The sequence below is a fragment of the Klebsiella michiganensis genome (assembly GCF_002925905.1).
In the GTDB taxonomy this organism is placed as follows: domain Bacteria; phylum Pseudomonadota; class Gammaproteobacteria; order Enterobacterales; family Enterobacteriaceae; genus Klebsiella; species Klebsiella michiganensis.
In genome coordinates this window covers 114582-229924 of record NZ_PRDB01000008.1, presented here as the reverse complement: position 1 = coordinate 229924, position 115343 = coordinate 114582, and the positions used below count along the sequence as shown (strand labels likewise).

General features: G+C 59.4%; 100 protein-coding genes and 3 pseudogenes (2 of these 103 cut by a window edge). 44 read left to right on the top strand and 59 right to left on the bottom strand.

Annotated features, from left to right (window positions below):
- The 4 genes in view from CDA56_RS18165 to CDA56_RS18150 are tightly spaced (at most 18 nt apart) and all read left to right on the top strand, a layout consistent with a single transcriptional unit that may run on beyond the window.
- Positions 1–979, top strand: the 3' portion of a protein-coding gene (locus CDA56_RS18165) for an ABC transporter ATP-binding protein (RefSeq protein WP_103814611.1). Its footprint begins 65 nt before the window's first position; 979 of the gene's 1044 nt are visible here — the last part of the coding sequence; its start codon lies beyond the left edge, outside the window; it ends in the stop codon at positions 977–979.
- Positions 969–1979, top strand: coding sequence for an ABC transporter ATP-binding protein (locus tag CDA56_RS18160; protein ID WP_103814609.1), 1011 nt, complete (start codon positions 969–971; stop codon positions 1977–1979). The genes CDA56_RS18165 and CDA56_RS18160 overlap by 11 nt, the downstream gene beginning before the upstream one ends.
- A gap of 18 nt (positions 1980–1997) precedes the next feature.
- A complete protein-coding gene (locus CDA56_RS18155; protein ID WP_103814607.1) occupies positions 1998–3182 on the top strand; it encodes an amidase in 1185 nt (394 codons plus the stop codon).
- A complete protein-coding gene (locus CDA56_RS18150) occupies positions 3172–4440 on the top strand; it encodes a Zn-dependent hydrolase (protein ID WP_103814605.1) in 1269 nt (422 codons plus the stop codon). The genes CDA56_RS18155 and CDA56_RS18150 overlap by 11 nt, the downstream gene beginning before the upstream one ends.
- A gap of 817 nt (positions 4441–5257) precedes the next feature.
- Here CDA56_RS18150 and CDA56_RS18140 read toward each other — a convergent pair.
- Positions 5258–5599 (bottom strand): annotated as a pseudogene (locus CDA56_RS18140) (EamA family transporter); the annotation flags it as partial.
- On the opposite strand from CDA56_RS18140, the pseudogene CDA56_RS18135 reads away from it, so the two are divergent.
- Both CDA56_RS18135 and CDA56_RS18130 read left to right on the top strand, forming a co-directional pair.
- Positions 5592–6122: pseudogene (locus tag CDA56_RS18135) on the top strand (aminotransferase class I/II-fold pyridoxal phosphate-dependent enzyme); the annotation flags it as partial. The pseudogenes CDA56_RS18140 and CDA56_RS18135 sit on opposite strands and share 8 nt — an antisense overlap.
- 275 nt (positions 6123–6397) lie before the next feature.
- Complete coding sequence (locus tag CDA56_RS18130; protein ID WP_025107060.1) at positions 6398–7045, top strand: LysE family translocator; 648 nt, start codon at positions 6398–6400, stop codon at positions 7043–7045.
- Between the two features lie 31 nt (positions 7046–7076).
- Here the strand turns inward: CDA56_RS18130 and pdxR are convergent, their stop codons facing one another.
- The gene (gene pdxR, locus CDA56_RS18125; protein ID WP_103814601.1) at positions 7077–8543 is read right to left on the bottom strand and encodes a MocR-like pyridoxine biosynthesis transcription factor PdxR; all 1467 of its coding nucleotides are present in this window, start codon (positions 8541–8543) and stop codon (positions 7077–7079) included.
- A 234-nt stretch (positions 8544–8777) separates the two neighbouring features.
- On the opposite strand from pdxR, the gene CDA56_RS18120 reads away from it, so the two are divergent.
- The 4 genes from CDA56_RS18120 to CDA56_RS18105 are packed head-to-tail and all read left to right on the top strand — an operon-like array spanning position 8778 to position 11753.
- A complete protein-coding gene (locus CDA56_RS18120) occupies positions 8778–9629 on the top strand; it encodes a transporter substrate-binding domain-containing protein (RefSeq protein WP_004848610.1) in 852 nt (283 codons plus the stop codon).
- Between the two features lie 48 nt (positions 9630–9677).
- Complete coding sequence (locus tag CDA56_RS18115) at positions 9678–10319, top strand: amino acid ABC transporter permease (protein WP_004100025.1); 642 nt, start codon at positions 9678–9680, stop codon at positions 10317–10319.
- A gap of 14 nt (positions 10320–10333) precedes the next feature.
- Positions 10334–10999, top strand: coding sequence for an amino acid ABC transporter permease (locus tag CDA56_RS18110; RefSeq protein ID WP_025107058.1), 666 nt, complete (start codon positions 10334–10336; stop codon positions 10997–10999).
- A complete protein-coding gene (locus CDA56_RS18105; protein ID WP_014228328.1) occupies positions 10992–11753 on the top strand; it encodes an amino acid ABC transporter ATP-binding protein in 762 nt (253 codons plus the stop codon). Before CDA56_RS18110 ends, CDA56_RS18105 begins: the two co-directional genes overlap by 8 nt.
- Before the next feature lie 701 nt (positions 11754–12454).
- Here CDA56_RS18105 and CDA56_RS18095 read toward each other — a convergent pair.
- Positions 12455–13219, bottom strand: a complete 765-nt coding sequence (locus tag CDA56_RS18095; RefSeq protein WP_014228329.1) for an SDR family NAD(P)-dependent oxidoreductase — start codon at positions 13217–13219, stop codon at positions 12455–12457.
- 182 nt (positions 13220–13401) lie between these two features.
- Between CDA56_RS18095 and CDA56_RS18090 the strand changes: the two genes are divergently transcribed.
- The gene (locus CDA56_RS18090; protein ID WP_038424195.1) at positions 13402–14739 is read left to right on the top strand and encodes an aspartate aminotransferase family protein; all 1338 of its coding nucleotides are present in this window, start codon (positions 13402–13404) and stop codon (positions 14737–14739) included.
- Between the two features lie 108 nt (positions 14740–14847).
- Here the strand turns inward: CDA56_RS18090 and CDA56_RS18085 are convergent, their stop codons facing one another.
- The 5 genes from CDA56_RS18085 to CDA56_RS18065 form a co-directional block, all read right to left on the bottom strand.
- Positions 14848–15552, bottom strand: a complete 705-nt coding sequence (locus CDA56_RS18085) for an ABC transporter ATP-binding protein (protein ID WP_103814598.1) — start codon at positions 15550–15552, stop codon at positions 14848–14850.
- Positions 15539–16375: an ABC transporter ATP-binding protein gene (locus CDA56_RS18080; protein WP_103814596.1), complete on the bottom strand. Its 837-nt coding sequence runs from the start codon at positions 16373–16375 to the stop codon at positions 15539–15541. The genes CDA56_RS18085 and CDA56_RS18080 overlap by 14 nt, the downstream gene beginning before the upstream one ends.
- Positions 16368–17201, bottom strand: coding sequence for an ABC transporter permease (locus CDA56_RS18075; protein WP_064375715.1), 834 nt, complete (start codon positions 17199–17201; stop codon positions 16368–16370). The genes CDA56_RS18080 and CDA56_RS18075 overlap by 8 nt, the downstream gene beginning before the upstream one ends.
- On the bottom strand, positions 17201–18250 hold the full coding sequence (locus tag CDA56_RS18070; protein ID WP_227633041.1) for an ABC transporter permease: 1050 nt from the start codon (positions 18248–18250) through the stop codon (positions 17201–17203). Before CDA56_RS18070 ends, CDA56_RS18075 begins: the two co-directional genes overlap by 1 nt.
- A 164-nt stretch (positions 18251–18414) precedes the next feature.
- Positions 18415–19983, bottom strand: coding sequence for an ABC transporter substrate-binding protein (locus tag CDA56_RS18065; protein ID WP_103814594.1), 1569 nt, complete (start codon positions 19981–19983; stop codon positions 18415–18417).
- 209 nt (positions 19984–20192) lie between these two features.
- Between CDA56_RS18065 and CDA56_RS18060 the strand changes: the two genes are divergently transcribed.
- Positions 20193–20888 (top strand): GNAT family N-acetyltransferase, encoded by a 696-nt coding sequence (locus CDA56_RS18060; protein ID WP_014228336.1) that lies wholly within the window; start codon positions 20193–20195, stop codon positions 20886–20888.
- Positions 20889–20940: 52 nt separating this feature from the next.
- Here the strand turns inward: CDA56_RS18060 and betA are convergent, their stop codons facing one another.
- Genes betA through betI form a run of 3 tightly spaced genes read right to left on the bottom strand, consistent with a single transcriptional unit; the run spans position 20941 to position 24696 of the window.
- The gene (gene betA / locus CDA56_RS18055; RefSeq protein ID WP_103814592.1) at positions 20941–22605 is read right to left on the bottom strand and encodes a choline dehydrogenase; all 1665 of its coding nucleotides are present in this window, start codon (positions 22603–22605) and stop codon (positions 20941–20943) included.
- Between the two features lie 14 nt (positions 22606–22619).
- Positions 22620–24092: a betaine-aldehyde dehydrogenase gene (betB, locus tag CDA56_RS18050; RefSeq protein ID WP_064358086.1), complete on the bottom strand. Its 1473-nt coding sequence runs from the start codon at positions 24090–24092 to the stop codon at positions 22620–22622.
- A gap of 10 nt (positions 24093–24102) precedes the next feature.
- Positions 24103–24696, bottom strand: coding sequence for a transcriptional regulator BetI (betI, locus tag CDA56_RS18045; RefSeq protein WP_014228339.1), 594 nt, complete (start codon positions 24694–24696; stop codon positions 24103–24105).
- Between the two features lie 128 nt (positions 24697–24824).
- Here betI and betT point away from each other — a divergent pair, with 128 nt between their 5' ends.
- Both betT and CDA56_RS18030 read left to right on the top strand, forming a co-directional pair.
- Positions 24825–26858, top strand: a complete 2034-nt coding sequence (betT, locus tag CDA56_RS18035; protein WP_025107047.1) for a choline BCCT transporter BetT — start codon at positions 24825–24827, stop codon at positions 26856–26858.
- A gap of 222 nt (positions 26859–27080) precedes the next feature.
- Positions 27081–27233 (top strand): Hok/Gef family protein, encoded by a 153-nt coding sequence (locus CDA56_RS18030; RefSeq protein ID WP_004130292.1) that lies wholly within the window; start codon positions 27081–27083, stop codon positions 27231–27233.
- 194 nt (positions 27234–27427) lie between these two features.
- Here the strand turns inward: CDA56_RS18030 and CDA56_RS18025 are convergent, their stop codons facing one another.
- From CDA56_RS18025 to CDA56_RS17990, 8 genes are all read right to left on the bottom strand, one after another.
- Entirely contained in the window at positions 27428–28213 is a 786-nt protein-coding gene (locus tag CDA56_RS18025; protein ID WP_103814590.1) for an SDR family oxidoreductase, read from the bottom strand.
- Positions 28214–28392: 179 nt separating this feature from the next.
- Positions 28393–29190: an SDR family oxidoreductase gene (locus CDA56_RS18020; RefSeq protein ID WP_103814588.1), complete on the bottom strand. Its 798-nt coding sequence runs from the start codon at positions 29188–29190 to the stop codon at positions 28393–28395.
- 60 nt (positions 29191–29250) lie between these two features.
- A complete protein-coding gene (locus CDA56_RS18015; protein WP_104011387.1) occupies positions 29251–30306 on the bottom strand; it encodes an ABC transporter permease in 1056 nt (351 codons plus the stop codon).
- 17 nt (positions 30307–30323) lie between these two features.
- Entirely contained in the window at positions 30324–31868 is a 1545-nt protein-coding gene (locus CDA56_RS18010) for a sugar ABC transporter ATP-binding protein (RefSeq protein ID WP_103814586.1), read from the bottom strand.
- A 1-nt stretch (position 31869) separates the two neighbouring features.
- Positions 31870–32490, bottom strand: coding sequence for a DUF2291 family protein (locus CDA56_RS18005; RefSeq protein ID WP_014228344.1), 621 nt, complete (start codon positions 32488–32490; stop codon positions 31870–31872).
- A 43-nt stretch (positions 32491–32533) separates the two neighbouring features.
- Entirely contained in the window at positions 32534–33469 is a 936-nt protein-coding gene (locus CDA56_RS18000) for a D-ribose ABC transporter substrate-binding protein (protein WP_004130307.1), read from the bottom strand.
- A 280-nt stretch (positions 33470–33749) separates the two neighbouring features.
- Positions 33750–35270 carry an FGGY family carbohydrate kinase gene (locus CDA56_RS17995; RefSeq protein ID WP_025107044.1) on the bottom strand — a complete coding sequence of 507 codons (1521 nt, stop codon included), beginning with the start codon at positions 35268–35270 and terminating at the stop codon, positions 33750–33752.
- Positions 35271–35632: 362 nt separating this feature from the next.
- Positions 35633–36583 carry a sugar-binding transcriptional regulator gene (locus CDA56_RS17990; protein ID WP_004848649.1) on the bottom strand — a complete coding sequence of 317 codons (951 nt, stop codon included), beginning with the start codon at positions 36581–36583 and terminating at the stop codon, positions 35633–35635.
- A gap of 364 nt (positions 36584–36947) precedes the next feature.
- On the opposite strand from CDA56_RS17990, the gene CDA56_RS17985 reads away from it, so the two are divergent.
- A complete protein-coding gene (locus CDA56_RS17985; protein WP_004848651.1) occupies positions 36948–37778 on the top strand; it encodes a transketolase in 831 nt (276 codons plus the stop codon).
- Positions 37771–38706 (top strand): transketolase family protein, encoded by a 936-nt coding sequence (locus CDA56_RS17980; RefSeq protein ID WP_025107043.1) that lies wholly within the window; start codon positions 37771–37773, stop codon positions 38704–38706. The genes CDA56_RS17985 and CDA56_RS17980 overlap by 8 nt, the downstream gene beginning before the upstream one ends.
- Before the next feature lie 55 nt (positions 38707–38761).
- On the opposite strand, the gene entD is transcribed toward CDA56_RS17980, so the two are convergent.
- Together entD and CDA56_RS17970 are read right to left on the bottom strand one after the other, a co-directional pair.
- On the bottom strand, positions 38762–39385 hold the full coding sequence (gene entD / locus CDA56_RS17975) for an enterobactin synthase subunit EntD (RefSeq protein WP_025107042.1): 624 nt from the start codon (positions 39383–39385) through the stop codon (positions 38762–38764).
- 68 nt (positions 39386–39453) lie between these two features.
- Positions 39454–41703 (bottom strand): TonB-dependent siderophore receptor, encoded by a 2250-nt coding sequence (locus tag CDA56_RS17970; RefSeq protein WP_025107041.1) that lies wholly within the window; start codon positions 41701–41703, stop codon positions 39454–39456.
- A gap of 272 nt (positions 41704–41975) precedes the next feature.
- Between CDA56_RS17970 and fes the strand changes: the two genes are divergently transcribed.
- Genes fes through entF form a run of 3 tightly spaced genes read left to right on the top strand, consistent with a single transcriptional unit; the run spans position 41976 to position 47298 of the window.
- Positions 41976–43175, top strand: a complete 1200-nt coding sequence (fes, locus tag CDA56_RS17965) for an enterochelin esterase (RefSeq protein ID WP_104011386.1) — start codon at positions 41976–41978, stop codon at positions 43173–43175.
- A gap of 27 nt (positions 43176–43202) precedes the next feature.
- Entirely contained in the window at positions 43203–43406 is a 204-nt protein-coding gene (locus CDA56_RS17960) for an MbtH family protein (protein ID WP_025107039.1), read from the top strand.
- A gap of 10 nt (positions 43407–43416) precedes the next feature.
- Positions 43417–47298 (top strand): enterobactin non-ribosomal peptide synthetase EntF, encoded by a 3882-nt coding sequence (entF, locus tag CDA56_RS17955; protein ID WP_102803114.1) that lies wholly within the window; start codon positions 43417–43419, stop codon positions 47296–47298.
- Positions 47299–47521: 223 nt separating this feature from the next.
- Here the strand turns inward: entF and fepC are convergent, their stop codons facing one another.
- Genes fepC through fepD form a run of 3 tightly spaced genes read right to left on the bottom strand, consistent with a single transcriptional unit; the run spans position 47522 to position 50309 of the window.
- The gene (gene fepC, locus CDA56_RS17950; protein WP_025107037.1) at positions 47522–48316 is read right to left on the bottom strand and encodes an iron-enterobactin ABC transporter ATP-binding protein; all 795 of its coding nucleotides are present in this window, start codon (positions 48314–48316) and stop codon (positions 47522–47524) included.
- A complete protein-coding gene (gene fepG, locus CDA56_RS17945) occupies positions 48313–49305 on the bottom strand; it encodes an iron-enterobactin ABC transporter permease (protein WP_009653197.1) in 993 nt (330 codons plus the stop codon). Before fepG ends, fepC begins: the two co-directional genes overlap by 4 nt.
- Positions 49302–50309 (bottom strand): Fe(3+)-siderophore ABC transporter permease, encoded by a 1008-nt coding sequence (fepD, locus tag CDA56_RS17940; protein ID WP_014228353.1) that lies wholly within the window; start codon positions 50307–50309, stop codon positions 49302–49304. The genes fepG and fepD overlap by 4 nt, the downstream gene beginning before the upstream one ends.
- Positions 50310–50421: 112 nt before the next feature.
- On the opposite strand from fepD, the gene entS reads away from it, so the two are divergent.
- The gene (gene entS, locus CDA56_RS17935; RefSeq protein WP_102803115.1) at positions 50422–51663 is read left to right on the top strand and encodes an enterobactin transporter EntS; all 1242 of its coding nucleotides are present in this window, start codon (positions 50422–50424) and stop codon (positions 51661–51663) included.
- A gap of 501 nt (positions 51664–52164) precedes the next feature.
- On the opposite strand, the gene CDA56_RS17930 is transcribed toward entS, so the two are convergent.
- Positions 52165–54282 (bottom strand): glycoside hydrolase family 18 protein, encoded by a 2118-nt coding sequence (locus tag CDA56_RS17930; RefSeq protein WP_104011385.1) that lies wholly within the window; start codon positions 54280–54282, stop codon positions 52165–52167.
- Positions 54283–54511: 229 nt separating this feature from the next.
- Positions 54512–55471 carry a Fe2+-enterobactin ABC transporter substrate-binding protein gene (fepB, locus tag CDA56_RS17925; protein WP_025108240.1) on the bottom strand — a complete coding sequence of 320 codons (960 nt, stop codon included), beginning with the start codon at positions 55469–55471 and terminating at the stop codon, positions 54512–54514.
- A gap of 187 nt (positions 55472–55658) precedes the next feature.
- On the opposite strand from fepB, the gene entC reads away from it, so the two are divergent.
- From entC to CDA56_RS17880, 8 genes are all read left to right on the top strand, one after another.
- Positions 55659–56834, top strand: a complete 1176-nt coding sequence (gene entC / locus CDA56_RS17920) for an isochorismate synthase EntC (RefSeq protein ID WP_103815554.1) — start codon at positions 55659–55661, stop codon at positions 56832–56834.
- A 9-nt stretch (positions 56835–56843) separates the two neighbouring features.
- The gene (gene entE, locus CDA56_RS17915; protein WP_025108238.1) at positions 56844–58451 is read left to right on the top strand and encodes a (2,3-dihydroxybenzoyl)adenylate synthase EntE; all 1608 of its coding nucleotides are present in this window, start codon (positions 56844–56846) and stop codon (positions 58449–58451) included.
- 13 nt (positions 58452–58464) lie between these two features.
- A complete protein-coding gene (gene entB / locus CDA56_RS17910; RefSeq protein ID WP_025108237.1) occupies positions 58465–59316 on the top strand; it encodes an enterobactin biosynthesis bifunctional isochorismatase/aryl carrier protein EntB in 852 nt (283 codons plus the stop codon).
- Positions 59316–60071: a 2,3-dihydro-2,3-dihydroxybenzoate dehydrogenase EntA gene (gene entA / locus CDA56_RS17905; protein WP_014837779.1), complete on the top strand. Its 756-nt coding sequence runs from the start codon at positions 59316–59318 to the stop codon at positions 60069–60071. Before entB ends, entA begins: the two co-directional genes overlap by 1 nt.
- Complete coding sequence (gene entH, locus CDA56_RS17900; protein ID WP_004848685.1) at positions 60072–60485, top strand: proofreading thioesterase EntH; 414 nt, start codon at positions 60072–60074, stop codon at positions 60483–60485. It begins immediately after the preceding gene.
- A gap of 113 nt (positions 60486–60598) precedes the next feature.
- A complete protein-coding gene (locus CDA56_RS17895; RefSeq protein ID WP_103815552.1) occupies positions 60599–60850 on the top strand; it encodes a hypothetical protein in 252 nt (83 codons plus the stop codon).
- A 307-nt stretch (positions 60851–61157) separates the two neighbouring features.
- Entirely contained in the window at positions 61158–63263 is a 2106-nt protein-coding gene (cstA, locus tag CDA56_RS17885) for a pyruvate/proton symporter CstA (protein WP_025108508.1), read from the top strand.
- 55 nt (positions 63264–63318) lie between these two features.
- Positions 63319–63516 (top strand): YbdD/YjiX family protein, encoded by a 198-nt coding sequence (locus CDA56_RS17880; protein WP_004130340.1) that lies wholly within the window; start codon positions 63319–63321, stop codon positions 63514–63516.
- On the opposite strand, the gene CDA56_RS17875 is transcribed toward CDA56_RS17880, so the two are convergent.
- From CDA56_RS17875 to CDA56_RS17865, 3 genes and pseudogenes are all read right to left on the bottom strand, one after another.
- A complete protein-coding gene (locus tag CDA56_RS17875; protein ID WP_004100084.1) occupies positions 63513–63917 on the bottom strand; it encodes a helix-turn-helix domain-containing protein in 405 nt (134 codons plus the stop codon). The genes CDA56_RS17880 and CDA56_RS17875 overlap by 4 nt on opposite strands.
- Positions 63898–64190, bottom strand: a pseudogene (locus tag CDA56_RS31695) (type II toxin-antitoxin system RelE family toxin). The gene CDA56_RS17875 and the pseudogene CDA56_RS31695 overlap by 20 nt, the downstream one beginning before the upstream one ends.
- Before the next feature lie 186 nt (positions 64191–64376).
- Positions 64377–65465: an oxidoreductase gene (locus tag CDA56_RS17865; protein WP_014228365.1), complete on the bottom strand. Its 1089-nt coding sequence runs from the start codon at positions 65463–65465 to the stop codon at positions 64377–64379.
- A gap of 160 nt (positions 65466–65625) precedes the next feature.
- Between CDA56_RS17865 and CDA56_RS17860 the strand changes: the two genes are divergently transcribed.
- The 4 genes from CDA56_RS17860 (at position 65626) to CDA56_RS17845 (ending at position 70570) form a co-directional block, all read left to right on the top strand.
- A complete protein-coding gene (locus CDA56_RS17860) occupies positions 65626–67128 on the top strand; it encodes a sugar ABC transporter ATP-binding protein (protein ID WP_025108509.1) in 1503 nt (500 codons plus the stop codon).
- On the top strand, positions 67125–68123 hold the full coding sequence (locus CDA56_RS17855; RefSeq protein ID WP_025108510.1) for an ABC transporter permease: 999 nt from the start codon (positions 67125–67127) through the stop codon (positions 68121–68123). Before CDA56_RS17860 ends, CDA56_RS17855 begins: the two co-directional genes overlap by 4 nt.
- A 144-nt stretch (positions 68124–68267) precedes the next feature.
- On the top strand, positions 68268–69332 hold the full coding sequence (locus tag CDA56_RS17850) for a sugar ABC transporter substrate-binding protein (protein WP_014228368.1): 1065 nt from the start codon (positions 68268–68270) through the stop codon (positions 69330–69332).
- A complete protein-coding gene (locus CDA56_RS17845; protein ID WP_004848703.1) occupies positions 69329–70570 on the top strand; it encodes an LVIVD repeat-containing protein in 1242 nt (413 codons plus the stop codon). Before CDA56_RS17850 ends, CDA56_RS17845 begins: the two co-directional genes overlap by 4 nt.
- Positions 70571–70769: 199 nt before the next feature.
- Here CDA56_RS17845 and CDA56_RS17840 read toward each other — a convergent pair whose 3' ends face one another.
- Complete coding sequence (locus tag CDA56_RS17840) at positions 70770–71750, bottom strand: IS110 family RNA-guided transposase (protein WP_032747738.1); 981 nt, start codon at positions 71748–71750, stop codon at positions 70770–70772.
- 348 nt (positions 71751–72098) lie between these two features.
- The gene (gene mtnK / locus CDA56_RS17830) at positions 72099–73298 is read right to left on the bottom strand and encodes an S-methyl-5-thioribose kinase (protein ID WP_103814103.1); all 1200 of its coding nucleotides are present in this window, start codon (positions 73296–73298) and stop codon (positions 72099–72101) included.
- A gap of 102 nt (positions 73299–73400) precedes the next feature.
- Here mtnK and mtnA point away from each other — a divergent pair, with 102 nt between their 5' ends.
- Positions 73401–74429 carry an S-methyl-5-thioribose-1-phosphate isomerase gene (mtnA, locus tag CDA56_RS17825; RefSeq protein WP_104011383.1) on the top strand — a complete coding sequence of 343 codons (1029 nt, stop codon included), beginning with the start codon at positions 73401–73403 and terminating at the stop codon, positions 74427–74429.
- Between the two features lie 46 nt (positions 74430–74475).
- Here mtnA and CDA56_RS17820 read toward each other — a convergent pair whose 3' ends face one another.
- The 7 genes from CDA56_RS17820 to codB form a co-directional block, all read right to left on the bottom strand.
- Positions 74476–75744 carry a histidine-type phosphatase gene (locus CDA56_RS17820; protein ID WP_103814107.1) on the bottom strand — a complete coding sequence of 423 codons (1269 nt, stop codon included), beginning with the start codon at positions 75742–75744 and terminating at the stop codon, positions 74476–74478.
- A gap of 25 nt (positions 75745–75769) precedes the next feature.
- The gene (locus CDA56_RS17815; RefSeq protein WP_103814108.1) at positions 75770–77131 is read right to left on the bottom strand and encodes an MFS transporter; all 1362 of its coding nucleotides are present in this window, start codon (positions 77129–77131) and stop codon (positions 75770–75772) included.
- A gap of 108 nt (positions 77132–77239) precedes the next feature.
- The gene (locus tag CDA56_RS17810) at positions 77240–78049 is read right to left on the bottom strand and encodes an inositol monophosphatase family protein (protein WP_025106421.1); all 810 of its coding nucleotides are present in this window, start codon (positions 78047–78049) and stop codon (positions 77240–77242) included.
- A 121-nt stretch (positions 78050–78170) separates the two neighbouring features.
- Positions 78171–79160, bottom strand: coding sequence for a LacI family DNA-binding transcriptional regulator (locus CDA56_RS17805; RefSeq protein WP_014228374.1), 990 nt, complete (start codon positions 79158–79160; stop codon positions 78171–78173).
- 145 nt (positions 79161–79305) lie between these two features.
- Positions 79306–80544: a cytosine deaminase gene (gene codA / locus CDA56_RS17800; protein ID WP_103814110.1), complete on the bottom strand. Its 1239-nt coding sequence runs from the start codon at positions 80542–80544 to the stop codon at positions 79306–79308.
- Positions 80541–81776 (bottom strand): PucR family transcriptional regulator, encoded by a 1236-nt coding sequence (locus CDA56_RS17795; RefSeq protein ID WP_009653171.1) that lies wholly within the window; start codon positions 81774–81776, stop codon positions 80541–80543. Before CDA56_RS17795 ends, codA begins: the two co-directional genes overlap by 4 nt.
- Before the next feature lie 2 nt (positions 81777–81778).
- Complete coding sequence (gene codB / locus CDA56_RS17790; protein ID WP_057173675.1) at positions 81779–83041, bottom strand: cytosine permease; 1263 nt, start codon at positions 83039–83041, stop codon at positions 81779–81781.
- A 518-nt stretch (positions 83042–83559) separates the two neighbouring features.
- Here codB and CDA56_RS17785 point away from each other — a divergent pair.
- Genes CDA56_RS17785 through CDA56_RS17775 form a run of 3 tightly spaced genes read left to right on the top strand, consistent with a single transcriptional unit; the run spans position 83560 to position 86717 of the window.
- A complete protein-coding gene (locus tag CDA56_RS17785; protein ID WP_014837792.1) occupies positions 83560–84171 on the top strand; it encodes a methylthioribulose 1-phosphate dehydratase in 612 nt (203 codons plus the stop codon).
- 24 nt (positions 84172–84195) lie between these two features.
- Entirely contained in the window at positions 84196–85692 is a 1497-nt protein-coding gene (locus tag CDA56_RS17780; protein ID WP_032748674.1) for an FGGY-family carbohydrate kinase, read from the top strand.
- Entirely contained in the window at positions 85689–86717 is a 1029-nt protein-coding gene (locus CDA56_RS17775) for a 2-hydroxyacid dehydrogenase (RefSeq protein ID WP_025106415.1), read from the top strand. Before CDA56_RS17780 ends, CDA56_RS17775 begins: the two co-directional genes overlap by 4 nt.
- 38 nt (positions 86718–86755) lie before the next feature.
- Here CDA56_RS17775 and CDA56_RS17770 read toward each other — a convergent pair whose 3' ends face one another.
- From CDA56_RS17770 to CDA56_RS17750, 5 genes are read right to left on the bottom strand one after another with little or no spacing between them, the layout of a single operon-like run.
- A complete protein-coding gene (locus CDA56_RS17770) occupies positions 86756–87700 on the bottom strand; it encodes a carbohydrate kinase family protein (protein WP_032694339.1) in 945 nt (314 codons plus the stop codon).
- Between the two features lie 11 nt (positions 87701–87711).
- Positions 87712–88713 carry an ABC transporter permease gene (locus CDA56_RS17765; RefSeq protein ID WP_103814112.1) on the bottom strand — a complete coding sequence of 334 codons (1002 nt, stop codon included), beginning with the start codon at positions 88711–88713 and terminating at the stop codon, positions 87712–87714.
- Entirely contained in the window at positions 88713–89699 is a 987-nt protein-coding gene (locus CDA56_RS17760; protein WP_102803492.1) for an ABC transporter permease, read from the bottom strand. Before CDA56_RS17760 ends, CDA56_RS17765 begins: the two co-directional genes overlap by 1 nt.
- Positions 89696–91201 carry a sugar ABC transporter ATP-binding protein gene (locus CDA56_RS17755; RefSeq protein WP_047725149.1) on the bottom strand — a complete coding sequence of 502 codons (1506 nt, stop codon included), beginning with the start codon at positions 91199–91201 and terminating at the stop codon, positions 89696–89698. The genes CDA56_RS17760 and CDA56_RS17755 overlap by 4 nt, the downstream gene beginning before the upstream one ends.
- 44 nt (positions 91202–91245) lie before the next feature.
- On the bottom strand, positions 91246–92226 hold the full coding sequence (locus tag CDA56_RS17750; RefSeq protein WP_004848735.1) for a sugar ABC transporter substrate-binding protein: 981 nt from the start codon (positions 92224–92226) through the stop codon (positions 91246–91248).
- Positions 92227–92764: 538 nt separating this feature from the next.
- Here CDA56_RS17750 and CDA56_RS17745 point away from each other — a divergent pair.
- A complete protein-coding gene (locus CDA56_RS17745; RefSeq protein ID WP_102803491.1) occupies positions 92765–95074 on the top strand; it encodes a molybdopterin-dependent oxidoreductase in 2310 nt (769 codons plus the stop codon).
- 156 nt (positions 95075–95230) lie between these two features.
- Here CDA56_RS17745 and CDA56_RS17740 read toward each other — a convergent pair whose 3' ends face one another.
- Together CDA56_RS17740 and mtnC are read right to left on the bottom strand one after the other, a co-directional pair.
- Positions 95231–95773, bottom strand: coding sequence for a 1,2-dihydroxy-3-keto-5-methylthiopentene dioxygenase (locus tag CDA56_RS17740; RefSeq protein WP_004848741.1), 543 nt, complete (start codon positions 95771–95773; stop codon positions 95231–95233).
- On the bottom strand, positions 95770–96459 hold the full coding sequence (gene mtnC, locus CDA56_RS17735) for an acireductone synthase (RefSeq protein WP_014837800.1): 690 nt from the start codon (positions 96457–96459) through the stop codon (positions 95770–95772). The genes CDA56_RS17740 and mtnC overlap by 4 nt, the downstream gene beginning before the upstream one ends.
- Positions 96460–96653: 194 nt before the next feature.
- On the opposite strand from mtnC, the gene CDA56_RS17730 reads away from it, so the two are divergent.
- Positions 96654–97799, top strand: a complete 1146-nt coding sequence (locus CDA56_RS17730; protein ID WP_165795101.1) for a pyridoxal phosphate-dependent aminotransferase — start codon at positions 96654–96656, stop codon at positions 97797–97799.
- On the opposite strand, the gene CDA56_RS17725 is transcribed toward CDA56_RS17730, so the two are convergent.
- The 3 genes from CDA56_RS17725 to citR all read right to left on the bottom strand — a co-directional run bounded on the left by CDA56_RS17725 (position 97800) and on the right by citR (position 100653).
- Complete coding sequence (locus CDA56_RS17725) at positions 97800–98429, bottom strand: IbrB-like domain-containing protein (RefSeq protein WP_047724253.1); 630 nt, start codon at positions 98427–98429, stop codon at positions 97800–97802.
- Entirely contained in the window at positions 98414–99637 is a 1224-nt protein-coding gene (locus tag CDA56_RS17720; RefSeq protein ID WP_032750104.1) for a phosphoadenosine phosphosulfate reductase, read from the bottom strand. Before CDA56_RS17720 ends, CDA56_RS17725 begins: the two co-directional genes overlap by 16 nt.
- A gap of 104 nt (positions 99638–99741) precedes the next feature.
- The gene (citR, locus tag CDA56_RS17715; RefSeq protein ID WP_048261238.1) at positions 99742–100653 is read right to left on the bottom strand and encodes a DNA-binding transcriptional repressor CitR; all 912 of its coding nucleotides are present in this window, start codon (positions 100651–100653) and stop codon (positions 99742–99744) included.
- Positions 100654–101522: 869 nt separating this feature from the next.
- Here citR and ahpC point away from each other — a divergent pair.
- Together ahpC and ahpF are read left to right on the top strand one after the other, a co-directional pair.
- Positions 101523–102086, top strand: a complete 564-nt coding sequence (gene ahpC / locus CDA56_RS17710) for an alkyl hydroperoxide reductase subunit C (protein ID WP_002894394.1) — start codon at positions 101523–101525, stop codon at positions 102084–102086.
- 244 nt (positions 102087–102330) lie between these two features.
- Positions 102331–103896 (top strand): alkyl hydroperoxide reductase subunit F, encoded by a 1566-nt coding sequence (gene ahpF / locus CDA56_RS17705; protein ID WP_102803490.1) that lies wholly within the window; start codon positions 102331–102333, stop codon positions 103894–103896.
- A gap of 76 nt (positions 103897–103972) precedes the next feature.
- On the opposite strand, the gene uspG is transcribed toward ahpF, so the two are convergent.
- The 4 genes from uspG to dcuC form a co-directional block, all read right to left on the bottom strand.
- Positions 103973–104401, bottom strand: a complete 429-nt coding sequence (uspG, locus tag CDA56_RS17700; RefSeq protein WP_004100140.1) for a universal stress protein UspG — start codon at positions 104399–104401, stop codon at positions 103973–103975.
- Between the two features lie 199 nt (positions 104402–104600).
- On the bottom strand, positions 104601–105011 hold the full coding sequence (gene rnk, locus CDA56_RS17695; protein WP_032748687.1) for a nucleoside diphosphate kinase regulator: 411 nt from the start codon (positions 105009–105011) through the stop codon (positions 104601–104603).
- Positions 105012–105166: 155 nt separating this feature from the next.
- Positions 105167–105961, bottom strand: a complete 795-nt coding sequence (rna, locus tag CDA56_RS17690; protein WP_102803489.1) for a ribonuclease I — start codon at positions 105959–105961, stop codon at positions 105167–105169.
- Positions 105962–106053: 92 nt separating this feature from the next.
- A complete protein-coding gene (gene dcuC / locus CDA56_RS17685; RefSeq protein ID WP_014228392.1) occupies positions 106054–107427 on the bottom strand; it encodes an anaerobic C4-dicarboxylate transporter DcuC in 1374 nt (457 codons plus the stop codon).
- A 296-nt stretch (positions 107428–107723) separates the two neighbouring features.
- On the opposite strand from dcuC, the gene pagP reads away from it, so the two are divergent.
- Complete coding sequence (gene pagP / locus CDA56_RS17680) at positions 107724–108293, top strand: lipid IV(A) palmitoyltransferase PagP (RefSeq protein WP_049084006.1); 570 nt, start codon at positions 107724–107726, stop codon at positions 108291–108293.
- Positions 108294–108488: 195 nt separating this feature from the next.
- Positions 108489–108698, top strand: a complete 210-nt coding sequence (gene cspE / locus CDA56_RS17675) for a transcription antiterminator/RNA stability regulator CspE (protein WP_004100146.1) — start codon at positions 108489–108491, stop codon at positions 108696–108698.
- A 64-nt stretch (positions 108699–108762) separates the two neighbouring features.
- On the opposite strand, the gene crcB is transcribed toward cspE, so the two are convergent.
- Positions 108763–109146, bottom strand: a complete 384-nt coding sequence (crcB, locus tag CDA56_RS17670; protein ID WP_025106403.1) for a fluoride efflux transporter CrcB — start codon at positions 109144–109146, stop codon at positions 108763–108765.
- A 90-nt stretch (positions 109147–109236) separates the two neighbouring features.
- On the opposite strand from crcB, the gene CDA56_RS17665 reads away from it, so the two are divergent.
- Both CDA56_RS17665 and tatE read left to right on the top strand, forming a co-directional pair.
- Positions 109237–110025 carry a deaminated glutathione amidase gene (locus tag CDA56_RS17665; protein ID WP_102803488.1) on the top strand — a complete coding sequence of 263 codons (789 nt, stop codon included), beginning with the start codon at positions 109237–109239 and terminating at the stop codon, positions 110023–110025.
- A 127-nt stretch (positions 110026–110152) separates the two neighbouring features.
- A complete protein-coding gene (gene tatE / locus CDA56_RS17660; protein WP_004130411.1) occupies positions 110153–110356 on the top strand; it encodes a twin-arginine translocase subunit TatE in 204 nt (67 codons plus the stop codon).
- Positions 110357–110582: 226 nt separating this feature from the next.
- Here tatE and lipA read toward each other — a convergent pair whose 3' ends face one another.
- The 6 genes from lipA to rlpA form a co-directional block, all read right to left on the bottom strand.
- Entirely contained in the window at positions 110583–111548 is a 966-nt protein-coding gene (gene lipA, locus CDA56_RS17655) for a lipoyl synthase (RefSeq protein ID WP_004848774.1), read from the bottom strand.
- A gap of 187 nt (positions 111549–111735) precedes the next feature.
- Positions 111736–112689: a YbeF family transcriptional regulator gene (locus CDA56_RS17650; RefSeq protein ID WP_046876568.1), complete on the bottom strand. Its 954-nt coding sequence runs from the start codon at positions 112687–112689 to the stop codon at positions 111736–111738.
- Positions 112690–112826: 137 nt separating this feature from the next.
- Positions 112827–113471: a lipoyl(octanoyl) transferase LipB gene (lipB, locus tag CDA56_RS17645; protein ID WP_014228397.1), complete on the bottom strand. Its 645-nt coding sequence runs from the start codon at positions 113469–113471 to the stop codon at positions 112827–112829.
- A 100-nt stretch (positions 113472–113571) separates the two neighbouring features.
- Positions 113572–113835 (bottom strand): DUF493 family protein YbeD, encoded by a 264-nt coding sequence (ybeD, locus tag CDA56_RS17640; protein WP_004100153.1) that lies wholly within the window; start codon positions 113833–113835, stop codon positions 113572–113574.
- A gap of 106 nt (positions 113836–113941) precedes the next feature.
- Positions 113942–115141 (bottom strand): D-alanyl-D-alanine carboxypeptidase DacA, encoded by a 1200-nt coding sequence (gene dacA, locus CDA56_RS17635; protein ID WP_014228398.1) that lies wholly within the window; start codon positions 115139–115141, stop codon positions 113942–113944.
- Positions 115142–115284: 143 nt separating this feature from the next.
- On the bottom strand, positions 115285–115343 hold the final stretch of the coding sequence (gene rlpA, locus CDA56_RS17630) for an endolytic peptidoglycan transglycosylase RlpA (protein WP_103814114.1). 1042 nt of this gene lie beyond the right edge of the window; 59 of the gene's 1101 nt are visible here — the last part of the coding sequence; its start codon lies beyond the right edge, outside the window; its stop codon occupies positions 115285–115287.

Genomic DNA, 115343 nt, shown 5'->3' with positions numbered 1-115343 from the left:
GCTGAAACATTTTCCCGCCGGCGGCAGCAAAGCGCGCGAAGTGGTGCAGGCGGTGGACGACGTCAGTTTTTCGGTGATCAAAGGCGAAACCCTCGGCGTGGTGGGGGAGTCGGGCTGCGGTAAATCCACCACCGCGCGGCTGCTGATGCAGCTGCTTAAGCAGGACAGCGGGGAGCTGATCTTCGATGGTCTGGAGGTGGGTTCATCGCGCCTGCCGATGAAAGCGTATCGCCGCCAGGTGCAGATGGTTTTCCAGGATAGCTACGCCTCGCTCAACCCGCGCATGACTATGGAAGAGAGCATTGCGTTCGGCCAGCGGGTACACGGCGTCAGCGCCAAAGAGGCCAGCGAGTACGCCCGCTATCTGCTGGCGCACGTCGGCCTTGAGCCGGAACGTTTTGCCCATCGTTATCCGCACGCGCTTTCCGGCGGCCAGCGCCAGCGGGTGAATATTGCCCGCGCGCTGGCGATGAAGCCCCGGCTAGTGATCCTCGACGAGGCCGTCTCGGCGCTGGATAAGTCGGTGGAAGCTCAGGTGCTGCAGCTGCTGCAGGAGCTGAAGCGGACGCTGGCGCTGACCTATGTGTTTATCAGCCACGATCTGCACGTGGTGCGCTGGCTGTCGGACCGCATTCTGGTGATGTATCTCGGCGAGGTGGTGGAGATTGGCCCGGCGGAGCAGCTGTTTACCGCCTCGGCCCACCCCTATACCCGGGCGCTATTAAGCTCGATGCCGTCGATGGACCCGCACAATCGCACCTTAACTTCGCCGCTGAGCGGCGATCCGCCCAGCCCGATTTCTCCGCCCTCCGGCTGCCGCTTTCATACCCGCTGCCCGCACGCCAGAGCGGTGTGCGCCGAGGTGAAACCGACGCTCGAAAGCGTCGGCGAGGGGCACCAGAGCGCCTGCCTGATGGCGCAGCCCGCGTCGCCCTGGCATCAAAATATCGCCATTCAGGAGGTCAGCCATGTCGCATGAAGCCTACGTCCATATCCGCGACCTGCGGGTTGAGTTTCGCCGCGACGGTCAGACGGTCAACGCGGTCAACGGCGTCTCCTTTGATGTGCAAAAAGGCGAGGTGATGGCGCTGATCGGCGAGTCTGGCTCCGGGAAAAGCGTCACCCTGCGCGCCCTGATGCGGCTGCACCCGCCGAAAAGCAGCGTGCTTTCCGGTACCCTGGAGGTCGGGGAAGAGGATGTGTTGAATATGAGCGCCGGGCAGCTGCGGCGCTACCGCGGCGCGCGCTGCGCGATGATTTTCCAGGAGCCGCTGCTGGCCTTCGACCCGGTCTATACCGTGGGGCAGCAGATTGTCGAGGGGCTGCGTCGCCATGAAGGCCTGTCGCGGCAGGCGGCGCGGGAAAGGGCGCTGGAGGCGCTGCGTCAGGTGCGCATTCCGAGCCCCGAGCGGCGGCTGGATGCTTACCCGCACGAGATGTCCGGCGGGATGCGCCAGCGGGCAATGATTGCCCTCGCGCTCTCCTGCAACCCGCAGCTGCTGCTGGCGGATGAGCCGACCACCGCCCTCGATGCCACGGTGCAAATCCAGATCCTGATTCTGCTGCGCGAGCAGCAAAAGCAGCGCGATCTGTCGATTATATTTGTGACCCACGATATCGGCGCGGCGGTGGAGATCGCCGACCGGGTGGCGGTGATGTACGCCGGGCGCATCGTGGAGGAGGCATCGATCGAGGAGATTCTGTATCGTCCGCGCCATCCCTATACCCAGGTGCTGCTTGGCAGCCGGCCGAAAGAGGGGTTGAAAAAGGGCGATGCGCTGCACTGTATTCCCGGCTCGCCGCCGGATCTCTCGCGCCTTCCGCCGGGCTGCGCGTTTGCCGAGCGCTGTCCGCACGCGCGCCCCGCCTGCGCGCAAAGCCAGCCGACGACCGAACCGGCCGGGCCGCGTCACGTGGTAAGTTGCCATCGCTGGCGTGAGCTGAGCCCGTCCGTTGAAAACCAGGCGCTTTACGCCTGAGGCCAGGAGGAAACCATCATGCAGGACGACATTCGCGCCTTTATGCCCTATCCGCCGCATCCGGTGGCGCATGCGCTCAGCGGGCCGCTGAGCGGCTTAACCTTTGCGGTCAAAGATCTGTTCGACGTGGCGGGCTACCCAACCGGCGGGGGTAATCCGCACCTGCTGGCGCTGTCCGGGATTAAAAACCGCACCGCGCCGGTGGTGCAAAAGCTGTTAGATAACGGCGCGCGCTTTATCGGCAAAACCCATACCAGCGAGCTGGCGTATTCGATGAGCGGGCACAACGTGCATTACGGTACCCCGCGCAACGGCGCCGCGCCGAATCATATACCCGGCGGATCGTCGTCCGGCTCGGCGTCGGCGGTATCGAACGCGGCGTGCGACTTTGCCCTCGGCAGCGATACCGGCGGCTCGGTACGCACGCCGGCGAGCTACTGCGGACTGTTTGGCCTGCGTCCAACCCACGGCCGTCTCTCCCTCGACGGCTGCCAGCCGCTGTGCGCCACTATGGACACCTGCGGCTTCTTTGCCCGCTCGCCGGAGGTCTTTTCCGCCGTCGCCGCCTGTCTGTTCGACGCTGAACGCGCGGATCTCGACGGCGTGCGGCTGGCCTGCCACGATGGGCTGTTTTCCCGCCTGCCGCTGCGCAGCCAGCAGGCGCTGCTGCCGGTCCGCCAACGGCTGGCGCGCTTTTTCGGCCCGTTAGCGCCGCTCGATGCGCCGCTGCCCGACGCGGACGATATTTATCTCGCCTTCCGCCAGATTCAGGGCTACGAAGCGTGGCAGGCGCAGGGCGAAACCATTGAGCGCTATGGTCTGCAGCTAGGCCCGGACGTCCGCGAGCGCTTTTTCTGGGGCAAAGCGGTCACCCGCGCGCAGTTTGACGCCGCCTGCCAGCTGCGCGAGCGTTTTACCGCCTGGTGGGACGCGCAGCTGGGCGATGCGGTCCTGGTGATGCCGACCGTTCCCGATGGCGCGCCGCTGCTGACGGCGCAGGCCGAAGAGATAGAAGCGGTCCGGCGCCTGTCTCACGACCTGCTGTTAATTTCCGTGATGACCCAACGTCCGCAGGTGACGCTGCCGGTCGCCCAGACGGGCGGTCTGCCGCTGGGGATGTCATTTTTAGGCCCGCGCGGCAGCGATCGTCTGCTGGTCGAGCTGGCCGCCGCGTTTATGCAAGGAGACCGAAATGAGCAGTGATGTCCTTTTTACCCCGATGACCGAAACCACCGACTGCCGGGTTAACGGCGAGCGTCTGTGGGAGTCGCTGATGGCGCTGGCGGAAATCGGCGCCACGCCGAAGGGCGGCTGCTGTCGTCTGACGCTCACCGATCTCGATCGCCAGGGGCGGGATTTGGTGATTAGCTGGGCGCAGGCGGCGGGGATGCGCGTCACCGTCGATAAAATCGGCAACGTCTTTATGCGCCGGGAAGGGCGTAATCCGGCGCTGCCGCCGATTGTCTCCGGCAGCCATATTGATACCCAGCCCACCGGCGGCAAATTTGATGGCAACTACGGCGTGCTGGCGGCGCTGGAGGTGGTGCGCACCCTGAACGATCGGCATATCGAAACCGAAGCGCCAATTGAAGTGGTGTTCTGGACCAACGAAGAGGGCTCGCGCTTTGTGCCGGTGATGATGGGCTCCGGGGTGTTTGCCGGGGTATTCCCGCTGGAAACTGTCTATGCCGCGCAGGATGCGGACGGTAAAACCGTGGGCGAGGAGCTGGCGCGCATCGGCTATATCGGCAGCCAGACGCCGGGCGATCATCCGATTGGCGCCTACTTTGAAGCGCATATTGAACAGGGGCCGATTCTGGAAGATGAAGCGAAAATTATCGGTATCGTGCAGGGCGTGCTGGGGATCCGCTGGTATGACTGCGTGGTGACTGGCCAGGAGTCCCACGCCGGACCGACGCCGATGCGCCTGCGTCAGGATGCGCTGCAGGTGGCGACCCGCATTATGCAGGAGGTCGTGGCGATCGCCGGGCGCAGCGAGGAAGGGCGCGGTACGGTAGGGAGGGTGCAGGTCTATCCGAACAGCCGCAACGTGGTGCCGGGAGAGGTCACTTTTTCGATTGATATGCGTAATCTCAGCGATGCGCTGGTGGATGAGATGGACCGCCAGCTGCGGGCGTTTATCGCCGGGGTTGAGCGGGAGAGCGGCCTGAAGGTGGCGCTGAAAGAGGTGAGCCACTATCCAGCGGCGCCGTTCCACCCGGATTGCCAGGCGGCGATCGCCGACGCCGCGCAGCGGCTGGGCTATCCGGCGCGGGAGATTGTCTCCGGCGCCGGGCACGACGCGGTGTATATGAGCTACCTGGCGCCAACCGGGATGATTTTTATCCCCTGCAGGGACGGGATCAGCCACAACGAAATTGAGTATGCGTCGCCGGAGCACGTTGAGGCCGGCGCGAACGTGCTGCTGCAGGTGATGCTGCAGTACGCGCGGGTGGTATAAACGGCCGCTCTCCCCGGTCGCGCTGCGCTTACCGGGGCTACGGGTTTCCAGCCGCCTGCGGGGCAGTAGCCCGGGTAAGGCGTTTACGCCGCGACCCGGGATTTTCGGGCTCGGTGTTGGAGGGTGGCAGATTGGGTAGCCCGGACAGGCGCGTCAAGCGCCGCCTCCGGGAAGGTGTGGTAGGGGTTCCGTTCACCGCTATTTCGCAGAAAATGTCTCACCGTGGTACGTGAACGGGTAAAGGGGGAGAAAACCGTCTCCCCCTTTACAATCCCTGCGGTCCCGCAAAGAAATCGGTGCTGCGCACTGCGCTCACCTCCCGGACCTCAGCCTGCGGTCGGCTCAACTCGACATCACTGTCTCGATTCGCCTCTGGCCGCCATCCCTGGCGGCCAGACCTTGTCTTCGGTCCTCCGGTTCGCCGATTTCAGCGGGGGCCAGGGCATCGCTGCATAACACGTTGTTTCAGAGATATCCCCGCTGCTGTATGAAACTCTCCCGGAGGCGGCGCTTACGCGCCTGTCCGGGCTACAAGGGCTACGGGTTTCCAGCCGTCTGCGGGGCGGTAGCCCGGGTAAGGCGTTTACGCCGCGACCCGGGATTTCCGGGCTACAAGGGCAATACAGGCTAGCGGCCAAATTTGCGCGAACCGATAACGCACAGAATCACGCCCAGGGTTACGGTCAGCATCAGGCCGTTCTCCCCGGTCGCGCTGCGCTTACCGGGGCTACGGGTTTCCAGCCGTCTGCGGGGCGGTAGCCCGGGTAAGGCGTTTACGCCGCGACCCGGGATTTCCGGGCTACAAGGGCAATACAAGCTAGCTGCCAAATTTGCGCGAACCGATAACGCACAGAATCACGCCCAGCGTCACGGCCAGCATCAATGGGCTGACGGTTTCATGCAAAAGCGCCGCCGCCAGGCCAAGCCCGAAGAACGGCTGTAATAGCTGGAGCTGGCCGACGGCGGCGATACCGCCAGCGGCGAGCCCTTTGTACCAGAAAATAAAGCCGATAAGCATGCTAAAGAGCGACACATAGCCGAGCGCGATCCAGGCGGAAGGCGATATAGCGCCCCATGACGCTGGCCGGGTCATCCACGAGGCCACCAGCATAAAAGGCAGCGCCATAATCAGCGCCCAGCTAATCACCTGCCATCCGCCGCCGCCGGTGGCCAGCTATGCGCCGGAAAGCACGGTTTATATCACCGGTTTTTCGAAAAACGTCGCCACCGGACTGCGCGTGGGGACGGTTGTCTGCCCGTCCCGCTATCGGCCGGAGATTGAGCGCGCTATACGGGCCACCACGTGGAACACCCCTTCGCTGGTGAGTTCGCTGATCTGCGCCTGGATTGAAGACGGCACGGTGGCGCGTTTTGAAGCGCAGAAACGCCAGGATGCGCGGCGGCGGCAGGGGGTTGCCCGTGAGGTTCTCGGCGCGCTTCCCTTCGTCAGCCATCCGGATTCGTATTTTGTCTGGCTGCCTCTGGGCGAGGAGAGTCGGGCCGATCGGCTGGCGAAAACGCTGATGGAGCGCCATATTTCCGTGTCGACCGCCGAGCCTTTTTGCGTTACAGCGAACGTTCCGCAGGCGATCCGCATCGCCCTCGGCTCCGTTCCCTTCGATAGCCTGCGCGCGGCGCTAGTCCAGGTTCGCGAAGCCGTGGAGTATGAGCAATATCGCTAGCGTTTCGGCGGCGAGCGATAGGGTGACTTATTAGTAACGTTTTATGGGGTAAATAGCGGGTTAATAGTCTTAAAATAAATGTTTGTTTTTTATTATTATGATTTATAGGGTTAATTTTAAATTTGATGACAATATAAAATTGTTACGGTAGTGTACAAAACACATCAAGTACGGTTGTGCTGTTGACGCTGAGCGAGCGCACGTCCTGAAGATACGACGTTGTTAATCATTTCAGGGGCGGAGCCGCGCCCTGTTCTGTACAGGATCCTTTTTCAATGCAGCAGCTCTACCTTTATATACTGATTGCCAGCCTGACCATTGCCAGCCCCGGGCCAGGAGTGCTTCTGACGCTGACCAACACCCTGAATTATAATCTGCGTAATGCAATGGCGGGGATTATCGGCGTGGCGGTGGGGATGGGCGTCATATCGATTATTGCTGCCAGCAGCGTTGGCGTGATGATTACCACCTCTCAGCTGACGCTGTTGATAGTCAAGGGGGTTGGGGCGGCCTATCTGATCTATCTGGGCGTAAAGCTCTTTCGCTCGGTGCCCCGCGCGCTGAATCAACCTCTCTCTTCTGCCGATTCAACGATGCCTTCCGCCAGCCAGCGGTTTCGTCAGGGAGTACTGGTGTCGTTGTTTAACCCCAAACCCATTGTGTTTTTTATGGCGCTGTTTCCCCAGTTTATTCATCCGCAGCAGCCCTTTATTCCGCAGTTCAGCGTGCTGTCGATAACCTTCTGTATTCTGGTGGTTGTCATTCATTCACTCTACGGCCTTTTCGCACACAGCGTAAAAACGAAAATGTCGTCCGGGAATGCCTTCGTTAAGCTGAATAAAACCGGTGGCATCGTGTTTGTGTGTTTTGCCGTCGGTCTTATTGTTTCCGCCGTTCATCCTTATTTGTCGCTATCATCGTGAGGCCGCCGCGTTAAGGCAGGGGGCCCTGCGTTCAGCCCATCTGCGCCAGCTGGCCGCGCAGTACTTCCACGCCCTGTTCGATGGCGTCAGGGTGAATGGCGTGGAACCCCATCCGGAAGAAGTTAGCCGGCGGCGCGTCGCTGAGAAAATGCCGCGCGCCGGGCTCAATCAGCACCCCGGCGTGGGCGGCGCGCCAGGTCAGCTGCTGGGTGTTGATTTGCTCCGGCGTGGCCAGCCAGAACGCGTTGGCGTGTTCGCTGCCGGGGATGATGCGGCACTCCGGCAGATGCTGCTGTAGCGCGTTGTTGAGACGGTCCCAGCGCTGGGCAGAGTCGTAATGGTAGCGCCGCAGGTGGGTTTCATAGTGGCCCTGGGCGAGGAAATGGGCCATCTGATACTGAATATTGGTCGGCGGATGACGATACACCAGCCGCCGCAGCGCCCGGGCTTCGTCAATCAGATCCGGGTCAGCGACCATAAAGCCCAGCCGCAGGCCCGGCGATAGCGCTTTTGACAGGCTGCTCACGTAGATCACTCTTCCGCAGCGATCGCTGGCCTTCAGCGCCGGCAGCGGGTTGAGCATAAAGTTACTTTCAGAGTCGTAATCGTCCTCAATAATCACCGCATCATGGCGAGCGGCATGCTCCAGCAGCTGGTCGCGCCGCGCTTTGCTCATCGCCACCCCGGTTGGCACCTGGTGTCCGGGAGTGACGTAGTAGTAATCGCAGGGGGCGTCGTTGAGGACGATCCCCTGTTCATCCACCGGATGCGGCACGATATCGGTATCGGCAAGCAGAAAGGTGTTAATGGCCTCGCGAAAGCAGGGATTCTCCACGCCAACGCGCGTGCTGGATGACATCAGCAGGCGCGTCAGCAGGTACAGCGCGTTTTGCGAACCGAGGGTAATCAGAATCTCGTCCGGCGAGGCGACAATGCCGCGTTTAGGCAGTACCCGGGTGCGGATCTGCTCAATCAGCATCGGCACGTCGCGATCGATGTGATCCACCACCCACTCCGGGTCGCGCACCCCGCCGTGCAGCCAGTTTGCCGCCGAGCGCCAGCTCGCCAGCGGGAACTGGCGGGTATCCGGCTGGCCGTAGATAAACGGATAGCGGTAGTTCATCCAGCCGGCCGGCTTCAGAATCGACTCCTGCTGGCTGGGGGTGATTTGCAGCCGCGTGCCCCAGCGTGGTGCAGAACCCTCGTCCTGCGGTGCAGCTTCCGGCGCCGAAGAGGGGCTGGCGTGCTGGTAATCCGGATGCAGGTAATAACCGCTGCGCGGGCGACTCACGAGGTATCCCTCGTTAACCAGCCCTTCAAAAACCAGCGCCGTGGTGTTGCGCGAGACCCGCAGCTGGCTGGCCAGCTGGCGGCAGGAGGGGAGCGGCGTGTCGGCGGAAAAAATGCCGCCCAGAATGGCGTTAATCAGCGTCTCGCGCACCTGCTCCTGCAAACCGCGGCGCGGGTCGAAATCAACGTGTAACAGGTGTCGGATCATGCCAGGCTCCTTACTCAAACGCTCAGTACAGACACTGGAGCAAATTCCATACCACCCTGAGAATGACTGACACATCCGCGCGGTGAATCTGGCTCTATCCGGAAATTTAAAACGCTCCCTACAGTAAAAACGTATTCATCAGTCGCGGACCGGAACTTCCGTCGGCACATATTTTGCAAAACCTTTTCATGTTCTGGAGTGAACACGTCTGGCGAATTAATTAGGGGTGAATTAATGAAAAAATCATTAGGTTCAATTTGTCTGGGCGCCATCATGGCGATGGCCTTTTCTTATCACGCAGCCGCCGCGGATCTTCCGGAAATAGAAAAATCCGGCACCCTGAAAGTCGCAACCGAAGATGATTACGCGCCTTTTAACTTTATGAATAACGGCCAGGCGGATGGCTTCAACAAAGATATGCTCGATGAATTACGCAAATACGCGAAATTCAACGTCGACCAGAGCATTTTGCCGTGGACCGGATTACTGGCGGCGGTTTCTACCGGGCAATACGATATGGCCTTAACCGGCGCGGTAATTACCGACGACCGTCTCAAGGTCTTTGATTTCACGCCGCCGTGGGCGTCAGCGCAGCACTATTTTGTCAAACGCGCGGGCGATAATTCATTGAACACCATTGCCGAACTGAGCGGGAAAAAGGTGGGCGTACAGGCGGGCAGCGCGCTGCTGGCAAGGCTGCCGGAACTGAAAGCGATGCTGGAGAAAACCGGCGGTAAGCTGGGGCCGGTGGTGGAGTATCCCTCCTACCCGGAAGCCTACGCCGATCTTGCCAACAAACGCCTGGACTACGTGATTAACGTGGTTATCTCGGTCAACGACCTGGCGAAGGCCAAGCCGAAGGTGTTCGCCAAAGGTCTGGCGGTATCCGGCCCGGGCTATATGGCCTGGCCGATCCCGAAAAACTCGCCGCAGCTGCTGGCCTATATGACCAAGTTTATGAACCACATGAAGGAGACCGGCAAGCTTGCGGAACTCCAGAAAAAGTGGTTTGGCGAAACCTATGACGATCTTCCGAACGTGCCAATCACCAGCCCGGAACAGTTCCATAAATTGGCCGGTCTGTAATGCGTTCTGCGGCGGGTAACCGCCGCCCGTTGAGTGAAGGAGGGCTTCATGGATGCAATTTCCTGGCAGTTACTGATTGAAGGCGCATGGACGACCCTCTGGATTTCGGCCATCGCTATTGCCTTTGGGGTGGTGATTGGCCTGCTAATTGCGCTGGTGCGCATGCTGCGCATTCCGGTTATCGATCAACTGCTGGTGGTCTATATCAGCCTCGCCCGCGCGACGCCGCTGGTCACGCTGGTGCTGTTCCTGTTTCTTTCTCTGCCGACCGTCGGGATTAACCTCGACAAAAACGTAGCAGCGATAGTGGCGCTGACGCTCAATACCTCGGCCTTTAACGCCGAAATCTGGCGCAACGCCTTTCGCACTTTTCCCCGCGAACAGCGGGAAGCGGCGGAGTCGGTCGGGATGCGCCGCTGGGCCTACTTCCGCTACATCATGCTGCCGCAGATGTGGATTGAAAGCCTGCCCGCGCTGGTTAACGAGATGTCGTTCCTGATTAAGGGCAGTCCGGCCATTGCGGTGATTGGCGTGGTGGATTTGACGCGCGTCACTAACCGGATTTCTTCGGTCACCTATGAACCGCTTTCGCCAATCCTGGCGGCGGGTCTGCTGTACGTGGTGATTATTGGCCTGCTGCTGAAACTGCAGGGAATGGCCGAGCGTAAAGCGAAGCGTCTGGCACGATAAATACGGGAGGTGCTATGAATCAGTGGGCCGTTATCTGGTCGGTGCGCGACAGCTTTATTGCCGGTTTACTCGCCACCCTTGAGCTTTTTATTACCGCGGCAATTGCCGGATTAATTATCGGCGTTGTCCTGTGCTATTTAAGCGAATATCAAAAGAAAACCCTTAACCGGCTTATTATTGCCTTTGTCAGCTTAATGCGGGCGATTCCCTTTTTGATCCTCGCCTATTTGCTCTATTACGGGCTGCCGCAAGTGGGTATTAGTATGGAGCCCTGGACCGCCGGCTTAATTGCCTTAATTATCTACCACGGCGCCTATTTCTTTGAGATTTTGCGCAGCCAGCGGCGGGTATTTTCCGGTGGCTATATCGAGGCGGCGGTCGCGCAGGGGTTTTCGCGCTACAAAATATTCCGCCGCATTATTCTGCCCAATATTCTCTCTTCCGCGCTCCCGCTGATGGGGAACCAGCTGATTATCTGCCTGAAAGATACCGCTTTCCTCAGCATTATCACCGTCCAGGAGATAACCGCCGCGGCTAACAGCGTGCAGGCCACCTATTTTATCCCGTTTAACGCTTTTATCGTCGCGATTGGGCTCTACTGGGCGATCAGCATCCTGGTGGAGCTGCTGATTAAACGCCTGAGCGCCTGGGGAGTCAGAAGAGGAATGAGTCATGTCTGATACTACTGCTGTAAGCGTCAAAAACGTCTCTAAACAGTTTGATAACGTGGAAGTTCTGCGTGATATCAACCTGACGGTAGAAAAGGGGACCGTGGTGAGCATTCTCGGCTCGTCGGGGTCGGGTAAATCGACGCTGCTGCGCTGCATGAACTGGCTGGAACAGCCGGATCGCGGCGAGATCCGCATCAGCGGCCAGCGGCTGGGGATTGATGAGCATAATGGCCGCGCGATGTCCCATCGCCAGCTGTCGAAAATCCGCGAGCGGGTTGGCATGGTGTTTCAGAGCTTTAACCTGTGGCCGCACCTGACGGTGCAGCAGAACGTCAGCGAAGCGCTGCTGCACGTGAAGGGGATGAAGCGTGATGAAGCGAAAGCTATCGCCATGCAGCAGCTGGAGAAAGTGGGGATGGCGCATAAAGCCGACGTTTACCCGATTACGCTCTCCGGTGGACAGAAGCAGCGGGTGGCGATTGCCCGTTCGCTGGCGATGTCGCCGGAGGTGATTCTGTTTGATGAGCCGACGTCCGCGCTGGACCCCGAGCTGGTCAATGAGGTGCTGGGTGTGATGAAGGCGCTGGCCGCCGAGGGCTACACGATGGTGGTGGTGACCCACGAGATGGACTTTGCGCGCCAGGTCTCGGATGAGGTGGTGTTTCTTGAGAAGGGGTTGTTGATTGAGAAAGCGCCGCCGGAGAAGTTTTTCACCAACCCGGATTCTGAGCGCGTCAGGCAGTTTTTGCAGAGCAGCCGGTAAGCATCAGCGGCCGTTCTCCCCGGTCGCGCTGCGCTTACCGGGGCTACGGGTTTCCAGCCGTCAGCGGGGAGTAGCCCGGGTAAGGCGTTTACGCCGCGACCCGGGATTTCCGGGCTCGGTGTTGGAGGGTGGCAGATCGAGTAGCCCGGACAGGCGGGTCAAGCGCCGCCTCCGGGGGAGTTTCATGCAGCTACGATATGCCTCTGAAACAACGTGATATGCAGGGGAGTAGCCCGGGTAAGGCGTTTACGCCGCGACCCGGGATTTTCGGGCTCGGTGTTGGAGGGTGGCAGATTGGGTAGCCCGGACAGGCGCGTCAAGCGCCGCTTCCGGGACGGTGTGGTAGGGGTTCCGTTCACCGCTATTTCGCAGAAAATGTCTCACCGTGGTACGTGAACGGGTAAAGGGGGAGAAAACCGTCTCCCCCTTTACAATCCCCGCGGTCCCGCAAAGAAATCGGTGCTGCGCACTGCGCTCACCTCCCGGTCCTCAGCCCGCGGTCGGCTCAACTCGACATCACTGTCTCGATTCGCCTCTGTCCGCCATCCCTGGCGGCCAGCCCTTGTCTTCGATCCTCCGGTTCGCCGATTTCAGCGGGGGCCAGGGCATCGCTGCATAACACGTTGTTTCAGAGACATATCCGTAGCTGCATGAAACATTCCCGGAGGCGGCGCTTACGCGCCTCTCCGCTCTACCAAACCTTAATCCCGATCGATCGCGAACGGCTGCCAGGCCTGACGCACCGGCATCACCTCGACCCGGTTGATATTCATATGGTCCGGCAGCGTGGCGATGTAAAACATTTGTTCGGCAATATCCCGCGCGCTCAGCGGCGTGGTACCGCGATACAGGTTGTCCGACGCCGCCTGGTCGCCTTTGGTGCGCACCAGGGTAAATTCCGTTTCGGCAATACCCGGCGCGAGATCGGTCACGCGCACCCCGGTCCCGAGCAGATCGCAGCGCAGGTTATAGCTGAACTGCTTCACGAAAGCCTTACTGGCGCCGTAGACGTGGCTGCCGGGGTAGGGCCACTGCCCGGCGATAGAGCCGATATTGATGATGCTCGCGCCCGCGCCGTGGTTAATCAGCGTCGGCAGCAGCGCGTGGGTCACGTTGACCAGCCCGGTGACGTTGGTGTCGATCATCGTTTTCCAGTCGTCCAGATCCACTTTCTGCGCGGGCTGCGGCGACAGCGCCAGCCCGGCGTTGTTAATCAGCGTCGTGATATCGGCGAAGCCCGCGGGCAGCGCCGCCACGGCCGCGGCCACCGCATCGCTATCGCGTACGTCGAGTTCGATAATGTGCACCGGCACCTGCGAGGCGAGCTTATCCTGTAACGTCTTCAGCCGCGCAAAACGGCGTCCGCTCAGCACCAGCGACCAGCCCGCATCGGCGAAGACCTGCGCCGCTGCTTCCCCAAATCCCGAGGTCGCCCCGGTAATAAACACCACTTTGCTCGTTGCCATTTCATTCTCCTGTGCAGGTTGTCGCTCCCACTATAAAAACCGCGCGCGCGCGGGCACAGGGCCAGTCGGCGCGCGGCGATGTGACACGGTGTCACATCATTTTCGCCTGACTGGCTCTATCCGTTTCTCCCCCGCACGGCCAATGATGAGGACAACAACAACGACATGAGAGAGGGCAGGGTATGAAGCTGGCACTACAGAACGAGGTAGCGATAAGCAATGATGAAGTTCGGCAGCTGGATCGCGCTTATGTGTTTCATTCATGGTCGATGCAGGGCAATTTACATCCGCTGGTGATCGCCGGGGCAAAAGGCTGCGAGCTGTGGGATTACGAAGGCAATACTTACCTGGATTTCAGCAGCCAGCTGGTCAACGTCAACATTGGCTATCAGCATCCTCGCGTTCTGGCGGCGATGAAAGCCCAGCTGGAAGAGCTGGTGACCATCGCGCCCGCCACCGCCAACCTCGCCCGCGGCGAAGCGGCGAAGCGGATTGTCGAGCTGGCGCCGGAAGGCTTTAGCAAAGTGTTCTTCACCAATGCCGGCGCCGACGCCAACGAGAACGCCATCCGTATGGCGCGGCTCTATACCGGGCGCGATAAAGTGCTCTCCGCCTATCGCTCCTATCACGGCAATACCGGCAGCGCGATTGCCGCCACCGGCGACTGGCGCCGCGTGCCGAATGAGTATTCCCGCGGTCACGTGCACTTCTTTAATCCCTATCTCTACCGCAGCGAATTTAACGCCACGACGGAAGAGGAGGAGTGCCAGCGCGCGCTGGCCCATCTGCGGCGGATGATCGAGTGCGAAGGCCCGAACGCGATAGCCGCGATTCTGCTGGAGTCGATTCCTGGCACCGCCGGGATTCTTGTCCCGCCGGAGGGCTATATGCAGGGCGTGCGGGCGCTGGCCGACGAGTTTGGCATTGTGCTGATCCTCGATGAAGTGATGGCCGGTTTTGGTCGTACCGGGAGCTGGTTCGCCTTCGAGCAAGATGGCGTGGTGCCGGATCTGGTGACTTTCGCCAAAGGGGTTAACGCCGGCTACGTCCCGGCCGGCGGCGTGCTGATTAGCGAGCCAATCGCCCGCTACTTTGATGACCATTTCTTTGCCGGGGGGCTGACCTATTCCGGCCATCCGCTGGCGATGGCGGCGATTGTCGCCACCATTGACGCGATGAAGGAAGAGAAGGTGGTGGAGAACGCGGCGACCATCGGCAACGAGGTGCTGCGTCCGGGGCTGGAAGCGCTGGCGGAGAAGCACGCGATTATCGGCAACGTACGCGGCCGCGGTCTGTTCCAGGCGCTGGAGCTGGTCAGCAGCCGCGAGCGGAAAACTCCGCTGACCGCTGCCGATATGGCGGCCATTAAAGGCGCGTTAACCGAGGCCGGCCTGCTGGCGTTTGTGGTGGAGAACCGCATTCACGTGGTGCCGCCGTGCACCATCAGCGCTGAACAGGTGGCAAAAGGGCTGGCGATTTTTGATGCGGTATTCGCCCGCTTCGCGAGCCTGGCGAAATAAGGGGATGATTTCCCGGGTCGCGGCGTAAACGCCTTACCCGGGCGACCTTCTCGCAAATGGCGGCGAACCCGTAGCCCCGCGAAGCGTAGCGCGAGCGGGGGCGGGTTTTCAGCCTATCCGATGTTCGCCGTTCACCAGCGCTTCGCGGTCAAAGAAGCGCTGAATCACGCCTTCCGCCATAAACGCCGCCCGGTCCGACATATGGGCAATCACATCGGCATCGTGGCTGACCAGCAGATAGGTCATTCCGTGCTCCTGCTTTAGCCGATTGAGCAGATTCAGTATTTCCGCCTGCACCGACATATCCAGCGCCGACGTTGGCTCATCCAGCAGCAGAATCTTTGGCCGCAGCAGCAGCGCGCGAGCAATCGCCACCCGCTGGCGCTGGCCGCCGGAAAGCTGGTGCGGATAGCGGCGCGCGGCGTCGGCAGGCAGCCCCACCTCTTGCAGGGCGGTGGACACCCGATGTTCGATCTCGCCGATAGCGTGAATTTTCAGCGGCTCCGCCAGCGTGCGCCATAGCGTATGATTGGGATGCAGCGAGGCGTACGGGTCCTGAAACACCGTCTGTACGTTGCGCCGCAGCTCGCCCTGAAAACGCGCGCCCGGCGTAATGGCCTTATCGAACAGTTCAACGCGGCCGCGCCAGTCCCGCTGCAGCCCGGCTAATACCCGCAGAATAGTCGATTTTCCGCAGCCGGATGCGCCGATCAGGCTGAACGTTTCTCTCGCGTCAACGGCAAAGCTGGCGGCGGACACCGCGGTTTTTTCGCCAAAAATAACCTGTAAATCCTTGAGATTAACGACCGCCATGCGCCGCCTCCGTCAAGTTCAGGGTTCGGTCGAGGGTCGGCAGCATCTGACCGTAAGTTTGCGAGGCCGGGCGACAGGTCCAGAGCGTACGGGTGTAGGGATGCGTCGCCGTCGGCAGATCTCGCGCCGCCATCTCATCGACCTTTTCCCCTTGATACAGGACCAGCACCCGCTGGCAGTGCTCGGCCACCAGCGGCAGGTCGTGGCTAATCAACAGCATCGCCATCCGCCGCTGTTCGCTCTGCTCTACCAGCAGTTCGAGGATCTGATTGCGCAGCCGGGCATCGAGGGCTGAAGTGGGCTCATCGGCGATCAGCACCTGCGGATTATTGAGCAGCGAAAGGGCAATCATCACCCGCTGGCCCATCCCCCCGGAGAGTTCGCCTGGATAACGGTTGAGCACCGGTAAATCCAGACCGACGGCGGCAACGGCGGCTTTGACCGCCTCCAGCCGCGCGCGGCGGCTAAGGCGCTGATGCAGAGTTAATGCCTCTTCCAGCTGCGCCTGAATGCTTTTTACCGGATTGAGCGCGTAGCGCGGGTCCTGCAGCACCATCGCTATATCGTTGCCGCGTAGCTCGCGCCAGCCGCGTTCGCGAAGGGTTAATGCATCGCGCCCCAGCACGTTGAGCGCCTCGGCGCTGACGACGCCGGGCCGGCGTACCAGCCCCATCAGGGCGCGGGCGGTCATGGATTTACCGGAGCCGGATTCGCCGACCAGCGCCAGCCGCTCGTTGCCGAGCGTGAAGCTTAAATGGTCCACCACTCTGGCGGTGGGATAGTCGATGGTCAATCCCTGAACGATCAGGCGAGTATCAGTCATGTTGCGGCTCCAGAACGTCGCGCAGGCCATCGCCCAGCAGGTTAAACGCCAGGCTGGCGATCAGGATAACGGCGCCAGGGGCGGCGGCGATCCACCACTGGTCGAAAATGACCTGCATGCCGTCGGCGATCATCGCGCCCCATTCCGCCATTGGCGGGCGGGCGCCGAGGCCGAGGAAGCCAAGACCGGCAGCGGCGAGAATAATCCCGGCTAGATCCAGCGCCAGCCGGACGATGGCCGAGGGCAGACAGAGCGGCAGAATATGGCCAATCAGCAGACGCCAGCCGCGAATGCCCATCATCTCCGCCGCCGCCAGATAGTCGCTGTGGCGCAGGCGCTGAATTTCGCTGCGCGCCTGACGGGCGTAAGCGGGCCAGGTCGTCAGCGCCAGCGCCAGGGCGCCGTTCACCAGGCCCGGGCCGAGCATCGCGACAAACGCGAAGGCCAGAATCAGCCGCGGCATCGACATTACCACGTCGGTAAAACGCATCAGCACGCGTTCCAGCCAGCCGCCGTAATAGCCGGACAGGATCCCCACCAGCAGACCGGCGGGGAGCGTAATCGCCGTCACCAGCGCGACCAGCCCCAGCGCCGGACGGGTGCCGAAAATCAGCCTTGAGAGAAGATCGCGGCCGTAGCTGTCGGTGCCGAGCCAGTGCTGCGCGCCCGGACCCTGCAGCCGCGCGGCGGCGTCCTGCCAGTTCGGGTCGAGCGGAGCCAGCCAGGGCGCAAAGAGCGCAGTCAGCAGGAGTAACGTAATGATGATCAGACCGCAAAAGGCGGCGGGAGAACGGCGCAGGCGGCGTAAAAACAGATAGCCCGGCATCAGCGTATCCTCGGGTCGGTCAGCCGCACCAGCAGGTCGGTGAGGTTATTAATCAGCACAAAGCTCGCGCCGATCAGCAGAGTACCGCCCATAATCGCCGTGGTATCGCCGGCAAAGAGCGCGGTGGTCAGATAGCGGCCAATTCCCGGCCAGGAGAAGACGGTTTCGGTCAACACCGCGCCTTCCAGCATGGAGGTCCAGGTGAGGGCGGTCACCGTCAGCAGGGTGCCGCGGATATTGGGCAGGACGTGACGCAGTAGAATCGTCATCTCACCGGCCCCTTTGGCGCGCGCCAGCAGGATGTACTCTTTGTTCATTTCGCTCAGGCAGGCGGAACGGGTCAGGCGAGTGATGCTCGCCAGAGAATAATAGGCCAGCAGCAGCACCGGCAGCAGCAGATGCCCGGCGGCGTTTTTAACCGCCTCTTTATCACCCGAGAGCCAGGTATCAATGAGCGCAAAGCCGGTGCGCGGTTCGACGGTGTACTGATAGATATCGTCCAGCCGCCCCGGCCCCGGCGTCCACTGCAGTTTGGCGTAAAACAGCGCCAGCATCAGCAGACCGAGCCAGAAGATCGGCACCGAGTTGCCGAGCAGCGTAAAGGTGCGCATCGCCAGATCCCACGGCGAGCCGACGTAGCGGGCGCAGAGAACGCCTGCGATAACGCCCGACAGCGCGCCGATAATCAACGCCAGCGTGGCCAGTTCGAGGGTGGCCGGGAACGCGGCAAGCAGGTCGTGCAGCACCGGCTGGCCGGTTGAGCTGGCGATACCGAGATCGCCGTGGGCGAGATTCACCAGATAGCGCCAGAACTGCAGCGGCAACGGCTGGTCGAGGCCGAGCTGGTGACGTACCTGATCATAGGTGGACTGACTGGCGTGGTCGCCGACGATTTGCAGCACCCGATCAACCGGCGACAGCGCCGAGAGCGCAAAGGTCACCAGCAGCAGGCCGAGCAGCGTCAGGGCCAGCGTCAGCAGTCCCTGAAACAGTGCGAGCAGGGGGCGTTTTGCGCGCCGCTCTGCTCGGGGGGGTAACACAGCAGACATGGTTATTCCGTTGGTAAAAAGTACAGTGTTATCAGCTGGCGCGATCTGTTGTTGTAGCCCGGTCAGCGCAGCGCCACCGGGAAAACATAAGGTATCGGGGCCTGCGTTCCCGGAGGCGGCGCGTTGCGCCTGTCCGGGCTACCCGATCGTACCTGCCCCAGGCGTTATTTGGTTACCCGGTCATACCAGACCATATCGGCATTGAGACCCTGCTGATAACCTTTCACGTTATCGCGAACCACAATCTGGGTTTTACCCTGATCGATAAACACGTAAGGCGAACTGCGCTGCAGCGCCTCCTGCATATTTTTATACAGATCCAGGCGCTTCGCTGAGTCCGGCTCGGCGACTGCCGCCAGGGTCGCTTTATTCAGCTCCGGGATCTGCCAGCCGTTTAGCCCGGCGACGGTACTGGATTTACCGTCGTTGTACGCAAAGGCGCTGGCGTTAGAGTGGGCATCGAAATAGTCAGGGATCCACAGCCGAATCGCCGCCTGATGCTGTTTGGCGCGCACGCGAGCATAGACCTGACTACCCGCGGCCGGCAGCAAATCCACCTTCACGCCGCCCTGGGCGAAGCTCGCCTGCATCGACTGGGCGATGGTGATAAACGGCGGCTTGTTTTCGACGTCGAGGGTGAAATGCGCCTCTTTGATGCCGGCTTTAGCGAGGATATCTTTGGCTTTTTGCGGGTTGAATGTAAATGGGTTATTGTCCAGCGCGCCCGGCAGGCCGACCGGCAGGAAGCTCTGATGGACGAAATATTGCCCCTTCAGCAAATCTTTCGTGATGCCGTTGTAATCCACCAGCCAGCGCGCCGCTTCCCAGAAGGCCGGGTTTTTCAGCAGCGGGTTGGCGCTGTTGCCGGTATTAAAGACCAGATAGTTCTGCTCAGCGGAAGGGATGCTGAGGACCTTGACGCCCGGTTTACCCTGTAGAGCCGCAATCTGGTCGGCGCCGAGATCGCGCGCCACGTCGGCATCACCCTGCTGGATGAGAAGACGACGTGAGGCCGGGTCCGGAACGTTCTTAATAATGATGCTTTTCAGCTTCGGCGCGCCGCCGGGTGCGCTGCTGTTGGCCTCCAGCACGATGGCCTGATGCGGCTGATAGACCCGCATTTTATACGCGCCGCTGCCCGCCGAGTGCATTTTCAGCCAGCCGTTACCGAAGTCGTTATCTTTGGCGTTCGGGGCGACCTGTTTCTCATCGACGATAGAGGCGATCGGCGTGGAGAGAATATTCAGCGCCACCGCCGGGCTGACGTCGGCGATCCAGCGGAGCTCCAGGGTATGGTCGTCTACCTTCTTCAGCTGGCTGGCGATGTTATCCGGCTGCCAGCCGAGGACGTTAAGAATAAACGCCGGCGATTTGTTCAGGATGACCGCGCGGGTGTACGAGTAAATGACATCTTCCGGGCGCAGCGGGTTACCGGAGGCGAATTTGGCGTCGGGCTTTAGCTTAATGGTCAGGGTTTTCGCCGCCGGATCGGCCTGCCAGCTTTCGGCCAGGATCGGGGTGATTTTTTCAGGGTTATCGCGGTCCGGCTGCACCAGACGCTGATAAAGGCTCGGTACCGTCTGGATGCTGGAGAGTTCGTTGGCTTCCGCCGGGTCGAGGCTGACGATATCGTCGAGGCCCTGCGCGACCACCAGGGTCCCCGGCGGCGTGGCGGCGTCAACGGCGGCGGATAACGCGGCGAGCACCAGCAGCGGCAGCAGTTTTTTAGTCATATGCGATCCCTGAAAAAAGTTATTGTGATTATTGATGTTTCGCTACGTTAGGCCGCTTAATTACGGGCGTAAAGTCAAAGATCGGCTAAGTTTATGCTTAAAAAGCATAAGCAAGACCAAGGGGTTATGACGATCGATCGTACCGGGCATCTTCCGGCCATTCGCCTTTCTTGATATAACAATTTGATAACACTACGGGAGAGATAAGCGTGCCGGAAATTAATGAATTTGGTCAGCAGGTCAACGATCGCGTGCCAGGGTGGCAGGGCGCGGGACTTCTGCGCCGCACGGCGTTAAATGGCCGCTTTTGCCGGCTGGAGCCGCTGGATACCGAGCGGCACGCGGCGGATCTGTTTGCCGCCTATGCCCTCGGCGACGACAGCGACTGGACCTGGCTTGCCAGTACCTGCCCACAGAGCGTGGAGTCAACGGCGAACTGGATCACCGGTAAGGTTATGGACGACGGGCTGGTGCCGTATGCGGTTATCGATTTGCGCGCCGAGCGGGCCGTCGGGCTGGTCAGCTATATGGCGATTGAGCGGGCGATGGGCACGGTGGAGATAGGGCACGTCACCTGGTCGCGGGCGATGAAAAATACGCCGCTCGGGACCGAGGCGGTGTGGCTGCTGCTGCAAAATGGTTTTGCTCACGGCTATCGTCGGCTGGAGTGGAAGTGCGATTCGATGAATCTTGCCTCCCGCCGCGCCGCCGACCGGCTGGGATTCACCTGGGAGGGGCGTCTTCGTCAGAGGATGGTGCGCAAAGGACGCACCCGCGATAGCGATATGCTGTCGATTATCGATAGCGAATGGCCCGCGCGCGACGCGGCGCTGCGGGCGTGGCTGGCGCCGGAGAACTTTGATGCTGATGGACGGCAGCTAAAGCGGCTGGAAGATTTTCGCTAGTTTTTCCTCACCCTAACCCTCTCCCGCAGGGAGAGGGTTAGGGTGCTTACTCTTACCGGCGAACCGGCGCGCCGTTCGCCACGTAATACGCCGCGGTGCTCTTCGGCAGCGGCTGACGGCCGCGAATGGAGTCAGCCATTTTTTCGCCAATCATGATGGTGGTCGCGTTAAGGTTGCCGGTAATAATCTGCGGCATAATCGAGGCGTCGACCACGCGCAGGCCTTCCAGCCCGTGAACCCGACCTTCGCCATCCACCACCGCCATCTCGTCGTAGCCCATTTTACAGGTGCCGCACGGATGGAAGGCTGTTTCCGCATGATTGCGCACAAACTCATCCAGCTCGGCATCGCTCTGGCACTCCGCCCCCGGACTGATCTCCCGGCCGCGATAGTTATCCAGCGCCGGCTGATGCATGATTTCGCGGGTAATGCGAATCGCGTCGCGGAACTCCTGCCAGTCTTGTTCGCTGGACATATAGTTAAACAGAATCGCCGGATGTTCGTGCGGGTCGCGCGACTTCAGACGCACGTGGCCGCGGCTTGGGGAGCGCATGGAGCCGACGTGGCACTGGAAGCCGTGCTCTTTCACCGCGTTTGAGCCGTTGTAGTTAATCGCGACCGGCAGGAAGTGGTACTGAATATTCGGCCACGCAAAGGCTTCCCGGCTGCGAATAAATCCGCCCGCTTCAAACTGGTTGCTGGCGCCGATGCCGGTTCCGCCGAACAGCCATTCGGCGCCGATTTTCGGCTGGTTCCACCACTGCAGCGCCGGGTAGAGCGACACCGGCTCTTTACATTCGTACTGCAGATACATCTCCAGATGATCCTGCAGGTTCTCGCCGACGCCGGGCAGGGCGTGAACCAGCGGAATATCGAACTGGCGCAACAGTTCCGGGCTGCCGACGCCGGAGCGCTGCAGGATTTGCGGCGAAGCGATGGCGCCCGCGCAGAGCAGCACTTCTTTATTGGCGGTCGCTTTCGACGGCGCGGTGCTGTCGCCCTCCAGCCACTCGACGCCGACGGCGCGCTTGCCGGCAAAAATAATATGATCGGTCAGCGCATGGGTGCGAATGGTCAGATTAGGACGCGCGCGCGCCTGGTCGAGATAGCCGCGCGCGGTACTGGCGCGGCGTCCCTGCGGCGTCACGGTACGATCCATGGGGCCAAACCCTTCCTGCTGGTAGCCGTTAAGATCGTCGGTGCGCGGGTAGCCGGCCTGTACGCCGGCTTCAATCATCGCGTGGAACAGCGGATTGTTGCCCTGCTTTGGCGTGGTGACGCTGACCGGGCCGTCGCCGCCGTGGTAGTCGTTGGGGCCAATATCGCGGGTTTCCGCTTTGCGGTAGTAGGGCAGGCAGTCGAGGTAGCTCCAGTGCTCAAGCCCCGGCGCCGAGGCCCAGTTATCGAGATCCATAGCGTTGCCGCGAATATAGCACATGCCGTTGATTAACGAGGATCCGCCGAGGCCTTTCCCGCGTCCGCACTCCATGCGGCGATGGTTCATATGCGGTTCAGGCTCGGTCTCGTAGGCCCAGTTATAGCGCCGACCCTGTAGAGGAAAGGCCAGCGCGGCGGGCATCTGGGTGCGGAAGTCGAAACGGTAATCCGGGCCGCCCGCTTCCAGCAGCAGGACGGTGGTCTGGGGATCTTCCGTCAGTCGTGTAGCCAGTACGTTGCCGGCGGAACCGGCACCAATAATAATGTAGTCAAACTGCAAAAATGACCTCCTGGTTAAAATATGGATTGAAACTGACCCATCTCAACCTGGATGGATTTTATCTGGGTGTAGCTGTGCAGCGTCTGCACGCCGTTTTCGCGGCCAATCCCGGAGTGCTTGTAGCCGCCGACCGGCATCTCCGCCGGGGATTCGCCCCAGGTGTTGATCCAGCAGATCCCGGCCTCCAGCCGATGAATCAGGCGATGGGCGCGGTTTAAATCCGGCGTGACGACGCCGGCGGCGAGGCCGTATTCGGTGGCGTTGGCGCGGCGAACCGCTTCTTCCTCATCGTCGTAGCTCAGAATCGACATCACCGGGCCGAAGATCTCTTCGCGGACGATGGTCATCTGGTCATCGCAGTCGGTAAACACCGTCGGGGCGACCCACGCGCCGCGGTCGAAGCCTTCGCCTTTCAGCACCTCGCCGCCGCAGAGCAGGCGCGCGCCTTCTTGCTTGCCGATCGCGATGTAGCGCAGCACGTTATCGCGGTGCGGGAAGCTCACCAGCGGCCCGAAGTTGGTGCTTTCAGCAAACAGATCGCCAGGGCGGATACGCGCCACGCGAGCGAGGATTTTCTCTTCAAACGCCGCCTTCAGGCGCGCCGGAACGAATACCCGGGTGCCGTTGGTGCAGACCTGTCCTGAGCTATAGAAGTTAGCCATCATCGCGATGTCGGCGGCGAGGTCGAGGTTGGCGTCTTCGCAGACGATCAGCGGCGATTTACCGCCCAGCTCCATGGTGACTTCCTTCAGCGAGGAGGCGGCGGAGTTGGCCATCACTTTTTTGCCGCTGGCGACGCCGCCGGTAAAGGAGATTTTGGCGATGTCCGGGTGCTCGGTGAGATACTGGCCGGTTTCGGCGCCCGTGCCCGGCAGCACGTTAAATACCCCCGCCGGCAGTCCCGCCTCGCGGTAAATTTCCGCCAGCTTCAGGGCGGTGAGCGGGGTGACTTCACTCGGCTTAAAGATCATCGCGTTACCGGCCGCCAGCGCCGGGGCTGATTTCCACAAGGCGATCTGGATCGGGTAGTTCCAGGCGCCGATCCCGGCGACGACGCCCAGCGGTTCCCGGCGGGTGTAGGCGAATGAACTATCGCGCAGCGGGATCTGGCTCCCTTCCAGCGCCGGGATCAGGCCCGCGTAGTACTCCAGCACATCGGCGCCGGTGACGATATCGACGGCGGCGGTTTCGCTCAGCGGTTTGCCGGTATCGAGAGTCTCCAGACGCGCCAGTTCATCGTTGCGATCGCGCAGAATATCGACCGCTTTACGCAGAATGCGCGAACGTTCCATGGCGCTCATCGCCGCCCAGATTTTTTGCCCTTTTTGGGCGCTCTTTACCGCCCGGTCGACGTCTTCGCGGCCGGCGGCCTGGACGGTCGCCAGCACTTCCCCGCTGGCGGGGTTAATCGTCTCGAAGGTTTTACCGCTGGTGGCGGAAACATAACCACCGTCGATGTAAAGCTGCTGTTCGGCCATTCGGGACATGGGTCCTCCATTAGTGAGAAGTCGGTGGCAGATATTTGCTGATGAAGTGCTCGGCGAGCGTTTCGGCGCGGGCTTTATCCAGCGGTTTACCGCTCAGCGCCGCGCGTAGCCACAGCCCGTCGATCAGCGCGGCGAGACCGTATCCGGCCTCCTGCGCCTCTTCGCGCGGCAGGGCGCGCTGAAACTCATAGACGATATTCGACAGCAGTCGCCGGCTGCTGACCTGCTGCAGGCGATAGAGCATCGGCTGATGCATGCTGCTGGCCCAAAAGGCGAGCCAGGCCTTCATTGCCGCGCTGCTTATCTGGCTGTCGTCGAAGTTTCCCGCCACGATGGCGCGCAGGCGTTCCTGCGGGCCGGCGCCGGGCAGGGCGTGCAGACGGCCCAACACCGCCTGGCGCAGCTGGCCGGTGATATCGCGCATCGTCGCTTCCAGCAGCCCGTTCTTATCCTTGAAATAGTGGCTGATGATGCCGGTTGATACGCCAGCCCTCCGGGCGATCTGCGCGATGGTGGCATCGTGCATTCCCACTTCATTGATGGCGGCCAGGGTGGCGTCAATCAGCTGCCGCTGCCGTATCGGTTGCATCCCCAGTTTGGGCATTTCTCAGACTCCATTCATCAGCTTTGTTTATCTATTAAAGCGGTTTTTGATTGGACGTTCAATATAAAATGTGTCTTAATTGTTGCCGATTTTGGTTCTAATAGTTGCAAAAACAGTAAGGAGAATGGATGACAGACCTTTCGCCGAGCAGAGAAAAGGACAAAATCAATCCGGTGGTTTTTTACACTTCCGCCGGACTGATTTTGTTGTTTTCCCTGATGACTCTCTTCTTCAGCGATTTTTCCGCGGCCTGGATTGGCCGTACCCTGAACTGGGTTTCCCGCACCTTTGGCTGGTACTATTTGCTCGCCGCGACGCTGTATATCGTGTTTGTCGTGTGCATCGCCTGCTCGCGTTTCGGTTCGGTGAAGCTCGGGCCGGAACATTCGAAGCCGGAATTTAGCGTGCTCAGCTGGGCGGCAATGCTGTTCGCCGCCGGTATCGGTATCGACCTGATGTTCTTCTCCGTCGCCGAACCGGTGACCCAGTATATGCAGCCGCCGGAAGGGGCGGGGCAGACCATGGAGGCGGCGCGCCAGGCGATGGTGTGGACGCTGTTTCACTACGGGCTGACCGGCTGGTCGATGTATGCCCTGATGGGGATGGCGCTGGGATACTTTAGCTATCGTTATAATTTACCCCTGACCATCCGCTCCGCGCTCTATCCGATCTTCGGCAAAAAGATTAATGGCCCAATCGGCCACAGCGTGGATATCGCCGCCGTTATCGGCACCATTTTTGGTATTGCCACCACGCTCGGGATTGGCGTGGTGCAGCTAAACTACGGCCTCAACGTGCTGTTTGATATTCCGGACTCGCTGGGCGCGAAAGCGGCGCTGATCGTGCTGTCGGTCATTATCGCCACCATCTCCGTGACCTCCGGGGTGGATAAAGGCATTCGTATTCTTTCCGAGCTTAACGTGGTGCTGGCCCTCGGGCTGATCCTGTTTGTCCTGTTTATGGGCGACACCGAGTTTCTGCTCAACGCGCTGGTGCTCAACGTTGGCGACTATGTGAATCGTTTTATGGGCATGACCCTGAACAGCTTCGCCTTCGATCGTCCGGTAGAGTGGATGAACAACTGGACCCTGTTCTTCTGGGCGTGGTGGGTGGCGTGGTCGCCGTTTGTCGGCCTGTTCCTGGCGCGTATTTCACGTGGACGCACCATTCGTCAGTTTGTGGTAGGAACGCTGATTATCCCGTTCACCTTTACCCTGCTGTGGCTGTCGGTGTTCGGCAATAGCGCGCTGTATGAAATCATCCACGGCAATGCGGCCTTCGCCGCCGAGGCGGTCGCCCACCCGGAGCGCGGCTTCTATAACCTGCTGGCGCAGTATCCGGCGTTTACCTTTAGCGCTTCGGTGGCGACGATTACCGGCCTGCTGTTCTATGTGACCTCCGCGGATTCCGGGGCGCTGGTGCTGGGTAACTTCACCTCGAAGCTGAAGGATATCAACAGCGATGCGCCAAACTGGCTGCGGATCTTCTGGTCGGTGGTTATCGGCCTGCTGACCCTCGGGATGCTGATGACTAACGGCATTTCCGCCCTGCAGAACGCGACGGTGATTATGGGGCTGCCGTTTAGCTTCGTGATCTTCTTCGTGATGGCGGGATTGTACAAGTCGCTGAAGGTTGAGGATTATCGCCGCGAGAGCGCCAACCGCGACACCGCCCCGCGACCGCTCGGCGTGCAGGATCGCCTGAGCTGGAAGAAGCGCCTGTCGCGGCTGATGAACTATCCCGGCACGCGCTATACCCGCCAGATGATGGAGACGGTGTGCTTCCCGGCGATGGAAGAGGTGGCTCAGGAGCTGAAGCTGCGCGGCGCTTACGTCGAGCTGAAAAGCCTGCCGCCGGAAGAGGGAGACAGCCTTGGCCATCTTGACCTGCTGGTGCATATGGGCGACGAGCAGAACTTTGTTTATCAGATCTGGCCGCAGCAGTACTCCATTCCCGGCTTTACCTACCGGGCGCGCAGCGGGAAGTCGACCTACTATCGTCTGGAGACCTTCCTGCTGGAAGGGAGTCAGGGCAACGACCTGATGGACTACAGCAAAGAGCAGGTCATTACCGATATTCTTGACCAGTACGAGCGTCATTTGAACTTTATCCATCTGCATCGCGAAGCGCCGGGCAACAGCGTGACCTTCCCCGGAATGTAGGCTATCTAAACGTTTTCTGAAAAAGGATTGCGGCTGGTTAAATATACAGTGAATTGCGCAGGGAAGCGTATGATGGCGGCGGGTGCCTGAGGCTTTCTGCGTTCAGGCTTAGGTGAGGATTCAGAAAGACGAAGCCCCAGGAGATGTTCCCATCAACCTGAGGCTCACGATCCAACCCTAGCACGTTGGATAGTAGCCTCTTCTTCGCATGGAGGCAACGAGATGCTGACAAAATACGCCCTGGTGGCAATCATCGTGCTGTGTCTGACAGCGCTGGGATTGACGTTAATGGTGCGCGATTCGCTGTGCGAGCTGAGCATCAAAGAACGTAGTATGGAGTTCAAGGCCGTTCTCGCTTACGAAACGAAGAAGTAGCCGGTATGCGGGGAGCTATCCCCGCTTATCCGCAGGCTGGGTAAGGAACCTTAAGGCACCTTTTTTCTGCTTATGGGGGCAGGATGGACGGCGAGAGAACATCGACCGGTTAAAACAATCGCGCCGCCACCCTGCATACTGCTTCGCTGACGTTAACCTCACCCTTACCGGCATTTTTCTAAGCTAAATCCGTTCTACCAGCAGACAAAACCACCATCAACCACCAGGTCAACGCCGGTGCAGAACGAGGCGGCATCGCTGGAGAGGAACAGCGCCGGGCCGGCCATCTCCTCAACCTTCGCCATGCGCTGGATCGGCGTCTGGCTTTCGAATTCGCGGGTCTGATGAACCATCTCAGGGCGGGTGTTCATCGGCGTGGCGGTATAGCCGGGGCTGATGGAGTTGACCCGAATCCCTTTGCCGATCCACTCCATCGCCAGGCTTTTTGACAGGTGGATAACGCCCGCTTTAGAGCAGTTGTAGTGCGCCTGATCGAGACCGCGGTTAACAATAATGCCGGACATCGAGGCGATATTAATAATCGAACCGCCGCCCGTTTCCTGCATCAGTTCGGCTTCCGCTTTGCAGGAGTTCCACACGCCGGTCAGGTTAATATCGATAACCCGCTGCCACTGCTCGGTTTCCATCTCCAGCGCCGGATTGGCGTTGGCAATCCCGGCGGCGTTGACGGCTATATCGAGGCGGCCAAAGCGGCTTTTCGCTAATGCCACGCCGGCGCGTAGGTCGCTAAGCTGGCGCACATCGCCGGTGTAGTAGCAGGCCTCTCCGCCGATGGCTTCAATATTTTTGACGGTTTCGGCGAGGCCGCCATCTTCGCGGAGATCGAAGCAGACGACCCGAGCCCCCGCGCTGGCGAGCCCGTAAGCAATCATCTGGCCGATGCCGCTGCCCGCGCCGGTGACAAAGGCCACGCGGTCCTGCAGGTTAAACAGCTGTTGGGCAAAATCTTTTGCGATCATAGTCATTTCTCTCTAAAAAATATTCTTTAGCATGCCCGGTGTTGGCGTTCCCGGAGGCGGCGCGTTGCGCCTGTCCGGGCTACGGGGCTTGTGCCGTCGGGTAGCCCGGACAGGTGCGCAGCACCGCCTCCGGGACATGATTTGTGTAGCCTGACCTGAAAAATGCCAGGCTGGCGGCATTACGACATAATCAAGCCGCCATCGATATTGATGGTCTGCCCGGTGAGGTAGCGCGCATCGTCGGAGGCGAGAAACGCCACCAGCCCGGCAACGTCTTCCGGTTTGCCGGCGCGCTTCATCGGAATGCCTTCGACCCACTCCGCCATCAGCTCGCCTTTATCGTAGCGCTTCTGCTCGGTGCTGAGGATTTCGCCCCAGACGCGGTCGTTGTAGTCCCACATCTCGCTTTCGATAATGCCCGGACAGAAGGCGTTAACGGTGATATTCCACGGCGCCAGCTCGTGCGCCAGGCTTTGGGTGATGCCGATCACGCCCATTTTGCTGGCGGCATAGTGCGGGGTGTAGATAAAGCCCTGACGACCCTGGCCGGAAGAGGTGTTGATCAGGCTGCCGTGGTTCTGCTTGACCATATATTTGGCGGCTTCGCGGCAGCACAGCCAGACGCCGGTGGTGTTAACGGCGAGCACTTTTTCAAAGTCGGCTTTCGGCATGCGATCGTAATAGTCGATGGTGATCACGCCTGCGTTCTGGATAGAGACGTCGATGGTGCCGAAACGCGCTGCCGCCTGCTCGTACAGCGACTGCACCTGCGCTTCGTCGGTCACATCAACCTGTAACGACAGGATGTCGGCCTGGTAGCGCTGGCGGAGGGTTTCCGCCGTTTCGTGGACGCGCTCGGCGTTAGAGACCATCACCAGATTCGCGCCGTCGCGCGCAAAGCGCTCGGCAATACCGGCACCAATTCCGCGGCAGGCGCCGGTGATAACAACCGTTTTGTTCTGGAAATTTCTTTGCATGTTTTTCATCCCTTATTGAAGCCGGACGGCAGTGCGTCCGGCGGGGTAATAAATAGGTGATTAACTGGTGGCGCCTGCCGCCGCCAGCTTCTCCTCATGGCGGCGCATCAGGATGACTTTGTTCTGCAGTTTCTGCTGGAACTGGTCGACGACGACGGCGGTGACGATAACCACCCCCTTAATGACCATCTGCCAGAAATCGCTGACCCGCATCATCACCATGCCGTCGGCGAGGAAGACGATGACGAACGCGCCAATGATTGATCCGGTCACCCGGCCGCGACCGCCCGCCAGCGCGGTTCCGCCGAGCACGGTGGCGCCAATGGCGTCCATTTCGAACATATTGCCGGTCATCGGGTGCGCGGTTTGCAGCTGCGAGGCGACGATAAGGCCGACGAACGCTGAGCACAGGCCGGAGAAGGCGTAAACGAAGATTTTTGCCTTGACGATAGGCACGCCTGCCAGGCGTGCGGCGGATTCGTTACCGCCGATAGCGTAGATATAGCGGCCCAGCGGGGTTTTGGTGGTCAGCCAGTAGCCCAGCAGCAGGAAGCCGATCATCAGCCAGATTGGCAGATAGATGCCCAACAGCGTCCCGGATCCCAGGGTGGAGAAACCGGTGTTGCCCAGCGCTTCCATGCCGTTGAGGTTGGGGTAGGTGCTGCCGTCGTTGAACAGCAGCGCCGAGCCTCTGGCGACATACATCATGCCCAGGGTGCAGATAAAGGGCGCGACGCCGAAGCGGGTGATGACCGCGCCGTTAACGAAGCCAACCAGCACGCCGAAGAGCGCCACGCAGAGGATCACTTCCGGTACGTTGAAGAAGATAACGCTGCCGTTCCATAAGGGCAGGCCGTTGGTTAACAGCGCTCCGGCCACCATGCCGCAGATGCCGGCCACGGCGCCGACGGAGAGGTCGATACCGCCCGTCAGGATAACCAGCGTCATGCCGATGGCCAGCAGGCCGGTGATGGCCACGTGCTGGGTCATAATCAGCAGGTTAGATGTGGTCAGGAAATTCGGTACCATCACGCTGAAGAACGCGATAACCAGCAGCAGAGCGATGAACGTTCTGGCCTTCAGCAGGTACATATAAATCATATATTTCTGGTTCATGATGGGTTCCAGCCTGATTAATCTTGAGGTGTTGAAGCCGCGATTAATTTTTCGCGGGTCACCGCATGACGCGGTAAATCGGCGGTAATCCGACCGTCGGCCATGACCAGGATGCGATCCGCCAGCGCCATCACTTCATCCAGCTCCGATGAAGAGAACATCACTGCCAGACCCTGCTGGGCCATTTTGCCGATCAGATGATAAACGTCGGTTTTCGCGCCGACGTCGATACCGCGAGTGGGCTCATCGAGAAACACCACCTCCGGCTTCGTCATCAACGCCTTGCCGAGCACCACCTTTTGTTGGTTGCCGCCGCTGAGCGAGGTGACAGGCAGATCGGGGTCGCTCACCTTGATTGCCAGTTCGCGAATCATCTCTTTGACGCAGGCGATTTCTTTCTGCGGATTCAGCCATTTCCACGCCCGGCGAAATCCCTGCAGGCTGAAATCGGATAAGGTCATATTCGATTGAATCGACATCATCTGCACCACGCCTTCTCCCTGACGGTCTTCAGGCACCAGCGCCAGCCCTTTTTTCAGCCGCGCCTGGAACGGGGCCTTTTCGATATTTTCGCCGTTGAGATGGACGTTACCGCTCTGGCAGGGCATCAGGCCGACCAGGCCTTTAAACAGCTCCGTGCGTCCGGCGCCGAGCAGGCCGTAGATGCCGATCACTTCTCCCTTACTTAAGGTAAAGGTCACATCGTTGAGCTTATAGCCGCCGCTGGGGTGCAGCGCCGTCAGACCTTCAACGGCAAGGACCGCTTCGCCTTTCGGCGCCGGCCGGTAGTCGAAATGTTTTTTCTTATCGCCGACTATCTGTTCGATAATCCACGGAATACTGGCGTCGCTGACCTCGCGCTCGCTGATAAAGCGCCCGTCGCGGAAAATAGTGATGTGGTCGCCAATTTCCATCAGCTCTTCCAGACGGTGGGAAATATAGATAATGGTGACGCCGCGGCGTTTAAGCTGTTCGATCACGTTAAACAGGATTTTGACTTCCGACTGGCTGAGCGCGGAAGTGGGTTCATCCATAATTAATACCCGGGTGTCCTTAGAAAGCGCTCGCGCAATTTCCACCAGCTGCTGATGGCCAATGCCTAATTCGCCAAGCTGGGTGTAGGGATCGACATTCAGCTCCAGTCTTTCCAGTAATGATTTGGCTAACTCATATTGATATTTTTCGTTAATCTTCCCTTTTTGAAAGAATTCGTTAGCCATAAAAATATTATCCATGACGTTCATATTCGGGAATAAATTTAATTCCTGAAAAATGATGCTGATTCCCTGCTTTTCAGCCTGGTGCGTCGAGCTAAGGGTCACCGGGGCGCCATCAAGAATGATTTGACCGGAAGAGGGTGTTTCAACGCCAGCAAGCATTTTCATCATGGTGGATTTACCCGCACCATTTTCACCGATCAGAACGTTTACTTTATTTCGATAGACCCGGTAATTCACGCTATCTAAGGCGACAACGCCCGGATAAACGCGAGATAATTCGCGAGTTTCGATAATAACTTCAGAGTCGACTGGTTGGGAATTGACGAGTTCTTGCCGCTGCATGTTATTGCCCTCCCAAACGAACAATTTTGGCTGGCGTAATATCAGGCATGGTCTGCGGAATATCCCAGGCCGAGAACACGCCGTACACCTGTACCGCTTCGCCGGTTTTCACCTGCGCCGTCTGGATCATCTTGACCGCATGTTCGTTAATCGCCCGGCTATATTCGCCAAACAGCACCTGATCGTTAAAGTCCTGATAGCTGGCGCCCTGATAGCCGTCGCGTAATAATGTGCCGCGCAGCGTTGGGCCAATTTGCACCACCACGTTGCCGCCGCTGATATCCTGAATCGTCATTTTTCCGCTGCGCGAAGCGGAATCAATTTTACTGATATTGCCTTCGACTTTGACGTAAAACACGCAGGGGTTTTCGTCCTGAGCGCGATAGCCTAAGGTTTTGCAGGCGCTATCGATATCTTTCGCCGCGCGCAGGGCGGTCATCAGCTCGGCAACGGGGCGGGCTTTAGCCACAACCTGGGGAACCAGCTGGTCTTGCCATGTCCGATCGATATCCGCCATATGCGGGTTGGGCGGAGATTTAAGATCGGCCAGCTCCTGCTGAGAGACGATACGACAGCCCCCGAGCGCAAGAATAACCAGCGTCAGCGAGATTTTTTTATACATAATACGCTCCTGTGCGCCCCGGACGGGGCGCAACAACCCGAAATCAGGATTTGATATTGAAGTCCTGCACTTTGTCTGCATTGTCCTGAGTAATCAGAATGCCGCGGAACATCACGCGCTGCTTGGCCGGTTTTTCACCTTTTTGCAGGTAGTTATCGAGGTCGGTCACCCCCTGAGCGGCGATGGCCTGCGCCTGAAGCATCACGGTGGCCTGCAGGGTGCCGGCTTTTACCGCGTCGCGCTCATCGTTGCTGCCATCGATACCGACCACCACCACATCGTTACGATTCGCGGCTTTCAGCGCGGCAATGGCGCCGAGGGCCACAGGACCGTTGCCGCAAATCACGCCTTTCACGTCGGGGTGCGCCTGCAGAATACTGTCCATAATGCGCTTGCCGTCGATTAACGTGCCTTTCGCGTCCTGCTTAGCGACGCTGACCATATCCGGGTACTGGTCAATCACCTGGTGGAAAGATTTAGAGCGGGTCACGCAGTTATTATCCGCAAGGTTACAGGTCAGTTCGGCATATTTGCCTTTCTCCGCCATTTTCTCGACAAATACGTTGGCGACTTCAGAACCGGCCTGGAAGTTATTATGGGTAATTTGCTCCAGCGCGATATCATCGACAGGAATTTCGCGGTTAATTAAAACCACCGGAATACCCGCTTTCTTCGCTTTTTCAATGGCGGCGACGCTGGCGGTGGAGTCGGCGTTATCCAGAATAATACCCTGAACTTTTTTACCGATGGCGGTATCGATCAGCTCATTCTGTTTTTTGACATCTTCACCATGCGACAAAATGGTGGTCTGGTAGCCCAGCTCTTTGGCTTTTTCGCTAGCGCCCTTGGCTTCAGAGGCGTAATAGGGGTTATCCAGCGAGTTAACCATGATCATGATGGTGCCTTTTTCTGCCGCCTGGGCAGCGAAAGAAAAGGCGGTCAGGGTAGCAGCGGTTAAAAGCGTTAAACGTAATTTCATGACAATTTTCTCTCTTGGTTGTTATTGTCGGGTACGGTGAAACAACGTAAGGCCTGTAAATCGAGTTTATGGGCCGGGGGTCTCCTTTTGTTGATGATTAAGAGCCTATCCATTAGGGCTATTTTACTGGCCATTTTGAACCAGGGCAGTGCTCAGAATCCTCACGTACTACGTGTACGCTCCGGTTCTTCCGCGCTGTCCGTGTTCAAACTGCCTGCGCCAATAACGCCTACTGGGATAGGCTCTAAGGTGCGTCACGCGTTCGATTCCCTGGTGGGCGTCAGGCGGACGTTGCCGGTTTCCATAATGTTCTGTTCACCGCATGGCGCCACTCCTGCCATCTTTTCTGCAGGCGCTGGTGGCGGGCCATATCGGGGATAAATTCGCTGTGTTCGGTTAAAAACGCGTTCAGGTCGGTCACCGATCCGGGATTCAGGGCTTTGCGCGCGAGCAGGGCCGCGCCAATCGCCGACAGCTCGGCAACGTCGCTGCGCATCACCGGACAGCCGAGCAGGTCAGCCTGATACTGCATTAGCCAGTCGTTCCTGGTTGGGCCGCCGTCGACCATCAGCGCCGTTAAGTGGAAGTCGTCCTGCTGGCGCATCGCCACCACCACATCGGCGATTTGATAGGTAATGGATTCCAGCGCGGCGCGAATCAGATGGGCGCGCTTGACACCGCGGCTCAGGCCGCAAATCACGCCGCGGGCGCTGTCATCCCACCACGGGGCTCCCAGGCCGGTTAACGCTGGCACAAAATAGACGCCCAGCGTGGAGTCCACGGAGGCGGGCAGGGTGTTGAGTTCATGCGCCAGTTCGGCATCGGAAAGTTCGCTCAGACCGGTGCTGTCCGCCATCCACGCCACGGCATCGCCGGTATGCGGAATATTACCTTCGAGTCCGTAGGTGATGCTGTCGCCGTCGTGCCAGGCGATGGTGGTGGCCAGCGCGTCGATATCGCACTGTGCGGATTTTACCGGCGCCATCACCGATGACCCCGTACCGTAGGTGGCTTTCACGCAGCCGAGTTCACCCAGCGCGTGGCCAAACAGCGCGGCGTGGGAATCCCCGACCATCGCCATTACGGGAATACCGTCAGGGATAGCGTTCAACCCCCGGGTATAGCCAAACAATCCGCTGGAGGGCTTGATCTCCGGCAGCGCGGCGCGCGGGATCTGGAACAGCGCCAGCATGTTGTCATCCCACTGGCCGGTTTGCAGGTTCAGCAGCTGGGTACGCGCGGCATTGGAGTAATCGCAGCAGAACGCCTCGCCCTGGGTTAAGTTCCACAGCAGCCAGCTGTCGATAGTGCCGAGGCAGATTTCTCCGCGCTCAGCCAGCGCGCGCCCCTCAGGAAGAGATTCCAGCAGCCAGCGCATTTTCGAGGCCGAAAACAGAGGCGCAATCGGCAGGCCGGTCACGGCCTTGATTTGCCGCTCTTTGTCGCTGTGGCGCAGTTCATCGCAAAACGCGGCGCTGCGACTGCACTGCCAGGTGATCGCGGCGTTGATTGGCTTACCGCTCTGGCGATACCAGCCGATCGCGGTCTCGCGCTGGTTACTGATGGCTAATGCCGCGACATTTTCTGCGCCAATGTGCGCTACCGCTTGCGCGATAACCGCCAGCGAAGCGTCAACCAGGACTTCTCCCGACTGCTCGACCCAGCCTTCACGCGGCGTCTGGATCGCCAGCGGCTGAGAGAATTTCACCACGACCTGGCCGCGGCTATCGAGTACGACGGCTTTGGCATTGGTGGTGCCTTCGTCCAGCGCAATGATGAACTCTTTACGTGTTGCCTGCATTAGGTAGTCTCCTGAGTCACACTTCGTCCTGGCGCGGAGGGGGAAGTCGGCATTCCTCTTTATCGCATTGCTTCTTAGCAGGCCATGATGTGACAATTCGTTTTCACTTTTTTAATCACTGAATATATATTCGATAGTGATTATTTATTTGTTACCTTAGCCAGAAACTTCCCGTCGGGCTACAGGAAAAGTTATCAATTGTGCTGGCAATCACACTTATCCGTTTGGTGAAGCTTCCGGATGTCGGGGGAAAAGAGCGCGGTTTTCTGGTTATATACGATTGAAATATAAAAATTTATTGGCGAAGCCTTTACGCCTGAAGGAAAGCGTAAAGGCTGTGGGAAAGTGTTTGAGTGAGGAAATTACCCGGCGATAAGCAGCCTGGCCGTTGGATAATCGGTGATCAGAACATCGATATAACCGCCTGAAAGCGCGCCTTTGATAGCCGCTACCTTCTCGCTGCCGCCGGCAAGGGCCACCACGTTAGGGCACTTCTTCACTTTCTCCAGCGCCATGCCGATCACAGGATCTTCATCATCGCGTAACACCGCCTTGCCGTTTTTATCGTAGTAGTGCAGGCAAATGTCACCCACGGCGCCGCGTTCCGCCAGCACCTGCAGCATATCTTCGTGATAGTAGTTACCGGACGTTTTGAGCAGCTGCGAAGGTTCAAGGATGCCAATCCCGACGATGGCGATATCGACTTCGTCGAAGCGCGCAATCACATCGGCGACATCTTTGCTGGCCACGAGGCGATTTTTCTCCTCCGTAGAACCTTCGATGCTCTGGGAAGGGAGCAGCCAGGCTTCACAGTTCAGACGCTGCGCCAGGGTCTGGGTCAGGATGGTCGCCTGCACGTTACCGTTAGGACCCACGCCGCCGAGCAGTTGAATCACGCCGTTGGCCTTCAGGTTTTGCGCGTGAACCTCATCAACCATTGCGCGGATAGTCGAACTCCACGACGAGACGCCAATCAGATCTTTCGGCCGCAATCGCGTTTCCAGATAGTGGGCCGCGGCGGATCCAATGGCGCGCTTGATAGTGTGATCGCTGGCGTCCTCTTCGGTATCCACGACGATGGCCTGTTTAATTCCGTAGCGATCCTCGAGGCCTTTTTCAAGATTGAGGAAAATATTCGATGGCTGAACAACGCTGATTTTGACCACGCCTTCTTTTTGGCAGCGGGCGATCGCTCGGGAGATAAATGACTGAGAAAGCGAGAGAAGTTGAGCGATATCGGACTGCTTTCGTCCTTCAAGATAGTAGAGCGTGGCAATCTTAACTAATAGCCGTTGTTCATCCTGCTTAGCCATATATTTCCCCGAAAATCATTTACGTGCAGCCATTATGTTAGAGCTCATTATCATACGCGAAAAGAAAAGACAGTTAAGTGTGATGGATATCTAACTTTCGCCAATCCTCAAAATCAGCTATGGACAAAAACAGAACAGTAGCCGCATAATTGAATAAAGAGTCGTTAGTGAATATATATTCATGGCGATTTCAGGTCAACTGAAAAGTGCCCGGGTGACGTCACGCCCGGTGGTAAGGAGGCAGAATGTTCCTGAGTATGATGCAGCGGCGTAAGCCTTACGATGCGTTGCCTGGGGATGTCTGGTTTTTTTAGTCCCTGACGGAATAAATATTCCAAGTTGAAAATAAATTCAGAGGTATTAAATGAATCCCTATAGCTATGATGTCCAGGCCCTTGAGCGTAAAGCCCGCGCCGTACGTCGCCATATCGTCAGATTGAACGCCAACAGCCCTGCGGGCGGGCACACCGGCGCCGACCTGTCGCAGGTTGAACTGCTCACCGCGCTCTATTTCCGCATTCTAAACGTCGCGCCGGAGCGTCTGGCTGACGACCAGCGCGATATCTACATCCAGTCGAAAGGCCATGCGGTGGGCTGCTACTACTGCGTGCTGGCCGAGGCGGGCTTCTTTCCGGTTGAGTGGCTGGAAACCTATCAGCATGCGAACTCCCATCTTCCGGGTCACCCGGTGCGCCAGAAAACGCCGGGGATTGAGCTCAACACCGGCGCGCTGGGCCACGGTTTGCCTGTTGCGGTGGGGCTGGCGCTGGCTGCGAAAAAAAGCAACAGCTCCCGCCGCATTTTTTTAATTACCGGCGATGGCGAGCTGGCGGAAGGCAGCAACTGGGAAGCGGCGCTGGCCGCTGCGCACTACGGCCTTGATAATCTCATCATTATTAATGACAAGAACAATCTCCAGCTGGCGGGTCCGACGCGCGAAATCATGAATACCGATCCGCTGGCTGATAAATGGAAGGCCTTCGGGATGACGGTCACCGAATGCCAGGGCAACGACATGGCGTCGGTAGTGGCGACCCTGGAAGGGCTGAAGCAGGAAGGTAAACCGAACGTCGTTATCGCCAACACCACGAAAGGTGCCGGTATTTCCTTTATCCAGGGGCGCCCGGAGTGGCACCACCGGGTACCGAAAGGCGAAGAAATTGCACTGGCACTGGAGGAACTGAAAGATGAGTAATGCAGAACACCTGGCGAGCGTGATGGTTCAGGCCTTTATTGATGCGGTCGACCGCGGCGTCGATCTGGTGCCGGTGGTGGCTGACTCCACGTCAACGGCCAAAATCGCGCCGTTTATTAAACAGTTCCCCGGGCGTCTGGTGAACGTGGGTATCGCCGAGCAGAGCATGGTCGGGACGGCGGCGGGTCTGGCGCTGGGGGGCAAAGTGGCGGTCACCTGTAACGCCGCGCCGTTCCTGATTTCCCGCGCCAATGAGCAGATTAAAGTCGACGTTTGCTATAACAACACCAACGTTAAGCTATTTGGCCTTAACGCCGGCGCCAGCTACGGCCCGCTGGCCAGCACCCATCACGCGATTGACGATCTGGCGGTGATGCGCGGCTTCGGTAATATCCAGATTTTCGCTCCGTCTTCGCCGCGCGAATGTCGGCAGATTATCGATTACGCCATCGGCTATCAGGGGCCGGTCTATATTCGCCTCGACGGCAAGGCGCTGCCGGAGCTGCACGATGAAAGCTATCGCTTTGTGCCGGGAGCAGTCGTTACGCTGCGGGAAGGCGAGGATATCGCGCTGGTGGCCACCGGCTCGACGGTGCATGAAATCGTCGATGCCGCGCAGAGGCTGGCCGATGCGGGGATTCAGGCCAAAGTGGTGAGCGTGCCGTCCATTCGCCCTTGCGATACCGCCGCGCTGCTGGCGGCCCTGAAGCCGTGCAAAGCGGTGATAACGGTGGAGGAGCATAACGTCAACGGCGGCTTGGGGAGCCTGGTGGCGGAAGTGCTGGCCGAAGCCGGCGCGGGAATCCCGCTCAAACGTCTGGGGATCCCGGATGGCGAGTATGCGGCGGCGGCAGACCGCGGCTGGCTGCGCAAACACCACGGCTTCGATGCCGCTTCCGTCGCCGGGCTGGCGCAGAAAATGCGCTGACTTTACGCCGGCTTAAACCGATAACCCGCGCGGTCTGCCGCGCGGGTTTTGTTTTTTACGATGCGCAGAGCGTGATGACGTAGTCACCGGCCTTAATCCATTGCAGCCGATACTCCCCGGCGGAGAGCCGAAGAAGCAGATTTCCTTCCTTTATATACGTCACCTCAAAATCGCTGAAACCCACGCCGTTCTGTATTTCGGGCGGGCTGGCCTTAAATGCGCTCTCTTTTGCCGAAAACGCCAGCGTCAGCGCCAGCGCCGACGGCAGGCCGCTGGCGTCCAGCAGGCTTTTTTCCGCGCTATTGACGATGCTGCTTTCCAGCTCGGCCGCGAGGGCGGGAGACAGGATGCGCTCAATATCAACGCCGACCGGCCCGGCGGAGACAACCGCCAGCGCGCTGCGTTCGCAGTGGCTGATGCTGCCATACCACGGCGCGGGCCACAGGGGCTGGCGCCGATCGCCAACGGCAGGCACCTCTTTTTCACCGACTTCCCGCAGCGCGTAAACCGCGGCGATACGCCCCGCGAGGTGCTCGGTCTGCCGCTTGCGGGCGCAGTCGCTTAGCCGGGCATAGTGCGGCAGCCAGAGGAGATCTTCAGGCCGAAAGGTCAATGGGTCGAAATCGACACGCTGCAGCGAGCGATCGGCAAGCTGAATGATAGAACGTTGGGTTTGCATAGGGGGGATGTTAACAGATTCTCCCCGCCGCCCTCTATGGCAAGAGGGCGGGGGGAACGGCCAGACAATCAGAAGTGGGTATTGACGCCCAGATACCAGGTGCGGCCTGATTCGTTATAGGTATTGGCGCCCGCGCCAGCCATATAAGAAACATCGGTCAGGCTACCGGTGGTTTGCGCATTCCCCGCGCGCCAGTGGCGCTTGTCGAAGACGTTATCCACGCCGCCGGTCAGGCTGACGTTTTTGGTCACATCCCAGGTGGCGCTCAGGCCAACGATGCTGTATGGGCTGACTTCATCCGTTTCAGAACCCACCGCGGGCTCACCTTTGTAGTTATATTTCTTCGGCTGCTGCTTGCCGTACCAGGTGAAGGTCGACTGTACGGAAATATCCTGCTGAATCTGCCAGCTCAGGGTGGAGTTCAGGGTATATTCCGGAATAATCGACAGACGATCGCCGGTTTCCTTGTTTTTACTTTGCAGCATATAAGTGATGTTATTGGTCCAGTTCACCGTTTCGCTGACCGGCACGTTCAGGGTGCCTTCCAGACCTTCAACCACCGCTTTAGGCACGTTTTCCCACTGATAGATATCAGTTTTCACTTTACCGTTCGTAGTCTGCGAAATCGGCGCGTAGCCGGCTTCGATTTTATCGCGGTAGTCGTTGCGGAACCAGGTCACCCCCGCCAGCCAGCCGTCGCGTTTAAACTCAAGGCCAATCTCTTTGTTGATGCTGGTTTCGGCTTTCAGGTCATCGTTACCCATCATGTAGCAACCGGTACCGGTGCCGCTGGCGTAGCAGCCCTGGCCTTTGCTATAGAGAATATAGTTCGGGTTGGTTTGGTACAGGCTCGGCGCTTTATAGGCGCGGGCGATGCCCATTTTCAACGTGAAGTCATCCCCCAGCCCCTGAGACAGGTTGAGCGACGGGCTCCAGTTGTTGCCGACGATGGTGTGATGATCGAAACGCAGCGCCGGCGTCAGCATGGTGGTGTCGGTCAGCTCCACGTTGTCTTCGGCAAACAGGGAGAAGATCTCGGCCTTCGAGTATGGGCTACGGCCGGTGCTGTCATAGCCGTCGATATCGCCGCCCATAAAGGTTTGGGTATTTGACGCCAAATCCTTCATCCGCTGCTGGTTCCACTCGGTGCCCAGCGTCAGGTTCTGGTTAAACACCAGATCCAGCGGGATGTTAACTTCGCTGTGCAGCATCACGTCGGCCAGGTCGATATCGCTGAACTGGTTGCTGTTGAAGATACCTTCCGTACCGCCCGCCAGACCTTCGCCTTTACGCGAGTTGCGGGTACGTTCGTACTGGGCCCAGTTGCTGGTGGTCACGCCGTTATCCCAGCCGCCGTTCCAGGTGACGGAGTAAGTCTGGCGATAGAGGCGGTTCGTTTCTTTTCCGTAGTTCTCTTTTACCAGATCGTTGGTATTGGTGTTCTGCGTATCGCCCGCGTAGAGGTTGCCCTGACGGCTGTAGCCGGATTCAAACTCCAGCGACTGCATCGGGGCGAAATCCCAGCGCACGACGCCGTTAATGTTCTTATTTTTAACCCCTTCACGCCCGGCAGGCATGGTATTAGCGTACGCGCCGGTACGCTCTGACTGATGCCCGTCGTTGATATCCCAGGCATCGGCCTGCGTTTTATCGAGGTTGCCCAGCAGGCGGAAGCTGAAATCGCCGCCCAGCGGGCCGCTGAGGCTAAAGTTGGTGCGTTTGGTCGAGCCTTCTTCTTTATGCTCCGGGGCGTTCATGTAGGTGTTCCATGAACCATGCCATTCGCCGTCGCTTTTCTTGGTGATGATATTGACCACGCCGCCCGCCGCGCCGTTGCCGTAGCGCGCGGCCGCCGGGCCGCGAATGACTTCAATACGTTCGATCAGCTCCGGCGGTACCCATGAAGTATCGCCGCGGGTATCGCGCTCGCCGCGCCAGCCCAGACGCACGGAGTTGCGGCTGGTCACGGGCTTGCCGTCAATCAGGATCAGGGTGTTTTCCGGGCCCATGCCGCGAATATCAATCTGGCGATTATTGCCGCGCTGGCCGCTGGTGGAGTTGCCGGTCAGGTTAACGCCGGGCATGGTACGGATAATTTCCGACACGTCACGCGCAGGCGGGCGTTTACGAATTTCATCTGCGGTAATGGTTGAAACGCCGGGCGCCTGCAGGTTCTGCTCGGCGGCGGTGACGACCATGGTTTCATCAGCGGTTGCGGTTTTGCTATCGGAGGCGGTTTCCGCCGCGCTCAGCGGAAACGCAGCCCCGTAGATTCCCAGATTGACCAGCAAGGCCAGGGATTTGATCCTGTTATTCATTGTAATTCCTGCTTTTTGTCGCCACCTTCTCCAAAAGACCCTTCCCAGCGGGAGGAGAGGCGGTATCAATGTTGCCAGTCGAGGGCAAAGGGCGCTCCGTCGCGGACTAAATGAGCCCTCTCAGACATGTTTAATTTTGAAAGACGCGCTTCCCACAGCGCGCTAATACGCTATTGCAAATGAAAATAGTTATCAATAATATTATCAATAAATATTGCGTTTATTAATGCGTTTGTTGATAAATGTCACGATAAACATAGGGTTGAAAAGGAATGCATAAGACAGGAAGTGACGACTGGTGGCAGCATATCTCCGGCCTGCAAATCGAAGCCGTTGAAGGCGCGTATCGGGTAACCTTCTGGTGGCGCGATCCGGCGGGCAACGAAACGTCTTCGGCCATCCAGCGGGTATGGATTTATATCACCGGCGTGACTGACCATCATAAAAATGCCGTACCGCAAACCCTGCGGCGCATTCCCGGTACCGATGCCTGGTGCTGGCAAACCACGCTTTCTCCGACCTGGCGCGGCAGCTATTGCTTTATCCCTTCCGCCCGCGACGACGACTTTTCCCCCCAGCTTTTTAACGGTGACGGCCCGGACCGCGCGCTGCTGCGCGAAGGCTGGCGCAGGCTGCTGCCGCAGGCGATTGCCGACCCGCTCAATCCGCAAAGCTGGAAGGGCGGGCGCGGCCACGCGGTCTCCGCTCTGGAGCTGCCGGACGCCCCCGAACAGCCCGGCTGGGCCCTGCGCGATGAACCTTATCCACCGCCGCTCTGCATCGAATGGCAGAGCCAGCGCCTCGGCAACCGCCGACGGATATGGGTTTACGCCACCGGCGACGCGCAGCCGCAGGCGCGCCCGCTGGCGATCCTGCTGGATGGCCAGTTCTGGGCCGAAAGCATGCCGGTATGGGCGCCGCTGGCGGGCTTAACCCGCGAAAAACGGCTCCCGCCGGCGATTTATCTGCTGATTGACGCGATTGATAATCCGCACCGGGCCGCGGAGCTTCCCTGCAATGAGGCGTTCTGGCTGGCGGTTCAGGAAGAACTGCTGCCAATGGTTCACCGGCTGGCGCCTTTCAGCGATCGCGCCGACCGCACGGTGGTGGCGGGTCAGAGCTTTGGCGGCCTGGCCTCGATGTTCGCCGCGCTCTACTGGCCCCAGCGCTTTGGCTGCGTGCTCAGCCAGTCCGGCTCTTACTGGTGGCCGCATCGCGGCGGCGCGCAGACGGGTCTGCTGATTGACCGCCTGAGCCGCGGCGAATTACATCCGCAAGGGCTACGTATCTGGCTGGAAGCCGGTATTCGCGAGCCGATCATTTTTCGCGCCAACCAGGCGCTACTGGCGCATCTGGAACAGCAGACGATTTTCTGGCGTCAGGTTGACGGCGGGCATGATGCGCTGTGCTGGCGCGGCGGGCTGACCGCCGGGCTTATCCAGCTGTGGCAGCCTTTATGCCGTGATGAGTAACAACGCGCGCTTTACGAGGAATTAGACATGCAATTCAGTAACCCCTTCGACAATCCGCAAGGGCAGTTTTACATCCTGCGCAATGGCCAGCAGCAGTTCAGCCTGTGGCCGCACTCCTGCGCGCTGCCGGAAGGCTGGTCGGTGGAGTGCCCGCCGCAGTCGTTAGCGGCGTGCAATGACTGGCTGGCGGCAAACTGGTCTACCTTGACCCCCGCCCACCATGCATCCTGAGGAGCCCACGATGACCACACGTTTACCGCTGGTTGCGGCGCAGCCGGGGATCTGGATGGCGGAGCGCCTCTCGACGCTGCCCGGCGCCTGGAGCGTCGCCCACTATGTTGAGCTGCGCGGTGATATCGACCCGATACTGCTCGGCCGGGCCATTGTCACCGGGCTGTCGCAGGCCGACACCCTCAGCATGCGTTTTTGCGAAGATAACGGCGAAGCCTGGCAGTGGGTCGATGAACATCGTGCGTTTGCCGAACCGGATTACCGGGATCTGCGTGCCGCGAGCGACCCGCACGCGGCCGCGCTGGCGCTGATGCAGGCCGACCTCGGACAAAACCTGCGGGTGGACGGCGGCAATCCGCTGGTCTGCCATCAGCTGCTGCGGGTGGGCGATAACCGCTGGTACTGGTATCAGCGTTACCACCATTTGCTGGTCGATGGCTTCAGCTTCCCGGCGATTACCCGCCAGATCGCCGCGATCTACCGCGCCTGGCAGCGCGGCGAAGCGACGCCTGATTCCCCGTTTACGCCGTTTGCCGAGGTGGTGGAAGAGTATCAGCGCTACTACGGCAGCGACGCCTGGCAGCGCGACAAACAGTTCTGGCAGGCGCAGCGTCAGGCGCTGCCGGCACCGGCCTCGCTGTCGGACGCGCCGCTGGCGGGAAGGGCGACCAGCAGCGATATCTGGCGCATGAAGCTGGAGGTGGATGCCGGGGTCTTTAGCCGGCTGGCGGCAGGGGCGCCGCAGTGCCAGCGCGCCGATCTGGCGCTGGCGCTGACCGCCCTGTGGCTGGGACGGCTGTGCAGCCGAACGGACTACGCCGCGGGCTTTATTTTTATGCGCCGCATGGGCTCTGCGGCGCTCACCGCTACCGGCCCGGTGCTCAACGTTCTGCCGCTGGCGGTCACTATTGACGCCGGGGAAACGCTGCCGGAGCTGGCCACGCGTCTTGCCGGGCAGCTGAAGAAAATGCGCCGCCATCAGCGCTATGACGCCGAACAGATTGTGCGCGACAGCGGCAGAGCGGCGGGCGATGAACCGCTGTTTGGCCCGGTGCTCAATATTAAAGTCTTCGACTATCAGCTGGATATCGACGGCGTGGAGGCCATTACCCACACCCTGGCCACCGGCCCGGTCAATGACCTGGAGCTGGCGCTCTTCCCGGATGAAGCCGGGGGGCTGTCGCTGGAGGTGCTGGCAAATAAGCAGCGATACGAGGAACGGACGCTGCGTAACCATATCTCCCGACTCTCCGCGCTGCTGGCCCAGTTTGCCGATAATCCGACCCTGCGCTGCGGCGAGGCGAATATGCTGTCGGCGGCGGAAACGGAACAGCTGCGGCAGGTCAACGCGACCGCCATCGACCTGCCGCTCACCACCCTGAGCGCGCTGGTAGCGGAGCAGGCGGCGAAAACCCCGAATGCCCCGGCGCTGGCGGACGGCCGCTGGCAGTTTAGCTACCGCGAGATGCGCCAGCAGGTGGTGGCGCTGGCTGAACAGCTTCGCGCGCGGGGCGTCAAGCCGGGCGATAGCGTCGCGGTCGCGCTGCCGCGTTCGGTATTCCTGACGCTGGCGCTGCACGGTATTGTTGAGGCCGGCGCCGCGTGGCTGCCGCTGGATACCGGCTATCCCGACGATCGTCTGCGGATGATGCTGGAAGACGCCCGGCCGTCGCTGCTGATTACCTCTGAAGATCAGCGGGCGCGCTTTAGCGATATTCCCGGCCTGGAAAGCCTGTGCTACCAGCAGCCGCTGGCGGCGGGCGAGTCCGCACCGCTGGCGCTCTCACGGCCGGAGCATACTGCCTATATCATCTTTACCTCCGGCTCTACCGGGCGACCGAAAGGGGTGATGGTCGGGCAAACCGCCATCGTCAACCGCCTGCTGTGGATGCAGGACCACTATCCGCTCTGCGCTGACGACGTCGTGGCGCAGAAAACGCCGTGCAGCTTTGATGTGTCGGTCTGGGAGTTCTGGTGGCCATTTATCGCCGGCGCGCAGCTGGTGATGGCCGAGCCGGAAGCCCATCGCGATCCGCTGGCGATGCAGCGGTTCTTTGCCCGCTATGGCGTCACCACCACCCACTTTGTGCCGTCGATGCTGGCGGCGTTCGTCGCCTCGCTGGAGGCGGAGAACGTCGGCGCCTGCCAAACCCTGCGCCGGGTATTTTGCAGCGGCGAAGCGCTGCCGACGGCGCTGTGTCGGGAATGGGAGCAGCTGACCGGCGCGCCGCTGCATAACCTGTATGGCCCGACGGAAGCGGCGGTGGACGTTAGCTGGTATCCGGCCTGCGGGCCCGAACTGGCGGCGGTAAGCGGCACCAGCGTGCCGATTGGCTGGCCGGTGTGGAATACCGGGCTGCGCATTCTTGATGCCGCCATGCGCCCGGTGCCGCCGGGCGTGGCGGGGGATCTCTACCTGACCGGCATTCAGCTGGCGCAGGGCTATCTGGGGCGCCCCGATTTGACAGCCAGCCGCTTTATTGCCGACCCTTACGCGCCGGGCGAGCGCATGTACCGCACCGGGGACGTTGCCCGCTGGCTGGATAACGGCGCCGTCGAGTATCTCGGGCGCAGCGACGACCAGCTAAAAATTCGCGGCCAGCGGATTGAGCTGGGCGAGATTGACCGCGCGATGTCCGCGCTGCCGGACGTTGCGCAGGCGGTGGCTCACGCCTGCGTCTTCAATCAGGCGGCGGCAACCGGCGGCGATGCCCGTCAGCTGGTGGGCTACCTGGTTTCTGACTCCGGTCTGCCGCTGGACGCCGTCGCGCTCAAAGCGCGGCTTGGCGAACAGCTGCCGCCGCATATGGTGCCGGTGGTGCTGATACAGCTGCCGGCGCTGCCGCTGAGCGCTAACGGCAAGCTGGATCGTAAAGCGCTGCCGTTACCCACGTTGAGCGGTGAGCGCAGTGGCCGTCCGCCGGAGCCTGGCGTGGAAACCACCGTCGCCACGGCCTTTAGCCAGCTGCTCGGCTGCGAGGTGAACGATATCGACGCCGATTTCTTCGCCCTCGGCGGCCATTCGCTGCTGGCGATGCGCCTGGCGGCGACGCTCGGCCGCGAGCTGGAGCGGCAGGTGACGCCGGGGCAGGTGATGGTCGCGTCTACCGTCGGCAAGCTGAGCGCGCTGCTGGCATCGGACCTCAGCGATGAGCAGGCGCAACGGCTGGGCTTCGACGCTCTCCTGCCGCTGCGCGAGAGCGACGGCCCGACGCTATTTTGCTTCCATCCTGCTTCCGGTTTTGCCTGGCAGTTCAGCGTGCTGGCGCGTTATTTAAGCCCGCGCTGGTCGATCGTCGGCATTCAGTCGCCGCGACCGCAGGGACCGATGGCCACGGCGGCGGATCTGGATGCGGTGTGTGAACATCATCTGCACACCCTGCTGACGCAGCAGCCCCACGGCCCCTATTATCTGCTGGGCTATTCGCTCGGCGGTACCCTGGCGCAGGGGATTGCCGCCCGGTTACGCCAGCGCGGCGAAGCGGTGGCCTTCCTCGGTCTGCTGGATACCTGGCCGCCGGAGACGCAGAACTGGGCGGAGAAAGAGGCGAACGGCCTGGATCCTGAGGTGCTGGCGGAGATCGCCCGTGAACGCGAGGCGTTTCTGGCCGCCCAGCAGGGGCAGGCTTCCGGCGAGCTGTTCAGCGTTATCGAAGGCAACTATGCCGATGCGGTGCGCCTGCTGACCACCGCGCACAGCGCGAAGTTTGACGGTAAGGCGACGCTGTTCGTGGCGGAGAAAACCCGTCAGCCGGGGATGGACCCGCAGGTGGTGTGGGGGCCGTGGGTCGGCGAGCTGGAGGTGTTCAGCCAGGATTGCGCACACGTGGATATTATCTCTCCGCAGGCCTTTGAAGCGATCGGCCCGGTGCTCAGGGAGATATTGGATTAGGGGCAGATGAACTCCCGGGTTGCGGCTAACGCCTTACCCGGGCTACCGTTTGTGCCAGATTGGGTAGCCCGGCGAAGCGCAGCGCGAGCCGGGAAGCATTAGCGCCAATGTATCAGCCCGGCTCATTTACCGGAGGCGGCACCTGACACGGCTGTCCGGGCTACCGGACCGCAGATGGCGGTGAACCTGTAGCCCGGCTAAGCGCAGCGCGAGCCGGGAATCTCTACTTGCGGCCCAGCGGCACCACCAGCGGCGTATGCGCCACCGGATCGTCAATGATCGTACAGCGCAGGCCGTAAATTTCCTCGATCAGCGCCGCATTGACAATCTCCTTCGGCGCGCCCTCGGCGACGATTTTGCCGTCGCGCAGGGCGATCAAGTGGGTCGCGTAGCGGCAGGCCTGGTTCAGATCGTGCAGCACCGCCGCCAGGGTATAGCCCTTCTCCTGATTCAGCTCGCTTAGCAGCTCAAGCAGGTCGATCTGATGGCTGATATCCAGCCAGGTGGTGGGCTCATCGAGCAGCATAATCGCCGTCTCCTGGGCCAGCACCATGGCGATCCACGCCCGCTGGCGCTGGCCGCCGGAGAGCGTATCGACGCTTTGCAGCGCCAGGTCGGTAATGCCGGTGGCCTTCATCGCCCTGCTGACCGCCTCTTCATCCTCTTTGCGCCAGCGGGTAAACAGCGGCTGGTGCGGATAGCGCCCGCGGGCCACCAGCTCCTGAACCGTAATATCTCCCGGCGTAGTGGCGTTCTGCGCCAGCAGGCCGACCCGCTTCGCCACCTCTTTACTGGCGTAACGCTGGATCTGCTCGCCGTCGAGATACACATGACCGGATGTCGGGGTCATCAGGCGGCTCAGGGTACGCAGCAGCGTCGATTTACCGCAGCCGTTAGGGCCAATAATGGCGGTGAAGTGGCCGTCGGGAATGGTGACGCTCAGCGATTCGGCGATGGTTTTTTTGCCGTACGCCAGGGTCAGCTGGTCGCCGCGCAAACGGGAGGTTACAGCGGTCATTTTTTGCGGGACTCCTGAATTAACAACCCGATAAGGTAGATGCCGCCAAGGCTGACGGTCACCACGCCCACCGGTAACTGATAGGGCATAAACAGACGCTGCGCGCAGTAGTCAGACAGCGCCAGCAGCAGGGCGCCGCACAGCGCCGCCTGGGCCAGCCCCCAGCGCGCGGTGCCGCTGAGGCGGCGCGCGATATGCGGCGCCACCAGGGCGATAAACGAAATCGGCCCGGCGAGCGCGGTAGCGGCGGCGGTCAGCACCACCCCGACCAGCATCAGCAGCAGCCGCGAGCGCTCAACCCGCACGCCCAGGGCGCAGGCGGTATCGTCACCCATCTCCAGCAGCCGCATGCGCCGCGCCAGCAGCGCCCCGCAGACCAGCATCAGCAGAATCAGCGGCGCCGAGGGCCAGGTTTTTCCCCAGGTCAAACCGTTAAGCGAACCGGCATACCACAGCCCGGCGGAGAGGGCGGTTTCCAGCGAAGCGCGCAGCAGCAGCCAGGTATTGAATGCCACCAGCATAGCGCGCACGCCGATGCCGATAATAATCAGGCGAAAGGTTTCAATCCCGTTGCGCCACGCCAGCAGCCAGACCGCCAGCGCGGTAAGGATCCCGCCAGCCATGGCCGCCATGGCGATGGCCGCCAGGTTCTGGCCAAACATCACCATCGCTACCAGCACGCCGCTCCAGGCCCCGGTGTTAAACCCCATCACGTCCGGGCTCCCCAGCGGGTTGCGGGTCAGCGACTGGAAAATCGCGCCGCTGACGCCGAGGGCGGCGCCAATCAGCAGCGCCATCAGCACGCGGGGCAGGCGCCACTCGGTCACCACCATGGCGACGTTGCGCGGCGCATCGCCGAGCAGCGCCGAGATAACCTGCTCAACGCTCAATGGCACCAGGCCGGTGCCCAGCCCCCACAGGGAGACCAGCGCGCTGGCGACCAGCAGCAGCAGGCAGCTAAAAATCAGGCGACGAGAAGGCGCAATCACATGCCACCTCCGCGCGGCTGGCGGCGTACCAGCCAGATCAGCACCGGTGCGCCGATAAAGGCGCTGACCACCGAAACCCGCAGTTCGCCGGGCACCAGCAGGCGCCCCAGCACGTCGGCAAACAGCAGCAGGGCAGGGGTAGCCAGCAGGGTCACCGGCAGCGACCAGCGATGATCCGCGCCCACCAGCCAGCGGGCCATATGCGGCATCATCAGGCCGATAAAGGCGATGGGCCCGACCACCGCCGTGGCGCTGCCGCACAGGACGGTAATCGCCAGCAGACCAATAAGCTGAGTACGCGCGACCCGGCTGCCGAGCGCGGTGGCCGTATCGTTGCCGAGGCTCAGGCTGTTTAAGGCCCGGCTCAGCAGCAGCGTCACCAGGCCGGCAATGAGTACCGGGATCAGCACGATTTTCAGTGTTTGCAGGGTGCGCACATCCAGCGAGCCCGCCTGCCAGAAGCGCAGCTGGTCGTAGACGTCAGGGTTAAGCAGGGCGATACCGCTGGAAAGCCCTTCCAGCACCGCCGCCAGGGCGACCCCCGCGAGGGTCAGGCGAACCGGGCTCAGCTGGCCGCCGCCCTGGCTGCCGGTAAAGGCCACCAGCAGCGAGGCGCCGAACGCGCCGCAAAAGGCCATCAGCAGCTGCTCCTGCGGCGAGGAGAGACCAAACAGCGCCGCGCCCAGCACGATAGCGAAGCTGGCGCCGGAGTTGACGCCGAGGATCCCCGGGTCCGCCAGCGGGTTGCGGGTCAGCGTTTGCATCAGCGCCCCGGCCAGGCCCAGCGCGGCGCCGGCCAGCAGCCCGGCGAGGGTTCGCGGCAGTCGTGCATCAAGGACGATGGTGCAATCGGCGCTCTGGCAGGTGCCGGTGAAGGCATCAATGACGACGCTAAACGGCAGGGGTTTGGCGCCGACCAGCAGGCTGAGCGCAACGGCGATGATTAAAACGATTAAAAGACCCGGCACGGCAAAGGCGCGCGCCGCGGTCGTGGAAGACGACATGGCTTACATCCCTGACATGATAATGATAGTAATTATCGTTATCGATTCTATCCGGTTATGTTAGCATGTGCACCCATAAAAATGGTATGGAAAATAATAACAAGGCGCTGTCATGAACCGACAATCCTGGCTGCTGAATCTCAGCTTGCTGAAAACCCACCCGGCCTTTCGCGCCGTCTTTATCGCCCGCTTTATCTCGATCCTGTCGCTTGGCCTGCTGGGCGTGGCGATCCCGGTACAAATCCAACTGATGACCCAATCCACCTGGCAAGTGGGGCTGTCGGTGACCTTAACCGGCGGGTCGATGTTTGTCGGTCTGATGATCGGCGGCGTGCTTGCCGACCGCTATGAGCGTAAACGTCTGATCCTGCTGGCGCGCGGCACCTGCGGGATTGGCTTCGTCGGCCTGTGTCTCAACGCCATGCTGCCGGAGCCGTCGCTCATCGCCATCTATCTGTTGGGCATCTGGGACGGCCTGTTTGCCTCAATCGGCGTGACCGCGCTGCTGGCGGCGACTCCGGCGCTGGTTGGCCGGGAAAACCTGATGCAGGCCGGAGCGATCACCATGCTGACGGTGCGGCTGGGCTCGGTGATTTCGCCGATGATCGGCGGCCTGCTGCTGGCAACCGGCGGCGTGGCCTGGAACTACGGCCTGGCGGCGGCAGGTACCTTTATTACGACGCTGACGCTGCTGCGTTTGCCGCGGCTGGCGCCGCCGCCGCAGCCGCGCGAGCATCCGCTAAAATCGCTGTACGCGGGACTGAAGTTTCTGTTTAACAGCCCGCTTATCGGCGGCATTGCGCTGCTTGGCGGCCTGCTGACCATGGCCAGCGCGGTGCGCGTGCTCTATCCGGCGCTGGCCGGGAGCTGGCAGATGTCGACGTCACAGATTGGCCTGCTGTACGCCGCGATCCCTCTGGGCGCGGCGTTCGGGGCGTTGACCAGCGGACAGCTGGCGCAGACGGCGAGGCCCGGCGTGCTGATGCTGGCGACTACCGTTGGCTCCTTTGTGGCGATTGCGCTGTTCAGCCTGATGCCGGTGTGGGCGCTGGGCGCCCTGTGCCTGGCGCTGTTTGGCTGGCTGAGCGCGATAAGCTCGCTGCTGCAATATACGCTGATTCAGACGCAAACCCCGGAAAATATGCTCGGGCGTATCAACGGGCTGTGGACCGCGCAGAACGTGACCGGCGATGCGATAGGCGCGGCGCTGCTCGGCGGCCTGGGCGCGATTCTGACGCCGGCCGCTTCGGCAAGCGCCAGCGGCTGGGCGCTGGTCATTGTGGGCGTGGTGCTGGTGGGGCTGCTACGCGAGCTGCGCCGCTTTCAGCGCCCGGAGACGGCGAGCGAAAATTAATTCAGCCGGGGTTTCCCGGAGGCGGCGCGCTGCGCCTGTCCGGGCTACCGGCCCGCAGACGGCGGCGGACTCGTAGTCCGGGTAAGCGCAGCGCAGCCGGGGAAGAAGCCGCACCGATGTATTTATCCCCGTACATTCCCGGGTTGCGGCGTAAACGCCTGACCCGGGCTACCGGCCCGCAGACGGCGGTGGACCCGTAGCCCGGGTAAGCGCAGCGCAGCCGGGGAAGAAGCCGCACCGATGTATTTATCCCGACGCATTCCCGGGTTGCGGCGTAAACGCCTGACCCGGGCTACCGGCCCGCAGACGGCGGTGGACCCGTAGCCCGGGTAAGCGCAGCGCGACCCGGGAAGAAGCCGCACCGATGCATTCATCCCGGAGCAACCCAGGCTACCGACCTGCAGTTGCCCGATAGCGCCACCGGGAAAACCGAAAAGAGCGATAATAAAAAGCCCCGGATTGCTCCGGGGCTGGCTATCACTCGTCAGTGACGATTTACGCTTAGTACGCGCCGAGATCGCTCCAGACCTGGAACTGACCGCAGTTCAGATCCGGCTGGTTGCCCTGAGACCACCATTTCACCTGGTAGTTATGGCCTTTCCAGCTCACGATTTCAAAGCTGCCCCAGTTGCTGCCATAGACGGTGCTGGCATTCCACAGCGGGTAAGGCGTGGTTTCGTCAGAAGGAACAGCATCATCATCTGCCGGTTGAGGCGTATCATCGGTGCGATCCTGGTCGTCTGCCGGCTCGTCCTCGGTATCATCGGTCTGAGTCGCAGCGACGACGGAGAGCACAAAGCGCTGCTGCGTTGACGGTTCACCCCAGGTATCGCGCACGAACAGGGTGAAGGTATACTCGGTATCCGCAGCCACTTTCGGCACATCGAACTCAATGACCGCCGCGGTTTTATCGGCGACGTTGATCGCCGCGGGCACGCCCCAGCTAAAGGTCAACTCGTCGTTATCTTCATCAGAAGATTTTTCGCCGGAAAGGCGCACGCGGGAGCCGCCTACCACCATCAGTTCGATAGCGGCTTTCGGCGCATGGTTTACCGACGGTTCAGGCTGGACGGTATCCTCCTCCTCTTCCTCCGGTTCAGCCGGTTCATCCGCCGGGTCGACGTTGATGCCTTCGAAATAGAACGGCTCCATATCGATAACTTCAGACGCCATTTCATAGCCCAGACCTTCACGGGCGGCGTTAACCAGCACGCCGTTGTCCTGGTCGATTGTCCAGGTGAACAGCGCGCCCAGGCCGAGGCTGGCGGCGTATTCGCCCTTGGCTTTCACCGTGCGCGGCGTATCCAGGGACATGAACAGTTTGCTGTCAGGGTTGTAGAGGTAGTCCGCGTCGGCAACCTTGTCGGTGTAAACGTTGAAGCCGTTACGGCCTTTCTGGTTTTCCAGATCCAGGTAGTTATAAATGATGTCGTACCATTCGGTAGTACCCGATTCGAAGGAGCCTGCGGTGGTGCCGGTGCCCGGGCTATAGGTGCCTTTCAGCGGGGACAGGGATTCCAGCTCCGCGTTGCGCCCGTTACGGGTGTAGGCAGCGTAACCAATGTTGATGCGCTCTGCCGGGAAGCCTTCGGACAGCAGATGGCCGACAACGGTATCCACTCCCCAGCCGCCTTCTTCCAGCGCCTTCAGGTTGGTGTGGTGGGTCACGCTCTCCGCCCACGGGGTACCGAAGAAGTCATAGGTCATGACGTTGATACCGTACAGGCCCGCTTTCAGCAGCGCATTGACGTTGGAGTAGCCGAGCGTCTTGACCACCGCCGAGCTGGCAATGGAGATTTTGACGTTGCTCAGGCCTGCGGCGTCCAGCTGCTTACGCAGTTCGCCAATCAGCAGGGCGTAGTTCTCGCCGTCTTCCGGGCCGTACGGGTTGCCAGCGCCTTCGGCGTTCGGATATTCCCAGTCGATATCCACTTCGCTGAACATCGGGAACTGTTTGAACAGTTTTACCACGCCTTTGGCAAAGACCTTACGCGCGGCGTCAGACGCGGCGGTTTCATGGAAACCGTTGCTCATGCTCCAGCCGCCGATGCTCATGGACAGCACCAGGTCGTGGCCCTGCTGCTTCGCTTTGGCCTGCAGATCGCGCAGGCCGCCGAGCAGGCCTTTAGTATTACTCTGGGTCACGGTCTTCGGATCGACATCCCAGCCGCTGACGGTGTGGCCAACGTTAACGTAAGACTGGAAGTCGCCCCACGGGTCGAGGAAGGTGGGCTCGTACTTCACTTTCCCGCACTGATCGGCACCTTCGGCAACCACGTCGCGCCACAGGTTGTCTACTTTGTGGAAGCCGGTCACGCCGACGAAACCGACGATGATTTTGTCGTAGGCGGTAGGAGAAACGTTGGCCAGGTCGTAGCCGCGACCGCGGTTATCTTTTGAATTATCGCCCTGCAGACGACCATCATACTGTGACCAGTCGGTGTAGTAGCCGAAGACTTTGGGTTTGGTGGTGGAGGCTTTGTATTTGTTATAGACCGGTTTAGCGACGCGAGCGGAGGTATAGCTGTATGCGCTCACTTCTGTTGCCGGGTTAAAGCCGTCTGCGGCGTTGCTGGTTTCGGTCAGCGTATCGCCCTTAATCAATTTGCTCGTTGCCACGTTAATTTCCTTCTGTGTTGAATGACCACCTCAAGCGGTGTGGGGCAGATAATCGGGCAACGCGGCGGCCGGGGCTAATCACAAATTAACACCTGAAACGATGATATTTCGGCTGATGGGCGATGAGGGTGATAGGGCGTTAAACGGTGAAAAAGCCTGTTATAACAATGCGATGATATATGAAATGAGGCGCGATGAGATCCCGGCGACCGGCGCCGGGAAGCGTGGCTTACGCAAAGAGGGCCGCTAAGCGCTGCAGCACCAGTACGGCGCTGTAGTAATCCAGGCGGAAGGTTTCCGTCCCCAGCGGATAAACGCGTTTGCCTTCAACGGCGGGCAGATGCACCAGCAGCGGGTTGGCGTTAATCGCGTCGGCGTCCTTTTGGTCGCCGGCAAACAGGAACAGGCTCTGGCCGTTAAGTCCGGCGGCTAAGTTTTCCCCGCCCAGCTGCACGATATCATGCCGTTTTCCCTGGCTCTGGCTGGCATGCAGCCCGCCGGGCAGGTCGGCGAGGGTAAAGCCCAGCTGCTCGAGCAGCTGTCCCTGAGCGGATTCTTTGGTCCAGATATTGGCGCTATGGGCCGCGGCGGTGTAGACCAGCGCGGTGACCGGCTGCGGCGGCAGCTTCATTTTCTCTTTCAGCGCCGCCAGCTTTTTATCAAACTCCGCGATTCTCTCCGCCGCCTGTTTTTCGTGGCCGGTAATCTCCCCCAGTTGGGTCAGCAGGGCCTGCCAGCTTTTATCATCGTAGTTAATGATAAGCGTCGGGGCGATGGTGGAAAGCTGGTCGTAGAGCATCATCGCCGAATCGCCGCCGGTGGCGCTAATCAGAATGAGATCCGGCATTTGCGCCGCGACGGCCTCAGCGCTCGGTTCGCCAATATAGAGGCGCGACAGCTTGCGCGCTTTCGCCACATCGCTCCACTGGCGTAAAAATCCCTGACCGTCGGCGACGCGGTTATTGGGAGTCGTGGCCCCGCTGGCCACCACCGGCGCGTCAATCGCCAGCAGCGAGCCGGTCAGCGTCACGCTGGTGGAAACAATACGCAGCGGCTGGCTTTCCAGCGTATGGGGTCCCCGGCTGTCGGTTATCTGACGCGGCCAGTCTGCCGCCAGCGCTGAGCTAATTCCGAAAATCGCCAGGCCGCTGGCGAGGAGGGTACGGCGGCAAAAGGTGGAGAAATTCACGTATTCGCATCCTGGTTAAGTAGTGATAAATGCTTCTCATTTTCAGCTGTGAGCGGCGTCGATGCAAGCTTAAGTCGCACAACATGCTACCTGTACGGTTGACATAGCGCGCAATACCTTTTAGGTTACCCAACCAAAATATAAATGATAATTATTCGTAATATCTTTATCGTTTTTGGAGGATGATATGGAAACGTCTTTGGCTGAGGAAGTACGGGAGAAAAAAATGACTCTGCCGCCGGAAAGCTTCTTCTTTATGTCGCCGTACCGCAGCTTCACCACCGCTGGCTGCTTTAGCCGATTCTCTCATCCGGCCGCCGACGGCGATAATCCGGACGGGGAGTTTCAGCAAAAAATAGCGGCCTCGTTTAAAGCGGCGCGGGCTGCCGGGATCGCAAAGCCGGTGATGGTCGGCGCCATTCCGTTCGATACCAGCGAGCCTTCCGAGCTGTTTATCCCCGCGAGCTGGACAGCGTTCTCCCGCACTGAAAAGCAGCACTCCGCGCGCTATGCGTCCGGGCAGCAGCCGATGGACGTGGTGCAGCGCCGGGAGATCCCCGAACAGGACACCTTCATGGCAATGGTGGCGCGCGCGGCGGCCCTCACCGCGACGCCGGAAGTGGACAAAGTGGTCCTCTCGCGCCTGATTGATATCACCACCCGCGAACGGGTGGATAGCGGGGTGCTGCTCGAGCGCCTGATCGCCCAGAACCCGGCCAGCTATAACTTCCACGTGCCGCTCTCGGACGGCGGCGTGCTGCTGGGCGCCAGCCCGGAGCTGCTGCTGCGTAAAGAAGGCGCGCATTTCAGCTCTCTGCCGCTGGCCGGTTCGGCCCGTCGCCAGCCGGACGATGTGCTGGACCGCGAAGCGGGGCACAGGCTGCTGGCATCGGAAAAAGACCGCCACGAACATGAGCTGGTGACCCAGGCGATGAAGGCCGTATTAGCGCCGCGCAGCAGCGAACTCTCCCTGCCGGACTCTCCGCAGCTGATCACCACGCCGACCCTGTGGCATCTGGCGACGCAGATTCAGGGCACCGCGCTGGCAAATGAGAACGCCATGTCGCTGGCCTGCCTGCTGCACCCGACGCCGGCGCTGAGCGGCTTCCCGCATCAGGCGGCGAAACGCCTGATTAACGAACTGGAGCCGTTCGACCGTCAGCTGTTCGGCGGCATCGTCGGCTGGTGCGATGATGAAGGCAACGGCGAGTGGGTGGTGACCATCCGCTGCGCGCGCCTGCAGCAGCGCACCCTGCGGCTATTTGCTGGCGCAGGTATCGTCCCGGCCTCTTCGCCGCTAGGCGAGTGGCGCGAAACCGGCGTCAAACTGACCACCATGCTGAACGTATTCGGCTTGCAATAAGGGACTATGATGATCGAATTTACCCGCTGGCCGGAAGAGTTTGCGGCCCGCTATCGGCAAAAAGGTTACTGGCAGGATCTGCCGCTAACCCATCTGATTACCCGTCATGCGGAAAACGACGCTCCCGCGATTATCGACGGCGACAAAAGCTACAGCTACCGTGAATTCAACCGCCTGGTGGATAACCTCGCCTCCTCGCTGCAGCGTCAGGGCCTGAAGCGCGGCGAAACGGCGCTGGTGCAGCTGGGCAACGTTGCGGAATTTTATATCACCTTCTTCGCGCTGCTGCGTATCGGCGTTGCGCCGGTCAACGCGCTGTTCAGCCACCAGCGTAGCGAGCTGAACGCCTACGCCGCGCAGATTGAACCCGCTTTGCTGATTGCCGACCGCGAACACGCGCTGTTTGCCGATGATGATTTTCTTAACGCTTTTGTCGCCCAGCATGCGTCGGTACGCGTGGCCCTGCTGCTGAACGACGGCGGCGAACGCAGCCTGGCGGCGGCCATCGCGCGGCCTGACGATAATTTCGTCGCGCATCCGACGCCCGCTGACGAAGTGGCCTTTTTCCAGCTCTCCGGCGGCAGCACCGGTACGCCGAAGCTCATTCCGCGTACTCATAACGACTACGAATACAGCATTCGCCGCAGCAACCAGCTGTGCGGCGTAAGCGCCGAAACGCGCTATCTGAACGCGCTTCCCGCCGCCCACAACTACGCGATGAGCTCGCCGGGTTCACTCGGCGTCTTCCTCGCCGGCGGCGTGGTGGTGCTGGCGCACGACCCGAGCGCCACCCTCTGCTTCCCGCTGATCGAAAAGCACCAGATTAACCTGACCTCGCTGGTTCCGCCGGCGGTAAGCCTGTGGTTACAGGAGATCCATGAGTCCGGCAGCAATGCCCGTCTGCAGTCGCTGCGGCTGCTGCAGGTAGGTGGGGCGCGCCTGTCCGCGACCCTCGCCGCGCGTATTCCGGCGGAAATCGGCTGTCAGCTCCAGCAGGTCTTCGGCATGGCGGAGGGGCTGGTGAACTATACCCGCCTCAACGACAGCCCCGAGCGCATTATCAATACCCAGGGCTGCCCGATGTGTCCTGATGACGAAGTGTGGGTGGCCGATGCGCAGGGTAATCCGCTGCCGCGCGGCGAAGTCGGGCGCCTGATGACCCGTGGCCCTTATACCTTCCGCGGGTACTACAAGAGCCCGCAGCATAATGCCGAGGCCTTTGATGCCGATGGTTTCTACTGCTCTGGCGATCTGATCTCGATCGATGAAGATGGCTATATCACCGTGCAGGGGCGGGAAAAAGATCAGATCAACCGCGGCGGCGAGAAGATCGCGGCGGAAGAGATCGAAAACCTGCTGCTGCGCCATCCGGCGGTGATCCACGTCGCGCTGGTCAGCATGGAAGATAGCCTGCTGGGGGAAAAGAGCTGCGCATATCTGGTGGTAAAAGAGCCTCTGCGCGCGGTGGCGGTACGCCGCTTCCTGCGGGAACAAGGGGTCGCAGAATTTAAACTGCCGGACCGCGTGGAGTGCGTTGATGCGCTGCCGCTGACGCCGGTGGGCAAAGTCGATAAAAAACAATTACGTCAGTGGCTGGCTGAACGCAAGCTGGGCTGAAGGAGAAGACAGAATGGCAATCCCAAAATTACAGGCTTACGCGCTGCCGGAAGCCAGCGATATCCCGGCGAATAAAGTGAACTGGGCATTTGAGCCGTCCCGTGCCGCGCTGTTGATCCACGATATGCAGGAGTATTTCCTTAACTTCTGGGGCGAAAACAGCGCGATGATGGAGAAAGTGGTGGCCAACATCGCCGCCCTGCGCGAGTTCTGCAAACAGAACCATATTCCGGTTTTTTACACCGCCCAGCCGAAAGAGCAGAGCGATGAAGACCGCGCGCTGCTGAACGACATGTGGGGGCCGGGCCTGACCCGTTCGCCGGAACAGCAGCAGGTGATTGCCGCGCTTGCGCCGGACGACAACGACACCGTGCTGGTGAAGTGGCGCTACAGCGCGTTTCATCGCTCGCCGCTGGAGGAGATGCTGAAAGAGGCGGGGCGCGATCAGCTAATCATCACCGGCGTATATGCCCATATCGGCTGCATGACCACTGCGACCGATGCGTTTATGCGCGATATTAAGCCGTTCTTCGTTGCCGACGCGCTGGCCGATTTCAGCCGCGAGGAGCACCTGATGGCGCTCAACTACGTGGCGGGTCGCTCCGGTCGAGTGGTGATGACCGAAGAGCTGCTGCCGCTGCCGGCATCGAAAGCGGCGCTGCGGGCGCTGGTGCTGCCGCTGCTGGATGAATCCGACGAACCGATGGATGACGAAAACCTGATCGACTACGGCCTGGATTCGGTACGCATGATGGCGCTCGCCGCCCGCTGGCGTAAAGTGCACGGCGATATCGACTTCGTGGTGCTGGCGAAAAATCCGACCATTGATGCCTGGTGGGCGCTGCTTTCCCGCGAGGTGAAATAATGAACGGGCTCGATTTTCACGGCCGGACCGTGTGGATCACCGGCGCGGGCAAGGGGATCGGCTACGCCACCGCCCTGGCGTTCGTTGAGGCCGGCGCGCAGGTAACCGGGTTTGATTTGGCGTTCGACGGCGAAAGCTACCCGTTCGCCACCGAGACGCTGGACGTTGCCGACGCGCAGCAGGTGGCGCAGACGTGCGGCCGCCTGCTGGCAGGGATCGCGCGGCTGGATGTGCTGGTCAATGCCGCCGGTATTTTGCGGATGGGGGCGACCGATGCGCTGAGCCAGGAAGATTGGCAGCAGACCTTTGCCGTTAACGTTGGCGGGGCGTTTAACCTGTTCCAGCAGACGATGGCGCAGTTCCGCCGCCAAAAAGGCGGGGCGATTGTGACCGTGGCGTCCGACGCTGCGCATACGCCGCGCATTGGCATGAGCGCCTACGGCGCATCAAAGGCGGCGCTGAAGAGCCTGGCGCTGACCGTCGGGCTGGAGCTGGCGGGCAGCGGCGTACGCTGTAATCTGGTTTCTCCTGGCTCTACCGATACCGATATGCAGCGGACGCTGTGGGTGAGCGATGACGCTGAGCAGCAGCGCATTCGCGGCTTCGGCGAGCAGTTTAAGCTGGGCATTCCGCTGGGCAAAATCGCCCGCCCGCAGGAGATTGCCAATACCATTCTGTTCCTCGCCTCCGACCACGCCAGCCATATCACGCTGCAGGATATCGTGGTGGACGGCGGCTCGACGCTGGGGGCATAAATGGCCTGGAAACGTCAGCTGACGCTGGATGAACTCAACGCGACCAGCGTCAATACGATGGTGGCGCATCTGGGCATCGTTTATACCCGGCTTGAGGAGGGCGTGCTGGAAGCGGAAATGCCGGTCGACGCGCGAACCCATCAGCCGTTCGGGCTGCTGCACGGCGGCGCCTCCGCGGCGCTGGCGGAAACCCTGGGCTCGATGGCCGGGTGGCTGATGACCGAAGAGGGGCAGTGCGTAGTGGGGACCGAGCTCAATGCCACCCATCACCGGGCGGTCTCCAGCGGCAAAGTCCGCGGCGAATGCCGGGCGCTGCACCTGGGGCGTCAGGGCCAGAGCTGGGAAATTGCGGTGTTCGACGAGCGGGGACGACGCTGCTGCACCTGCCGTCTGGGCACGGCGGTCCTCGGCTGAGGCATAGCCTGTTCCCGGGTCGCGCTGCGCTTACCCGGGCTACGGGTTCATCATCGTCTGCGGGCCGGTAGCCCGGGTAAGACGTTTACGCCGCAACCCGGGGATACGCCGGGATGAATGCATCGGTGCGGCTTCTTCCCGGGTCGCGCTGCGCTTACCCGGGCTACGGGTTCATCATCGTCTGCGGGCCGGTAGCCCGGGTAAGGCGTTTACGCCGCAACCCGGGGATACGCCGGGATGAATGCATCGGTGCGGCTTCTTCCCGGGTCGCGCTGCGCTTACCCGGGCTACGGGTTCACCATCGTCTGCGGACCGGTAGCCCGGGTAAGGCGTTTACGCCGCAACCCGGGGATACGCCGGGATGAATGTATCGGTGCGGCTTCTTCCCGGGTCGCGCTGCGCTTACCCGGGCTACGGGTTCATCATCGTCTGCGGACCTGTAGCCCGGACAGGCGCGTCAAGCGCCGCCTCCGGGGAAGCAGGATGCGATGCAGTGACAGATTATCCCTCCCCGTTTTCATCCATTTTCCTGCCAGAAGTGATCTCGCTTGCAATGTGAGATAAATCCTTGCCGTCAGGCGACATCTGCAACGTTTCAAAGTTGTTAAAACTTCCATTGTGTTCTAGAAACAACTTGTAACATCCTGATTACCCTACCTGTGGAACACAATGATGAATAATTCAGGGAAATACCTCATCTGGACACTGCTCTCCGTTATCGGAGCCTTTGCCCTGGGCTATATCGCGCTAAACCGGGGTGAACAGATTAACGCGCTGTGGATTGTCGTCGCGGCAGTCTGCGTCTATCTGATCGCCTATCGCTTTTACGGCCTGTATATCGCTAAAAACGTGCTGGCGGTCGACCCGACGCGCATGACTCCGGCGGTGCGTCACAACGACGGCCTCGACTACGTTCCAACCGATAAGAAAGTGCTGTTCGGTCACCATTTTGCGGCCATTGCCGGCGCGGGGCCGCTGGTTGGTCCGGTGCTGGCGGCGCAGATGGGCTATTTGCCGGGAATGATCTGGATCCTCGCGGGCGTGGTGCTGGCCGGAGCGGTACAGGACTTTATGGTGCTGTTCGTCTCCACCCGTCGCGACGGACGTTCGCTCGGCGAGCTGGTGAAAGAGGAGATGGGCCCGACCGCCGGCGTACTGGCGCTGGTGGCCTGCTTTATGATCATGGTGATTATCCTCGCGGTACTGGCGATGATCGTGGTGAAAGCGCTGACCCACAGCCCGTGGGGCACTTACACCGTGGCCTTTACCATCCCGCTGGCGATTTTCATGGGGATCTATATTCGCTATCTGCGCCCCGGGCGCATTGGCGAGGTGTCGGTGATTGGCCTGGTGATGCTGGTGTTCGCCATCATTTCCGGCGGCTGGGTGGCGGAAAGCCCGACCTGGGCGCCGTGGTTTGACTACACCGGCGTACAGCTCACCTGGATTCTGGTGGGCTACGGGTTTATCGCCGCGGTGCTGCCGGTCTGGCTGCTGCTGGCGCCTCGCGACTACCTCTCCACCTTCCTGAAAATCGGCACCATCGTCGGTCTGGCGATTGGTATTCTGATTATGCGTCCGACGCTGACGATGCCGGCGCTGACCAAATTTATCGATGGCACCGGGCCAGTATGGAGCGGCAGCCTGTTCCCGTTCCTGTTTATCACCATCGCCTGCGGCGCGGTTTCCGGCTTCCATGCCCTGATTGCCTCCGGCACGACGCCGAAGATGCTGGCTAATGAAGGCCAGGCCTGCTTTATCGGCTACGGCGGCATGCTGATGGAGTCCTTCGTGGCGATTATGGCGCTGGTGGCGGCCTGTATTATCGACCCGGGCGTCTACTTCGCGATGAACAGCCCAATGGCGGTGCTGGCCCCGGCGGGCGTGACCGATGTGGTAGCGTCGGCGGCGCAGGTGGTGAGCAGCTGGGGCTTTACCGTAACCCCGGATACGCTTAATCAGATTGCGAACGAAGTGGGGGAACAGTCGATTATCTCCCGTGCGGGCGGCGCGCCGACGCTGGCGGTGGGCATGGCCTATATTCTGCACGGTTCGCTGGGCGGCCTGATGGACGTCTCCTTCTGGTATCACTTCGCGATTCTGTTCGAGGCGCTGTTTATCCTGACCGCGGTGGATGCCGGCACGCGCGCGGCGCGCTTTATGCTGCAGGATCTGCTCGGGGTGATCAGCCCGGGCCTGAAGCAAACCAGCTCGCTGCCGGCGAACCTTCTCGCCACGGCGCTGTGCGTGCTGGCTTGGGGCTACTTTCTGCATCAGGGCGTGGTTGACCCGCTTGGCGGCATCAACACGCTGTGGCCGCTGTTTGGTATTGCCAACCAGATGCTGGCGGGGATGGCGCTGATGCTCTGCGCGGTGGTACTGTTTAAGATGAAGCGCCAGCGCTATGCCTGGGTCGCGCTGCTGCCGACCTCCTGGCTGCTGATCTGTACGCTGACCGCGGGCTGGCAGAAGTCGTTCAGCACCGATACCAAAGTGGGCTTCCTGGCGATTGCCAACAAGTTCCAGGCGATGATTGACAGCGGCAATATTCCGCCGCAGTACACCGAGTCGCAGCTGGCGCAGCTGGTGTTTAACAACCGTCTGGATGCCGGGCTGACCATCTTCTTTATGGTGGTGGTGGTCGTGCTGGCGCTGTTCTCGATTAAGACCGCGCTGGCGGCGCTGAAAGAGGACAAACCGACGGCGAAAGAGACCCCTTACCAGGCGATGCCTGCTGATGCTGATAGCCTGGTGACCCAGGCGAAACGCGCCCACTAAGCCATGACGTTATCGCCCTCTTTTGCGAGAAGGGGGGCGATGATGGGAGTTGAAAATGTTTGATACCCTTTCGAAAGCCGGAAAATATTTAGGCCAGGCGGCGAAAATGATGATCGGCGTCCCGGATTACGACAACTACGTGGAGCACATCCGCGCGACCCATCCGGAACAAACGCCGATGACCTATGAAGAGTTTTTTCGCGAGCGTCAGGACGCGCGCTACGGCGGTAAAGGCGGCGCGAAGTGCTGTTAACCCTCTTTCGGCAGATACAGGCTGATCTGCTCCTGGGTGCAGCCGTATATTGCCGCCAGCTTTTCGCGGGTGCGCTTTTGCGGGCGGGAATCGATAGCTTCTAGCTGGGATACCGCCGACTGGCTAATCCCGAGCTTATTGGCCACCTCCTGCTGCGACAGGCCGCGCAAAATGCGCCAGGCCGCCTGCAGGCTGACTTTCTCTTTATCCATGATGTCGCAGACGTCACCCGGCAGCATCACGTTGTCGTAGATATCGTGTTCTACCGGAATATCTTCAAGATCGGCTTCCGTTTCATCATCCAGCTCGGCTAGCTGCAAACACATCTGGAAGTATTCGTCGTAGGGGATCACCGCGTACTGCGCTTTCCCTTCATCATCCTTAATTATCTGAACAGCCATATGGCATATTCTCCTCATGCAAATAGGTTGTTGAGGTTCTGCGCTTAACGGACACGATAAACAGGTCGCTCAGCGTCAGCCCCTGACGTGTGAAAATGACCCGATAATCCCCTACCCGAAGACGGTAATGATTCTCTGGTTTAGATAACTTTCTGACATCAGGCCGAGGAGCCGTACGGTCACCTAAATCAGCTAGCCTGCTTTTGATTCGCTGCTGATAGCGATAATCGGTATTTGCCAGTTCCTTTTTGCCACTTTTGACCAGATGAGCATGCTATGTACCTCCACTGTACACCTCAGTTGAACATAAGAAAATAATAAGTTTATAAGATAAGTTTGTTATTTTCTTATGAGGGTACCCTAACGCAGAATCGTCTTCTGGCGAAGGCAGAAACATCGGCTTTGCGAGGCGGCTCGAAAGCGCCTCCGCCGGGCGGCAGAGGCGAATAAAACGGGGGATTAACCGGCGAAACGTTCGACCTTCTCAAACGCCGCGCGCAGGGTTTCGGCGTTCAGTTCAACCGGCAGAAAATGGATGGACTCCACCGGGCGCAGGGTATGGGCAATCACCTTATCCAGCTGTTCGCGGTTGTTGATGTCCACCTCCAGCGCCGCCAGCGTAGTCGGCAGATTAAAGCGCCGGTACGCCTGCACCAGCTGCGCCAGCACGTCGTCCTGGCCGAGCAGGGCGCTCTGGACCAGAATGCCGTAGGCGACTTTGGTCCCGTGAAGATACTTCTCGGTCTGCGGCAGTACCGTCAGCCCGTTGTGCACCGCGTGGGCGGCGGCGACGCGGGTATAGCGCTCGCCCAGCCCGCCGACCATACCGCCGCCGGCGATAACCGCATCCACCACGTCGCGAAACGCCTGGGTCAGCTCGCCGCGCTGCTGGTCGGCCAGCGCGGTTTCGCTGCTTTCCAGCAGAACATCGCGGATCGCCAGCGCGCCGTTGATACCCAGGCGCACGGTGAGCGGCAGCGTCTCCGGCTGCGGAGCCAGCACCACCGCTTCATACCATTTCGCCAGCGTATCGCCGATGCCCGCCAGCAGATATTCCGCCGGCGCGTTAAGAATAATGTGCGGCTCCACCAGCACCAGAAAGTTGGCGTCGTCGAAGATTTCAAACTGCAGCGCCTGACCGGCATCGTTATACCACACCGACAGCGGCGTCCACGCCGCGCAGGTGGCGGCGATGGTGGGGATGGCCACCACCGGCAGGCCGAGGCGACGGGCCAGCGCCTTCGCGGTATCGAGCAGCGCGCCGCCGCCCACGCCAATCACCACCGATCGATCGTCGCCGGATGCGCGGGCCAGCTCGCTGACGTCGCTTTCGCTGCAGTGGCCTTTAAATAATATTTTTTTGGCGCCAGGCGCGTTAAACGCTGCCGGCAGGAAAGCCTGCGCGCCCGCGATAGCCCGCTCGCCGTAAACCCACACCGCGCGTGAAAGCTGTTCTTCGCTGTAAAAATCCTGCAGCCGGGCAAGGCTGCCGGGATGGGAATAGTAGTTGGCGGGGCCGGGGACCACGCGGATATCGCTGTGACTCATCAATGCTGTCCTTGTGCTGTTTCGCTAACCCGATGTTATGTCTGGACATCCGGATGGCTAATATTATTTCGCTTTATCTTATGCCTTTTATGCATTTGTCAGTCAAGGAGAGCTATGAAAAATTCGTTAAATCAGAACATTAATCGACAGGGTGCAGGGGATGACCGGCAATCGCCTTGAGATGCAAAATATTAGCCTGGCCTTTTCCGGCTTTCGGGCGCTCAGCAACGTGGCTTTCACCCTGAAGGGGGGATCGGTGCATGCGCTGACCGGCGCCAACGGCGCGGGTAAGTCCACGCTCATGGCGGTGCTGTGCGGCACGCACGCCCATTACGAAGGCGAGGTGGTGATTAACAACCAGTCGGTAAGCATTCGCTCGCCGCGCGATGCCAAACAGCTGGGGATCCATCTGGTGCAGCAGGAGGTTGACGTGGCGCTGGTCCCGGGCCTGAGCATCGCGGAAAACATCATGCTCGACAGGTTGGCGGAGCCGGGGATCGCCTTCCGCTGGGGGCGGCTGCGCCAGCTGGCGCGCGAGGCGCTGGCTCAGCTTGACGTCAGCCTCGACGTACGCCGCTCCATCGACAGCTGTACGCTGGCGGAAAAACAGCAAATCCTGCTGGCCCGCGCGCTGTCGCATCACTGCCGCTTTCTTATCCTCGATGAACCGACCGCGCCGCTGGACCAAAACGAAAGCGAGCGCCTGTTTGCGGTGGTTCGCCGCCTGCAGCGGCAGGGCATTGGTATCGTGTTTATCTCGCACCGCATTCATGAATTAAAAGCGGTCTGCGACACCCTGACGGTGCTGCGCGACGGCCGGCTGATTGAGAGCGGGCCGATGGCCGACCTGAGCGGCGAGCAGATCGTCGAGAAGATGCTCGGGCATGAGCTGAGCGATATCTTTCCGCCGAAGCGGCCGCCGCATAGCGATGAGGTGCTGCTACAGATTGAAGGGCTGCACGACGAAGGGCTGCTGCAGGATATCTCGTTGCGTCTGCGCAAGGGGGAGATTCTGGGGATCGCCGGGCTGGCGGGCGCCGGGAAAACCGAGCTGTGCAAGGCGCTGTTTGGCGCCAGCAAAAGCCGTTTGACCCGCGGCGAACTGAACAGCCAGCCGTGGCGACCGCGCGACCCGGCGGACTCGGTGGCGCGCGGTCTGGCGTTGGTGCCGGAAGAGCGGCGCAAAGAGGGCATTTTTATCGAAGAGCCGGTGGCGATGAACCTGGCGGTCAGCGCCGATAGCAGCTTCTCCCGCTGGAGCCTGTTTGGCCATCGTCAGGCCTGGCGCTGGGCGGAAGAGGTGATCGCCCGGGTGGGCATTCGGACATCGGGTCCGGCGCAAACCCTGCGCCGTCTCTCCGGCGGCAATCAGCAAAAAGTGGCGATAGGCAAATGGCTGCGCGGCAACGCCAACGTCCTGATTTTCGATGAGCCGACCAAAGGGGTCGACGTCAAAGCCAAAACGGACCTCTTCAACGCGATCGACGGCCTGGCGCGGGAAGGCAAAGGGGTGATTTACGCCTCGGGCGAGTTCGCCGAACTGGTCGGCCTGTGCGATCGCATCTGCGTGCTGTGGGACGGGCGCATCGTGGCGGAAATTCCGGGCGCAGAGGCCCGGGAAGAGAACATTCTTTATTACTCCACCGGAGGAGCAGCAGCGTGAGTAAGGCCCTGGCAGTTAACGCGACGGTATCGGGCCGTCAGCGATTTTTCGATTTTCTCTACAAATGGGGCATGTTGCTGACCGTCGTCCTGCTGATCGCCGTTTTTGGCCTGGCGTCGGACAACTTCCTCGACCCGTTTAACATCATCAACATCCTGCGTTCCATCGCCATCGTGACGGTGATCGCCATCGGCGTATCGATATCCCTGACCATCGGCGGTTTCGATTTGTCCGTGGGCTCCACCGCCTCGCTGGCCAATGCGCTGGTGGTTTCGCTGTTTGTCTGGCACGGCTTCGGCACCACCGAGGCGATCCTTATCACCCTCGCGCTCTGTACCTTAGTGGGGCTGTTCAACGCGTTTCTGATCGTGATCCTGCGTATTCCCGACATGCTGGCGACGCTTGCCAGCCTGTTCGTGATTCAGGGCGTGGCGATGACCTACAGCTACGGCGGGTCGATCACCGAAAACATGGTGCTGCCGAGCGGCGATATGGCGGAAGGCGCGATTCCGGGGGCGTTCGGTTCGCTGGGGCAGGTGCCAACGATAGTGATCATTATGCTGGTGGTGACCGTTATCGCTCAGCTGGCGCTCTCTTTTACCACCCACGGACGGCGGATGTACGCCATCGGCGGCAACCCGGAAGCGGCGCGCCTCTCCGGCCTGCGCATCACCCGTTACAAAGTGGCGGCGTACGTCATCGCCTCTCTGCTGGCGGGGCTCGGCGGCATTCTGCTGGCGTCGCGCATCGGCTCATCGCAGGTGAACGCCGGCGGCGGCTACCTGATGGATGCGGTGGCGGCGGCGTGGATTGGCTTCTCGCTGGCCGGTTCCGGTAAGCCGAACGCGCTCGGTACGCTGGTGGGGGCGGTCATTTTAGGCGTGCTTTCCAACGGCCTGGTGATGCTCTCGGTGCCCTATTACGCGATGGACATTATTAAAGGGCTGGTGCTGGCTGGCGCGCTCGCACTGACTTATTTTCAGCGCCGCATCTAAAATTTTACCCGTCATTCTTCAAATTTCAGGTGTGTTGGCTGCGTTCACTCACCCGAATAACTTACTTATGTAAGCTCATCGGGATTCGTTTACTTGCCGCCGTCCTGCAATTCGAATTATTTAGGGTAACAAAAAGGAAACACTATGAAAAAGATAACATTTTCACTCATCGCGCTGGGGTTGTTCAACGCTGCAGCGGCCTTTGCTGAAACCCCGACGCCGCTTCCGGCTGCCATTGCTGAACACAGCGGGCCGATTCGCATTGCGGTGATCCGCAACCTGGGCTCCGACGATAACACCACTCAGTTTGTCTCCGGAGCGATCCAGGAGGGGAAAAAGCTCGGCTTTAAAATCAGTACCTTCCTCAGCAACGGTGATGACGCCAAATTCCAGGACTTCGTTAACCAGGCGATTAGCCAGAAATACGACGGCATTATCCTTTCTCAGGGGCGCGATCCCTACGCCACCGCGCTGGTGAAAAAAGCGGTGGACGCCGGGATCAAAGTCTCGGTTTTCGATACCGCGGTAAACGGCCAGATCCCGGGCGTCACCGTCACCCAGCAGGATGATGCTTCGCTGACCGAGCTCTCCTTTGGCCAGCTGGTGAAAGATTTCAACGGCAAAGCCAATATCGTCAAACTGTGGGTCGCGGGTTTCCCGCCGATGGAGCGCCGCCAGGCGGCCTACCAGACGCTGCTTAAACAAAACCCCGGCATCAAAGAGCTGGAATCCATCGGCGCGGTCTCTTCCGACGTTCAGGGCGATACCGCCAACAAGGTCGGCGCGATCCTGGCGAAATACCCGAAAGGTAAAATTGATGCCATCTGGGGAACCTGGGACGCCTTCAGCCAGGGCGCCTATAAAGCGCTGAAAGAGAACGGCCGCACCGAGATCAAACTCTACAGCATCGACATTTCCAACCAGGATCTGCAGCTGATGCGCGAATCCGGCAGCCCGTGGAAGGTGAGCGTAGCGGTGGATCCGAAGCTTATCGGCGCCACCAACGTGCGCCTGATCGCCAATAAGATTGCCGGGGAACCGACGCCTGCGACCTACGACTTTAAGGCGGCGGCGATCCCGCAGGCGCTGCTGGCGGCGCAGCCGGGGGCGGTTAACGTCGCCTCGCTGGGTAAAATTATCCCGGGCTGGGGCCAGACCGAAGACTTTATCGCCCCGTGGTTCGCTACCCTGGAAGCGAAAAACAAATGAGTGTTTTGCCAACACCAGAATACAGCCGCAATATGCGGCTGATCGGGCATAGCGATCAGGGGGGACGCCCGGACGGCGTTCAGCTGATGGTCCATCGTGGTTTTGCCTATATCGGCCATATGGTCTCGCAGGGCTTTTCCGTGGTGGACGTGCGCGACCCTAAACATCCGCAAACGGTCAACTACATCGCCGCGCCGCCCGGTACCTGGAACGTCCATTTACAGGCGCACGATGATCTGCTGCTGGTGATCAACGCCCGGGATCTGTTCGCCGATGCCCGCTTCGCCGACGAGAAGGTGTACTACACCCGTTCGGTGGGCGAGACGGTCAGCGACGTACGGGATAGGGGCTGGAGCGCCGGGCTGCGGATTTTTGATATTTCCACTCCGGATAAACCGCGAGAGATCGCCTTTCTGTCGCTTAACGGCATCGGTATCCACCGAATCTGGTACGTCGGCGGACGCTGGGCCTACGTTTCCGCGCTGATTGACGGCTTTAGCGACTACATTTTCCTGACTATCGACCTGGCCGACCCGCGCAAGCCGGAGGTCGCCGGGCGCTGGTGGCTGCCGGGGATGAACCAGGCGGCGGGGGAAACCGCGCAGTGGCCGGAAGGCAAGCGCTATGCCCTTCATCATGCGATTATCGCCGGCGACACCGCCTACGGCAGCTGGCGCGACGGCGGCCTGACCCTGCTCGATGTGCAGGACCGCACCCAGCCAAAGCTGATTAGCCACCGTAACTGGAGCCCGCCGTTTGGCGGCGGCACCCACACCGCGCTGCCGCTCCCGGATCGGGATCTGCTGGTGGTGCTTGATGAGGCGGTGCTGGATAACCAGCAGGATGGCGAGAAGCTGATCTGGCTGTTCGACATTCGCGACCCGACGAATCCGGTGAGTATCGCCACTTTCCCGCAGCCGGACGAAGCTGACTACGTGGCGAAAGGGGCGCACTTTGGCCCGCATAACCTGCATGAGAATCGTCCCGGCAGCTTTGTCAGCTCAACGCTGATTTTCGCCACTTATCAGAACGCGGGCGTTCGCGCTTACGATATTTCCAACCCTTATCGGCCGGTGGAAACTGGGGCGCTGGTGCCCGCCGCGCCGGCGAAAATGATGGATACCCGCCCCGGTCGCCCGCGGGTGATCCAGTCCTGCGACGTGTTCGTCGACGCGCAGGGAATTATTTACAGCACCGACTATAACGGCGGGCTGTCGGTGATTGAGTATCTGGGGTAGGGGATTGTGGGTTGTTGCCTTCCCGGGTTGCGGCGTAAACGCCTTACCCGGGCTACCGGATCGCAGATGGTGGCGAACCCGTAGATACTGTGAACGCCTGCAACCATTTTTAGTTGCCGATACTTTCTCCGGCTCCCGGATGACAGGCACACCAACGACAGCACTCTCTGGTGCTGTCGTTTTTTCTCAGGGAACGTTGTTACGCTATCAACAGCTCATGCTGTGACGCATCGAACGCCTTTCCTGACTTCAGTACTCCATAAGCCACCTGCGCCAGCTTTCGCATCATCGCCCCTATGATGACTTTTGCCCGCTTTCCGCTCTCTTCCAGCCTTTTCCTGAACGCTTTTCCCCACGCCGTATGGTACAGCGCCGATAACGCTGGCATGTATAACGCCTTGCGCAGTTGAACCGGCCCCGCTTTGCTCATCCGGCTCGCCCGCATCACGCTGCTGCCCGACTCATGCTGCACCGGCGTCAGTCCTGCATACGCCGCGAACTGCCGCGCTGTACCGAACTTCAGCCTCAGGCCCGTATACGCCAGCAGAACAGCCGCTGTTTTCTCCCCGATGCCCGGAATACTGTTCAGCAGCTTCCGCCGTCGTTTCATATCCGGGTCGTTATCCGTCAGGTCTTTTATCTGTTTTTCGATACGTGCCAGCTCCGCGCTCAGACATCCCAGCAGGATATCAATGCTGGCCAGCTGAACCTCCGGCGCGGTTTCTCGCCGGTTTTTCTCCTGCGTCTGCATCTCTGTCAGCGCCTGATGCCTTAACACCAGGGCTTTCAGTGCCCGCTCTGTCGGATGAGGGGCCTCCCAGGCTGACGGGCGTTTTTCCCGGCAGAAGTGAGCCAGCATACGGGCGTCCACTTTGTCAGTTTTACTGCGCAACCCCTCACTCTGTGCGAAAGCTTTACTGAGGGCGGGGTTGATGATGGACACGGTATACCCGGCATCACTCAGATGCGCGGCCGCGTCTTCCATGTAGGTGCTGGTGGACTCCATGCAGACATGGGCACGGTTCACGTCATGGCCGCGAAGCCAGCGGACCAGCGCTTCGTGTCCGGAGAGGGTATTATCAAATTTTTTACAACGATGCCGGCCATCAGGGCGAAGAATATCGACATCCAGTTTAGCTTTGGCGACATCAATACCGATGAAGTGGAGTTCATTTTCCATAGTGAAACCAACCTTGCAAATACGGGTTACCGGTGAAAGCCGGTCCATGATACTGTCCGGTTTATCACATGAGAAAGAACGGCGGTCCGGTGCAAAGGATCTACGGAACAGGCGCGAAAGCCTAAGCCCGGACACGGCATCCGGACCGCCATCAGAGAGAACTGGCCGGTTCTTTCTGACGGAGTAATCATACAAGCCCGGACAGATGCGAAGCATCGCTTCCGGGGAAAGAGGCAAATACCCGGAGGCGGCGCTTGACGTGCCTTACCCGGGCTACCGGATCGCAGACGGTGGTGAGCCCGTAGCCCGGCTAAGCGCAGCGCGAGCCGGGAAAGGCTGGACGGAGATTCAACCGTACTGGCGAATTCGCGCAATCAGCTCATCCACGCTGTCGATACGCCCGGCAATCACAATCAGCGCTTTACCCAGCGTGATGGCGTGGCGCAGGCATTCATGGCGCATGGCGTCGTCCTGGATAGTATCGATATCCGCCACGTGCGACAGCCCGACGCTGCGGCGAATCAGTTCGGTGCCGCAGAAGCCCACCGCGTCGGCCCACACTTTCTTCAGGAACGCGGAGGCATAGCCGGGCCAGGCCAGCGCGGCGTCGCGGGATCTCTCCGCCGCCAGCGCCTGAAAACGCTCGGCAAAGGTGGTCCAGAACTGCTGGATATCGCTGAGGCGCTGTTCGCGAGCGGCGGCGGCATCGCGAATGCCCAGATGCCCCGGCAGACCGCAGTAGTTGAGCAGCAGGTTGCCGATGGCGGTGCCGATATCGAAGCCAATCGGGCCGAAAAAGCCGAACTCGGCGTCGATGGCCTTAAAGCTGCCTTCGGCGACGAAAATCGAGCCGCTGTGGATATCGCCGTGCAGCAGCGCTTCGGCATGGGAGAAGAAGCGATGCTTGAGCGCGGCCACCGCCAGCTTCAGCTGGGCATCGTCGCGCAGGGCGGCGACATCGGCTTCCAGCGCGGCTGGATAGCTGTTGCGCTCGTGAACCTGATACGGGTCGTTAAAGAACAGATCCTCGGTGATTTCGCACATCTCGGGATTAATAAATTGCGCCACCTGGGCCTTTTTCTCGTGAGGAGGCAGATAAAAGTCGCTGGTGTGGAACAGCGTCTGGGCCAGGTATTCCCCCAGCTGGCTGGCGGCCTGGGGGTAGTAAACGTTGTTGATCAGCTCCCCGCGCCAGATGCGGTGATCGGAGAGATCTTCCATCACCATCACCGCCAGCTCGGGATCGAAATGCACAATCCGTACCGTGTGCTGCGGGCAGTGCTGATAGTGAGCCACCAGGGTTTGTGCTTCAAGGCGCGCGCGGTCAAGGGTCAGCGGCCAGGATTCTCCCACGCAGCGCACGTAGGGCAGCGCCTGCTTAACGATAATCCGGCTCACGCCCCTGATATCGAAAATTTTAAACACCAGGTTGAGGTTGCCGTCGCCCACTTCCTGCGCGGACACCAGTTCTGACGGATTGTCGATACCGCCAAATTGTTGGGCGTAAGCCACCGCATCGCTGGCCGTGAAAGTATGGTATTGCGACATTGCCTCGATCCTCAAAATTCTGATTAAGCCGTTCAGACGTCTATACTTCTGGATTTCATCCTGACACAATGTGATACAACAACGCAACAGGGATTTAACTAAATGCAGACACTACAGACCACCAGCCTGCGGGTAAGCGAAAATCAGCTCTTTATTCTTGACCAGCAGGCTTTACCGCAGGAAAAACGCTGGCTGGCGGCGGATAACGTGGCGCTGCTGGTGGACCATATTCACGCCCTGCGGGTACGCGGCGCGCCGCTGATTGGCCTGTCGGCCAGCCTGCTGCTGGCGCTGCTGGCGCAGCGCGGCCTGACCCGCGAGGCGCTATCTGAGGCGCTGGAAACGCTGCGCGCCGCGCGTCCGACGGCGGTAAACCTGATGAATAATCTGGATCGCATGAAGCTGGCGCTGGCGGAGGAGCGCTTTCCGCAGGCGCTGGAAGCGGAAGCGCTGCGCCTGATCGCAGAGGATAAACAGCTTTGCGCCAGCATCGCCGAGGCGGGCAGCGCGCTGGTGACGCCGGGCAGCCGCCTGTTGACCCACTGCAATACCGGCGGCCTGGCGACGGCGGGCGTCGGCACCGCGCTGGGGGTGATTGCGCTGGCGCATCAGCAGGGAAAGGTGGCGAACGTCTGGGTGGATGAAACGCGCCCGCTGTTACAGGGCGGACGTTTGACCGCCTGGGAGCTGGGTGAACTGGGCGTGCCGTATCGGCTGATTACCGATTCGATGGCCGCCAGCCTGATGGCGCAGGGCCAGGTCGACGCGGTTTGGGTGGGCGCTGACCGTATTGCCGCCAACGGCGACGTGGCGAATAAAATCGGCTCCTATTCGCTGGCGGTGCTGGCGAAGTATCATCAGATTCCCTTTTACGTGGCCGCGCCGCAGACTACCCTGGACCGCCATTGCCCGAACGGCGCGGCAATCCCGATTGAGCAGCGGGCGGCTGCCGAAGTCACCGGCGTCGCCGGCAGCTTTGGCGCGGTGCAGTGGGCGCCAAAAGAGGCTGCGGTTTACAATCCGGCGTTCGACGTCACGCCCGCGGCGTTAGTGAGCGGCTGGGTGCTGGACAGCGGCGTGGTGACCCCGGAGCAGGTCGCCGCCGGGGCGTTTGCGCCAGAAAAGGCCTGAACCTGAGCGAAAAAGGCGAAGCGACCTCCCTCGCTTCGCCTTCAACTTATGGCAGCACCATCTCTACCGCCGGAGCGGACTGCGGGTCGATATTACGGCCAAGCGCCGTCAGCGCCGCCTGGTACGGGCACAGCGTCCCGACGGCGGTGGTCCGGCAGCCCGCCTGATGCCACTCCTGGCGCAGCAGCGGATGCTGGCTATCCGGCGTTTGCAGGCGGCGTAAATCGTCCAGACTTTGCGCCTGGAAGTAAACGCGCAGGTAGCGTTTTCCGCTATGGGTGTCGCGCCAGCGTTCCAGTACCAGGCTGCTGCCCGGCGGGATATTGCCGCGGCTGTACCCCGGCAGCTGCCAGCTAAAGTCCATTAATGTACGCACCATGGCGATATTGGTATCGTGCGCCACCAGCAGCAGCCAGCGCACGTTCGGCGCGGCGCCCTCTTTTACCCCTTCGAGCATGGCGTTGAGCAGAATCGAGCCGCGTTTTTGCGCGGTATAAAACACATCGTTGCTCAGATCGTAGTTCTCCGTCAGCAGCGGCAGCAGGGCGGTGACCTGGCTGGCGCGGGTAATATTGCCCCACGCCAGCTGGCTGAGAGGCAGGTTCTCGCTCCAGCCCAGACGCAGCGTCTCAACCATATTGGCCATCACGCTCAGCCCGCTAATCGACGTTTTGCCGCTTTTGCTCTGCTCCACCTGCCACGGCAGGTCAAATACCGGGCAGGGCTTATCGGGCGCGCAGACGGCGTTTTTCAGCAGCTGAATCACCGGAGCCAGCGCCTGCCGACGCTGCGCCAGATCGCCGGCCGTCTTCTTCACTTCCGCCAGCTGGCGGGCGGGGTCGGTTTGCGTGGCGGCAAATTTATCGGTCTGAAACAGCGGGTCGGCGTCGCCGCTGACGTGATGAATCATCACGCCGCAGCCGGGAAAGGCGCCGTCCACCAGCGCCTGGGCGGTGGCCCGCGTGCGCTGCAGGGGGCTGGCGCGCACGTAAATTTCTCCGCTCGCCGGACAGCCCACCGCCAGCAGTCCGAGCTGACGATAGCGTGCGCCTTCATCGCGACCTTTATTGACGACGGCGGCGTAGCCGTGGCCGGTCAGCTCGCCGTCGTGGGTGGTCCACTGCGTCCACGGACGCTGGGTCGCGGCTTCGATGGCCTCCCGGTTGCCCTCCGTCGGCGGACGAATGCCGTGGCGGCTGAGCTCAACCACTTTTTCCAGCGTAAACTGCGCGGCGGCGTGGCCCGGCGCGGCCAGCAGCGGCAGGGCGCAGGCGAGCAGCAGGCGTAGCAAAACCTGATGTCGTACAGGCATCATAAAATATTCCTTATAAGTTAAAAGGTTATGACGAGAATGAGGTCTGACGCTCTATCGCGTGTCGCCTGGCAACAATCGCAGCGGTGGTAAAACAGAATAGCGCGGACATCAGGCCGGTGCCTACCCAAAACAGCGATAGCGTACTGAAGTCATACAGCGTTTTGCCATTTTCGATTATCGATGTTTTATCGATGATGATGCCGGTCAGAAACTCGCCGAGTCCCGCCCCCGCGTAGCTGGCAATACCGATGGTGCCGAGCGCGGCGCCCGCGGCTTTACGGGACGAAATATCGACGGCGATCAGTCCGCCAAGGAAGCAGGTCAACGCCCCGATGGTGGCGCCGAAGATAATCATCGCCAGAATATCGGTGTAGTAGCCGTGCGGCGACCAGAGCATCAGCGCGAAGCCGGCGGTGTTGAGCAGGCTGATAAAACCGGCCATCACGCTGCGGTTGCGCGGGAAGAAGCGGTCGGAGAGCATCCCGGCGATAATCGTTCCGGCAATACCCGCGATAGCGTTGACCCCGATAATCCCGGACGCTTCGAGGGTAGAGTAGGCTTTATCCTGCTCCAGGAAGAAGATCCCCCATGAGTTCACCGCGTAGCGGTCGATATACATAAACGCCGAGGCCAGCGCCAGCGCCCACAGGGCCGGGTTGCGCAGCGCCAGCAGCTGGTTTTTAAACACCGAGCCGCGGGCTTCCGTCTCCTCCAGCGGTTCGTCGCGAATCACGTTGATTGACGGGAAGCCGCAGCTTTGCGGCGAGTCGCGCATAAACAACAGCATCAGCACCACCCCGGCGGCACCGAGCGCGGCGGTCGACAGATAGCCCATCTGCCAGCCGAATCCGGCAATCACCGCCGCGATCACCATATAGGTCATCGCTTCGCCGATGTTATGCGCCGTCGACCAGATGGCGTAAAAGGTGCCTCGTTCTTTACAGCCGTACCAGCGCGCCAGCGATACCACGCACGGGCCGACGCCCATCGACTGCGCCCAGCCGTTAATCCCCCAGAAGATAGCCAGCAGCATGGCGTTGCTGGTCATCCCCATCATCAGGTTCATCCCGGCGCTCAGCAGCAGCCCAAGGCTCATATAGCGCACCACGTTGGCATGATCGGCGATAAAGCCGTTGACCAGCTTGCCGATGGCGTAGCTGAAAAACAGCGTTGAGCCGATCATGCCCAGCTCCGTCGGGGTAATGCCGAGCTCAACCAGCGCGCTTTTGGCGACGGTGAACGACAGCCGGCAAACGTAGAACGTGACGTACGCCAGGGTCATGGTAATAAAGGTTTGCCAGCGCATGCTGCGAAAGCGCCGCTCATCGAACTCGCCGCCCGCTTTGGGCGGCGAAGCGCGAAAAAATGCGATAATTCTTCCAGACATAATGGTATCTCCGAAGGTCGGAGGCCTGACTGATTAGTGTGGTTCGTCCGTGAGGGTAGATTGTCGTTGTGTAGAGTACATAATCAGATAAAGCCTGACCCGATGCGGTTAAGGTAAGGGGTGACAAAGCATGTTTTTTAATTGTGGATAGAGCGTCTTGCTGGCCAGCAGCAGCGGATTACCGTGACGAATCCCGTCGTTTGCCAGATAGTCGTTGCTAAGGCCGCCCGCTTCGCGCATCAGCACCAGCCCCGGCAGCCCGTCCCAGGGGTTCATATGCGGTTCGTAGTAGCCGATAAGCCTGCCCGCCGCCGCCCAGGCGCTCATCAGCGCCCCGGAGCCGTTGCGGATAAACATCCCGCCGTCGCTCAGCAGCGCATCGAGGAAGGGCAGAAAAACCGCAGGCGTCACGCGGTGCGAGGTGCCAACGCCCATCACGCCCTCTTTGACCGTCGCTGCCGGATGCGGCGCGATAGGCGCATCGTTAAGCCACGCGCCCTGGCCTTTCAGGGCGTGGAACAGCTCGCGATGGTTGGGGTCGTACACCACGCCGATAACCGGTTCGCCGTCGGCAATGATGGCCAGCGACAGGCACCAGGTGTGCAGGCCGTTAAGAAAACAGCTGGTGCCGTCGATGGGATCGACAACCCACAGCACGCGCGCGTCCGGCATCTGCGTCCCGCTCTCCTCGCCGAGAAAACCGTCCTGCGGGAAGGCGTCGGTAATGCGCTGCTTAACAAACGCTTCGACCCGCTTATCGGCGACGCTGACCACGTCCTGCAGATCCTCGCCTTTATGATCCACCGTCAGCCGGTCGCGCTGTTGATAGTATTCGAACGCCAGTTCAGCGCCGGCCTTCGCCAGCTCGCAGGCTAAACGGTAGCGGGCCTGCAGTTCATTTGATTCCAGTGATTTCATCATAACTCCCTATTTTGCACACGTGTGCAAATTGCCTGAAAAAAACGGCCCCGAAGGGCAAAATGAGTGTGGATGGATTAAAAATATTATTCTGTGATCGCTCCGGCATAAAATGAATTTTTCATTTCGCGCTTTGACGAACGATCAGTTTCACCGGCACTTCGCGATGGCGTGACGGCAGGCTGAATTTGGCGATCCGCGTGACCAGCAGATCCACCGCGTGGTGGGCGAGCAGGGCGGTATTCTGCTGCACGGTAGTCAGCTGATAGGGCTGCCAGTCCGCCTGGGGAATATCATCGAAGCCGATAATCGCCGGTAGCGAAGCGGCGGGGTTGTCCGCCCGCAGGCCGTCCAGCGCGCCGAGCGCCAGCATATCGGTGGCGCAGAACAGCGCCTGCAGCTGCGGATGCGCGGCAAGCAGCTGCCTGGCTGCGGCAAAGCCCGCCTGATAGCCGCTGCTGTCGCAGAAGTGCGCGGCGACCTCCATGCCCTGGGTATGGGCAACAAACGCTTCGTAGCGCTGGCGGGTGCTGAAGTTATCCAGGCTTTCGCCGATAAACCCGGCCTGGCGCCACTGGCGCTGGGCAAACAGGTCGGCCACCAGCTTCGCGCCCTGCGCGTTGTCGCTGCACACGCGATCGCAGCCGGCCAGCTCGGCGTGGCGGTTGATAAGGGTCACCGGGATTTTTCGCTCCAGATACTCCTCCGCCAGCGACAGCGGCGGCGCCCCGGAGGTGATAATGACCCCCGCGACGTGATAGCTCAGCAGCTGCCTGAGCGACGGGGCGAGCTGCTGCGGATCGTCGGCGTTCATCAGCAGCGGCATAAAACCGTTGAGCGCCAGCTGGTGGACCAGCGGCGACAGCAGCTTGCTGCGGAAGGGATTATCAAAACCGGCGGTGACGATGCCGATAAAATTGCTGCTGCCGGTGTTCATCGTGCGGGCGATAATGTTGACCTGATAGCCCAGCGTTTCCGCCGCGGCGAGGACCTTCTGGCGGGTTTTTTCCGCCACCGATGCGCCGGGCGTAAAGGTGCGGGAAACCGCGGAACGGGAGACGCCAGCGAGTCGGGCAACGTCCTCTGCCTTAATCCATTTTTTTTCGCTCATAGTATCAGGGTACGGGTTATCCTCAGTGAGCCCGCGCCGACGCTGGAACCCATGGCCGGCACGGAAAAAGTCGTTAAAAGGTACCACATAAATCCCCGGGCGAGCAGTGGGTTGACGCGGCATCGCGGCCGCGTCAACGTCAGGCTTATGCCGGATAGCGAATCTGCTCCGCCTGGCGCTGCAAAATAACTTTGCCGTGACGAATGGAGGTCAGCACTCTGGCCTGGCGGCGCAGCGCGTCGTAGTCGTTTTCCGCATCGAGGATCAGCAGGTTCGCCGGGCGTCCTTCGGCAATGCCGTAGTTGTCGCCGAGGCACAGGGTGCGGGCGCTGTTATCGGTAATCAGATCGAGGCAGCGCTGCAAATCTTCGTATCCCAGCATATGGCAGATATGCAGCCCGGCGTCGAGGATGCGCATGATGTTGCCGTTGCCCAGCGGGTACCACGGATCCTGAATGGAGTCCTGGGCAAAGCAGACGTTGATCCCGGCGCGGTCCAGCTCTGCCACCCGCGTCACGCCGCGGCGTTTCGGCCAGCTGTCGAAGCGCCCCTGCAGGTGAATGCTTTCGGTCGGGCAGGAGATAAAATTGATGCCAGACGCTTTAAGCAGACGGAACAGCTTCGAGCAGTAGGCATTGTCGTAGGAGCCCATGGCGCAGGTATGGCTGGCGGTGACCTGCGCGCCCATGCCGCGCACCCGGGCCTCTTCCGCCAGCACCTCCAGAAAGCGCGACTGCGGGTCGTCGGTTTCATCGCAGTGCACGTCCACCAGGCGGCCGTGGCGCTGGGCCAGGTCCATCAGAAAAACCAGCGAGCTGACGCCCTTATCGCGGGTGTTTTCGTAGTGCGGAATGCCGCCCACCACGTCGGCGCCCATTTCGATGGCGCGGGTCATCAGTTCGCGTCCGCCGGGGAAGGACTCAATGCCCTCCTGCGGGAAGGCGACAATCTGCAGATCGATAAGATGGGCCGCCTCTTTTTTCACTCTCAGCATCGCCTCAAGCGCCGTCAGGGAAGGGTCGGTGACATCAATGTGGGTGCGCACGTGCTGCACGCCGTTGTCGCGCAGCATGCCGATGGTTTTCAGCGCCCGCTGGCATGTATCTTCGACGGTGACGCTCGCTTTGCGCTGGCTCCAGCGGGCGATGCCCTCAAACAGGGTACCGCTCATATTCCACTCCGGCTCGCCCGCCGTCAGGGTGGCGTCAAGATGGATATGCGGTTCGACGAACGGCGGGATGACCAGCTTTTGCTCAGCGTCGATATCGTCGGCGTCAGCCGCCTGCGCCGCGGCCTGCGCGGTGATGCTTTTAATCACGCCGTCCTGTAAGTCGAGGGTATAGAGCGCTTCTTGATGGCGCAGGCGCGCGTTGATAATTTTCATGGTTGTTCCCGTAAATGGTTTTGCGACATACGCCAGATCGCTAAGGCGACCGAGGCGTTGAGATGAAACTGCGGGTGGCTGACCGGATAGCCGGTCAGCTTTTCAATACGCTGAATGCGTTGATGCAACGTGTTGCGGTGAATGCCCAGCCGCTCGGCGGCTCTGACCACGTTGCCGCTCTCCTGAAGCAGCGTTTCCAGGGTCTCCATCAGCAGCCAGGGGCTTTTGCGATCCGGCTCAATCAGACAGCCGAGGGTGTCGTGCATAAAGTCGCTCAGCAGGGCGGGGTCGCTAACGGCGGAGAGCAGCTTGATAAACCCCAGCTGCTGGTAGTCGCTGATGCGCTGGGCCGGACGCAGGTTATCGCTGAGGTCCAGCGCCTGACGCGCCTGCGACAGCGCGCGCTGATATCCCTGCAGCTGCTGCACCGGCGCCGAAAGGCCGCACAGCAGCGATAGCCCGTCGTCGCCCTCCGCCAGTGCGATCAGCCACGCCTGGAGCCACGTTTTTTGCTGATAAAACTCGCCTTCCTCATCCGGAAGCAGAAAGAGAAACATATTGCTGCGCTCGACCAGCGGAAAGGGATTACCCTGCTGATTGAGCTGCTGCTGCAGCCGCTGGCGTACGGTGCGGCGGGCCTGCTGCAGCCAGGCTTCGGCCTGCTCCGGCGGAAACTGGCGAAACAGGCGCGGGATCCCCTCAAGGCGCAGCGCCGCCACCCGCAGCGGGCGGGTAAAATCCAGCTGCTGGTGGAGCGCCCGCTGATGCAGGATTTGCAGGTCGGGATAGTCGCCGGTTAACAGCTGCAGCAGAATATCGCGCTGCGATTGCAGGGCGTTTTCGCTGCGCACCAGCGCGGTACCGATGCGTTCGGTCACGATCACCATTTTCAGCAGATAGGGCTGTTCGATCAGCGGAATGCCCAGCTCGTCGGCCAGCGCAATCAGGCGCGGCGGGATCGCCTGAATGTACGCGTCGCCGGTAAGGATCACCATGCCGGCGATCCCGCGCTGCTTGCCCTCCATCAGCAAATGGATCAGGTTTTCTTCATCGCGGGGATGGTTGATTCCGGTGATAAACACCAGCTCCCCACCCATGATCCATTCGGCGATATTTTCATTTTCCGCCACGTAGTACCAGCGAACCGCCAGCTGCAGCCCCTGCTTACCGGCGCGCAGGCGCATGGCGGAGAGCCCCTCCAGGGCGAGGATTTCGCTGACCGTCAGGCTCACGGCTACTGCTCCGTGACCGAATCAGCGGCGGGCTGACGTTTGCTCAGACGCGTCAGCGCGATATAGACCAGTGCGGAAACGGTAATGCCAACCAGCGGGGCGATCCACGGCGACAGGTAAGCCACCACCGCGCCCACGGCGTAGGCGCCCAGCCCCAGCCAGTTAAAACGCGGCAAACGGGCGGTGTGCAGCAGCGGATAGCGGCCGCCGCGATAAAACCAGTAGTCGGCGAGGATAACGCCGCCGATGGGCGGGATGATGCTGCCCAGCAGCACGAGGAAAGGGATCAGCATTTCATACATACCGCCAATGGCCAGCAGAATGCCGACGCCGGCGGCGACCACGGTCAGGGTGCGGCGACGCTCGCTGCGCAGCAGATGACAGGCGGCGGCCGAGACGTTATAGATCGTCGGCCCCTGAATCGTCAGCAGGTTGAGGCACAGCATTACCACCGCGGCGACCGACAGCCCCTGCAAAATCAGCACCTCGACGATATCGGCCTGCTGGTAAACGATGGCGCACCAGGCGCCGGCGATAATCATCAGCCCGTTGCCGATCAGGAAGCTGCTCATGCTGGCGACGATGGCGGTGCGGCTGGAGTTGGCCAGCCGCGTCCAGTTCGTCGCCTGGGTCGCGCCGCTGGCAAAGGTGCCGAATACCATGGTAATGGCCGCCGACCAGGTCATGGTTTCACCCGGTTCGATTTGGGTCATCGCCTGCCAGCCGCCGGCGTGATGGGCGGCAAGGTACATCGACACCACCAGCAGAATAAACATCAGCGGTACTGATACGCGCGACAGCGCATCCAGCCCCTTATAGCCCACCAGCGCGGTGACGCAGAACAGGATGCCGAACAGGATCATCAGCGGAATCGTCATCGCCGCAGGCAGGGCGAGGATTTTGACCAGCGAGATGGCGACCGTCGCGGTTCCCCAGGCGTACCAGCCCAGCTCGGCGAAACCGAGAATAAAATCGGCGAGCTTGCTGCCGATTTCACCGAAGCAAAAACGGCCCATCAGTACGGTATTTAGCCCGCTGCGCGCGGCAATCCAGCCGAGCGAGGCGGCGTACAGGGCCAGCAGAAAGTTACCGATAACCGCAATCCACAGCAGGTTAACGATGGAGAAAGAGACGCCAAGCTTGCCCCCCGCGAACATGGTGCCGGTGAAAAAAGTAAAGCTGAACAGAACCATCGAGATGGAAAAAACGCCCTTGCGCCCGGCGGCGGGCGCTTCGACGAGCGGAAAATCATTGCTGTTTGACATGGTGGAACCTCTGAGTGGCTATCCAAATAGCGATGGCAGAGGGGTAGCAAGAGGTGTGCCAGAAAAAGCGGGGCAGGGGTAACACAATGGGGTGGGCAGTATGCACATAAAACGACGTTAAACGGCCGCTGTTTGCCATAAATGTGTGCACAGTGCCATGTTTTGCACCGCCGTGGGGCAGTGGGATGTGACTCCTGCCCCCGCATTTTGTCGGACGACGGCTGGCGTCTTACCCGACCTGGGGGGCAGGTCAGAATCGACAAATGATGCCAATTTTACGCCGTTTCCCGGCGGCACGATCCCCCATCTTTTTAACCGCCCGCAGGCGGTAATTTTGGCGTCATGAAAATGCTCAGTTGTATTGTTGTTAAAAAGAGTAATTTCATATGCTTTTCTGATATAACCATTATCAATGTAAGTCTTTCCTGAAATATTGTTCGCTTACGCTGGCGGTGTTAGTATCGGGTAAATAGCCATTTAGACGGCTAAATACAACATCGCTAAACTAAGGAACTGCTATGTGGCAAGAAAGACTCGCGCAACTGGTCACCACCTGTCATTGGATCGGCGCGAAAGGCTGGGCACCGGCCACCGGCGGCAATATGTCGGTGCGTCAGGATGAGACCTGGTGCTGGCTGAGCGAGTCGGGGCGCGATAAAGGCAGCCTGACGACGGAGGATTTCCTGCAGGTGGAGATCGCCAGCAATAAAGCGCCTTCCGGACGTAAACCCTCTGCTGAAACCGGCCTGCATACCCTGGTGTATCGCCTGTTCCCGGAAGCGAATGTCGTGCTGCACGTGCATACCGTCAACGCGACCGTGCTGTCGCGGATTGAAAAAAGCGCCACCCTGGCGCTGCAGGGCTATGAGATGCAGAAAACCCTGACCGGCCAGCACAGCCATCTTGATACCGTGCCGGTCGCCATTTTTGATAACGACCAGAATATCGATGCCCTGGCGGCGCGCATTGAAGATTATGCGCAGACCCACCCGCTGCGCTACGGCTTCCTGCTGCGCGGCCACGGCCTGACCTGCTGGGGCAAAGACATTCACGAAGCCCGTCGCCAGCTCGAAGGACTGGAATTTTTGTTCGAATGTGAACTGATGCGCCGCCGCTACGAGCGCGACTAATTTCTCTTCACCAACGGGTCAGGCATGGATTTTTATCTCGGAATCGATATCGGCACCTCGCGCGTGAAAGCGGTGCTGTTTGATGAACGCTTTCAGGCGTGCGCCAGCGCGGCGCAGAACACCGGCCCGCGGCTGTCGGCCAACGGCCACGCCGAGCAGGATATGGCCCAGCTGTGGCAGTCGGTGGTGGCGATTTTACGCGATATTGCCCGGTATCCGGCGCTGCAAAGCGGGCGTTTACGCGCCATCGGCCTTGCCGGGCAGGGCGAAGGGGTCTGGCTCAGCGACGCCGAAGGCGAACCGGTCGGGCCGGGTATCCTGTGGAGCGACACCCGCAGCCGCGACCTGATGAGCGAACTGCTCAGTCGCCCCGGTTTTGACCGTCGCTTCTTTGACGATACCGGTACCCATCTGCAGCCCTGCAACACCAGCATGCAGCTGTACTGGCTCAAGCATCACCAGCCGGAGCGGCTGGCGGCGGCCCGCTATCTGTTTTTCGCCAAGGACTGGATCCGCTTTCGCCTCACCGGCGTCGCGGCGCTGGATCTTACCGATGCCAGCACCTCTTTGCTGAATCAGCAGAGCGGAAAGCTATCCACGGTGGTGCTCAATGAGATGGGCCTGGCAGATTTACAATCTCTGTTCCCACCGCTGCTGGCGCCGGACGTGCAGGCGGGCGCGCTACGTGAAGAGGTCGCGGCGCTGACCGGGCTTCCCGCCGCCACGCCGGTCGCGGCGGGGGCGCTGGATGTGTGCAGCGCGGCGCTGGGCTGCGGCGCGGTCAACGATGGCGATATTTATACCATTCTTGGCACCACCTGCTGCACCGGTATCGTCTGCCACGGTCGCCAGACGGTCAACGAGGGGACGCGCTACGTCACCCATACCGAAGCGGGCAGCTTTATTAACCTTTTTCCGATGCAGGCCGGGACGCCGAACATCGACTGGCTCCAGCAGCAGATTGCGCTGGAGCCGGATTTACAGCAGCTGGAACAGCATATCGCCAGCGTTGAGCCCGGCAGCGGCGGCGTCTTCTGGCAGCCCTACCTCAACGGCGAACGCGCCCCGTTCTTTAGCCCCGAGGCGCGGGCCGGTTATTTCGGCATTAGCCAGCACACCACCCGTGCGGAGCTGCTGCGGGCGGTGTTTGAAGGGCTGGCTTACGCTATCGTCGACTCGCTTCAGGGCTACCCGCAGGGCGGCGAACTGTACCTGACCGGCGGCGGCGCGGCTTCGGCAACCTGGCTGCAAATCATTGCCGACTGCACCGGCAGAACGGTGGTTTCCAGTCCTTTCAACGAGCTTAGCGCGCGCGGCGCGGCGATTCTGGCGGCGCGCAGCGTCGATGCCCTGAGCCGCTATCCGGCGCTGGAGCAGACCCGCTATCGACCCCATCCGCAGGCGCACAGCCGCTACGCCGCGCTCTATCCGGTGTATCGCCTGCTGCGCGAGCAGATGCTCCCGGTGTGGCAGGCCCGCCGCGAGGCGCTTCAACGTATTTCTCAGGAACAACGCATATGAAAATTGTTTTTACCGCCGAACACGCCGGCGACCTCAGCGCTTTTCAGCAACTGGGCGAACTGCGGGTAGAAGGCTGGGCGCTGGGCAAGCCGAAGCTGAGCGCAGGCCAGCTGATCGAACTGGCCCACGACGCCGAGGTGCTGGTGACCAGCTACGATGAGGTGACGGAAGCGGTGATCGCCGCCTGCCCGCGTTTACAGGTGATCGCCTGCACCCGCGCCAATCCGGTGAATATTGATACCAAAGCCGCCCAGGCGCGCGGTATCCGCGTGCTCTATACGCCGGGGCGCAACGCGGACGCCGCCGCCGAGCTGACGCTGGGGCTGATGCTGAGCCTGGCGCGGCATATTCCGCAATCCCACGCGGCGCTGAAGCGCGGCGAATTCACCCACGCCGAAAACGCCGCGCAGGCCACCCAGAGCGGACTGCGCCGCGATGTGGTGTGGGACGTTAGTCCGCAAAGCCCTTATGAAGTCTTTAAAGGCAGCGAGCTGCGCAACAAAACCCTGGGGCTGATTGGCTACGGTAATATTGGCCGCCGGGTGGCGCGTATCGCCCGCGCCTTTGGCATGGCGGTACTGGTGGTGGACCCGTTTGTCGCCGCCGAGGATATCAACGAACCGGGGCTGCAAAAGACGACCCTTGAGGGGCTGTTCCGCGAGGCGGATATCGTGAGCCTGCATCTGAGCAGCGGCCCGCACAGCGATGGGCTGGTGAACGCGCCATTGTTGAACAGCATGAAGCCGGGCGCGCTGCTGATCAATACCTCGCGCGCGGCGGTCGTGGACGAAGACGCGCTGATTCACGCGCTGCGCCACGGCCCGCTGGGCGGCGCGGCGCTGGATGTCTACCATAGCGAGCCGCTGTGGCGCGACCATCCGTTTGTCACCGAGTTTGATAACGTGATTATTACGCCGCATATCGCCGGGGCGACGCGGGAGAGCATTGCTAAACATACGGCGATGATTGCCGCCGACCTCCAGCGCTATGTCGCCGGAGAGCCGCTGCTCTACCAGTGGCGTTAAGCCGCGCTTGCCGCCGCGCAATGCGGCGGCGAAGCTTGTTATCCGCGACGGTGGGTCGCCATAAACTCCTGCGTATGCTGCCAGTCCACCACGCCGGCATCCGATCCCATGCCGGTCGCCACCAGCGCGGCGACGGCGGAAGCCACCTCGCACGCCGCTTTGACGCTTAACCCCCGGGCCAGTGCGGCAATAAAGCCGCCGCAGTAGCTGTCGCCGCAGCCGGTAGTATCTACGGCATCGACCCGGAACGGCGCGATATGCTCGACGGCGCCGTCGCGGGTCAGCAGCCAGGAGCCGTTTTCGCCGTCCTTCAGAATGCAGGTTCCGACGCCAAGCGCAAAGAAGACGCGGGCAATCGCTTCCGGCTGGGTCTCCCCGGAGAGATACGCCGCTTCTTCAAGGGAAGGCATAAAGTAGTCCACCGACGGCAGCAGCGGGCGCAGCAGATCCAGGGTGCCCGCGTCGGGGGCGATTAAATCAAAGCTGGTGGTGACGCCGCGGGCTTTCGCCGCCCGCAGCAGCAGCGCGCTTTGCCCGCTATCCATCGCCGCCAGCAGGCCGGTGCCGCCGTGGTGCAGGAACCGGCAGTCGAGGATCGCGTCAAACTCTTCTTCGCGGATAAAAAGCGCATCGGAAGCGCCCCGACAGTGCAGCGCCGGGCGCTCGCCGTTGGGGCGGATGGGCAGGATCGTCGCCGACGTTTCCTGCTGCGCCGTGCGCTGGAGCAGCGAGCAGTCGATCCCCAGCCGCGCATAGCTGGCGAGGATAAAATCGGCTTTTTCATCTTCACCGAGGCAGGCCACCGCGGCGGTGCGAATGCCCAGCTTCGCGGCGTTAATATTGGCCCCGGCGGCGGTTCCGGCGGGGTTAAGACGAATTTGTTCGATAAAGGCTACCCCGCCGCGCGGTGGGATGTCGATCACCGGGCGACCGGCGATATCAAGAATAGTCAGGCCGACAAAGACGGCGTCAAAAGCTGCCATAGGTGCTCCGCTTAACGATGGGTCTGGCGCAGACGCGCCTGCCAGAAGGAGAGGGCCAGCGCGACCACCAGAATCACGCCCACCAGCGCATCCTTCACCAGGTAGTTCAGCCCCATCAGGTTCAGGCCATTATCAATAATCGCGAGAAACAGCACCCCGCCGAGGGTGCCGGCGATGCTGACCCGGCCGAGCCGGTTAAAGGCGGTGCCGATAAAGACCGCGGCGATGGCGTCCATCAAGTAGGCCTGGCCGGCCAGCGGCGTAAACTGGCGCAGGTTGGCGGAGAGAATGACGCCGCCGACGGCGCACAGCGCGGAGGCCGCCACCAGCACCCACAGCATGGTCCGGCGGTCGCGGATCCCGGCGATACGTGCCGCTTCGCCGTTCTGGCCGATAGCGCGCACGTACTTGCCAAACAGCGTGCGTTCGGTCAGCAGCCAGGCTACCAGCCACAGCGCCAGCACAATCACCACCGGCGTCGGAATACCGGCGATATTGCCGACCGCCAGATCGTGATACTCCGGCGCCATCCGGCGGTAGGAGATAGAGCCGCCGCCGTCGGTATAGATACGCTCGGCGCTGCTGGCGATAAACCAGGTGCCGAGGGTGGCGAGGAACGGACGAATCTGGCAGATAAGGATCAGAAAGGCGTTCAGCAGGCCGATAATCACCCCGCCGAGCAGCGCGCAGCCCACCGCCGCCTGCCACGGCAGGTGCCAGGTCTTCAGCGCCACCAGCGCAAAAGCGGCGCCGAAATCCAGCGCCACGCCGACGGAGAGGTCAATCGCCCCGGCGCTAACGATAAGGGTCATCGCCATCGCCACGATCAGCAGAATCGCGCTGCCCTGCAGCAAATTGGCCCAGTTATCGAAGGTCAGAAATACCGGGTTCGCCCAGCCGAACAGGGCAATCGCCAGCAGGGTAATGACGCCGAATCCTGCCCGCGATAGCCACGCCAGCGGACCGCTGTCGGTTTGCCCCGTTGAGGGGGTCTTGAGCGTCAGTTGGCTCATTAATGGCCTCCTTTATGTCTGACCGCTGAAGCCGCCAGCACCACGAGGATCAGGCCGCCTTTGATCGCGCCCATCCAGAAAATATTCACTCCCAGCAGGCCGAGCCCGTTAGAGAGCGCGTTGACCAGCACCGCGCCGAGCAGCGCCCCCCAGATGGTGACCACGCGCCGCCGCGAGAACGCCGCGCCGATAAAGGTCGCGAGGACGGTTTCCAGCAGCAGCGGCGTCGCCGTGCCGCTGGAGCTGCCTGAGCCCTGGCTGAGCAGCGGCAAAATCGCCAGGCCGGCGGCGATGCCCGCCAGCAGCCAGACGATAATGGTCAAACGGCGAACGTTGAGTCCGCTCATCTGCGCCATATCGCGGTTACCGCCCACCGCCTGTAAATGCTGGCCGAAGCGGGAGTGGTGGAGCAAAAACTGAAACAGCGCGAATACCGCCAGCAGATAGATCAGCGGCCAGGGAATGCCGAACAGATCGTTATCGCGAAAGGCCACCATCAGCGGGTCGCTCACCGCGATGCGCCGCTGGCCGGTCAGCAGGTCGGTCAGCCCGGTGAAGGCCACCGAAGTTGACAGGGTCGCCAGCAGCGGCGGCAGGCCCGCCGCCAGCACCAGCGTGGCGTTGACGGCGCCGCAGGCCAGGCTAACGGCGAGCAGCAGTAACAGCAGCGCCAGGTAAGGGGTGTTCCACTCCGCCATGCCGAGGCTGAGCAGCGCGACGCCGAGCACCGCGATGGCGGGCAGCGACAGGTCGATGCCGCCGGAGACCACATCATCGCCGCCGACGGCAATCACGCAGACCAGGCCGAAGCAGAGGATCGCCAGCGGCACGCTTTGCACCAGCATCATGCTGATATTTTGCCAGCTTAAAAAGAAAGGCGACTGCAGGCTGAGCCAGACCAGCAGCGCAAAAAAGAGAATCAGGGGAAATTTTTCGATAAGCGTCGTGATGCCCGGAAGGGGGCGGCGCTGGATACCTGCACTCATACCTGTTGTTCCTGTCCACCGTTAATCGTCACCAGCAGCGCGTCCAGCGTCAGCCCCCGGGTCGGGAGATTGGCCACCAGCTCGCCGCGCCACATCACCAGGATGCGGTCGCAAAGGCCCAGCAGCTCCGGCGCGTCGCTGGATGAGACCAGAACGCCGCGACCGCGATCCGCCAGCTCGCGGGTGCGCTGATAAATATCGCGGCGCGCGCCGATATCCACCCCGAGAGTGGGTTCATCAAGAATAAAAAGCCGCGCATCGGTGCCCAGCCAGCGGGCGAGAATCGCCTTTTGCTGGTTGCCGCCGCTCATAAAGCGCACCGGAAGCTCCGGACGGCCGGGGCGGATAGAGAGCTGGTCGATCCAGCTGCGCGCTTTTTCCAGCGCCCGGCCGCGGTGCTCCCAGCCGAAAGTGGCGGTCTCCGGTAGCGAGGCCAGATTGATATTGTCGGCGGTGGTGAAGGGGAGAATCAGCCCCTGATGGCGGCGGTCGCGCGGCACCAGGGCCAGTCCGGCCCGGGTTGCCTGATACGGCGTCCGCAGCCGCTTCGGCTGGCCGTCAACGCTTATCGTGCCGCTGCGGGCGCGGCGTAGCCCGTAAAGCAGATCGATCAGCACGTCGCGCCCGGCGCCCAGCAGTCCGGCGACGCCGACGATCTCTCCCGGCTGAATATCAAAGGTAATATCGCGTAACTGCTGCCCGTCGCTGAGATGGCGAACCGACAGTACCGGGGCAGCGGCATCGACCTGATGCGCGCTGCTCTGGCGCGGGGTATAGAGCTGTTCGATATCGCGGCCGACCATCATTTTGATCAGCGCGTCGGTATTCTGCAGAAGCGCCCGGTCGGGGTAGCCGACCACCTCGCCGTTACGTAGCACCGTGCCGCGATCGCAAAGGGCGGCGATTTCGTTGAGATAGTGGGAAATGTAGAGAATCGCGATCCCCTGTTCCCGCAGGCGCAGAATCGCGGAGGTGACCAGGCCGGCTTCCTGCGCTTCCAGCGGCGCGGTGGGTTCATCGAATACCACCAGCTTTGCCGCGCCGTCGATCAGCGCTCTGGCGATTTGCACCAGCTTGCGTTCGGCGAGGCTGAGGTCGCGGATCAGGCGGCGGGGATGAATATCCAGCTGCCAGCTGTCGCGGAAAAACGCCCGGGTGGCCGCGTTCATTCGCCGCCGGTCCAGCGCGCCCCAGCGGGTGCGGTACTCCTGGCCGAGAAACACCGATTCCGCCACCGTAAAGTGCGGGATCAGGTTAAGTTCCTGGTGAATAACGCGGATACCCAGCGCTTCAATCGCCGCGGGATTGCCGAGCGGCAGCGGCGCGCCGTCAAGGGTGGCGCTGCCGCTGTCGGCCCGATAGACGCCCGCGAGGATTTTTATTAGCGTCGATTTTCCCGCGCCGTTCTCGCCGATCAGGCCGTGAATTTCACCGGGATTCAGAAGCAGCGTGACCGCATTTAATGCAGTCACGTTGGCAAAGCTTTTGCCGATCTGGTTCATCGCCAGACCAGCGGCGGGGTTAACCCCGCCGGAGGATGGAGTGATCACTGCAGTTCGCCATATCCCAGCTGTTTGTAGACCGCTTTTGCCTCCTGCGGGCCTTTCACCGGCACCACCGGAATAAAGGTCTGCAGGGGCAGCTTCTGTTTGTCGAAGTAGCGCGCGACGTTATCGGCGGAGGTCTGGCCAATCAGGTGCGGCTGCTGGGCGACGTTGGCGACGAACGGGCTGCCCGGCTCGGCCATGATCTCCAGGGTTTCCGGGCCGGCGTCGATCGCGGTGACCTTGACGTCTTTATCGCGGCCGGTCTCTTCCAGCGCCTGGACAATACCGATAGCCGGCTGATCCCAGCAGGCGACATGGATGGCGTCGAGTTTGCCTTTTGGATACTGGCTCAGCAGTTCGAGGGTTTTCTTACGCGCATCTTCCGGCGAGTTGGCAAACTGCTCGGCCAGCTCCGGCTGAATAATGTGAATATCCGGATAATCCTTGAGGACATATTTCCACTGGTCATAACGAATGCCGCAAATACGCAGGGAGCTGGAGAATGCGTTAAATACCGCAACGTTGCCTTTGCCGCCCAGTTCATCGGCCATATAGCGACCAATGGTCGATCCCAGGGTGTAGTTATCGGAGGTGGTGTTATTGACCGAATATTTTGAAACGTGGTCTACGGTAAATACCGGAATGCCGGCATCGCGTAGCGCTTTGAATTTAGGCTCAACGGCGCTGTCGCCCAGAATGCTAATTACCGCATCGACCTTGCGCGACAGTAAAATATCGTGGTTATTCGCATGAACCTGGTTATCGCGGCCGCCATCGACGCCGATCACTTTACCCCCCAGTTTCTCTACCTCTTCGGTCGCACCCTTATAGGCTTCACGATCCCAGAAGTGCTGCGTCCCGACCACGGCGACGCCGATAGTTTTTCCCTGAAGTGATAAGGCATCCGCCGCCAGAGCGTTGACGGAGGCGAGCGAGAGCAGGCCCAGCGCGATGGGCAATAATTTCATTTTCTGCGACATTCTTATTATGGTCCTGTGATGGAGGTGGCTGTGCGGAGCAGTAGCATGACAACAACAGCCACACAATCTCAAATACAAAATATGTCTAAGTTATACCCGTTATACTTCAAGTTGCATGTGCGTTGGCTACGTGCGTTCACCCGAATCACTTACTTGAGTAAGCTCATCGGGACTCTCTTACTTGCCGCCTTCCTGAAACTTGAATTATTTAGGGTATATTAACGATGTTATATCGCAGATTTGCCTGAGAAAAACGTAAATTTGTTATCTGTAACCTGAAAATATTTCATGATGCAGCTTAATCCCTTTTTATTTTGTGGGCTTAATTTGCTTGCAACTCTTATTTATTCAAATAAAGATTGCTGCTTAATTAAAATTATTCTGTCGCTGTAATATATCGCATCTCGGAATAACGTAGAACTATTCTGCGTGGAAAATCCTTTCTCAGCAGCAGATTGTATGGTGATACGTATTTTATTCCCAGGATTCGCACGCTTTATTATGGCGGCCTTTATCGGGTGAGAAGAAAACAGGCAAGATGAAAAAACAACATAATCTGACCGTAATGCACTGGGGAACCTGGCAGGTCCAGGCCCGTGACGGCAACATTGAGGCGGTGACGCCGGTGCCCTGGGATAAAAATCCCTCACGTATTGGTCAGTCGCTCCCCGATGCGGTCACCAGCAAGACGCGCATTCGCCGTCCGGCGGTGCGCGCGGGCTACCTGCAAAATGGCCCGGCTTCGCGCGAGGGGCGCGGCAAAGAGCCGTTTGTTGAGGTGAGCTGGGAGGTGGCGCTCGATTTGCTGGCTCGCGAACTGAATTCGGTCAAAGCGCGCTGCGGCAATGAGGCGATTTTCGGCGGCTCCTACGGCTGGGCCAGCGCCGGCCGTTTTCACCACGCGCAAAGTCAGCTGCACCGCTTCCTCAAGTGCTTCGGCGGCTATACCGCCAGCACCAACACCTACAGCAGCGCGGCGGGCGAGCGTATCCTGCCGCATATTCTCGGGCCGCTGAGCCCGCTGCACCGCCAGCACACCCACTTTTCCGAGCTGGCGCGCGAATGCCAGCTGTTTGTCGCATTCGGCGGCCTGCCGCTGCGTAATGCGCAGGTCAACGGCGGCGGCGCCAACGACCATATGCTGAAATACTGGCTGGAAAAGATGCAGGCGCAGGGGACGCGCTTTATCAATATCAGCCCGGTGCGCAATGACCTGAGCGCCGTGGAGAGCGCCGAGTGGCTCGCCGTCCGTCCGGGAACCGATACCGCGCTGCTGCTGGCGCTCTGTTATGTGCTGATTAATGAATCCCTCTACGACAGCGGTTTTATCGCCAGCCATACCGTGGGTTTCGCGCCCTATCGCGCCTACCTGATGGGGGAGAGCGATGGCGTCGCAAAAACGCCGGAGTGGGCGGCGGCAATAACCGGTATTGAGGCGCAGCGGATTGCCGCGCTGGCGCGCGAGATGGCCAGCCAGCGCACGATGGTCAATATCTCCTGGTCGATTCAGCGGGCGCGCCAGGGCGAGCAGGCCTACTGGGCGACGGTGGCGCTCACCGCGCTGCTGGGGCAAATCGGTACGCCGGGCGGCGGACTGGGGTTTGGCTACGCCTGCACCAATCTGGCGGGGGCGGCGCGTAAGGCCTTTTCCGGGCCGCGCCTTCCCGCCGGAGAGAACGCGGTAAACCAGGTGATTCCGGTGGCGCGCCTTTCCGATATGCTGCTGCATCCGGGCGAGGCATACGAGTTTGACGGCCAGCATCTGCGCTATCCCGGCATCCGCCTCGTCTACTGGGCCGGCGGCAACGCGTTTCATCATCATCAGGATATTAACCGCCTGTGTGAAGCCTGGCGGCGGCCGGAAACGGTGGTCGTTCATGAACAGTTCTGGACCGCGCAGGCCAAATTTTCCGATATCGTTCTGCCGGTCACCACGTCGCTGGAGCGGGAAGATATCGGCAGCGGCGGTCACGACGGTTTTATGATCGCCATGAGCGCGCAGATCCCGCCGGTAGGCGAAGCGCGCGATGATTACGCCATCTTCTGCGACCTTGCCGAGCGGCTGGGCTGCGGCGAGCGCTTTAGCGAGGGGCGCGACGCCGGGCAGTGGCTGCGGGAGATCTACGAAGCGTCGCGGCCGCGCGCGCGGGAAGAGGGGATCGCGCTGCCGTCGTTTGATGAATTCTGGCGGCAGGGGGTGCTGGAATACAGCGCGCCGGAGAAACCGCAGGTTTTCCTGGCGGATTTTCGCGCCGACCCGCAGCGCTATCCGCTCTCTACGCCTTCCGGCAAGATCGAGCTTTTTTCCGAAACCATCGCCGGGTTTGGCTATCGCGAGTGTCCCGGCCACCCGTGGTGGGATGAGCAGGAGGCGGCCTGGCAGCGGCAGGAGGCGGCGCGCTGGCCGCTGCATCTGCTCTCCAGCCAGCCGCGCACCCGCCTGCACAGCCAGTACGATCACGGCAGCGTGAGCCGGGCGACGAAAATTCAGGGGCGCGAGCCGCTGTGGATGCATCCGCAGGATGCGCAGGCGCGGGGCATCAGCGAAGGCAGCGTGGTCAAGGTTTATAACGCCCGGGGAGCCATTCTTGCCGGGGTGCACCTCAGCGAGCAGATTTTGCCGGGAGTGGTGCAGATGTCGACCGGCGCCTGGTACGATCCGCTGGACCCGAATGAAAAAGGCTCGCTGGATAAGCACGGCAATCCCAACGTGTTAACCGAGGATCGCGGCAGCTCGCGGCTGGGGCAGGGTTGCAGCGCCCAAAGCTGCTGGGTGGAGATCGCGCCGTGGCGGGACGCGCTACCGCCGGTGACCGCTTTCGACCCGCCGAGGTTTATTGGCGCTTAGGCGCAGAGAATCGCCAGGCGGCGGCTGGCGCCTTGCCCGGCTTACAGGATTATCGCCGTTTGCGGGTCGGGTAGCCCGGACAGGCGCGTTACGCGCCGCCTCCGGGAAAGCGCCTTGAGAGTGATGATAAGCCTGTTCACCCGTTGAATCGCGGCGTTACGCCAGCCGCGGGTAGGCGCTGGCGATATCGTCGCCAGTAAACTGGGCAATCCAGCCTTCCGGGTTGTCGAAGATGCGGATGGCGGTGAAGTTGGGCTCCGAGCCCATATCAAACCAGTGCGGCGTGTGCGCCGGAACGGAAATCAGGTCGTTCTTTTCACAGAGCACCTGGAATACCTCGTCGCCAATATGCAGGCAAAACAGGCCGGCCCCCTCGACGAAGAAGCGCACTTCGTCTTCCCCGTGGGTATGCTCGTTGAGGAATTTTTCCCGCAGCGCCTCTTTCTGCGGATTATCCGCACGCAGGCTGATCACGTCCCAGCTCTGGTAACCCTTCTCAGCCACCAGCTTATCAATCGCATGCTGATAGGCGGCAATAACCGTTTCTGAAGCTGGCGCCGCGCCTAAATCGCGGTCGGCCTGCCAGCGCTCGAAGCGGACGCCTTTGGCGTTGAGCTGCTGCTGGATCTCTTCGGCGTTCGTGCTGTGCCAGAGAGAGTTTTGCGGGTCTTTCACGGAAAAAATGGTTAATGCGCTCATGCTGGGATCTGCTCCGGATGAATATCGTCAAAACGCTGAACCTGCGGATGGTGGCTGGCCGGGTCACGGTCGCCGCGCACCAGCTGTAGGGTGCGGAAGCCGGCCTCTTCGGCGGCATCCAGCTCCTGATGGATATCGGACAGGAACAGAATGGCGGCAGGAGGCTGTCCCAGCTGCTCAGCAATATTGCGGTAGGACTGCGCTTCGCGCTTGGCGCCTACCAGGGTATCGAAATAGCCGTTAAACAGATGAGTAATATCACCTTCGTCGCTGTAGCCAAATAACAATTTCTGCGCGGCGACGGAGCCTGAGGAATATACATATAAATCAATACCCTGTGACTTCCATTTTTCCAGCGACGGCAGGACGTCAGGATACAGGTGGCCGGTGAAGTCGCCATTGACGTAGCCTTCGCGCCAGATAATCCCCTGGAGCGCCTTGAGGGCGGTGGATTTGCGGTCTTCATCCATAAAGGCGAACAGGGTAGCAATAAGCTGCTCGACGCTGGCCGCCGGTTGGGCGATCTCTTCGCGCAGGTTATCGAGAATGGTCTTTACCGGATCGACAAACTGCTGGGCGGTCACGAAGCCGGCCAGGCGTTCGCGAGCGTACGGGAACAGGACGTTGTGGACGAAGCGAATGTCGCTGGTGGTGCCTTCAATATCGGTCACGATAGCGCGGATCATGAGTTCTCCAGAGTGAGCGGTAGGTCGTGCTGACGGTGGCGTTGTGCTGCTCGCTGTTTTCCACTCATAAGCATAAGCGAAATAACATTATCATTTAGACGTCTAAGCGTCTTGATTGCCAAATATTAACATCGTGTTATAGTGGCTTCAACAACAGCATCACAGACGGTACAAAAAGAATGAGCAATAAGCCACTGATTCCTGAGAGTAAACTTCCTTCACTGGGCACCACGATCTTTACCCAAATGAGCGCTCTGGCCCAGCAGCATCAGGCGATTAACCTGTCGCAGGGGTTCCCGGATTTCGATGGTCCGCGCTATCTGCAGGAGCGTCTGGCGCATCACGTGGCGCAGGGGGCGAATCAGTACGCGCCGATGACCGGCGTGGCTGCGCTACGCGACGCCATCGTCGATAAAACGGAAGAGCTGTACGGCTATCGTCCCGATGCCAACAGCGACGTGACCGTTACCGCCGGCGCGACGGAAGCGCTGTATGCGGCGATTACCGCGCTGGTACGTTCCGGCGACGAAGTCATTTGCTTTGACCCTAGCTATGATAGCTACGCCCCGGCGATTGAGCTGTCGGGCGGCGTGCTGAAGCGCATTGCTCTCCAGCCGCCGCATTTTCGCGTTGACTGGCAGCAGTTCGCCGCGAGCCTCAGCGACAAAACCCGGCTGGTTATCCTCAATACGCCGCACAACCCGTCAGCGACGGTATGGCAGCGGGAAGATTTTGCCGCGCTGTGGCAGGCGATTGCCGATCGTGAAATCTATGTGCTGAGCGATGAGGTTTACGAACATATCTGCTTTGCCGCCGAAGGGCATGCCAGCGTGCTGGCGCATCCGCAGCTGCGCGAGCGGGCGGTGGCGGTCTCTTCATTCGGTAAAACGTTTCATATGACCGGTTGGAAGGTGGGCTACTGCGTGGCGCCTGCCGCTATCAGCGCCGAGCTGCGTAAAGTGCATCAGTATCTGACCTTCGCCGTCAACACCCCCGCTCAGCTGGCGATCGCCGATATGCTGCGCAGCGAGCCGGAGCACTATCGCCAGCTGCCGACGTTTTACCGCGAGCGGCGGGACCTGTTTATTGATGCGCTGCGCGCCAGCCGTCTGGAAATTTTGCCCTGCGAAGGGACCTACTTCCTGCTGGCGGACTACAGCGCGGTCTCGGATCTGGATGATGTCAGCTTCTGCCGCTGGCTCACCACCGAGATCGGCGTCGCGGCGATCCCGCTGTCGGTGTTCTGCGCCGATCCGTTCCCGCATAAGCTGATACGCCTGTGCTTCGCCAAACAGCCAGCCACGCTGCTGGCTGCGGCGGAACGACTGTGTCGTCTGTAGTTATTTAACGGTCCACGCCTGAGAAAATTGACGGTCGCCGAACATCTCCACCAGGCCGTTGATTTGCTTCAGGCGCAATACTTCGTCTGAGTCCATCCCTAACTCTTTGCCGATTTTCTCGTCACACCAGCCGAGATGCGCCAGCTCCTGGACGATTTCCGACATCGCATGAATCTGATGACGTCCGCGCGCCCGGTTGTGGCGGATGGTGGCGGCCATCAGAGAATCACGCCCGGGGCTGCTCTTTTCCAGGCAGGTGACGGGAAGGTAGCCTTTCAACCGTTTTTTCAGCGCCGCTCTGCCGCTCGCCAGCTCATGACGGTGAAAACCGTCGATAATGGAATAGCGCTCCTGATCCTGTTTCACTACCACAATGGGCTGCGTGAAGCCGTCCGTTTCCAGCGAGGTGAACAGCAGGCGTTTTTCCGGTGGAGCAAGGTTATTTGGGTTGTAATCATTAGGCAAAACGGCGTCCTGTTTTACCCACAATACGCAGTCAACCGGTTGTGATTTGAAGGGGCTATATTCATGCAGAATCTGGCGAAAGGCGTTAAGCGCAGTAATCTTTTCCTCTTCATCTTCCAGCGATTGTAGATAGCGTTCGAGATCCTGGATTAATTGTCGTTGCATAGTATTCCCCATTGCTGGCGCTTCTTATTCATCCGTTCGCGATAGCGTTTATATTGCGTTGCTTTGGTCGGGCTGAAAGAGAGCTGGCGGCACCAGTAATCATTGTTCAACAGAACCTTACAGATGCGCCGCCAGGACGGGACGTCTTTCGAGCCAATATCCGCCGGTTGCGTGTCCGGAATATCTATCATTCCCTTTTTTTGGTACCAGTGAAGATAGACGGCGATTTTATTGCGGTAATGTTCCGCCGTTTTCTCCGGCATGCTGTCGAGTAAAAACAGGGCGAAGCTTTTCCAGGTATGATGCGCGGGTTTATCCAGCTTACGATGGCCGTAGAACTGATTATCGTGACCGGCGTAGACCCCGCCGCAGTGGACGCCGCTGACGCGCTGGCACATGGCGGCCCAGCGTTCAGGCTCCAGCACATGGTAGAGCCACAGCCCCTGGCGCTGCTCCGGGCCAAAGGGTTCGCAGATACGCATATAGCGCAGCGGTACGCCTGCCTGATACATCAGGTTATAGAGCGGGTTGTAGGAAAGGCCGCTTTTACCGAACCAGGTCCAGATATCGGCGGTTTTCCAGTCGTAGATAGGGTAGATGTACCACGCGTGTCCGCCCGGCGCGGAGGTGGTCCAGGGTTTATCGTCGGCGAAGCGAAGCTTGCGCTGCGAGGAGATGGTGATAAACCGATTTAACGATTCATCGGCGCGGATGCCAATCATTATCGCCGCGGGACGATTTCGCGAAAACCAATCGGCAAATTCGCGAACGAACGTTTCAAAACTCATGCCCGATTGATAAAACGGGAAAAAGCCGGGATCGGTAATCGCGTCCTCTGGCGGTTGGCGCACCCAGCGCGCGCCGGGTTCCCAGCACTGCCATTCGGGATGATATTGGGTCAGAGAGTTCTGGGTGGTGAGAGGCAACGCGACCCAGAAAAATTGCTCAATAACGTCGCGATACTCTGCGCGCATCTTTTCACAATGCGCAATGGTGCAGGAGAACTGCGCTTCCCAGTCGACAAACAGGACGCAAATCTTTTTGCCTGTACGGCGGGCCTGCTGCGCCGTGAGATGCAGCATGGTTGTAGAATCTTTACCGCCAGAAAAAGAGACGCAAATACGGGAGAAGTTTTCCATTACCCATTCTATTCGCTGCTGACTGGCCTGCAGAACGGACTCGGGTAATGGAAGTTTTATAAAAGACACAGCCATTATTCCTTTAATTCTTAAAGATACTGTGTACTTATATCATATTTATTTCTTAATCAAGCGATTAGTTATCATTCATCAATTAAATCAAATGGCTTAAATTATTCAATAATATTATTCTTTTCGCACTCGTCGATAAAGTTTGCAAAGTTCGGGTCGTCAAGGTTTACCCGATTGTAAATCATATAAATAGCGATGGAGGGGATCTTAAATGGCGTCTCTATAATTTTAAATTTATTATGGAAACTGATGTGCTCTAAAATACAGGTAGGCACAAAACCAATAATATCAGTTTGCTGAATAACATTAAGGATAGCGGTGTATGAGTCGCTACTGAAAGAAATTTTTCTATCAGAAAGTATGCCGGCAGCCTGGCTTTGAAAAGACTTCGTTCCCTGATCGTTACAAATATAATAAGTAAAGCGCTCCTGCAGTATGGCTTTCGTCGTTGTTAGCAATGCCAGCCGTGGATGATTTTCGCTACAAACCAGTGAAATGTCCAGCTCCTGGATACGTTTACACACCGTGGCTCGCGATGACAGGGGGGTGGTGCTGAATATCAGGTCGGCTTTACGGTAGGCCAGCAGGCTTTCTACCGACTCTCCTGACGCCAGCAGGTCATGATGTTCAACGTGAAGGTTTGAATCATCTAATAACATATGGATCAGGCTGGTTGTTTTAGGGGTAATAAAAAGCTGCGGCGCATAAACAACCAGACGTTTCTTTAATTCAGAACGATTGGTGAGATAAATAGTTTGTTCTAATTGATTAAGATTTTTTTCAAGATGATGGTGGAGATTAACCCCGACGGTGGTAGGCGTAATTCCTTTACCTGAACGAACGAATAGCGGGTCATTCAGCTGGGTGCGTAGCCGCTGTAGCGACTGACTGACGGCAGAAGGCGTAATGAATAGCGTTTCCGCCGCTTTACTGATGCTCAAATGCTGGTAAATGCATTCGAAAATAACGAGTAGGTTCAGATCAAATTTCTTGAGATCGTAAAGATTAGCCATTATCAACGTCCTGTTAAGCTGGCGGTATGGAAAATAGGTGACTATATGTCTGTATTATATTCATTGTGTGAATATTTGTTTCTTATTATTTAATGCAGGCGCTGTTATTAAGTTTATCTAAATATATACCAGCGTTGCGCATTCTACCAGATCCTTTTGTGTACCGCTGAAGGCAGGGGAGGAGGTCATTTATAAATACTTATCTTGCCCCGCTTATCATCTGTAGTTTTTCTTTAAGGGGAAGCCCGAACGCTTGTTGAAGTCTATTGGGTTATTCATATTATAAATTACTGATCCGCGTGTGGCACTGAGGGTGTTCATCAACCGCGGGCGGTAATTAAATATTTTTATTCTCCGGCTTTCGCTGGTCCTGCGGGCAAGTATGGCAATTGGAAGAGCGGCAGTGGTGACCGTCTGCATCGCGCTAACGCGGGAAACATGTCAGAAAGAACGGGCGTTTCGACATGATGATGCCCGGTGAAAACACCGGAAAAAGTAGGGCTAGCGGTAAAACCTATTACAGCCATAGGTAAGACCTGCCGCCGCGCGGATTGCCCTTTCGTTCAGCGGGTGATGTAATCCCTTAGCTGTTACATTAAGGTGTAGAGCGCAACACACTGCCAGCTACTGGCGCTGAACCTACCTGCGGGTGTTTCAGGTAACGGGGCCGCCTGCGAGGGCGGCCTTTTTACTTTTCAGCGCATATAATGCGAAACGCGGTAGAAGATTGCCATCGCGTTGACAGGTTCACAAAGTTGTCTTGTTCCGGTTGTTAGATAACGCTTATTGATTCGATAATGCAAACGCATTGGTCGAGTCAGGAAAAATTCGTTAACTTAGACCTCAACGAAAACACGGAGGAAGTATAGATGTCCTTAATTAATACCAAAATCAAACCTTTCAAAAACCAGGCGTTCAAAAACGGTGAATTCATCGAAGTTACCGAGAAAGATACTGAAGGCCGCTGGAGCGTCTTCTTCTTCTACCCGGCTGACTTCACCTTCGTTTGCCCGACCGAACTGGGCGATGTGGCAGACCACTACGAAGAACTGCAGAAGCTGGGCGTAGACGTTTACTCCGTCTCTACCGACACTCACTTCACCCACAAAGCGTGGCACAGCAGCTCTGAAACCATCGCGAAAATCAAATACGCGATGATCGGCGACCCGACTGGCGCCCTGACCCGTAACTTCGACAACATGCGTGAAGATGAAGGCCTGGCAGATCGTGCCACCTTCGTTGTTGACCCGCAGGGTATCATCCAGGCTATCGAAGTTACCGCTGAAGGTATCGGCCGCGACGCGTCTGACCTGCTGCGTAAAATCAAAGCAGCTCAGTACGTAGCTTCTCACCCAGGCGAAGTTTGCCCGGCTAAATGGAAAGAAGGTGAAGCGACTCTGGCTCCGTCTCTGGACCTGGTCGGCAAAATCTAAATTTCCGTCTCCTTTCACGCAATTGCTGCGTTGGCGTCGCCTGCTCACCCCGGTCACTTACTGAGGTAAGCTTCCGGGGATTCTCAGGCTAGCCGCCTTGCTCTTGCGCGAAATGCTTAGGAAATTGCGTAGTAATATCTGGGCGCATCTGCGCCCGTTTTATTCCAACACCATGATGCAAGCGTATTCAGGCTGCCTGAACGAGGCCGCTTGCATGATGATGTTTTAAGCCCAGGAGATAAAAATGCTCGACACCAACATGAAAACCCAGCTCAAGGCTTATCTTGAGAAGCTGACCAAACCTGTTGAGCTGATTGCCACGCTGGATGACGGCGCTAAATCGGCAGAAATCAGGGAACTGCTGGCTGAAATTGCTGAACTGTCAGATAAAGTTACCTTCAAAGAAGATAACGGCCTGGCGGTGCGTAAGCCGTCATTCCTGATTACCAATCCCGGCTCCAGCCAGGGGCCGCGCTTTGCCGGCTCTCCGCTGGGACATGAATTCACCTCTTTAGTTCTGGCTCTGCTGTGGACCGGCGGTCATCCGTCAAAAGAAGTGCAGACCCTGCTGGAGCAGATCCGCAATATCGACGGTGATTTTGAGTTCGAAACCTACTATTCGCTTTCATGCCATAACTGCCCGGATGTGGTTCAGGCGCTGAACCTGATGGCGGTACTGAACCCGCGCATCAAGCACACGGCGATTGACGGCGGAACGTATCAGAATGAAATCACCGAACGCAACGTGATGGGCGTACCGGCGGTATTTATGAACGGTAAGGAATTTGGTCAGGGTCGCATGACGCTGACGGAAATCGTTGCCAAAGTGGATACCGGCGCGGAAAAACGCGCGGCGGAAGAGCTGAATAAACGTGAAGCCTATGATGTCTTAATCGTCGGCTCCGGCCCGTCCGGCGCAGCGGCAGCCGTTTACTCCGCGCGTAAAGGCATTCGTACCGGCCTGATGGGTGAACGCTTTGGCGGCCAGGTGCTGGATACCGTTGATATTGAAAACTATATTTCCGTACCCAAAACGGAAGGCCAGAAACTGGCTGGCGCATTAAAAGCGCACGTCAGCGAATACGATGTTGATGTGATCGATTCTCAGAGCGCCTCCAGACTGATCCCGGCGACGGTTGAAGGCGGCCTGCATCAGGTTGAGACCGCCTCCGGCGCGGTGCTGAAAGCGCGTAGCGTTATCATTGCCACTGGCGCGAAATGGCGTAACATGAACGTGCCGGGTGAGGATCAGTATCGTACCAAGGGCGTGACCTACTGCCCGCACTGCGACGGCCCGCTGTTTAAAGGCAAGCGCGTGGCGGTTATCGGCGGCGGTAACTCCGGTGTGGAAGCGGCAATCGATCTGGCTGGCGTTGTTGAACATGTTACTCTGCTGGAGTTCGCGCCGGAAATGAAGGCCGACCAGGTTCTGCAGGATAAAGTCCGCAGCCTGAAAAACGTCGATATCATTCTCAACGCGCAGACCACGGAAGTGGTGGGCGACGGTAGCAAAGTCACTGGCCTGCAGTACCGCGACCGCGTGAGCGGCGATGAGCATCATGTTGCGCTGTCGGGGATCTTCGTGCAGATCGGCCTGCTGCCGAATACCAACTGGCTGGAAGGCGCGATTGAGCGCAACCGCATGGGTGAAATCATCATTGATGCGAAATGTGAAACCAACGTGAAGGGCGTTTTCGCTGCCGGCGACTGCACGACCGTTCCGTACAAACAGATTATTATCGCCACCGGCGAAGGTGCGAAGGCGTCCTTGAGCTCGTTCGATTACCTGATTCGCACTAAGACTGCATAATTCATAATAAAGTAAGACCAAACCTGCACAGCAAAGAGGCTACCCTGGGGTAGCCTCTTTTTTTACCTTACTGCCGCTACCTGACCACCATCACCGGAATATGCGCATGGCGAATCACGCTTGAGGCGTTGGAACCCAGCAGATGGGTGCTGATCGAAGGGTTGCGGGAGCCTATCACCACCACATCGGCTTTAATTTCATTGGCCAGTTCATTGACCATATCGCGCACGTTGCCAAAGCGGACGTGCATTTTGATTCGCGACGGGTCAATGCTGAAATGGCCGGCCATCGTTTTCAGGCGCGTTTCTGCTTCATGCTGCAAATGCTCTTCAAAGCGGCGCAGATCGGCGGTAAAACGACTCATCGTGAAGCTTGATGAACCGGGCAGTACGTGGAGAAGATGGATAACCCCGTCCTGCTGGGCTAAAAACTCCGCATGGCGAACGGCTTTATCGCTTAACTCCATTTCAAAGACATCAACGGGCATAATGATGGTTTTATACATATGCATTCCTCCTTGTTCGTCTGCTTTTATATCAACACATTATAGGAAAGTATTGTGCCATTCAGGTCGCAAAATTGTCAGAACGGTACGAGGGCGGCGTAAAAGTTTGTCAAAAGAGAGGAGAAGAGCGAAAGATGCAGAAAGAGGATGCAGTCACATCCTCTGGATAAAGCGCAAAACGCTTCAGGCAGCGGGGAGATTAACGGTGGAAATCGCCAGCGGCCTCCGGCTGATACAGCAATTCCAGCACTTCAAGGTGCGTTGAGGTGCCGCCCGGTAATTCCCAGTGAATGGTGCTGCCGACTTTGAGGCCCAGCAGGGCTGCGCCAACCGGCGCCATCACCGAAAGCTGGGTGGCGCTATCCGTGACCTGCGCCGGGAAAACCAGCGTGCGGATGCGCTCTTCACCGGTGGTTAAATCGCGAAATCTGACCTGGCTATTCATGCTGACAACATCATGCGGCATGGCTTCCGGGGCCAGCATCTGCGCGCGGTCGAGCTCGTCATTCAGCGCGTCCGCTACCGGTGAGTTGGCGAAAGCCGGTTGTTCCAGCAGCCTGTCGATGCGTTCTGCATCCAGTTCATTAATGATAATTGCGGGTCTGGTCATCTCATACTCCATGTTATCCAGGAACCTGTCCGTAAAAGAAAACCCTCACCGAAAATGGCAAGGGTTAATGTCCTCTCATCATACTGAGACTTGCTGGTGGTTTGAAGTGATTAAACGCACATTCATCAACGAACCATAGCGAAGTTGTATGAAATCTAGCCGGCTTTATCCAGCAGAAATTGCTTACCGCAGTTCCCCGGATGGGGTTGGGGTAAGAATGAATCAGCGGAGAGAGGGGCAGTAATGGCCGCGGCTTTGATGGAGATTTGCATCTCAGTCAGATAGGCGGGGTTGCCGTTGCAGGTTAACTTGAAAGCCCTGACGTTCTGTTTTCCATAGGCTTCAGCAACCGCGGCGTTGAAGTCATCCCGGCTAACGGTTTGCCCATAGTGCCTGGCCAGGAAAGCGCCCAGATGGCTCTGTTTGATCTCGCCGTTCAGGCGCACCATGGTGCCGAAATAGTTGTCAGGATCGAAACCAAAGCAAACGCCATGCTTGGCGTATTCATAACGTTCGAGACATGAGTTACCGCCCGAACCCGGCATCACGCCGTTAAGCTTATTGGCCATTTCCAGCGAGAGCCCGGTTTCAGCCGCCCGACATTTTTGCCCGGCTTTTGCTTCCGGCATATTGGGAACAGGGCGGGTCGCACAGCCAAAGCGCATCCAGCGGCGCTCGTCCACCCCGCGCACGGCAATAGATTTTGGCAGGCTCGGCCACAGGCCGTGAACGGTGAGAAAATCGGCTTTATTGCTGAGTTCCTGCTGCAGGCGGCACTCTTCCGGTTCGCTGCGGTTTCGGTCTTGCATACTTTGGCAGAACCCCGTTTGCCAGGAGAGAGCCAGCACGTAGCGGTCAAAATCACCGTATTGCGTGGCGATCAGCGGATCTGCGCTGACCTGGGCGGCGCTGAGCAAAAGGGCAATGGCAACGAAATCCTTCCTGAACATTTTTATTCCTGATGACAAATGGTCATTGATAACATTGAGTTATTAAAGCATAAAAAAGGCGCCAACAGGCGCCTTTTCACACGGTTTCAGCGTTAGCGGATTGCGCTGCCGGGAACCAGAACTTCGGTGGCGATAATCACCACTAACAAACCAACCAGCACCGGGACAGAGGTCCGTTTCACCACTTCGAACGGCGAAATTTTTGCCATCCCGGCCACGGCGACCACCACGCCGGAGACCGGAGAAATGGTTCGGCCAAGGTTAGATGCCTGCAGCATCGGGATCGAGAGATAAGCCGGATTGATGCCGGAAGAGTGCGCCAGCTTCGGGATCATCTCAACGAAAGCATAGAAGGGGGCGTTACCGGAACCGGTGGTCATCGCCGCCAGCATGGTCAGAATGACCAGCACCAGCATCAGAATGATACTGGCGGAGCCGAACGACGTGGCGATAGAGATCAGACCGTTAATAAAGCCAATGGTACTCAGACCCTGAGCAAAGACGCCGGCGGCTACCAGCAGCATCACCACACCGGCAAACGCGTCAGCCATGCCGCGATACGCCGCTTCCAGGCCATTGAACACATTTTTGGTGTTAAAGCCGCGGCAGAATTCCAGAACCGCCGCCAGCAGCATGCAGAGCACAAGAATGGTGATGATGTGCAGCTCCGGGCCCCATTTTCCGTCGAAAATCAGTACGCCGATTATCGGCGTAAACGGCAGAATGGCGTAGAAAGCGGGGGCGGTCGTGGTTATCTCGTTTACATCGAGCATTTCATGGGCGACGTTTTCTTTTTTATCCAGGTAGCGCTGCCAGAAAAAGTGAGCGATCGCCATGCTGATAATGGCCACAATAGAAATAGGCAGCGTGGTTTTAAAGGCAAAGTCAATCAGCGGCATTTCGGCGGCTTTGGCGGCCAGCACGACATCCCCGGAAGTGGGGGAGAGAATAATCGCCGCCGGAGAAGCGCAGATAGCGGCGGCAGCGCCGCGGCTGATGCCCACATTGACCATCACCGGGAACAGTGTCGCCATCAGCAGTACTCCCAGACCGGTAGCGGAGGAGACGGCCAGCGACATCAGGCAGGCAACGAAATAAGCGGCGATCATCAGTAGATAGGGGGAGTTAATGAAGCGCAGCGGTTTTGACGCCAGCTTCACCACCATGTCATTGGCGCCGATGTGCGTCATATAAGTCGCGAAACCGCAGAGCATCATGATCATCATGCCGAGGTCGCCGCCGCGGCTCATCAGCAGTATCTTAATATATTCAACGATATCGGTTGCTGAATAACCGGTGCTCTTTGCGTCGCCTGGTAAAACCTTATGCCCCATCAGCGCGCTGGCGATGAGTAATACTAAGCCACCGACGAACAGCACGCCGGTGGCGGAATAGCCTTTAATGATATAGCGGGCGACGCCCACAATGACCACAATCCCAATCAGGATCTCTACTAGCGTAAGCATTCTTTTACCCCTAAACCATTAACCCAAAGAATCTACTAATAAATGAAGCGAAGAAAAAATTTAGTGAGGGAATGTGCCTAAAAAACGGGCAAAACTCGCTGACGCAAATCAATAAATCGATGAGAATCCCTGTCAGGCAGTAACATGCCCGCCCGGTCAAAGCCTGGACGCGAGAGATTTTCAGATTTTTTGCACCGGATAAATCAAGAGTTTGCCTAATACCGTTAAGGTAGTATTAAGATTATCTTTGTTATCTTACTCCGCTTTAAAAATGATACTGGTAAGAGAAAAGTGTAATGCGACGTCGATTTATAGGGTTGTTTCTGGGATGCCTGGGCCTGCTGCTATCATCCACCTCCGCTAATGCTTCGTTTAGTTCGACGCTTCGCGACGGCTACAATACGCTGAGCGATAACGTCGCGCAGACCTGGAGTGAGCCTGAGCACTATGATCTTTATATCCCCGCGGTGACCTGGCACGCCCGTTTCGCCTATGACAAAGAGAAAACGGACCGCTACAACGAACGTCCCTGGGGCGCCGGCTTCGGCGTCTCGCGCTGGGATGATAAAGGGAACTGGCATGGCATCTATTTGATGGCCTTTAAAGACTCTTATAATAAGTGGGAGCCTATCGGCGGCTATGGCTGGGAGAAAACCTGGCGTCCCTTAGCAGACGATAATTTCCATCTGGGTTTAGGCTATACGCTTGGCGTGACGGCGCGCGATAACTGGAACTACATCCCGATTCCGGTCGTGCTGCCTCTGGCTTCTATCGGTTACGGCCCGGCCACGTTCCAGATGACCTATATCCCGGGCACCTATAACAACGGAAACGTTTACTTTGCCTGGGCGCGCATTCAGTTTTGATGCGATTTTTTATAGCAATAAAAGAGATAAGCGGACTGTCTTGTTGAAAAACAATGACTAACGTGAGCCCGGTGCAAAAAGATAGAGACTTTTATCACTTTTTAGCAAAGTTGCGCTGGACAAAAGGTACCACAATTGGTGTACTGATACCCGACACAGTATTAGTGTCGATTTTTTCATATAAAGGTAATTTTGATGTCTAAGATTAAAGGTAACGTTAAGTGGTTTAATGAGTCCAAAGGATTCGGTTTCATTACTCCGGAAGATGGCAGCAAAGATGTATTCGTACATTTCTCTGCAATCCAGTCCAACGGTTTCAAAACTCTGGCTGAAGGTCAGCGCGTAGAGTTCGAAATCACTAACGGTGCCAAAGGCCCTTCTGCTGCAAACGTAATGCCTATCTAAGCAACGCGTCAGTAGAATATAAAAACCCGCTCATGGCGGGTTTTTTTTTGCCTGCGGTCAGGGGCTAGCGGCTGGCCGCATGTGAAAACAGCCAGAACGCGGTGGCCGTCATGGCAAATGAGCCTAACAAGTTGACCAGTACGTTGAGTAACGCCCAGCTAAAGCGCCCCTGCTGGAGTAGAAACACCACTTCGGCGGAAAACGTGGAGAAGGTGGTCAGCCCGCCGCAAAAGCCGGTGGTGATAAGCAGCTTCCACATCGGATCGATATCCGTCAGGCGGTTAAACCATGCCAGCCCTGCGCCGATAATAAAAGCGCCCAGCAGGTTAGCGGTGAGCGTACCAATGGGGATAGCATGATGCATAGGGTTAAACTTCATACCCAGCCACCAGCGCAAAACGCTGCCGGTGCCGCCGCCAAGAAACACAGCCAAAAGGAGTTGCAACACGGTCATTCCTGTTTATTGATCGAGACTAAACTTCGAGTGTAGCGCGCGAAAGACCTCACTGGCTATGACTAACCTGACGGGAGAGAAAAGATGCTTGTTGCTGCCGGACAATTTGCCGTAACGCCGGACTGGACGCAAAACGCGCAGACCTGCGTGAGCATGATGCGTCAGGCCTCAGAGCGGGGGGCCGCGCTTCTGGTTCTCCCGGAAGCGCTGCTGGCGCGAGACGATAGCGATGCGGACTTATCGGTTAAATCCGCCCAGCGCCTTGATGGCGGCTTTCTACGGCTCTTGCTGGCAGAGAGCGAAAACAGCGCGTTGACGACGGTGCTGACCCTGCATATTCCTTCCGGCGAAGGACGGGCAGCGAATACGCTGGTGGCGCTACGTCAGGGCAGGATTATTGCGCAATATCAGAAACTGCATCTGTATGATGCTTTCAATATCCAGGAGTCCCGGCTGGTCGATGCCGGGCGGCAGATTCCGCCGCTTATCGAGGTGGATGGGATGCGCGTCGGGCTGATGACCTGCTACGATTTACGTTTCCCTGAGCTGGCGCTGTCGTTAGCGCTCAGCGGTGCGCAGCTCATCGTGTTGCCCGCCGCGTGGGTAAAAGGGCCGCTGAAGGAGCACCACTGGGCGACGCTATTGGCGGCGCGGGCCCTGGATACTACCTGTTATATTGTCGCCGCCGGGGAGTGCGGGACGCGTAATATCGGCCAGAGTCGTATTGTCGATCCCTTAGGAACAACGCTTGCCGGGGCAGGAGAGCGGCCGCAGTTGATTTTTGCCGAACTTTCAGCTGATTATATTCAGCAGGTACGCGAGCGTCTGCCGGTGTTGCAGAATCGCCGCTTTGCGCCACCGCAATTATTATGACGTTTTTTTAAACAAGGCTTGATTCACCTTGTTACAGATTGCTATTGTGTCCGCGCGTCAAATAGCCGTTAATTGTATGCGTGTATGATGGCGTATTCGCAGCTTGTATTAGAGAAGAAGGTTAGCTATGGGTGAGATTAGTATTACCAAACTGCTGGTAGTCGCAGCGCTGATTATCCTGGTGTTTGGTACCAAAAAGTTACGCACGCTGGGTGGAGACCTGGGCTCGGCTATCAAAGGCTTTAAAAAAGCCATGAACGATGACGATGACAGTGCGAAAAAGACCAGTGCTGAAGAAGCGCCGGCACAGAAGCTCTCTCATAAAGAGTAATTCGCGACGAGTTTCCTGAACGTGGGGGCTCGCTACCGGCGGGGATAAACCGCGTCGGCAAAGAGGCTGCAGCGATAGCGCTGCGGCCTCTTTTGTTATTTGCACTGGGTTTTGACGAAAAAGATGCAACCAACTGTTACCGGGGTGGGATTTTTAGCGGGTAACGAAACGCATCGGCAGAACGGACCGCTGCGCTAAAAATATCACGCCGCGGTCGAGGCAGAGATTACTTCACTTCCATGCCTTTGGCCTGTAGATCGGCATGATAGGAGGAACGAACGAACGGCCCGCAGGCAGCATGGGTAAAGCCCATGGCCATCGCTTCGGCTTTCATCTCTTCGAACTCATCCGGGCTGACGTAGCGCTGTACCGGCAGGTGGTGGCGGCTCGGCTGTAAATACTGGCCTAACGTCAGCATGGTGACGCCGTGGCGGCGCAGATCGCGCATCACTTCTACGATTTCAGCATTGGTTTCGCCTAAACCCACCATCAGGCCCGATTTCGTCGGGATCTCCGGGTGGGCTTCTTTAAAACGTTCCAGCAGCTTCAGGGACCAGTTGTAGTCGGCCCCCGGGCGGACCTGGCGATACAGGCGCGGCACGTTTTCCAGGTTATGGTTAAACACGTCCGGCGGCGTCGCCTGAAGGATTTCCAGCGCACGATCCATACGGCCGCGGAAGTCCGGCACCAGGGTTTCAATTTTAATCGTCGGGCTTTTTTCGCGAATCGCGCTGATGCAGTCGGCAAAGTGCTGAGCGCCGCCATCGCGCAGATCGTCGCGATCCACGGAAGTCACCACCACATAGCGCAGCGCCATATCGGCGATGGTTTGCGCCAGCTTTTGCGGTTCGTTGGCGTCCGGCGTCACCGGGCGACCGTGGGCAACATCGCAGAACGGGCAACGACGGGTACAGATGGCGCCCAGGATCATAAAGGTTGCCGTTCCGTGGTTAAAACATTCCGCGAGGTTAGGGCAAGAGGCTTCTTCGCACACGGAGTGCAGGCCGTTCTTACGCATCGCTGCCTTGATCCCCTGGATACGGGACGAGTCAGCCGGAAGTTTGATTTTCATCCATTCCGGTTTTCTGAGCAGAGCTTCACGCTCAGTTGCCACGTTTTTCACCGGGATAAGGGCCATTTTATCGGCATCGCGGTATTTTACACCGCGTTCCATCACAATGGGTTTACTCATAGCGTGCGTGTTCCAGTTGCGAGTGACGAAGGAAAGCGAATCAATTCAAGTAAATGTTGCATTTATCAACTATTTTTGAATTAAACGCAGGCAGTATATCATTGATACGGGGCATAAAGCAGCCTGCTGGCCGGGCAAATTGTAAAATAGTTGTTGTTTTATGCTTTTCCCTCTCGTGCCTTATCGGCTAAAAAGCCTGACGAATCGTCTCTACGATCTCTTTCAGCAAGGGCTCCTGCGCGCTGAGCTTGTTATAGTGCAGCGCAATATCAATTTTTTCTTCCCGCAGCGGCGGGAAATCGAGCATCTTTAAGGGCCAAATCTTCTCGACCAGGGAAAACATTCCGGAAGTGATTAGCCCCAGCATATCGCTGTCGTTGACCAGGGCTGCTTGAGTTAACAGATTGTAGCTGCTGAAACCATAGCGGCGTTCGCCGAGATGCTCCTCCAGGTGACGCAGGATTGTCGTATAGCGCTGGCCTTCGGGCTGCAGGAGAGCGAATTCATATTGGCTCAGGTTTGCTGAGTTTGCGGGGAGCGCGAGGACCGGATGCCCTGCCCGGCAGAAGATATGTACGCTATCCTGAAATAGCACATGGTGCGTAATCGCCTGCCCGCTGTGGGGGAAGCTATCGACCAGCAGGTCAACCTGACGCTGGTTTAACTGGCTGGCCGCGTCGGTAATGGCGACGTTGTGCAGCAAAATCTGGGGAAAGACGCTCCGCAGCTTTTTGGTGATAACCGGCATGATCAACGCGCCGATAGCCGGGGAGGTGGCAACGGTTATTACCCGTTCCCGCTGCGTATTGCCGGTTAAATCCAGGGCGTTGAGAAACGCCTCCATCCCCTGGCTGATATGCTTATGCAGATGCGTGGCGTAGGCCGTTGGCGTCACGCCCTGGCCCTTGCGAATAAAGAGCGGGTCAGGGAAGAGGGCACGCAGTTTGTTCAGGGACTGACTAATCGCCGACGGCGTGATATTCAGTATTTTTGCCGCGTTGACGATACCGTTATGGACGTAAACAGCTTCAAAAATAGTGAGTAAATTGAGGTCTATGTTGCGCAAAATGCGAAACATCTGCCGATCGTAGCGATCGTCAACTCGTTCGGTTGGTACGCTCTGAGCGTTATTTTCTTCCACTCTGTATTTCCGCTAGTGATGATTAGCACCATTATAGCGGCCACAATTATTTTATTAGTGATAATTGATTGCAAAAATAAAGGCTTAATCGCGCCTGAGGGATAAATGTGACGTCCCGCGGTCGCGGGACGTGATGGCTAGCGGCCTTGAAGATATTCCGCGGGTGGATCGTTGAGCAACGCCAGCAGATTGGCGGCCAGGCGTGGAGACACGGTCTCCGTACGGGCATCGGGCAGCCACTGGCGCATCTGGGTCATCTCCATTCCGGCATAACCGCAGGGGTTAATCCTCAGGAACGGTGACAGATCCATGTTGATATTCAGCGCCAGGCCGTGGAATGAGCAGCCTTTGCGAATGCGCAAGCCCAGGGAGCAGATTTTTCGATCGCCCACGTAGACGCCGGGGGCGTCGGCTCGCGGGTGCGATTCAATACCGTACTCCGCCAGGGTATTCACAACGGTTTGCTCTAACAGCGTAACCAGCTCACGTACGCCCAGCTTGCGCCGTTTCAGGTTCAGCAGAACGTACATCACCTGCTGTCCGGGACCATGATAGGTGACCTGTCCGCCGCGATCGCTCTGAATAACGGGGATCTCGCCGGGAACCAGAACATGTTCGGCCTTTCCGGCCTGACCCTGTGTGAACACCGGGTAATGCTCTACCAGCCAGATTTCATCCAGCGTGGCATCGTCGCGGGTGTCGGTAAATTCATGCATTGCCTGCGAGACAGGTTCGTAAGGTTGCAGGCCGAGCTGGCGGATGAGGATTTTATTGTGCTGCAAAACAACGTCTCCGCAGAGAGAGAATGATTTGAGTGGGGCAGTATATCACAGCGAGAAAGCGAGAATGACCCGGCGTGGATGCCGGGTCAGGGGAAGAGATTTACAGCACCATCCGAACGATTTCAATATTGCCCAGCTCTTCGTAGAGGGTTTCTACCTGCTCAATATGGGTTGCATTGATGGTAATAGAGACAGAGTGGTAGTTGCCTTTGCTGCTGGGTTTTACCGTCGGAGAGTAATCACCTGGTGCATGGCGCTGTACCACTTCAACCACCTGGTCAACCAGCTCCGGCAACGCCTGTCCCATTACTTTGTAAGTAAATGGTGTAGGGAATTCAAGCAGTTCGTTAAGTTTGGTTTTCATGTCAGCTCCGGTGTTACAACAAAAAATAATAACTCCCACGACGTGTGGGAGTTATCAGGATACCTAGTATATGGGGATGTAAATCACACTTTCAAGTGGTCGATTTTTAACCAAACCAGTGATGGAACATTAATTTAATGTAATCAATGATTTTACCGAAGAAATTGCCTTCCGGGATTTCCTGCAGTACGACCAGCGGGCGCTGATCGATCGTTTTGCCATCCAGCTGGAAGTTAATGGTGCCTACCACCTGATTTTTCTGCAGCGGCGCGTGCAGCTCAGCGTTATTCAGCACGTAGCTGGCTTTCAGATCTTTCATGCGACCGCGCGGGATAGTCAGATAAACATCTTTATCCACGCCGAGCGAGGCGCGATCGGTATCGCCAAACCAGGCGGGCTCAGAAGCGAACTCTTTACCGGCTTTAATCGGATTAACGGTTTCAAAGAAGCGGAAGCCCCAGGTCAGCAGCTTTTTGCTTTCAGACTCGCGGCCTTTGTAGGTGCGGCCGCCCATCACGGCGGAGATCAGGCGCATCTGGCCTTCGGTTGCCGACGCCACGAGGTTATAGCCCGCTTTGTCAGTATGGCCGGTTTTAATCCCGTCGACGTTCAGGCTGTTATCCCACAGCAGCCCGTTGCGGTTGAGCTGACGAATACCGTTGAAGGTAAACTCTTTTTCTTTATAGATGGTGTATTCATTCGGGACATCGCGGATCAGCGCCTGGCCGATAAGCGCCATGTCGCGCGCGGAGCTGAACTGACCATCGGCATCCAGGCCGTGTACGGTCTGGAAGTGGGTGTTTTTCAGACCAAGGGCGTTAACGTAGTTGTTCATCAGGCTGACGAAGGCATCCTGGCTGCCGGCGACGTAGTCGGCCATCGCCACGCAGGCGTCGTTGCCGGACTGCAGGTTGATGCCGCGGATCAGCTGCGAAACCGGCACTTGCATACCCGGTTTAAGGAACATCAGCGAGGAGCCTTTAAAGACCGGGTTGCCGGTCGCCCACGCGTCGTTACCCACGGTGACCAGATCGGACTCTTTAAACTTGCCCGCTTTCATGGCCTGACCAATCACGTAGCTGGTCATCATTTTGGTAAGGCTCGCCGGGTCGCGGCGGGAGTCGGCGTTGTTTTCTGCCAGGACTTTGCCTGAGTTGTAATCGATAAGAATCCAGGATTCGGCGTCAATCTGCGGGGCGCCTGGGATCATCGTTTTGATATTCAGGTCATCGGCGCGGGCAGCGGAGGACAGCGCTGCCACGGAGAGCGCCGTAACGAGTAAGCGAGCGGTAAAAGAGGTCTTCATGGTCTGAACAACGGCATCCGTGATGGAGTTAAAAAAAGTGCCTTACTATAACAAACGCACTACGAACCAGCATCCGACATTGCGCACGACTTTGTTAATGACTTTGTCATGCGCAACGAGCAGGGGAGGCGGGTGCGATGCCTTTAGTTGGCGCGAGTAATAAATGACTGCAGCTGAGCTTCGCTTTGCAGACGCTGTTGAA

What these genes read in the sequence shown, in the direction of transcription:
- mtnA (WP_104011383.1), top strand. Translation starts at nt 73,401, where the DNA reads ATGCAGACACTACAGACCACCAGCCTGCGGGTAAGCGAAAATCAGCTC.
- betT (WP_025107047.1), top strand. Translation starts at nt 24,825, where the DNA reads ATGACAGACCTTTCGCCGAGCAGAGAAAAGGACAAAATCAATCCGGTG.
- CDA56_RS18070 (WP_227633041.1), bottom strand. Translation starts at nt 18,250, where the DNA reads ATGTCTGCTGTGTTACCCCCCCGAGCAGAGCGGCGCGCAAAACGCCCC.
- rna (WP_102803489.1), bottom strand. Translation starts at nt 105,961, where the DNA reads ATGTTCAGGAAGGATTTCGTTGCCATTGCCCTTTTGCTCAGCGCCGCC.
- CDA56_RS18160 (WP_103814609.1), top strand. Translation starts at nt 969, where the DNA reads ATGTCGCATGAAGCCTACGTCCATATCCGCGACCTGCGGGTTGAGTTT.
- CDA56_RS18120 (WP_004848610.1), top strand. Translation starts at nt 8,778, where the DNA reads ATGAAAAAATCATTAGGTTCAATTTGTCTGGGCGCCATCATGGCGATG.
- CDA56_RS17725 (WP_047724253.1), bottom strand. Translation starts at nt 98,429, where the DNA reads ATGCAACGACAATTAATCCAGGATCTCGAACGCTATCTACAATCGCTG.
- CDA56_RS18090 (WP_038424195.1), top strand. Translation starts at nt 13,402, where the DNA reads ATGAAGCTGGCACTACAGAACGAGGTAGCGATAAGCAATGATGAAGTT.
- CDA56_RS18020 (WP_103814588.1), bottom strand. Translation starts at nt 29,190, where the DNA reads ATGCAAAGAAATTTCCAGAACAAAACGGTTGTTATCACCGGCGCCTGC.
- codB (WP_057173675.1), bottom strand. Translation starts at nt 83,041, where the DNA reads ATGTCAAACAGCAATGATTTTCCGCTCGTCGAAGCGCCCGCCGCCGGG.
- CDA56_RS18130 (WP_025107060.1), top strand. Translation starts at nt 6,398, where the DNA reads ATGCAGCAGCTCTACCTTTATATACTGATTGCCAGCCTGACCATTGCC.
- codA (WP_103814110.1), bottom strand. Translation starts at nt 80,544, where the DNA reads ATGAAAATTATCAACGCGCGCCTGCGCCATCAAGAAGCGCTCTATACC.
- CDA56_RS17750 (WP_004848735.1), bottom strand. Translation starts at nt 92,226, where the DNA reads ATGTCGCAGAAAATGAAATTATTGCCCATCGCGCTGGGCCTGCTCTCG.
- cspE (WP_004100146.1), top strand. Translation starts at nt 108,489, where the DNA reads ATGTCTAAGATTAAAGGTAACGTTAAGTGGTTTAATGAGTCCAAAGGA.
- mtnC (WP_014837800.1), bottom strand. Translation starts at nt 96,459, where the DNA reads ATGATCCGCGCTATCGTGACCGATATTGAAGGCACCACCAGCGACATT.
- CDA56_RS18065 (WP_103814594.1), bottom strand. Translation starts at nt 19,983, where the DNA reads ATGACTAAAAAACTGCTGCCGCTGCTGGTGCTCGCCGCGTTATCCGCC.
- CDA56_RS18010 (WP_103814586.1), bottom strand. Translation starts at nt 31,868, where the DNA reads ATGCAGCGGCAAGAACTCGTCAATTCCCAACCAGTCGACTCTGAAGTT.
- CDA56_RS17755 (WP_047725149.1), bottom strand. Translation starts at nt 91,201, where the DNA reads ATGAACCAGATCGGCAAAAGCTTTGCCAACGTGACTGCATTAAATGCG.
- CDA56_RS17775 (WP_025106415.1), top strand. Translation starts at nt 85,689, where the DNA reads ATGAAAATTGTTTTTACCGCCGAACACGCCGGCGACCTCAGCGCTTTT.
- CDA56_RS18110 (WP_025107058.1), top strand. Translation starts at nt 10,334, where the DNA reads ATGAATCAGTGGGCCGTTATCTGGTCGGTGCGCGACAGCTTTATTGCC.
- CDA56_RS17840 (WP_032747738.1), bottom strand. Translation starts at nt 71,750, where the DNA reads ATGGAAAATGAACTCCACTTCATCGGTATTGATGTCGCCAAAGCTAAA.
- CDA56_RS17820 (WP_103814107.1), bottom strand. Translation starts at nt 75,744, where the DNA reads ATGATGCCTGTACGACATCAGGTTTTGCTACGCCTGCTGCTCGCCTGC.
- CDA56_RS17895 (WP_103815552.1), top strand. Translation starts at nt 60,599, where the DNA reads ATGAATGCATCGGTGCGGCTTCTTCCCGGGTCGCGCTGCGCTTACCCG.
- betB (WP_064358086.1), bottom strand. Translation starts at nt 24,092, where the DNA reads ATGTCCCGAATGGCCGAACAGCAGCTTTACATCGACGGTGGTTATGTT.
- CDA56_RS17875 (WP_004100084.1), bottom strand. Translation starts at nt 63,917, where the DNA reads ATGGCTGTTCAGATAATTAAGGATGATGAAGGGAAAGCGCAGTACGCG.
- tatE (WP_004130411.1), top strand. Translation starts at nt 110,153, where the DNA reads ATGGGTGAGATTAGTATTACCAAACTGCTGGTAGTCGCAGCGCTGATT.
- CDA56_RS18105 (WP_014228328.1), top strand. Translation starts at nt 10,992, where the DNA reads ATGTCTGATACTACTGCTGTAAGCGTCAAAAACGTCTCTAAACAGTTT.
- CDA56_RS17995 (WP_025107044.1), bottom strand. Translation starts at nt 35,270, where the DNA reads ATGCAGGCAACACGTAAAGAGTTCATCATTGCGCTGGACGAAGGCACC.
- entD (WP_025107042.1), bottom strand. Translation starts at nt 39,385, where the DNA reads ATGCAAACCCAACGTTCTATCATTCAGCTTGCCGATCGCTCGCTGCAG.
- CDA56_RS17880 (WP_004130340.1), top strand. Translation starts at nt 63,319, where the DNA reads ATGTTTGATACCCTTTCGAAAGCCGGAAAATATTTAGGCCAGGCGGCG.
- entF (WP_102803114.1), top strand. Translation starts at nt 43,417, where the DNA reads ATGACCACACGTTTACCGCTGGTTGCGGCGCAGCCGGGGATCTGGATG.
- CDA56_RS17770 (WP_032694339.1), bottom strand. Translation starts at nt 87,700, where the DNA reads ATGGCAGCTTTTGACGCCGTCTTTGTCGGCCTGACTATTCTTGATATC.
- CDA56_RS17780 (WP_032748674.1), top strand. Translation starts at nt 84,196, where the DNA reads ATGGATTTTTATCTCGGAATCGATATCGGCACCTCGCGCGTGAAAGCG.
- pagP (WP_049084006.1), top strand. Translation starts at nt 107,724, where the DNA reads ATGCGACGTCGATTTATAGGGTTGTTTCTGGGATGCCTGGGCCTGCTG.
- CDA56_RS17960 (WP_025107039.1), top strand. Translation starts at nt 43,203, where the DNA reads ATGCAATTCAGTAACCCCTTCGACAATCCGCAAGGGCAGTTTTACATC.
- CDA56_RS17740 (WP_004848741.1), bottom strand. Translation starts at nt 95,773, where the DNA reads ATGAGCGCATTAACCATTTTTTCCGTGAAAGACCCGCAAAACTCTCTC.
- CDA56_RS17990 (WP_004848649.1), bottom strand. Translation starts at nt 36,583, where the DNA reads ATGGCTAAGCAGGATGAACAACGGCTATTAGTTAAGATTGCCACGCTC.
- CDA56_RS17985 (WP_004848651.1), top strand. Translation starts at nt 36,948, where the DNA reads ATGAATCCCTATAGCTATGATGTCCAGGCCCTTGAGCGTAAAGCCCGC.
- CDA56_RS18115 (WP_004100025.1), top strand. Translation starts at nt 9,678, where the DNA reads ATGGATGCAATTTCCTGGCAGTTACTGATTGAAGGCGCATGGACGACC.
- CDA56_RS17785 (WP_014837792.1), top strand. Translation starts at nt 83,560, where the DNA reads ATGTGGCAAGAAAGACTCGCGCAACTGGTCACCACCTGTCATTGGATC.
- entH (WP_004848685.1), top strand. Translation starts at nt 60,072, where the DNA reads ATGGCCTGGAAACGTCAGCTGACGCTGGATGAACTCAACGCGACCAGC.
- CDA56_RS17980 (WP_025107043.1), top strand. Translation starts at nt 37,771, where the DNA reads ATGAGTAATGCAGAACACCTGGCGAGCGTGATGGTTCAGGCCTTTATT.
- fepC (WP_025107037.1), bottom strand. Translation starts at nt 48,316, where the DNA reads ATGACCGCTGTAACCTCCCGTTTGCGCGGCGACCAGCTGACCCTGGCG.
- ybeD (WP_004100153.1), bottom strand. Translation starts at nt 113,835, where the DNA reads ATGAAAACCAAACTTAACGAACTGCTTGAATTCCCTACACCATTTACT.
- entS (WP_102803115.1), top strand. Translation starts at nt 50,422, where the DNA reads ATGAACCGACAATCCTGGCTGCTGAATCTCAGCTTGCTGAAAACCCAC.
- CDA56_RS18150 (WP_103814605.1), top strand. Translation starts at nt 3,172, where the DNA reads ATGAGCAGTGATGTCCTTTTTACCCCGATGACCGAAACCACCGACTGC.
- CDA56_RS17845 (WP_004848703.1), top strand. Translation starts at nt 69,329, where the DNA reads ATGAGTGTTTTGCCAACACCAGAATACAGCCGCAATATGCGGCTGATC.
- betI (WP_014228339.1), bottom strand. Translation starts at nt 24,696, where the DNA reads ATGCCCAAACTGGGGATGCAACCGATACGGCAGCGGCAGCTGATTGAC.
- CDA56_RS18030 (WP_004130292.1), top strand. Translation starts at nt 27,081, where the DNA reads ATGCTGACAAAATACGCCCTGGTGGCAATCATCGTGCTGTGTCTGACA.
- dacA (WP_014228398.1), bottom strand. Translation starts at nt 115,141, where the DNA reads ATGAAGACCTCTTTTACCGCTCGCTTACTCGTTACGGCGCTCTCCGTG.
- entC (WP_103815554.1), top strand. Translation starts at nt 55,659, where the DNA reads ATGGAAACGTCTTTGGCTGAGGAAGTACGGGAGAAAAAAATGACTCTG.
- fepD (WP_014228353.1), bottom strand. Translation starts at nt 50,309, where the DNA reads ATGTCGTCTTCCACGACCGCGGCGCGCGCCTTTGCCGTGCCGGGTCTT.
- CDA56_RS18085 (WP_103814598.1), bottom strand. Translation starts at nt 15,552, where the DNA reads ATGGCGGTCGTTAATCTCAAGGATTTACAGGTTATTTTTGGCGAAAAA.
- rnk (WP_032748687.1), bottom strand. Translation starts at nt 105,011, where the DNA reads ATGACCAGACCCGCAATTATCATTAATGAACTGGATGCAGAACGCATC.
- CDA56_RS18025 (WP_103814590.1), bottom strand. Translation starts at nt 28,213, where the DNA reads ATGATCGCAAAAGATTTTGCCCAACAGCTGTTTAACCTGCAGGACCGC.
- CDA56_RS18000 (WP_004130307.1), bottom strand. Translation starts at nt 33,469, where the DNA reads ATGAAATTACGTTTAACGCTTTTAACCGCTGCTACCCTGACCGCCTTT.
- entE (WP_025108238.1), top strand. Translation starts at nt 56,844, where the DNA reads ATGATCGAATTTACCCGCTGGCCGGAAGAGTTTGCGGCCCGCTATCGG.
- cstA (WP_025108508.1), top strand. Translation starts at nt 61,158, where the DNA reads ATGAATAATTCAGGGAAATACCTCATCTGGACACTGCTCTCCGTTATC.
- uspG (WP_004100140.1), bottom strand. Translation starts at nt 104,401, where the DNA reads ATGTATAAAACCATCATTATGCCCGTTGATGTCTTTGAAATGGAGTTA.
- ahpF (WP_102803490.1), top strand. Translation starts at nt 102,331, where the DNA reads ATGCTCGACACCAACATGAAAACCCAGCTCAAGGCTTATCTTGAGAAG.
- ahpC (WP_002894394.1), top strand. Translation starts at nt 101,523, where the DNA reads ATGTCCTTAATTAATACCAAAATCAAACCTTTCAAAAACCAGGCGTTC.
- CDA56_RS17760 (WP_102803492.1), bottom strand. Translation starts at nt 89,699, where the DNA reads ATGAGTGCAGGTATCCAGCGCCGCCCCCTTCCGGGCATCACGACGCTT.
- lipA (WP_004848774.1), bottom strand. Translation starts at nt 111,548, where the DNA reads ATGAGTAAACCCATTGTGATGGAACGCGGTGTAAAATACCGCGATGCC.
- CDA56_RS18005 (WP_014228344.1), bottom strand. Translation starts at nt 32,490, where the DNA reads ATGTATAAAAAAATCTCGCTGACGCTGGTTATTCTTGCGCTCGGGGGC.
- CDA56_RS17665 (WP_102803488.1), top strand. Translation starts at nt 109,237, where the DNA reads ATGCTTGTTGCTGCCGGACAATTTGCCGTAACGCCGGACTGGACGCAA.
- CDA56_RS17860 (WP_025108509.1), top strand. Translation starts at nt 65,626, where the DNA reads ATGACCGGCAATCGCCTTGAGATGCAAAATATTAGCCTGGCCTTTTCC.
- fes (WP_104011386.1), top strand. Translation starts at nt 41,976, where the DNA reads ATGCATAAGACAGGAAGTGACGACTGGTGGCAGCATATCTCCGGCCTG.
- CDA56_RS17745 (WP_102803491.1), top strand. Translation starts at nt 92,765, where the DNA reads ATGAAAAAACAACATAATCTGACCGTAATGCACTGGGGAACCTGGCAG.
- citR (WP_048261238.1), bottom strand. Translation starts at nt 100,653, where the DNA reads ATGGCTAATCTTTACGATCTCAAGAAATTTGATCTGAACCTACTCGTT.
- CDA56_RS18075 (WP_064375715.1), bottom strand. Translation starts at nt 17,201, where the DNA reads ATGCCGGGCTATCTGTTTTTACGCCGCCTGCGCCGTTCTCCCGCCGCC.
- CDA56_RS17765 (WP_103814112.1), bottom strand. Translation starts at nt 88,713, where the DNA reads ATGAGCCAACTGACGCTCAAGACCCCCTCAACGGGGCAAACCGACAGC.
- CDA56_RS17815 (WP_103814108.1), bottom strand. Translation starts at nt 77,131, where the DNA reads ATGTCTGGAAGAATTATCGCATTTTTTCGCGCTTCGCCGCCCAAAGCG.
- CDA56_RS18080 (WP_103814596.1), bottom strand. Translation starts at nt 16,375, where the DNA reads ATGACTGATACTCGCCTGATCGTTCAGGGATTGACCATCGACTATCCC.
- CDA56_RS17970 (WP_025107041.1), bottom strand. Translation starts at nt 41,703, where the DNA reads ATGAATAACAGGATCAAATCCCTGGCCTTGCTGGTCAATCTGGGAATC.
- CDA56_RS17805 (WP_014228374.1), bottom strand. Translation starts at nt 79,160, where the DNA reads ATGAGCGAAAAAAAATGGATTAAGGCAGAGGACGTTGCCCGACTCGCT.
- mtnK (WP_103814103.1), bottom strand. Translation starts at nt 73,298, where the DNA reads ATGTCGCAATACCATACTTTCACGGCCAGCGATGCGGTGGCTTACGCC.
- CDA56_RS17810 (WP_025106421.1), bottom strand. Translation starts at nt 78,049, where the DNA reads ATGAAATCACTGGAATCAAATGAACTGCAGGCCCGCTACCGTTTAGCC.
- entB (WP_025108237.1), top strand. Translation starts at nt 58,465, where the DNA reads ATGGCAATCCCAAAATTACAGGCTTACGCGCTGCCGGAAGCCAGCGAT.
- entA (WP_014837779.1), top strand. Translation starts at nt 59,316, where the DNA reads ATGAACGGGCTCGATTTTCACGGCCGGACCGTGTGGATCACCGGCGCG.
- CDA56_RS17865 (WP_014228365.1), bottom strand. Translation starts at nt 65,465, where the DNA reads ATGAGTCACAGCGATATCCGCGTGGTCCCCGGCCCCGCCAACTACTAT.
- CDA56_RS17850 (WP_014228368.1), top strand. Translation starts at nt 68,268, where the DNA reads ATGAAAAAGATAACATTTTCACTCATCGCGCTGGGGTTGTTCAACGCT.
- CDA56_RS18155 (WP_103814607.1), top strand. Translation starts at nt 1,998, where the DNA reads ATGCAGGACGACATTCGCGCCTTTATGCCCTATCCGCCGCATCCGGTG.
- dcuC (WP_014228392.1), bottom strand. Translation starts at nt 107,427, where the DNA reads ATGCTTACGCTAGTAGAGATCCTGATTGGGATTGTGGTCATTGTGGGC.
- CDA56_RS18095 (WP_014228329.1), bottom strand. Translation starts at nt 13,219, where the DNA reads ATGGCAACGAGCAAAGTGGTGTTTATTACCGGGGCGACCTCGGGATTT.
- CDA56_RS18015 (WP_104011387.1), bottom strand. Translation starts at nt 30,306, where the DNA reads ATGAACCAGAAATATATGATTTATATGTACCTGCTGAAGGCCAGAACG.
- pdxR (WP_103814601.1), bottom strand. Translation starts at nt 8,543, where the DNA reads ATGATCCGACACCTGTTACACGTTGATTTCGACCCGCGCCGCGGTTTG.